The 111,261-nt window shown below is 61.0% G+C and carries 105 protein-coding genes, 2 tRNA genes and 2 pseudogenes (2 of these 109 cut by a window edge); 57 read left to right on the forward strand and 52 right to left on the reverse strand.

Annotation, left to right across the window (positions count from 1 at the left end; all coding sequences use genetic code 11):
- Positions 1-33 carry the final stretch of an ATP-dependent helicase HrpB gene (hrpB, locus tag ACIOVD_RS08935; protein WP_401127200.1) on the forward strand. The gene continues 2,502 nt to the left of window position 1, outside the view, so the window shows 33 of its 2,535 coding nt (coding positions 2,503-2,535); its start codon lies off the left edge, out of view; the stop codon is at positions 31-33.
- 147 nt (positions 34-180) lie between these two features.
- Here the strand turns inward: hrpB and ACIOVD_RS08940 are convergent, their stop codons facing one another.
- Complete coding sequence (locus ACIOVD_RS08940) at positions 181-1,260, reverse strand: endonuclease/exonuclease/phosphatase family protein (protein ID WP_159998104.1); 1,080 nt, start codon at positions 1,258-1,260, stop codon at positions 181-183.
- Positions 1,261-1,335: 75 nt separating this feature from the next.
- Complete coding sequence (locus tag ACIOVD_RS08945) at positions 1,336-2,010, reverse strand: YciC family protein (RefSeq protein WP_159998102.1); 675 nt, start codon at positions 2,008-2,010, stop codon at positions 1,336-1,338.
- A 178-nt stretch (positions 2,011-2,188) separates the two neighbouring features.
- Here ACIOVD_RS08945 and ACIOVD_RS08950 point away from each other — a divergent pair, with 178 nt between their 5' ends.
- From ACIOVD_RS08950 to ACIOVD_RS08960, 3 genes are all read left to right on the forward strand, one after another.
- A complete protein-coding gene (locus ACIOVD_RS08950; protein ID WP_401127203.1) occupies positions 2,189-2,953 on the forward strand; it encodes a DUF2076 domain-containing protein in 765 nt (254 codons plus the stop codon).
- Between the two features lie 138 nt (positions 2,954-3,091).
- The gene (locus ACIOVD_RS08955; protein ID WP_159998098.1) at positions 3,092-3,571 is read left to right on the forward strand and encodes an NYN domain-containing protein; all 480 of its coding nucleotides are present in this window, start codon (positions 3,092-3,094) and stop codon (positions 3,569-3,571) included.
- Between the two features lie 22 nt (positions 3,572-3,593).
- Positions 3,594-4,205, forward strand: a complete 612-nt coding sequence (locus ACIOVD_RS08960; protein ID WP_401127205.1) for a PolC-type DNA polymerase III — start codon at positions 3,594-3,596, stop codon at positions 4,203-4,205.
- 23 nt (positions 4,206-4,228) lie between these two features.
- On the opposite strand, the gene ACIOVD_RS08965 is transcribed toward ACIOVD_RS08960, so the two are convergent.
- Complete coding sequence (locus tag ACIOVD_RS08965) at positions 4,229-4,690, reverse strand: Lrp/AsnC family transcriptional regulator (protein WP_159998094.1); 462 nt, start codon at positions 4,688-4,690, stop codon at positions 4,229-4,231.
- A 160-nt stretch (positions 4,691-4,850) separates the two neighbouring features.
- On the opposite strand from ACIOVD_RS08965, the gene yedA reads away from it, so the two are divergent.
- Together yedA and ACIOVD_RS08975 are read left to right on the forward strand one after the other, a co-directional pair.
- Positions 4,851-5,741, forward strand: a complete 891-nt coding sequence (gene yedA / locus ACIOVD_RS08970; RefSeq protein ID WP_159998092.1) for a drug/metabolite exporter YedA — start codon at positions 4,851-4,853, stop codon at positions 5,739-5,741.
- A 58-nt stretch (positions 5,742-5,799) separates the two neighbouring features.
- Complete coding sequence (locus ACIOVD_RS08975) at positions 5,800-7,128, forward strand: DEAD/DEAH box helicase (protein WP_095166392.1); 1,329 nt, start codon at positions 5,800-5,802, stop codon at positions 7,126-7,128.
- Positions 7,129-7,239: 111 nt separating this feature from the next.
- Here the strand turns inward: ACIOVD_RS08975 and ACIOVD_RS08980 are convergent, their stop codons facing one another.
- Together ACIOVD_RS08980 and ACIOVD_RS08985 are read right to left on the reverse strand one after the other, a co-directional pair.
- On the reverse strand, positions 7,240-8,487 hold the full coding sequence (locus ACIOVD_RS08980; protein WP_401127208.1) for a TIGR03862 family flavoprotein: 1,248 nt from the start codon (positions 8,485-8,487) through the stop codon (positions 7,240-7,242).
- 312 nt (positions 8,488-8,799) lie between these two features.
- Positions 8,800-9,720, reverse strand: coding sequence for a histone deacetylase (locus ACIOVD_RS08985; protein WP_159998088.1), 921 nt, complete (start codon positions 9,718-9,720; stop codon positions 8,800-8,802).
- An 81-nt stretch (positions 9,721-9,801) separates the two neighbouring features.
- Here ACIOVD_RS08985 and ACIOVD_RS08990 point away from each other — a divergent pair, with 81 nt between their 5' ends.
- From ACIOVD_RS08990 to ACIOVD_RS09000, 3 genes are all read left to right on the forward strand, one after another.
- A complete protein-coding gene (locus tag ACIOVD_RS08990) occupies positions 9,802-10,371 on the forward strand; it encodes a GNAT family N-acetyltransferase (protein ID WP_159998086.1) in 570 nt (189 codons plus the stop codon).
- 106 nt (positions 10,372-10,477) lie between these two features.
- A complete protein-coding gene (gene tesB / locus ACIOVD_RS08995; RefSeq protein WP_095166400.1) occupies positions 10,478-11,347 on the forward strand; it encodes an acyl-CoA thioesterase II in 870 nt (289 codons plus the stop codon).
- On the forward strand, positions 11,344-11,937 hold the full coding sequence (locus ACIOVD_RS09000; RefSeq protein ID WP_401127211.1) for an HAD family hydrolase: 594 nt from the start codon (positions 11,344-11,346) through the stop codon (positions 11,935-11,937). The genes tesB and ACIOVD_RS09000 overlap by 4 nt, the downstream gene beginning before the upstream one ends.
- A gap of 22 nt (positions 11,938-11,959) precedes the next feature.
- On the opposite strand, the gene ACIOVD_RS09005 is transcribed toward ACIOVD_RS09000, so the two are convergent.
- The 3 genes from ACIOVD_RS09005 to ACIOVD_RS09015 form a co-directional block, all read right to left on the reverse strand.
- Entirely contained in the window at positions 11,960-12,925 is a 966-nt protein-coding gene (locus tag ACIOVD_RS09005; protein ID WP_401127213.1) for an alpha/beta hydrolase, read from the reverse strand.
- On the reverse strand, positions 12,926-13,816 hold the full coding sequence (locus ACIOVD_RS09010; protein WP_095166404.1) for a neutral zinc metallopeptidase: 891 nt from the start codon (positions 13,814-13,816) through the stop codon (positions 12,926-12,928).
- 121 nt (positions 13,817-13,937) lie between these two features.
- Positions 13,938-14,789: a neutral zinc metallopeptidase gene (locus ACIOVD_RS09015; protein WP_401127215.1), complete on the reverse strand. Its 852-nt coding sequence runs from the start codon at positions 14,787-14,789 to the stop codon at positions 13,938-13,940.
- Between the two features lie 235 nt (positions 14,790-15,024).
- Here ACIOVD_RS09015 and ACIOVD_RS09020 point away from each other — a divergent pair, with 235 nt between their 5' ends.
- From ACIOVD_RS09020 to ACIOVD_RS09030, 3 genes are all read left to right on the forward strand, one after another.
- Positions 15,025-15,702 (forward strand): TetR/AcrR family transcriptional regulator, encoded by a 678-nt coding sequence (locus tag ACIOVD_RS09020; protein WP_401127217.1) that lies wholly within the window; start codon positions 15,025-15,027, stop codon positions 15,700-15,702.
- Positions 15,703-15,941: 239 nt separating this feature from the next.
- Complete coding sequence (locus ACIOVD_RS09025) at positions 15,942-16,370, forward strand: DUF4160 domain-containing protein (protein WP_401127219.1); 429 nt, start codon at positions 15,942-15,944, stop codon at positions 16,368-16,370.
- Entirely contained in the window at positions 16,367-16,810 is a 444-nt protein-coding gene (locus ACIOVD_RS09030; RefSeq protein WP_159998076.1) for a DUF2442 domain-containing protein, read from the forward strand. Before ACIOVD_RS09025 ends, ACIOVD_RS09030 begins: the two co-directional genes overlap by 4 nt.
- Before the next feature lie 55 nt (positions 16,811-16,865).
- On the opposite strand, the gene trmA is transcribed toward ACIOVD_RS09030, so the two are convergent.
- Entirely contained in the window at positions 16,866-17,945 is a 1,080-nt protein-coding gene (gene trmA, locus ACIOVD_RS09035; protein WP_095166414.1) for a tRNA (uridine(54)-C5)-methyltransferase TrmA, read from the reverse strand.
- Complete coding sequence (locus ACIOVD_RS09040; RefSeq protein ID WP_095166416.1) at positions 17,942-19,237, reverse strand: NCS2 family permease; 1,296 nt, start codon at positions 19,235-19,237, stop codon at positions 17,942-17,944. The genes trmA and ACIOVD_RS09040 overlap by 4 nt, the downstream gene beginning before the upstream one ends.
- Positions 19,238-19,441: 204 nt before the next feature.
- Between ACIOVD_RS09040 and ACIOVD_RS09045 the strand changes: the two genes are divergently transcribed.
- The gene (locus tag ACIOVD_RS09045; protein ID WP_401127222.1) at positions 19,442-19,900 is read left to right on the forward strand and encodes a DUF4879 domain-containing protein; all 459 of its coding nucleotides are present in this window, start codon (positions 19,442-19,444) and stop codon (positions 19,898-19,900) included.
- A 76-nt stretch (positions 19,901-19,976) separates the two neighbouring features.
- Complete coding sequence (locus ACIOVD_RS09050) at positions 19,977-20,528, forward strand: DJ-1 family glyoxalase III (RefSeq protein WP_095166420.1); 552 nt, start codon at positions 19,977-19,979, stop codon at positions 20,526-20,528.
- On the opposite strand, the gene ACIOVD_RS09055 is transcribed toward ACIOVD_RS09050, so the two are convergent.
- Positions 20,494-21,777, reverse strand: coding sequence for an MFS transporter (locus tag ACIOVD_RS09055; protein ID WP_174244599.1), 1,284 nt, complete (start codon positions 21,775-21,777; stop codon positions 20,494-20,496). The genes ACIOVD_RS09050 and ACIOVD_RS09055 overlap by 35 nt on opposite strands.
- A 338-nt stretch (positions 21,778-22,115) precedes the next feature.
- On the opposite strand from ACIOVD_RS09055, the gene ACIOVD_RS09060 reads away from it, so the two are divergent.
- Genes ACIOVD_RS09060 through ACIOVD_RS09070 form a run of 3 tightly spaced genes read left to right on the forward strand, consistent with a single transcriptional unit; the run spans position 22,116 to position 24,788 of the window.
- Positions 22,116-23,555, forward strand: a complete 1,440-nt coding sequence (locus ACIOVD_RS09060) for a cytochrome ubiquinol oxidase subunit I (protein ID WP_095166422.1) — start codon at positions 22,116-22,118, stop codon at positions 23,553-23,555.
- 3 nt (positions 23,556-23,558) lie between these two features.
- A complete protein-coding gene (cydB, locus tag ACIOVD_RS09065) occupies positions 23,559-24,566 on the forward strand; it encodes a cytochrome d ubiquinol oxidase subunit II (protein ID WP_095166424.1) in 1,008 nt (335 codons plus the stop codon).
- 54 nt (positions 24,567-24,620) lie between these two features.
- Positions 24,621-24,788, forward strand: a complete 168-nt coding sequence (locus tag ACIOVD_RS09070) for a DUF2474 domain-containing protein (RefSeq protein WP_401127225.1) — start codon at positions 24,621-24,623, stop codon at positions 24,786-24,788.
- A gap of 73 nt (positions 24,789-24,861) precedes the next feature.
- On the opposite strand, the gene ACIOVD_RS09075 is transcribed toward ACIOVD_RS09070, so the two are convergent.
- Positions 24,862-25,986, reverse strand: a complete 1,125-nt coding sequence (locus ACIOVD_RS09075) for a methyltransferase (RefSeq protein ID WP_401127227.1) — start codon at positions 25,984-25,986, stop codon at positions 24,862-24,864.
- Positions 25,987-26,186: 200 nt separating this feature from the next.
- Positions 26,187-26,903: an autoinducer binding domain-containing protein gene (locus ACIOVD_RS09080; RefSeq protein ID WP_401127229.1), complete on the reverse strand. Its 717-nt coding sequence runs from the start codon at positions 26,901-26,903 to the stop codon at positions 26,187-26,189.
- A 360-nt stretch (positions 26,904-27,263) separates the two neighbouring features.
- On the opposite strand from ACIOVD_RS09080, the gene ACIOVD_RS09085 reads away from it, so the two are divergent.
- The gene (locus ACIOVD_RS09085) at positions 27,264-28,040 is read left to right on the forward strand and encodes a ferredoxin--NADP reductase (protein WP_095166431.1); all 777 of its coding nucleotides are present in this window, start codon (positions 27,264-27,266) and stop codon (positions 28,038-28,040) included.
- 45 nt (positions 28,041-28,085) lie between these two features.
- On the opposite strand, the gene mscL is transcribed toward ACIOVD_RS09085, so the two are convergent.
- Positions 28,086-28,499, reverse strand: a complete 414-nt coding sequence (mscL, locus tag ACIOVD_RS09090) for a large-conductance mechanosensitive channel protein MscL (protein ID WP_095166433.1) — start codon at positions 28,497-28,499, stop codon at positions 28,086-28,088.
- 695 nt (positions 28,500-29,194) lie between these two features.
- On the opposite strand from mscL, the gene radA reads away from it, so the two are divergent.
- Complete coding sequence (gene radA, locus ACIOVD_RS09095; RefSeq protein ID WP_095166434.1) at positions 29,195-30,562, forward strand: DNA repair protein RadA; 1,368 nt, start codon at positions 29,195-29,197, stop codon at positions 30,560-30,562.
- Positions 30,563-30,571: 9 nt separating this feature from the next.
- Here the strand turns inward: radA and ACIOVD_RS09100 are convergent, their stop codons facing one another.
- Complete coding sequence (locus tag ACIOVD_RS09100) at positions 30,572-30,940, reverse strand: PilZ domain-containing protein (RefSeq protein WP_401127231.1); 369 nt, start codon at positions 30,938-30,940, stop codon at positions 30,572-30,574.
- Between the two features lie 159 nt (positions 30,941-31,099).
- Between ACIOVD_RS09100 and ACIOVD_RS09105 the strand changes: the two genes are divergently transcribed.
- The 3 genes from ACIOVD_RS09105 to yjiA all read left to right on the forward strand — a co-directional run bounded on the left by ACIOVD_RS09105 (position 31,100) and on the right by yjiA (position 34,455).
- Positions 31,100-33,166: a carbon starvation CstA family protein gene (locus ACIOVD_RS09105; RefSeq protein WP_095166437.1), complete on the forward strand. Its 2,067-nt coding sequence runs from the start codon at positions 31,100-31,102 to the stop codon at positions 33,164-33,166.
- A 15-nt stretch (positions 33,167-33,181) separates the two neighbouring features.
- The gene (locus ACIOVD_RS09110) at positions 33,182-33,379 is read left to right on the forward strand and encodes a YbdD/YjiX family protein (protein ID WP_028620750.1); all 198 of its coding nucleotides are present in this window, start codon (positions 33,182-33,184) and stop codon (positions 33,377-33,379) included.
- A 104-nt stretch (positions 33,380-33,483) separates the two neighbouring features.
- Positions 33,484-34,455, forward strand: a complete 972-nt coding sequence (gene yjiA, locus ACIOVD_RS09115; RefSeq protein ID WP_095166439.1) for a GTPase — start codon at positions 33,484-33,486, stop codon at positions 34,453-34,455.
- A gap of 179 nt (positions 34,456-34,634) precedes the next feature.
- Here yjiA and ACIOVD_RS09120 read toward each other — a convergent pair whose 3' ends face one another.
- The 3 genes from ACIOVD_RS09120 to ACIOVD_RS09130 form a co-directional block, all read right to left on the reverse strand.
- Positions 34,635-35,216 carry a hypothetical protein gene (locus tag ACIOVD_RS09120; RefSeq protein WP_401127234.1) on the reverse strand — a complete coding sequence of 194 codons (582 nt, stop codon included), beginning with the start codon at positions 35,214-35,216 and terminating at the stop codon, positions 34,635-34,637.
- A 205-nt stretch (positions 35,217-35,421) separates the two neighbouring features.
- Positions 35,422-36,675 carry a serine hydroxymethyltransferase gene (glyA, locus tag ACIOVD_RS09125; protein ID WP_095166449.1) on the reverse strand — a complete coding sequence of 418 codons (1,254 nt, stop codon included), beginning with the start codon at positions 36,673-36,675 and terminating at the stop codon, positions 35,422-35,424.
- A gap of 254 nt (positions 36,676-36,929) precedes the next feature.
- Complete coding sequence (locus ACIOVD_RS09130) at positions 36,930-40,778, reverse strand: EAL domain-containing protein (protein WP_401127236.1); 3,849 nt, start codon at positions 40,776-40,778, stop codon at positions 36,930-36,932.
- A gap of 283 nt (positions 40,779-41,061) precedes the next feature.
- Between ACIOVD_RS09130 and ettA the strand changes: the two genes are divergently transcribed.
- Positions 41,062-42,726 (forward strand): energy-dependent translational throttle protein EttA, encoded by a 1,665-nt coding sequence (gene ettA, locus ACIOVD_RS09135; RefSeq protein ID WP_095166464.1) that lies wholly within the window; start codon positions 41,062-41,064, stop codon positions 42,724-42,726.
- Positions 42,727-42,990: 264 nt separating this feature from the next.
- Positions 42,991-44,328: an NADP-specific glutamate dehydrogenase gene (gdhA, locus tag ACIOVD_RS09140; protein WP_095166466.1), complete on the forward strand. Its 1,338-nt coding sequence runs from the start codon at positions 42,991-42,993 to the stop codon at positions 44,326-44,328.
- Here gdhA and ACIOVD_RS09145 read toward each other — a convergent pair.
- From ACIOVD_RS09145 to ACIOVD_RS09165, 5 genes are all read right to left on the reverse strand, one after another.
- On the reverse strand, positions 44,325-44,819 hold the full coding sequence (locus ACIOVD_RS09145; RefSeq protein ID WP_401127239.1) for a GreA/GreB family elongation factor: 495 nt from the start codon (positions 44,817-44,819) through the stop codon (positions 44,325-44,327). The genes gdhA and ACIOVD_RS09145 overlap by 4 nt on opposite strands.
- Positions 44,820-44,890: 71 nt before the next feature.
- The gene (locus ACIOVD_RS09150) at positions 44,891-45,235 is read right to left on the reverse strand and encodes a hypothetical protein (RefSeq protein ID WP_401127241.1); all 345 of its coding nucleotides are present in this window, start codon (positions 45,233-45,235) and stop codon (positions 44,891-44,893) included.
- 82 nt (positions 45,236-45,317) lie between these two features.
- A complete protein-coding gene (locus ACIOVD_RS09155; RefSeq protein WP_401127243.1) occupies positions 45,318-45,623 on the reverse strand; it encodes a chorismate mutase in 306 nt (101 codons plus the stop codon).
- Between the two features lie 60 nt (positions 45,624-45,683).
- The gene (locus ACIOVD_RS09160) at positions 45,684-47,537 is read right to left on the reverse strand and encodes a DUF4105 domain-containing protein (protein ID WP_401127245.1); all 1,854 of its coding nucleotides are present in this window, start codon (positions 47,535-47,537) and stop codon (positions 45,684-45,686) included.
- 92 nt (positions 47,538-47,629) lie between these two features.
- Positions 47,630-48,118, reverse strand: coding sequence for a DUF3015 domain-containing protein (locus tag ACIOVD_RS09165; RefSeq protein ID WP_095166474.1), 489 nt, complete (start codon positions 48,116-48,118; stop codon positions 47,630-47,632).
- Between the two features lie 277 nt (positions 48,119-48,395).
- Between ACIOVD_RS09165 and ACIOVD_RS09170 the strand changes: the two genes are divergently transcribed.
- Entirely contained in the window at positions 48,396-50,834 is a 2,439-nt protein-coding gene (locus tag ACIOVD_RS09170; RefSeq protein ID WP_095166476.1) for a Lon protease family protein, read from the forward strand.
- Between the two features lie 265 nt (positions 50,835-51,099).
- Positions 51,100-51,441, forward strand: coding sequence for a hypothetical protein (locus ACIOVD_RS09175; RefSeq protein WP_095166481.1), 342 nt, complete (start codon positions 51,100-51,102; stop codon positions 51,439-51,441).
- 2 nt (positions 51,442-51,443) lie between these two features.
- Here ACIOVD_RS09175 and ACIOVD_RS09180 read toward each other — a convergent pair whose 3' ends face one another.
- A complete protein-coding gene (locus ACIOVD_RS09180) occupies positions 51,444-53,273 on the reverse strand; it encodes a hypothetical protein (RefSeq protein ID WP_095166483.1) in 1,830 nt (609 codons plus the stop codon).
- A gap of 157 nt (positions 53,274-53,430) precedes the next feature.
- Here ACIOVD_RS09180 and ACIOVD_RS09185 point away from each other — a divergent pair, with 157 nt between their 5' ends.
- The 3 genes from ACIOVD_RS09185 (at position 53,431) to ACIOVD_RS09195 (ending at position 55,079) form a co-directional block, all read left to right on the forward strand.
- Positions 53,431-53,919: a TIGR00645 family protein gene (locus ACIOVD_RS09185; RefSeq protein WP_095166485.1), complete on the forward strand. Its 489-nt coding sequence runs from the start codon at positions 53,431-53,433 to the stop codon at positions 53,917-53,919.
- Positions 53,920-54,029: 110 nt separating this feature from the next.
- A complete protein-coding gene (locus ACIOVD_RS09190; RefSeq protein WP_095166487.1) occupies positions 54,030-54,332 on the forward strand; it encodes a DUF6482 family protein in 303 nt (100 codons plus the stop codon).
- Between the two features lie 129 nt (positions 54,333-54,461).
- On the forward strand, positions 54,462-55,079 hold the full coding sequence (locus ACIOVD_RS09195) for an FKBP-type peptidyl-prolyl cis-trans isomerase (protein WP_095166489.1): 618 nt from the start codon (positions 54,462-54,464) through the stop codon (positions 55,077-55,079).
- An 83-nt stretch (positions 55,080-55,162) separates the two neighbouring features.
- On the opposite strand, the gene ACIOVD_RS09200 is transcribed toward ACIOVD_RS09195, so the two are convergent.
- The 3 genes from ACIOVD_RS09200 to ACIOVD_RS09210 form a co-directional block, all read right to left on the reverse strand.
- On the reverse strand, positions 55,163-55,420 hold the full coding sequence (locus ACIOVD_RS09200; protein ID WP_095166625.1) for a hypothetical protein: 258 nt from the start codon (positions 55,418-55,420) through the stop codon (positions 55,163-55,165).
- A 204-nt stretch (positions 55,421-55,624) separates the two neighbouring features.
- Positions 55,625-55,966 (reverse strand): zinc ribbon domain-containing protein YjdM, encoded by a 342-nt coding sequence (locus ACIOVD_RS09205; protein WP_123477918.1) that lies wholly within the window; start codon positions 55,964-55,966, stop codon positions 55,625-55,627.
- A gap of 185 nt (positions 55,967-56,151) precedes the next feature.
- Positions 56,152-57,120 (reverse strand): polyprenyl synthetase family protein, encoded by a 969-nt coding sequence (locus ACIOVD_RS09210; RefSeq protein ID WP_401127250.1) that lies wholly within the window; start codon positions 57,118-57,120, stop codon positions 56,152-56,154.
- A 240-nt stretch (positions 57,121-57,360) separates the two neighbouring features.
- On the opposite strand from ACIOVD_RS09210, the gene rplU reads away from it, so the two are divergent.
- The 5 genes from rplU (at position 57,361) to ACIOVD_RS09235 (ending at position 61,122) form a co-directional block, all read left to right on the forward strand.
- Positions 57,361-57,675, forward strand: a complete 315-nt coding sequence (gene rplU, locus ACIOVD_RS09215; protein WP_003176051.1) for a 50S ribosomal protein L21 — start codon at positions 57,361-57,363, stop codon at positions 57,673-57,675.
- A gap of 35 nt (positions 57,676-57,710) precedes the next feature.
- Positions 57,711-57,986 carry a 50S ribosomal protein L27 gene (rpmA, locus tag ACIOVD_RS09220; RefSeq protein ID WP_093419745.1) on the forward strand — a complete coding sequence of 92 codons (276 nt, stop codon included), beginning with the start codon at positions 57,711-57,713 and terminating at the stop codon, positions 57,984-57,986.
- Between the two features lie 193 nt (positions 57,987-58,179).
- The gene (gene cgtA / locus ACIOVD_RS09225; RefSeq protein ID WP_095166490.1) at positions 58,180-59,403 is read left to right on the forward strand and encodes an Obg family GTPase CgtA; all 1,224 of its coding nucleotides are present in this window, start codon (positions 58,180-58,182) and stop codon (positions 59,401-59,403) included.
- A 123-nt stretch (positions 59,404-59,526) separates the two neighbouring features.
- Positions 59,527-60,645, forward strand: a complete 1,119-nt coding sequence (proB, locus tag ACIOVD_RS09230; RefSeq protein ID WP_401127253.1) for a glutamate 5-kinase — start codon at positions 59,527-59,529, stop codon at positions 60,643-60,645.
- A 15-nt stretch (positions 60,646-60,660) separates the two neighbouring features.
- A complete protein-coding gene (locus tag ACIOVD_RS09235) occupies positions 60,661-61,122 on the forward strand; it encodes a CreA family protein (protein ID WP_095166494.1) in 462 nt (153 codons plus the stop codon).
- A 117-nt stretch (positions 61,123-61,239) separates the two neighbouring features.
- On the opposite strand, the gene rpsT is transcribed toward ACIOVD_RS09235, so the two are convergent.
- On the reverse strand, positions 61,240-61,518 hold the full coding sequence (rpsT, locus tag ACIOVD_RS09240) for a 30S ribosomal protein S20 (RefSeq protein WP_003185593.1): 279 nt from the start codon (positions 61,516-61,518) through the stop codon (positions 61,240-61,242).
- Positions 61,519-61,770: 252 nt separating this feature from the next.
- On the opposite strand from rpsT, the gene murJ reads away from it, so the two are divergent.
- From murJ to ispH, 6 genes are all read left to right on the forward strand, one after another.
- The gene (gene murJ / locus ACIOVD_RS09245) at positions 61,771-63,309 is read left to right on the forward strand and encodes a murein biosynthesis integral membrane protein MurJ (protein WP_095166496.1); all 1,539 of its coding nucleotides are present in this window, start codon (positions 61,771-61,773) and stop codon (positions 63,307-63,309) included.
- A 129-nt stretch (positions 63,310-63,438) separates the two neighbouring features.
- Positions 63,439-64,377 (forward strand): bifunctional riboflavin kinase/FAD synthetase, encoded by a 939-nt coding sequence (gene ribF / locus ACIOVD_RS09250; protein WP_095166498.1) that lies wholly within the window; start codon positions 63,439-63,441, stop codon positions 64,375-64,377.
- Positions 64,378-64,390: 13 nt separating this feature from the next.
- Positions 64,391-67,222 (forward strand): isoleucine--tRNA ligase, encoded by a 2,832-nt coding sequence (ileS, locus tag ACIOVD_RS09255; RefSeq protein ID WP_159998043.1) that lies wholly within the window; start codon positions 64,391-64,393, stop codon positions 67,220-67,222.
- Positions 67,215-67,727, forward strand: a complete 513-nt coding sequence (gene lspA / locus ACIOVD_RS09260; protein ID WP_095166502.1) for a signal peptidase II — start codon at positions 67,215-67,217, stop codon at positions 67,725-67,727. Before ileS ends, lspA begins: the two co-directional genes overlap by 8 nt.
- A gap of 7 nt (positions 67,728-67,734) precedes the next feature.
- Entirely contained in the window at positions 67,735-68,172 is a 438-nt protein-coding gene (gene fkpB / locus ACIOVD_RS09265; protein WP_174244638.1) for an FKBP-type peptidyl-prolyl cis-trans isomerase, read from the forward strand.
- Positions 68,173-68,324: 152 nt separating this feature from the next.
- A complete protein-coding gene (gene ispH, locus ACIOVD_RS09270; protein WP_095166506.1) occupies positions 68,325-69,272 on the forward strand; it encodes a 4-hydroxy-3-methylbut-2-enyl diphosphate reductase in 948 nt (315 codons plus the stop codon).
- Here the strand turns inward: ispH and ACIOVD_RS09275 are convergent.
- Positions 69,249-69,788, reverse strand: coding sequence for a GspH/FimT family pseudopilin (locus ACIOVD_RS09275; RefSeq protein ID WP_401127258.1), 540 nt, complete (start codon positions 69,786-69,788; stop codon positions 69,249-69,251). The genes ispH and ACIOVD_RS09275 overlap by 24 nt on opposite strands.
- A gap of 211 nt (positions 69,789-69,999) precedes the next feature.
- On the opposite strand from ACIOVD_RS09275, the gene pilV reads away from it, so the two are divergent.
- The 5 genes and pseudogenes from pilV to thiO all read left to right on the forward strand — a co-directional run bounded on the left by pilV (position 70,000) and on the right by thiO (position 73,343).
- Entirely contained in the window at positions 70,000-70,449 is a 450-nt protein-coding gene (pilV, locus tag ACIOVD_RS09280; protein ID WP_371917573.1) for a type IV pilus modification protein PilV, read from the forward strand.
- The gene (locus ACIOVD_RS09285; protein WP_401127260.1) at positions 70,446-71,150 is read left to right on the forward strand and encodes a PilW family protein; all 705 of its coding nucleotides are present in this window, start codon (positions 70,446-70,448) and stop codon (positions 71,148-71,150) included. Before pilV ends, ACIOVD_RS09285 begins: the two co-directional genes overlap by 4 nt.
- Positions 71,151-71,159: 9 nt before the next feature.
- Positions 71,160-71,627, forward strand: a pseudogene (locus ACIOVD_RS09290) (PilX N-terminal domain-containing pilus assembly protein); the annotation flags it as partial.
- Positions 71,628-71,783: 156 nt separating this feature from the next.
- On the forward strand, positions 71,784-72,185 hold the full coding sequence (locus ACIOVD_RS09295) for a type IV pilin protein (protein ID WP_401127262.1): 402 nt from the start codon (positions 71,784-71,786) through the stop codon (positions 72,183-72,185).
- A gap of 57 nt (positions 72,186-72,242) precedes the next feature.
- Entirely contained in the window at positions 72,243-73,343 is a 1,101-nt protein-coding gene (thiO, locus tag ACIOVD_RS09300; protein ID WP_401127264.1) for a glycine oxidase ThiO, read from the forward strand.
- A gap of 9 nt (positions 73,344-73,352) precedes the next feature.
- On the opposite strand, the pseudogene ACIOVD_RS09305 reads toward thiO, so the two are convergent.
- The 3 genes and pseudogenes from ACIOVD_RS09305 to ACIOVD_RS09315 form a co-directional block, all read right to left on the reverse strand.
- Positions 73,353-74,306: pseudogene (locus ACIOVD_RS09305) on the reverse strand (sigma-54 interaction domain-containing protein); the annotation flags it as partial.
- 103 nt (positions 74,307-74,409) lie between these two features.
- On the reverse strand, positions 74,410-74,646 hold the full coding sequence (locus ACIOVD_RS09310; RefSeq protein ID WP_095166631.1) for a PP0621 family protein: 237 nt from the start codon (positions 74,644-74,646) through the stop codon (positions 74,410-74,412).
- A gap of 124 nt (positions 74,647-74,770) precedes the next feature.
- Entirely contained in the window at positions 74,771-75,787 is a 1,017-nt protein-coding gene (locus ACIOVD_RS09315; RefSeq protein ID WP_095166515.1) for an outer membrane protein assembly factor BamD, read from the reverse strand.
- A gap of 151 nt (positions 75,788-75,938) precedes the next feature.
- Here ACIOVD_RS09315 and rluD point away from each other — a divergent pair, with 151 nt between their 5' ends.
- The 5 genes from rluD to ACIOVD_RS09340 all read left to right on the forward strand — a co-directional run bounded on the left by rluD (position 75,939) and on the right by ACIOVD_RS09340 (position 80,778).
- Positions 75,939-76,901, forward strand: a complete 963-nt coding sequence (rluD, locus tag ACIOVD_RS09320) for a 23S rRNA pseudouridine(1911/1915/1917) synthase RluD (protein ID WP_095166517.1) — start codon at positions 75,939-75,941, stop codon at positions 76,899-76,901.
- Positions 76,898-77,623: a peptidoglycan editing factor PgeF gene (gene pgeF / locus ACIOVD_RS09325; protein WP_095166519.1), complete on the forward strand. Its 726-nt coding sequence runs from the start codon at positions 76,898-76,900 to the stop codon at positions 77,621-77,623. The genes rluD and pgeF overlap by 4 nt, the downstream gene beginning before the upstream one ends.
- Before the next feature lie 130 nt (positions 77,624-77,753).
- Positions 77,754-80,318, forward strand: coding sequence for an ATP-dependent chaperone ClpB (gene clpB, locus ACIOVD_RS09330; protein ID WP_320333040.1), 2,565 nt, complete (start codon positions 77,754-77,756; stop codon positions 80,316-80,318).
- A gap of 298 nt (positions 80,319-80,616) precedes the next feature.
- Positions 80,617-80,692, forward strand: a tRNA-Asn gene (locus ACIOVD_RS09335).
- Between the two features lie 9 nt (positions 80,693-80,701).
- A tRNA-Pro gene (locus tag ACIOVD_RS09340) sits at positions 80,702-80,778 on the forward strand.
- A gap of 170 nt (positions 80,779-80,948) precedes the next feature.
- Here the strand turns inward: ACIOVD_RS09340 and ACIOVD_RS09345 are convergent.
- The 5 genes from ACIOVD_RS09345 to ACIOVD_RS09365 all read right to left on the reverse strand — a co-directional run bounded on the left by ACIOVD_RS09345 (position 80,949) and on the right by ACIOVD_RS09365 (position 86,473).
- Positions 80,949-82,247: an NAD(P)/FAD-dependent oxidoreductase gene (locus ACIOVD_RS09345; RefSeq protein WP_095166523.1), complete on the reverse strand. Its 1,299-nt coding sequence runs from the start codon at positions 82,245-82,247 to the stop codon at positions 80,949-80,951.
- 60 nt (positions 82,248-82,307) lie between these two features.
- Positions 82,308-82,481 carry a DUF3094 domain-containing protein gene (locus tag ACIOVD_RS09350; RefSeq protein WP_095166525.1) on the reverse strand — a complete coding sequence of 58 codons (174 nt, stop codon included), beginning with the start codon at positions 82,479-82,481 and terminating at the stop codon, positions 82,308-82,310.
- A gap of 63 nt (positions 82,482-82,544) precedes the next feature.
- The gene (locus ACIOVD_RS09355; RefSeq protein ID WP_401127268.1) at positions 82,545-83,072 is read right to left on the reverse strand and encodes an MOSC domain-containing protein; all 528 of its coding nucleotides are present in this window, start codon (positions 83,070-83,072) and stop codon (positions 82,545-82,547) included.
- Positions 83,069-83,695: a DUF1780 domain-containing protein gene (locus ACIOVD_RS09360; protein ID WP_095166529.1), complete on the reverse strand. Its 627-nt coding sequence runs from the start codon at positions 83,693-83,695 to the stop codon at positions 83,069-83,071. Before ACIOVD_RS09360 ends, ACIOVD_RS09355 begins: the two co-directional genes overlap by 4 nt.
- A 126-nt stretch (positions 83,696-83,821) precedes the next feature.
- Complete coding sequence (locus ACIOVD_RS09365) at positions 83,822-86,473, reverse strand: autotransporter outer membrane beta-barrel domain-containing protein (RefSeq protein ID WP_401127271.1); 2,652 nt, start codon at positions 86,471-86,473, stop codon at positions 83,822-83,824.
- Positions 86,474-86,824: 351 nt separating this feature from the next.
- On the opposite strand from ACIOVD_RS09365, the gene ACIOVD_RS09370 reads away from it, so the two are divergent.
- The 3 genes from ACIOVD_RS09370 to ACIOVD_RS09380 all read left to right on the forward strand — a co-directional run bounded on the left by ACIOVD_RS09370 (position 86,825) and on the right by ACIOVD_RS09380 (position 90,753).
- A complete protein-coding gene (locus ACIOVD_RS09370) occupies positions 86,825-88,168 on the forward strand; it encodes an aromatic acid/H+ symport family MFS transporter (protein ID WP_095166533.1) in 1,344 nt (447 codons plus the stop codon).
- A 3-nt stretch (positions 88,169-88,171) separates the two neighbouring features.
- Positions 88,172-89,383, forward strand: a complete 1,212-nt coding sequence (locus ACIOVD_RS09375; RefSeq protein ID WP_401127273.1) for a benzoate/H(+) symporter BenE family transporter — start codon at positions 88,172-88,174, stop codon at positions 89,381-89,383.
- A gap of 101 nt (positions 89,384-89,484) precedes the next feature.
- Positions 89,485-90,753, forward strand: a complete 1,269-nt coding sequence (locus ACIOVD_RS09380; protein ID WP_095166537.1) for an OprD family porin — start codon at positions 89,485-89,487, stop codon at positions 90,751-90,753.
- On the opposite strand, the gene ACIOVD_RS09385 is transcribed toward ACIOVD_RS09380, so the two are convergent.
- Complete coding sequence (locus ACIOVD_RS09385; RefSeq protein ID WP_159998021.1) at positions 90,748-90,987, reverse strand: DUF2790 domain-containing protein; 240 nt, start codon at positions 90,985-90,987, stop codon at positions 90,748-90,750. The two genes, ACIOVD_RS09380 and ACIOVD_RS09385, sit on opposite strands and share 6 nt — an antisense overlap.
- A 230-nt stretch (positions 90,988-91,217) precedes the next feature.
- Between ACIOVD_RS09385 and ACIOVD_RS09390 the strand changes: the two genes are divergently transcribed.
- Both ACIOVD_RS09390 and ACIOVD_RS09395 read left to right on the forward strand, forming a co-directional pair.
- A complete protein-coding gene (locus ACIOVD_RS09390) occupies positions 91,218-91,904 on the forward strand; it encodes an energy-coupling factor ABC transporter permease (protein WP_095166540.1) in 687 nt (228 codons plus the stop codon).
- A gap of 63 nt (positions 91,905-91,967) precedes the next feature.
- A complete protein-coding gene (locus ACIOVD_RS09395) occupies positions 91,968-92,183 on the forward strand; it encodes a hypothetical protein (protein WP_095166542.1) in 216 nt (71 codons plus the stop codon).
- Here the strand turns inward: ACIOVD_RS09395 and yacG are convergent.
- Genes yacG through ACIOVD_RS09415 form a run of 4 tightly spaced genes read right to left on the reverse strand, consistent with a single transcriptional unit; the run spans position 92,180 to position 95,089 of the window.
- Positions 92,180-92,380: a DNA gyrase inhibitor YacG gene (gene yacG, locus ACIOVD_RS09400; RefSeq protein WP_095166544.1), complete on the reverse strand. Its 201-nt coding sequence runs from the start codon at positions 92,378-92,380 to the stop codon at positions 92,180-92,182. The genes ACIOVD_RS09395 and yacG overlap by 4 nt on opposite strands.
- Complete coding sequence (gene coaE / locus ACIOVD_RS09405; protein WP_401127276.1) at positions 92,377-93,000, reverse strand: dephospho-CoA kinase; 624 nt, start codon at positions 92,998-93,000, stop codon at positions 92,377-92,379. Before coaE ends, yacG begins: the two co-directional genes overlap by 4 nt.
- Complete coding sequence (locus ACIOVD_RS09410) at positions 92,997-93,869, reverse strand: A24 family peptidase (RefSeq protein WP_159998017.1); 873 nt, start codon at positions 93,867-93,869, stop codon at positions 92,997-92,999. Before ACIOVD_RS09410 ends, coaE begins: the two co-directional genes overlap by 4 nt.
- 2 nt (positions 93,870-93,871) lie before the next feature.
- A complete protein-coding gene (locus ACIOVD_RS09415; protein ID WP_401127278.1) occupies positions 93,872-95,089 on the reverse strand; it encodes a type II secretion system F family protein in 1,218 nt (405 codons plus the stop codon).
- Positions 95,090-95,355: 266 nt separating this feature from the next.
- Between ACIOVD_RS09415 and ACIOVD_RS09420 the strand changes: the two genes are divergently transcribed.
- Positions 95,356-95,772 carry a pilin gene (locus tag ACIOVD_RS09420; RefSeq protein ID WP_095166551.1) on the forward strand — a complete coding sequence of 139 codons (417 nt, stop codon included), beginning with the start codon at positions 95,356-95,358 and terminating at the stop codon, positions 95,770-95,772.
- 193 nt (positions 95,773-95,965) lie between these two features.
- Positions 95,966-96,322 carry a BON domain-containing protein gene (locus ACIOVD_RS09425; RefSeq protein WP_095166553.1) on the forward strand — a complete coding sequence of 119 codons (357 nt, stop codon included), beginning with the start codon at positions 95,966-95,968 and terminating at the stop codon, positions 96,320-96,322.
- Positions 96,323-96,494: 172 nt separating this feature from the next.
- Here ACIOVD_RS09425 and ACIOVD_RS09430 read toward each other — a convergent pair whose 3' ends face one another.
- The 10 genes from ACIOVD_RS09430 to ACIOVD_RS09475 all read right to left on the reverse strand — a co-directional run.
- Positions 96,495-99,443: a DUF748 domain-containing protein gene (locus ACIOVD_RS09430; RefSeq protein ID WP_401127281.1), complete on the reverse strand. Its 2,949-nt coding sequence runs from the start codon at positions 99,441-99,443 to the stop codon at positions 96,495-96,497.
- 93 nt (positions 99,444-99,536) lie between these two features.
- A complete protein-coding gene (locus tag ACIOVD_RS09435; protein ID WP_095166557.1) occupies positions 99,537-100,553 on the reverse strand; it encodes a class I SAM-dependent rRNA methyltransferase in 1,017 nt (338 codons plus the stop codon).
- 86 nt (positions 100,554-100,639) lie between these two features.
- Positions 100,640-101,509: an oxygenase MpaB family protein gene (locus ACIOVD_RS09440; RefSeq protein ID WP_095166559.1), complete on the reverse strand. Its 870-nt coding sequence runs from the start codon at positions 101,507-101,509 to the stop codon at positions 100,640-100,642.
- 54 nt (positions 101,510-101,563) lie between these two features.
- Positions 101,564-103,501 carry an acetate--CoA ligase gene (acs, locus tag ACIOVD_RS09445; RefSeq protein ID WP_401127283.1) on the reverse strand — a complete coding sequence of 646 codons (1,938 nt, stop codon included), beginning with the start codon at positions 103,499-103,501 and terminating at the stop codon, positions 101,564-101,566.
- Positions 103,502-103,630: 129 nt separating this feature from the next.
- Positions 103,631-105,295 (reverse strand): glucose-6-phosphate isomerase, encoded by a 1,665-nt coding sequence (gene pgi / locus ACIOVD_RS09450; RefSeq protein ID WP_095166563.1) that lies wholly within the window; start codon positions 105,293-105,295, stop codon positions 103,631-103,633.
- Positions 105,296-105,576: 281 nt separating this feature from the next.
- On the reverse strand, positions 105,577-106,437 hold the full coding sequence (gene panC, locus ACIOVD_RS09455; protein ID WP_401127285.1) for a pantoate--beta-alanine ligase: 861 nt from the start codon (positions 106,435-106,437) through the stop codon (positions 105,577-105,579).
- Positions 106,434-107,234, reverse strand: a complete 801-nt coding sequence (gene panB, locus ACIOVD_RS09460; protein WP_159998007.1) for a 3-methyl-2-oxobutanoate hydroxymethyltransferase — start codon at positions 107,232-107,234, stop codon at positions 106,434-106,436. The genes panC and panB overlap by 4 nt, the downstream gene beginning before the upstream one ends.
- 245 nt (positions 107,235-107,479) lie before the next feature.
- Positions 107,480-107,968: a 2-amino-4-hydroxy-6-hydroxymethyldihydropteridine diphosphokinase gene (gene folK / locus ACIOVD_RS09465; protein ID WP_401127287.1), complete on the reverse strand. Its 489-nt coding sequence runs from the start codon at positions 107,966-107,968 to the stop codon at positions 107,480-107,482.
- 4 nt (positions 107,969-107,972) lie between these two features.
- Positions 107,973-109,376 (reverse strand): polynucleotide adenylyltransferase PcnB, encoded by a 1,404-nt coding sequence (locus ACIOVD_RS09470; RefSeq protein ID WP_095166571.1) that lies wholly within the window; start codon positions 109,374-109,376, stop codon positions 107,973-107,975.
- 765 nt (positions 109,377-110,141) lie between these two features.
- Positions 110,142-111,261 carry the 3' portion of a sigma-54 dependent transcriptional regulator gene (locus ACIOVD_RS09475; RefSeq protein ID WP_095166573.1) on the reverse strand. The gene runs 317 nt beyond the window's last position, so only the last 1,120 of its 1,437 coding nucleotides appear in the window; its start codon lies off the right edge, out of view; it ends in the stop codon at positions 110,142-110,144.

The raw sequence follows: 111,261 nt of genomic DNA on the forward strand, positions 1-111,261 counted from the left end.
GCCACGGCGCGGGCCAAACCGCGCAAGTCCTGATGGTTGGGTGGCCGTATGCAACATCTGCGAGCACCCCAACTCACTGTAGGAGCGAGCCTGCTCGCGATGAGGCCGGTCCATTCAACATCGAGAGTGCCTGACAGACCGCCATCGCGAGCAAGCTCGCTCCTACAAAAAAAACCGTGCTTACGGTGTTGCCGGTAGCAGAAACCGCGCAATCACCGGCAAGTGATCGGAAATGCGCAGCGTATCGTCCTGCCGGACCTCGGCTTGTACCCGCTTGAGCCTGGGGCTGTAGAACAGGTAGTCGACCGTCCGGTCCGGGCCGTTGAGGCCAGGGTCGTTGGGATAGTGGGTCAGCCAGCGGGCGCGGTCGATGCCGCTGGCTTCGTTATTGGTCGGGATCATCGGGTACTTGTCCCACAGCGTGTGCAGGGCACTGTCGGCGGTGTAGGGCGTGCGCTGTTCGGGGGGCAGGCGCTGGAACTGGCCCAGGGGCAGCAGGTTGAAATCACCACCGATCAGCCACGGGGTGCCGCGCGCTTCGAATTTGTCCAACACCTTGGCGACAGCCGCGACCTTGTTCTGCAGGCTGTCATCCGGCTGGCGCACCCAGTCCAGGTGAGTATTGAGCAGCGCCAGTTGGCCGCCGTCTCTGAGGGGCAGGTAGCTCACCAGCAAGGCGTTTTTCGGTTGGAACTGGCGACTGATGAAGTTCTGCGGCGGCTCGGGCAGTTGCTGGCGTTCGGCGTGTTCGATCTGGTAGCGGCTCAAGGTCGCCAATTGCCGGCCGACACTGCCGAAAATATGCAGGTCCGGCACGAAGTCAGCCTTCCAGTCGAACGCCCAGGTACTGCAGGGATAAAGGTCCGCCAGGCGTTCGCGGAGCAGTTTGAGCTGGTCCTGATAGTCGCTGGCCTTGGCCCCGTCATCCAGCTCCTGCAACAGCACTACATCCGGCTGCTCATCGCGGATTACCCGCGCCACTTCATCGAGGCTGAAGGCCATGTCTTCCGGGGTCGGGGATTCGTCGCTGCCCTGGGCCAGGTCGTTCCAGAACACATAACGCTTGCCTGCCAGGTACTGCACGTTCCAGGTCATGACCTTCAGCGCCTGGCCAGGCACCAGCGAGGGCGCCGGGGCGCTGCACTGCACCGTCAGGGGTTCCTTGGCCTCGGGGCGCCAGGTCAGGCTGTAGGTCGAGGCCAGCAACAGGCCTGCCAGAATCAGCAGGCCTAAGAGGGTGTAGCGCAGTAGGCGGGTCATGGGCTCGGCTTATGGCGTTACAAAGTTGGTCCCGAGCATAACCGAGAGCAGGGCCCGAGCCCAAGGGTGCTGCGGTCAGGCATTGCCTTGGGTTTTGTCAGGCGCTTCGCTGATCAGCATGAACAGGCGAAACAGCACCACGCTGGTGAACAGTTGCAGGAAGCTATGGCCACTTTCGATAAGGACCGACAGCACCGGGTTCTGTGGCGACGGATAGAGCGAGACGCTCACCCCCTTGAGCAGCCACAGTGGCCCCATCACACAGAGAATGCACACCAGGATGCGCAGGAAATTGCCTCGGGCCAGGCGCATGCTTTCGCGGATCGCGGCCAACGGCGCCAGGTTGCGCAGTACCAGCAGGTATTCGGCGAACGCCAGCATCACCATCAGCCAGATGCCCGGCAGGAAGTACAGCGACAGCCCCACCAGAATCATCAGGGTGTTGACGGCCGTCAGCAAGGCGAAGCGTGGCCATAGGCTGGCCGAGGCTGCCCACAGGTCGCGGGTGCGTGGAGATTCGCCACGGCTGCGGGCATCGAGAAACAGAATCAGCGCGGCGGTGTACAACGGGTAGACCAGCAGCCCGACAATCACGCTGTAGCCGGGAAACGCCTCGGGTCCCTGGGTGTGGTCGACCAATTGTTGCAGCAGGGCCTCGATCACCACCAGCGGCAGGCACAACGAGACGATGCCGCCCAGGTTGCGCTTGAAGAAATACAAGGAGTCGCGGAGTACGTCTAACGGATTCATCGGTCGCTTTCGCAGGTTGCAAAGTATGGCGACACTGTAACCGATGGGAGCCTTACCTGAACAAAGGTAAACGTTAGGTAAAGCGCATTGAAACAGCTGGCGTCGGCCCCATTACTGCCGGGCACCTAATCCACACGGGATGAGGGCAAAGATTTTTCCGGCAATCTATGAGGTCGCCATGAACAGCGAAGAGCAAACCCTGATCGATGACCTGTTTGCACGGCTGCAACAGGCGCAAACCCAGGCCGAACCGCGCGACGCCCTGGCGCAAGCGCGAATCAACCAGCACCTGGGCCGCCAGCCCGATGCCGGTTATTTCATGACCCAGGCGATCCTGGTGCAAGAGGCGGCGCTCAAGCGCCTCGACGAGCAAAACCAAGCGCTCGCGCAACAGGTTGAGCAATTGCGCAACCAGGTGTTGCAGGCCCAGGCGCAGACCCCGGCAGCGGCGCCGAGCGGCAGTGGCGGGTTCCTGTCCAGCCTGTTTGGTGGGCCGCGTGAGCCACAGCCTGGTGCATCCCGCGTAGCGCCGACATCCAGCGGCAATGGTTGGCGTGAGCCCGGACGCTCGGCGTCCAATGCCCAGTCCGGCGCGCAAAATTTCACGGCTGCGGCGCAGAACCCAGGCGCTGCGGCGCAACAGGCGCCGGCGGCTGGCGGCAGCTTCCTCGGTGGCGCCCTGAAGACCGCTGCCGGGGTAGCGGGCGGGGTGATGCTGGCGCAGGGCATCAGCAGCCTGTTCCACAGTAACCAGGCGCCCCAGGAAGTCGTCGAGGTGATCAAGCAAGAGCCCGCGCCAGTCAATGACACCGGCACCGGCTGGAGTGACGAACCGCGCATGGCCGGTAACGACAGCTACGGCAACGACCAGGGCGGGTTTGCCGACGCCGGCTACAGCGATGACGGCTCGTCGTTGTTCGGCGACGACGATAGCTTCGTCTGATCCGCCATTCGTCCGGGGCGTTGCGCCGTCCCGGACTGATGATTCGCCCAACCTTCCTTGCGACTGGCATACTGGGCGACTTTTCGGGCCCGGGGTCCGAACAATCGCCTGCGCCTGTGCGCGCCAAGAGGATGTGCGGTGAAGAAGATCGCAGTGTTCGCCGATGTCCAGAACCTCTATTACACCGTGCGCCAGGCCTACGGCTGTCATTTCAACTATGCCGCCTTGTGGGCTGACATCAGCCAGCACGGGCAGATCGTCGAAGCCTATGCCTACGCCATCGATCGCGGTGACAGCAAGCAGCAGCAGTTCCAGCAGATCCTGCGTAACCTCGGTTTCATCGTGAAGCTCAAGCCCTACATCCAGCGTAGCGACGGCTCGGCCAAGGGCGACTGGGACGTGGGCATTACCCTGGATATCATGGACGCCGCCGACCACGTCGACGAAGTGGTGCTGGCCTCCGGTGACGGCGATTTCGACATGCTGCTCGAACGCATCATCAACAAGCACGGGGTGGCCGCCGTTGCCTATGGCGTGCCGGGTCTCACCGCCAATTCGCTGATTCGCGCGGCCACACGCTACGTGCCGATCGAAGGCGCGTTGTTGCTCAAAAACTGATTATTGAACGCAAGGAACAGGTTTGGAACGCATAGCCGTCATCGACTTTGAAACCACCGGAATCTCCCCCAGCAGCAGTTGCCGGGCCACGGAAATCGCCGTGGTGATTCTAGAACAGGGGCGCATCGTCGAGCGTTACCAGAGCCTGATGAATGCCGGCGTGCGCGTGCCGGCATTTATCGAACAACTGACCGGCATCAGCAACGCCATGCTGCGCACCGCACCCAGTGCGCAGCAGGTGATGAACGAGGTCAACGAGTTTGTCGGGACCACGCCACTGCTGGCGCACAACGCAGCATTCGACCAGAAGTTCTGGGACTTCGAGCTGGGGCAGATCAAGCGCACGCGCTTGCAGCACTTTGCCTGCTCGCTGTTGCTGGCCCGCCGCCTGATGCCGGCGGCGCCCAACCACAAGTTGGGTACCCTCACCCGTTTCGCCGGGTTGCCCAACACCGGCCAGGCTCACCGGGCCATGGCCGACGCCGAGATGGCGGCCAACCTTACCGCGCACCTGGCGCAGGAGTTGCGGCACACGCACGGCTTGCGCGAGCTGTCCCATGACCTGCTGCGCAGCTTGCAGAAGGTTCCGGCGGCGAAGATCAACGAGCATCTCAAGCGCCATCGCGGGTTCTGACCTTCCGGGCCACCCCCTAGACCTCATGCGCCGTTTTTCGCGTTGCCTTCCAGTTGCCCCAGGGGGACGCGTTTTTCGAAGGCGCTGGAGAGCACGATCGAGGTCTTGCTGGAGCCGAACCGGGCGACACGATTGATCAAGTCTTCCAACTCGATCATCGAGGCCACCGCGCCACGCATGATCACGCAGGAGTCGCCGGTGACGCGATGGCACTCGGTGAGCTGGGGGATCTTGATCATTTCGTCATAGGCTTTCTGGTTGCCGTGCTGGGTCAGGCGCAACTCGATCAGGCACTGGATCGGCAGGCCGACCTTGGCCAGGTCGACGGTGGCCTGGTAGCCGGTGATCACGCCGCTGGACTCCAGCTTGGCGACCCGCTCGGCGACGGCGGGCGCCGACAGGTTCACCTTGCGCGCCAATTCGGCGTAGGACGCTCGCCCATTTTCCATGAGGGCACTGAGCAGCATTCGGTCGTATTTATCCATAAACAGGCTCCCTGAACCGCTGACTTTCGAAAGTACGGCTTATAGCTGTTATCTCCGTGTTTTGAAAAGTGTACGGGCCTTATAAACAGGTTTTGTAACTTAAGTTCCGTCCGTCGGCTTTCTAGAATAACGCTCCACTTGTCCTGCCTCAGAGCGTCCCATGCCTGGTCTTCGCCGTTTCCCGTTACCGCTGATTGGAGCCTTTTTTGCGCTGTATGTGATCTGGGGGTCGACCTACCTGGTGATCCGCATCGGCGTCGAGTACTGGCCACCGCTGATGCTGGGGGGCGTACGCTTCATCATTGCCGGGACCCTGCTGTATGCGTTTCTGCGCTGGCGCGGGGTGCCGGCACCCACGTGGCAACAATGGAAGGCGGCCGCAGCGATCGGGGTGCTGTTGCTCAGTTGTGGTAATGGCGCGGTGACGGTTGCCGAGCATGCGGGCGTGGCCTCGGGCGTGGCGGCATTGGCGGTGGCCACGGTGCCGCTGTTCACCTTGCTCTGCGGCTATTTCTGGGGCGCGCGTAATACCCGCCTGGAGTGGGCGGGGATTGTGCTGGGTCTGATCGGGATCGCCATGCTCAACCTCGGCTCCAACCTGCAGTCCAGCCCCTTGGGTGCGGCGTTGCTGATCTTTGCCGCCGCGGCCTGGGCCTTTGGTTCGGTGTGGAGCAAGCATTTGCCGTTGCCCCAAGGAGCGATGGCCAGTGCCGCCGAGATGCTGGTGGGTGGCGTGGTGCTGATGATCGCCAGCGCACTGTCCGGCGAACGCCTGCATAGCCTGCCGCCGATCGAAGGCTGGGCAGCGCTGATGTACCTGGTGCTGCTCGGTTCGATCGTCGCGTTCAACGCCTACATGTACCTGCTCAAGCACGTGCGCCCGGCAGCGGCCACCAGTTATGCCTACGTCAACCCGGCCGTGGCGGTGTTGCTGGGGATTGTTTTTGCCGGTGAAACCATTGGCATGGAAGAAGCCCTGGCGATGACGGTGATCATCAGTGCCGTGGTGTTGATCGGCTTGCCGCAGTGGCGTAAGCAGAAACCGCAGTGATTTAAGGTAAACTGCCGCGCATTGCCCACGTGCGCTGATTTTTTCCTACGGTATCCCAATGACTTTCGCCACTCTTGGCCTGATCGAACCCTTGCTGCGCGCCCTTGAGACGCTCGGTTACCAGACCCCGACGCCGGTTCAGGCGCAAGCCATTCCGGCGGTGCTGGCCGGTCGCGACCTGATGGCCGCGGCCCAGACCGGCACCGGCAAGACCGCCGGCTTTGCCGTGCCGCTGTTGCAGTTGCTGGCCATGGAGGGGCCGAAAGTCACCAGTAACTCGGTGCGTGCGCTGATCCTGGTGCCAACTCGCGAGCTGGCCGAACAGGTGCATGAAAGCGTGCGCCAGTACGCCGAGCATCTGCCGTTGAGCACCTACGCGGTGTACGGCGGTGTCAGCATCAATCCGCAGATGATGAAGCTGCGCAAAGGCGTCGACCTGCTGGTGGCGACTCCCGGTCGCCTGCTCGACCTGTTCCGCCAGAACGCGCTGAAATTCAATCAGCTGCAGACCCTGGTGCTCGACGAAGCGGACCGCATGCTCGACCTGGGCTTCTCCGAAGAACTGTCGAATATCTACCGGGTGCTGCCGAAAAAGCGCCAGACCTTGCTGTTCTCCGCGACCTTCTCGGATCAGATCCGCCTGCTGGCCGGGCAAATGCTCAATGATCCGCTGAGCATCGAAGTCAGCCCGCGCAACGTTGCTGCCAACACGGTCAAGCAATGGCTCTACACCGTCGACAAGAAGCGCAAGCCAGAGCTGTTCGTGCATTTGCTGCGCAAGCAAAAGTGGAAGCAGGTGCTGGTGTTCGCCAAGACCCGTAACGGCGTGGACGCGCTCGTGGAAAAACTCCAGGGCCTGGGCGTCAATGCCGACGGTATTCATGGCGACAAACCCCAGGCGACCCGCCAACGGGCGCTGGATCGTTTCAAGGCCAGTGAAATCCAGATCCTGGTGGCTACTGACGTCGCGGCCCGTGGCCTGGACATCGAAGACCTGCCGCTGGTGGTGAACTTTGATTTGCCGATCGTGGCCGAGGACTACATCCACAGGATCGGCCGTACCGGTCGTGCCGGGGCCACCGGCGAGGCGATTTCGCTGGTGTGTGCTGATGAAGTGAACCTGTTGTCGGCGATCGAGACGCTGACCCGTCAGGCCCTGACTCGCCATATGGAGCAGGACTTCGAACCGGAGCACCGGGTGCCGGACACCGACGCCAGCGGCCAGGTGATCAAGAAGCCGAAAAAGCCGAAGAAGCCCAAGGCTTCCGGTGGTGGCAAACGTAACCTGGGTAAATGGGTGGATAGCGGTGAGACCGTGGCCGATGTGCCGGTCAAGCCGGTGCGCAAAGTGCCGGTATTCAACACCGGGCCGCGCAAGAAGAAGTGAGGCGACACTAAGCGGCAAGCTACGAGCTACGAGCTACGAGCTACGAGCCTCGAGCTTCAAGCTTCAAGCTCGAAGCTCGAGGCTCGAAGCTCGAAGCTCGAAGCTCGAAGCTCACGGCTTGTAGCTGCTCCTCAGCCACTGCACCATCCCCAACCCGGCCGCACGCCCACTGGCGAAACAGGCGGTCAGCAGATAGCCGCCGGTCGGCGCTTCCCAATCGAGCATTTCGCCTGCGCAGAACACGCCGGGCAATGCCTTGAGCATCAATTGTTCATCCATCGCTTCGAACGTCACGCCGCCGGCGCTGCTGATGGCTTCGTCCAGCGGCCTGGTCTTGACCAGTGTCAGTGGCAGCGCCTTGATGGCGTGGGCCAGCGCCAACGGATCGGCGAATGACTCGCTCGGTGTCAGCTCGCGCAGCAGCGCGGCCTTGACGCCATCCAGGCCCAACTGACTGTGTAGATGTTTGGCCATGGAACGGGAGCCGCGCGGCTTGCTCAGCGCTGCGTGGATTTTATCCACAGGGCGCCCGGGCAGTAGATCCAGGTGCACAGTGGCGGAACCCTGCTGCTCAATGGCATCGCGGATCGGCGCGGACAAGGCATAGATCAGGCTGCCCTCAACCCCGGTAGCGGTGATCACGCATTCCCCCAGGCGCGGGACATCGTCATTCAAGCCGATGGCGATGTTTTTCAGCGGCGCGCCGGCAAATTTGCTGAGCATCAACTCACTCCAGGCGGTCACCTCGAACCCGCAGTTGCTCGGTCTCAAAGGCGCCAGGGCGACTCCGCGTTGTTCCAGGGGCAACATCCAGGCGCCATCGGAGCCCAGTCGCGCCCAACTGCCGCCACCGAGTGCCAGTAACAGGGCGTCGGGGTTGATCTTCTGTTCGCCGTCCGGATTGGCAATGCGCAGGCTGCCGTCCGGATTCCAGCCTAGCCAGCGATGGCGGGTGTGGATAACTACTCCGCCATCGCGCAGGCGCTTGAGCCAGGCACGCAGCAGCGGGGCGGCTTTCATGTCGGTGGGAAAGACCCGGCCGGAACTGCCGACGAACGTTTCTATCCCCAGGCCGTGAATCCAATCACACAGCGCGGGGGCATCGAAGCCGCGCAACAGCGGGGCGATGTGCGGGGCGCGTGCGGCGTAGCGTGCAAGGAACGCCGGGTAGGCTTCGGAGTGGGTGATGTTCATGCCGCCGACACCGGCCAGCAGGAACTTGCGGCCCACCGACGGCATGGCGTCGTAGAGGTCGACCCTGGCCCCGGCCTGGCTCAGCACCTCGGCGGCCATCAAGCCGGCAGGGCCGCCACCGATGATGGCGACGTGCTGGGGAGGGTGGGCGACGGGTTGGCTCATGGCATGCACTGCGATTCGGCTCGAAAGGCCGCGTATTCTAGCAGCACCACAAGCCCCCCGTAGCAGCTGTCGAGCCCCGCGAGGCTGCGTTCGAGGACGCAGTCCTCGCCGGGTGCGTTGAGTCTGGCGGCTGCTGCGCAGCCGAACGCAGCCTCGCGGGCTCGGCAGCTGCTACAGGGGCTCGGCGGTTCTAGGGCGTTGGTTGAAAAATGATCAGTGGCTTGTAGGCCATAGTGGACAGGGCTTGCAGGTCCTTTCACTCAGGTTATCCACAGGCCGTTCCACAGGCATTGTGGGTAAAGCATCCACAACTCAATGACAGCCTGATGACTGCCAGACCCGTTGCGCACTGTGATGGAGGATGCCGTGACGCCGAGCCAGGGCCTCACGGTCTTTGCTGTAGCCGCCGCCAATCACGCCCATCACCGCGATGTCGCGGCCCAGGCAGTGGCGCAATACGGCCTCATCGCGGGCGGCGACCCCGGCATCGGTCAGCTTCAGATACCCCAGGGCGTCGTCCTTGTGCACATCGACCCCGGCGTCGTACAGCACCAGGTCCGGCTGGTAGAGCGGCAGCAGGTAGTTGAGCGCGTCATCGACCACCTTGAGGTACTCGGCATCGCCCATGCCCATGGGCAGCGGAATGTCCCAGTCGCTGTCGGCCTTGCGTGCGGGAAAATTCTTTTCGCAATGCAGGGAAACCGTCACCGCGTCCGGGGTATGTTGCAGAATCCGCGCCGTGCCGTCGCCCTGATGCACGTCACAGTCGAAGATCAACACCCGTGAAACCCGTCCGCTTGCCAGCAGGTAATGGCTGATTACCGCCAGGTCGTTGAAGATGCAGAAGCCGGCGGGGTGATCGTAGTGGGCGTGGTGGGTACCGCCCGCCAGGTGGCAGGCCATGCCATGTTCCAGCGCCTGTTCGGCGGCCAGCAGGGAGCCGCCGACCGCCCGCACGGTGCGCCGGGCCAGGGCTTCGTTCCAGGGCAGGCCGAGGCGCCGTTGGTCTTCGCGGGACAACTCGCCGCTCATGTAGCGTTCGATATAACCGGGGTCGTGGGCCAGGGCCAGTACGTCTGCCGGGCAAATCTGTGGACGCAGCAGGTGCTGGTCCTCGGTCAGGCCACTGTCCACCAAGTGATCGCGCAGCAGTCGGAACTTGTCCATGGGGAAACGATGTTCCGCTGGAAACTCGGGGCTGTAGTCTTCGTGGTAAATCAGCGGCAGGGGCATGGTCGGTTCGTGGCGTGGAGTGACGAAGTGAAGGATCCTACCAGCGATCTAGACTTGTATGCAGGGAAACGGAGGGGAGCGATGGAGCCGATACTGGAACTTGAGAGCGCGCGGCTGCTGATGCGCCAGTGGCGTGATGAGGACTTGCCGGAATTTGCCGCGATGTGCGCCGACCCGCAAGTCATGCGCTACTTCCCGGCACCCTTGAGTCGCCTGGAAAGCGCTGCATTGATCGGGCGAATCCGCGGACATTTTGCCGAGCACGGTTTTGGTCCGTGGGCGCTGCAGCGCAAGGACAATGGTGCATTCATTGGATTTACCGGCTTGGGGGTGGTCGGGTTTGACGCCCCGTTCACCCCAGCCACCGAAATCGCTTGGCGCCTGGCCCGCGAACACTGGGGCCTTGGGTATGCCAGCGAAGCGGCCTGGACCGCTCTGCGCTGCGGCTTTGACCGCTTGCTGCTGGATCAGGTGGTGGCCTTTACCACCGAGGCCAACCTGCCGTCTCAGAAAGTCATGCAGGCCATTGGCATGCACCCTGACCCGGCAGGCGATTTCCAGCACCCCAAGCTGCAAGCCGGTCATCCGCTGCGCAGCCACGTGTTGTACCGCATCACCCGTGAGCAATGGTTGGAAACCTTGCATGGATAAGCTGGCCGGGATGTTTACAATGTGCGCAATGTTGGCCCGGGCCAAAACCTGAATCGACCGCCGCAGCCAAGACTGCGCGGCATTGCTCTGTGTGAGGAGAGTCTGAATGAGCCAAGTGCTGGAAGATCTGGTCGACTTGCTGACCCTGGAACCGATCGAAGAAAACCTGTTTCGCGGCCGTAGCCAGGACTTGGGTTTTCGTCAGTTGTTCGGCGGCCAGGTGCTGGGCCAGTCCCTGTCGGCGGCCAGCCAGACCGTTGAAGAAGCGCGTCACGTGCATTCGCTGCACGGTTATTTCCTGCGTCCGGGCGACGCCGGTTTGCCGGTGGTCTACCAGGTGGACCGGGTCCGCGACGGCGGTAGCTTCAGCACCCGCCGGGTGACCGCGATCCAGAAGGGCCAGCCGATCTTCACCTGCAGCGCGTCGTTCCAGTACGACGAAGAGGGCTTCGACCATCAGAGCGCGATGCCCCAGGTGGTCGGTCCGGAAAACCTGCCCTCGGAGCTGGAACTGACCCAGCAACGCGCGCACCTGATCCCCGAACACATGCGCGAAAAACTGCTATGCGCCAAGCCGATCGAGTTCCGTCCGGTAACCGACAGTGATCCCTACAATCCGCAGCCGGCCGACCCGGTCAAGTACGTCTGGTTTCGCGCCGACGGTGCGCTGGCCGACTCGCCGGCGCTGCACAAGTATCTGCTGGCCTACGCCTCCGACTTCGGCCTGCTGGTCACTTCATTGCTGCCCCACGGCAAATCGGTCTGGCAAAAAGACATGCAGGTTGCCAGCCTCGACCACGCATTGTGGTTCCACGCCGACGTGCGTGCCGATGATTGGCTGCTGTACGCCATGGACAGCCCGTGGGCCGGCAACTCCCGGGGCTTTACTCGCGGCAGCGTGTTCAACCGCGCGGGCAAACTGGTGGCCTCGGTGACCCAGGAAGGCCTGATTCGCCACCGTAAGGATTGGGCATGAGCCTGGCGCAGGTACGCCACTGGGTGTTCGACATGGATGGCACCCTGACGGTGGCCGTGCATGATTTTGCGGCGATTCGCCAAGCCCTGGCGATTCCCCCCGAGCACGACATCCTGACCCATCTCGCAGCGTTGCCCGCCGCCGAAGCCGCGGCCAAGCATGCCTGGCTGCTGGAACACGAACGGGACCTGGCGCTGGGTTCGCAGCCGGCCCCTGGCGCCGTCGAGCTGGTGCGTGAGTTGGCCGGGCGTGGTTATCGCCTGGGCATCCTCACCCGCAATGCGCGGGAACTGGCCCATATCACGCTCCAGGCGATTGGCTTGGCGGACTGCTTTGCGGTCGAGGATGTCCTGGGCCGCGACGATGCGCCGCCCAAGCCCGATCCCGGTGGGTTGCTGAAACTGGCCCAGGCCTGGGATGTTGCACCTGGCAATATGGTGATGGTCGGTGACTACCGGTTTGACCTCGATTGCGGTCGTGCGGCGGGCACGCGCACGGTGCTGGTGAATCTACCGGACAATCCATGGCCGGAATTGACCGACTGGCACGCCGTCGACTGCCTGGCGTTGCGTAACTTGCTTGCAGCCTGATCCTCTGCGGGCATTTTACTGATCAGCGAAACAGCGCTTGCTGACCCTGGGCCGAGATGAACATCTGATCGCCGTTGTGTCCGACCCCCGGCACTTGCACCAGATGCTGATTGAGCCCCTGTGGATGGCGCTGAGTCAGGTAGTTGAAGTAGTTGAGCCCGCGCACCTGATGCGACGGACCCTGGGCCAGGGCGGCGCAGGACTTGTCCAGGGCCGGTTGGGCCGGGTTGGTGTCCAGTTGGCCGAGCAGGTAGGTGATGTCGCGCGCGATGTAGCGTTGCTCCAGCGATTGCGCCGTCTGGCCCTTGGCGTAGGCCGGTAGCCGGTCCAGACCGTACTTCCAGTCGTTGAAATCGGGGCATTTGTTGCGGTCGACGGGCATCGGCCGCTGTTGATCGAAGTAGGCGTAGGACGACGGATTGGCGATCACGTAGCGGACCTTGACGCCGGCCTGGCGCAAGGCTGGCTGGTCATCCCCGAGCAAGGCAAAACGCTGCACCATTTGCCCGCCACCGGAATGTCCGGCAATCACCACTTCCTTGAGCTCCGGGTACTCCAGGCGGTTGCTCAGGCGGCTCAGCAAGCGGTCGAGCACGGCATAGGAACTCAGCGCCTGGGGCCCGGTGGACAAGCCCCCGGCCATCCACTCGTTGCCACGCCAGCGCATCACGCTGTCGGCCATTTGATGCCGCGTGATGTCCGTTTCATTAAGCAATTGCGGGGCAATCACCAGGGTGCTGGCGCTCTGTCCGGCCTGCGCTGCAGCTTTTTCAGCGCTTTGCCGATAGGTTTCGGCATTGCGCAAACGCCCATGGAGGATGATCAGCACCCGCCGGATCGGCGCTGAGGGTTGACTGAAGCCAACCGCCAATTCTCCTGCACCCAGGTCCAGGCGGCCGGGACTGATGTCTTTCACCCCATGGTCAGCCGCTTGTAGCGTGGCGCACCCCAGTGACAGAACAAATACCGCCAGCCAGGGTTTTGCCATTCAGAGACTCTTCGCGGCAAAGGTGTCGCATTGATTGATCTGGCCTTGGGCGAAGCCAGTCTTGAACCAGCGCACGCGTTGCGCCGAAGTACCATGGGTAAATGAATCCGGGACCACGCGACCTTGACCCTGTTGCTGCAAGCGGTCGTCGCCGATCGCGTTGGCGGCGTTCATCGCTTCTTCTATGTCCCCCGGCTCAAGCCAGTTCAAACGTTTCTGCGCATGGTTGGCCCAGACCCCGGCCAGGCAGTCGGCCTGTAATTCCTGGCGCACCAGCAGCCCGCCATCACCTTCCATGCGTTGTCCTTGCTGGCGCGCAGCCTGGATCTTGGCGGATACCCCGAGCAGGGTCTGCACGTGGTGGCCAACTTCGTGAGCGATGACATACGCCTGGGCGAAGTCGCCGGCCGCGCCGAAACGCTGGGACATTTCCTGGAAGAAGCTCATGTCCAGGTACACCCTTTGATCCGCCGGGCAGTAGAACGGCCCGGTCGCCGCCGAAGCACCGCCGCAGGCCGAGTTGACCCGACCGCTGAACAGCATCAGCTTGGGCGCCGCGTACTGGCGCCCGGCTTGTTGAAAGATCTGGCCCCAGGTGTCTTCGGTGTCACCGAGGATTCGCGCCACAAATTCTGCCTGCTCGTCATTGGCCGGCGGCGCCTTGCGGGTTTGGGTGGTGGCAGGGGCTGACTGTTGGTCCATTTGCCCGGCCAGTTGCCCGAGAATCTGCATCGGGTCCTGCCCGGTGATCCAGCCGATCCCGACGATCAGCACGATGGCCGTCAGGCTCAGCCCCTTGCCCCCGCCAAAACGCATGCCTCCGCCACCACCACCACCCTCACCCCGGGCATCCACCACGTTGTCACTGCGGCGGCCTTTTTTCCATAACATGTGGGAATCCTCTGATTACGCGTGGTGTGAGTGTTGCTGGTGAGTGGGATAGTCGCCAGTCCGGTCGTCAGACGATGTCGGACGAAAGGTAGTATGGCATTCGATGTGCGACGCTGCCGTGCTACAGCGGATTGGCCGAGAAGGTGTCGCACTGTTCGATGCGACCTTGCTCGAAACCGCGCTCGAACCAGCGCACGCGCTGCACAGACGTCCCGTGAGTGAAAGTCTCAGGCATCGGGCCGGTCGTTTGGTTCCCGCGCTGGTAATCGTCGCCGAACACCGCAGCCGCTTCCAGCGCGGCTTGCAGATCGCCTGGCTCCAGCCAGTTCAGGCGTTGCTGGGCATGGTGCGCCCAGACGCCCGCCAGGCAGTCGGCCTGCAGTTCGGCGCGCACTTCCAGGCCGTTGTCACCGGCGGTAGGTTGGCCGACCGCCAGGGCTTCGTCGAAGGGCCGGGATAACCCCAGGCGGGTCTGCACGTGATGCCCGATTTCGTGGGCGATCACATAGGCCTGGGCAAACTCGCCGAAGTTGGGCATCTGCTGGGCCATTTTGCGGAAAAATCCCAAGTCCAGGTACAGCACCTGACTGTCAGGGCAATAGAACGGCCCGACCGCCGACGAGGCGTAACCGCAGGCGGAAGCCACACCCTGCTCGAAGAGGATCATGGTGGGTTCAGGGTAGGGCTGGTCCAGGGTTAGAAACTGGGCTCTCCAGGTGTCCTCGGTATCCCCGAGCACGGCGCGCACGAACGCCAGGTCGAGGTCATCGGTTTGTACCGGCGTGACTTCGGTCAGGGGTGTCTCTGGCGGGTCAGTCTCCTGGGTGGAGGTCAGGCTGCCCAACGCCACAACCCCCGAGAGGGCGGCAACACCGAAGGCGATCCCGAGTTTCTTGCCGGGGGGGAAGCGCTTGGAGGAGGATTTGCGGGTATCCGTAACGTTATCGCTGGGACGGGCTTTGTTCCATAACATGTCGACATTCCTTGTGAGTTGAGCGGCATTCATTGCCTGGTGTCTGCATACACCAGCTATGGCACGGAGGGTGACGGGCAATGTGTAAACGCAGGTGAGCGACAGCGCCGGGGTGTGCCGGGGCAAGTTGTATTGAAATCGTAAGCAGGGGGGCTATACGAGGTAGCGATACTTCCTTCGCTGCAGCGAGCGGCCCATAATCGCCAGCCTCTGCAGCGTCGGCCACGAGCCCGGAATGAGAATGACCACAGACCTTACCGTAGCGCCCGAAGCGGCAGCGCTCGAGCCGCGCAAGAGTCGCAAGAACAACCCGCAAAAGTCCCGCGAGAACATCCTTCAAGAAGCCATTGTCGAGTTCGTCCAGCAGGGGCTGTCCGGGGCGCGAGTGGATGCCATCGCGGAACGAATCCATACCTCCAAGCGCATGATCTATTACTACTTCGGGAGTAAGGAGCAGCTCTACGTCGAGGTGCTGGAGAAACTCTACGGGGATATCCGCAGTACCGAGAATCGCTTGCAACTCGCCGAGCTCGCGCCGCGTGAAGCCATCCAGCGGCTGGTGGAGTTCACCTTCGATCACCATGATCGTAATGTCGATTTCGTGCGCATTGTCAGCATCGAGAATATTCACAACGCCGAGTACGTGAAGCACTCCGAGGCGATCAAGGCGATGAACAGCACCATCCTCGATGCACTGGGGGGGATACTGCGGCGCGGGGTCGTGGAGGGAGTGTTCCGTGACGGACTCAACCCGTTGGACGTGCATCTGCTGATCACCTCGTTCTGTTTCTACCGAGTGTCGAACCGGCACACCGTCGGTGAGATCTTCCAGATCGACCTGCCCGATGCGGCGATCAAGCAGCGTCATCGGCAGATGATCTGTGAGTCGGTGTTGCGCTACCTGCAGGCCTGAGCTGTGGTGAGGGGCTTTGGCTCCGGTATCCGCCCAGGACACCGTTTACCCGAGCGCTGTCCAAGCCCCTGGTGGGCGCAGCAAAGATTGCTTACCCATTTCTCCCCTGCATGGCAGGTGTTATCGCCTAGGCAGAACTAGCCTGAGGTGGGATTTGCCGTGGGTGAAAGATTGCCTTCGGTCGGGATCTCAAGGAGCGGTGGGAAACTTCAGTTCAAAAACCTAACGGATGGGTTAGCATGAAGATATGCAGCTACAAAGGACTGTCGCTGGTGATCATGTTGCGCGATGAGCACTGTCCGCCCCACGTACATGTCGATGGTGGCGCCTGGGGTGCGCGCTTTGTGTTCAGCTTCTGGCACAACGGCGTAGAGCTCCTGGATGTCACCCCGATATCGCGACGGCCGCCGCTGGCGGTGTTGGAGGGCCTGCGCCAGACACTCAAACAAGCTGCTCATTTGCGCCGAGCGCGTTGTGTCTGGTGGGTGAAGCTGCATACGACCTGTCTGCGCAATCAGCTGTGGGATAGCCAGGCCAATGAAATGGTGCTGATCAACCGTAACCCCAAGGTGATCCGGCGTATTGCTTCGGCGCGTTATGACCTCAAGGGCAATACAACCCTGATGGAGTTAGTGGGCGCCTGTGAAGGCGTGGAGATTGAATTATGAAAAGGATACAAGCCAAGACCCCTGCGGACCGGCCGCTGACAGAGAAGGTCGTGGACGAAGCCATCGAGCGCGGCGAGGTGCGTCGTAGCGGCATTTGCGCCCAGTGCGTGAGCCTTGTGGGGCAACACCTGTCGATCGGCTTCGAGGATGGCAGTGCCGTGCTGCTGCCCGTGCACAATTACCCCGAGTTCACGGGCTTGGACAGCAGCGACTTCGCGGATTTGCAGGTCGGGTTCGGCGGTACGGCGCTCTGCCATGAGCGCAAGGACCTGCAGGTGTCCATCGCCGGACTGATTCTGGCAAGCAAACCGCTGATGGACATGGCCGCCTCGCTCATCGCCAGCCGCAATGGTCGCCAGAGCAGCGCCGCCAAGGCCGACGCTGCCCGTGCCAATGGCCGCAAGGGTGGGCGGCCGCGCAAGGTCGATACGACGCTGTGAGCAGGCACAAAAAAACCGTCCTCGGGACGGTTTTTTTGTGGAGCGTGATCAGCGATCAACGACGGGTCAGCAAGACCCCGGATTCCATGTGGTGGGTCCACGGGAATTGATCGAACAGCGCGCAGCGGGTGATGCGATGAGTGTCGTGCAACTGGGCGATGTTGGCTGCCAAGGTCTCTGGGTTACATGAGATGTACAGGATGTTGTCGAAGCGTCGGGTCAGCTCGCAGGTGTCCGGGTCCATGCCCGCGCGCGGTGGATCGACGAACACGCTGCCGAACGCGTAGCTCTTCAAGTCGATACCGTGCAGGCGACGGAACGGGCGCACTTCGTTCAAGGCTTCGGTCAACTCTTCAGCGGATAGCCGCACCAGGGTGACGTTATCCACCGCGTTTTCGCTGAGGTTGCTCAGCGCAGCATTGACCGAGGTCTTGCTGATTTCGGTTGCCAGCACTTTGCCTACGCGGGTCGCCAGGGGCAGGGTGAAGTTGCCATTGCCGCAATACAGTTCCAGCAGATCGTCCGGGCGCTCGCCCAGGGCGTCATACGCCCAGTTGAGCATCTTCTGGTTCACCGTGCCGTTGGGCTGGGTGAATGCCCCCTCGGGTTGGCGATAGCTGAAGGTACGCCCACCGACTTCGAGTTTCTCGACCACATAATCCTGGCCGATCACTTCGCGCTTACCCTTGGAGCGACCGATCACGCTGACATTCAAGTCTGCAGCCAACTGGCTGGCCGCCGCATGCCAGTGCTCATCGAGCGGGCGGTGGTAGCACAGGGTGATCATCGCGTCGCCCGCCAGGGTGGTCAGGAACTCCACCTGGAACAGCTTGTGGCTCAAGGCTGCGCTGGCTTGCCAGGCGGCCTTGAGCTGCGGCATCAACTGGTTGATGCGCAGGCTGGCGATCGGGAACTCTTCGATCAGGATCGGCGTGCGCTTGTCTTCCTGGGAAAACATTGCGTAGTGCCGCTCGCCGGCTTCGCGCCACAGGCGGAATTCGGCGCGCAGGCGGAAGTTGGCCAGCGGCGAGTCGAACACCGCAGGTTGCGGGGCATCGAACGGGGCCAGCAGGTCGCGCAGGCGCGTGACCTTGTCTTCGAGCTGAGCGGCGTAAGCCTGGGAATCGAATGTCATGCGTTGAACCAACCCAACTTGATCACGAACAGAATGGAGAGAATCACCAGCGCCGGGTTCAGCTCACGGCCACGACCGGACAGCAGTTTGATTGCGGTCCAGGCGATGAAACCGAAGGCAATGCCGTTGGCGATGGAGTATGTGAAAGGCATCGCCAGGGCGGTGATCACCACAGGCGCAGCCACGGTGATGTCATCCCAGTCTATTTCCGCCAGGCCGGAAGTCATCAGCACGGCGACGAACAGCAGGGCCGGCGCGGTGGCGAAAGCCGGAACGCTGGCAGCCAGTGGCGAGAAGAACAGCGCCAGCAGGAACAGGATGGCCACGACCACGGCGGTGAGGCCGGTCCGGCCGCCGGCGCTGACGCCCGCTGCCGATTCGATGTAGCTGGTGGTGGTCGAGGTGCCCAGCAGGGAACCGGCCATGGCCGCCGTACTGTCGGCGATCAGCGCCCGGCCCATTTTCGGCATGTGGCCGTCCTTGCCCATCAGGCCGGCGCGCTTGGCGACGCCGATCAGGGTGCCGGAGTTGTCGAACAGGTCGACGAACAGGAAGGCGAAGATCACGCTGACCAGACCGATGTCCAGGGCGCCCTTGATGTCCAGTTGCAGGAAGGTCGGCGCCAGGGAGGGTGGCATCGACACTACGCCGCCGAACGGGGTGAACCCCAGGGCGATGGAGGCGATGGTCACGGTCAGGATGCCGATCAGCACTGCACCGCGTACTTTCAGGGCTTCAAGGGCCACGATCAGGGCAAAGCCCAGGGTCGCGAGGATCGGAGCCGGTTGCTTCAGGTCACCGAGGCCGACCATGGTCGCCGGGTTGCTGACCACAATGCCTGCGTTGTGCAGGGCAATCAGGGCCAGGAACAGGCCGATACCGGCGGCAATCGCCGAACGCAGCGGCAGCGGGATACTGTTGATGATCCATTCGCGGATGCGGAAGATCGACAGCAGGAAGAACAGCACCGCCGAAATGAATACCGCACCCAGCGCCACTTGCCAGGTGTGGCCCATGTGCAGCACCACGGTGTAGGTAAAGAAGGCGTTCAGGCCCATGCCCGGTGCCAGCGCGATCGGGTAGTTGGCAATCAGGCCCATCACGGTGGAGCCGATGGCGGCCGCCAGGCAGGTCGCGACAAATACTGCGCCCTTGTCCATGCCTGTCTCGCCGAGGATGCTCGGGTTGACGAACAAAATGTAGGCCATGGCCAGGAAGGTCGTGACGCCCGCAAGAATCTCGGTGCGCACGTTGGTGTTGTGTGCCTTGAGTTGAAACAGCCTTTCCAGCATGTCTGCTCCCCGTGGCGCATCTTGCGCCGTGAATGTATCGACTTGAACAGCAAAGCACAGACCACAGCAGGCGCCCGGGATTTTTCTGTCGGTCGGAAAAAGCCGCGCATCATACCAGCAGCTTGGGGCTATGGCTGCGATCGTCGGCGATGTTTTGCCTTTGAGACGGGTGGGGCATACTGCGCGCTGGTTTCGGGAGTGGTCATGTCTTCTAAAAAACGCGGGTTGGCTCTGGTGGTAGGCGTGTTTGGCGCCTTGTTGTCCGGCATGCAGGTGGCCGAGGCGGCTTCCGCACCGCCGTTGAGCGAAATCAAGGTGCTCAAGGTCCAGTCGCCGTCCTGCGGCATGGAGGACATCAGTCCTGGGCAGGCACAAACCAGCTGTGATCACGAAGGGCCGAACATCAAGATCTACGTGCTGGAGGTCGGTTATGGCCGTTCGCCCCAGGCCGGGCTGGATGGCGCGGACATCGATGGCGTGCGCACCCGGGTATGTGCCTTTGATAATGGCGACCTGACGGAATGCGCCGGCATGGTCAGCAAGATCGTCGGCTACCTCTATATCTTCGATATGGCCGGCAAGCAGCGTGGCACTTTCACGTTCCGCAATTCCTCGATCAACGCGCCGGCCAACACCCTGTCGACCCAGATCTACATCAAGTAATGGGCCGTGCGGGGGGACTTGAACGCCTGTCAGTAAAGGTGACTACGCTTTAAGGATCACCCTGTGGACACCGACCATGACCTTTAGAGCCCTGATTACCCTTGCCGAGGGCATCGACGACCTGCAAAGCGTCACCCTGATCGACGTGCTGCGCCGGGCGAACGTCGAAGTGGTAGTGGCCAGCATCGAGGCGCGGCGCATGCTGACGTGCGCCCGGGGCACACGCCTGACCGCCGATGCGATGCTGGTGGACGTGCTGGCGCAACCCTTCGACCTGATTGTCCTGCCTGGCGGCGCCGTCGGCGGCAAGCACCTGGCCGCCCATCAGCCGCTGCAGCAATTGCTCAAGGACCAGGCCGCCGCCGGCCGACTGTTCGCCGCCATCGCCGAATCGCCGGCGCTTGCCCTGCAGGCCTTCGGCGTATTGCGCCAACGCCGCATGACCTGCCTGCCGGCCGTCAGTCAGCAACTGCTGGGCTGCACCTTCGTCGATCAGCCGGTGGTGGTCGACGGCAACTGCATTACCGCCCAGGGTTCGGCGGCGGCCCTCCCATTTGCCCTGCAATTGCTGGAGCAACTGTGCGGCAGGGCAGTCAAGCTGGCGGTGGCGCGGGAGTTGCTGGCTTAGCTACGGTCGGCGAATTCTCGGGGGCAGCCACCGGCACATGCATGCGATCACGCTGGGCCAGGGTTGGGAACAGCTTGATCCAGGTGCCGGTGACCAACAGCGTGCCAACTCCGCCCATGACCACCGCTGGCACAGTGCCGAACCAGTGCGCCGTCAGGCCGGATTCGAATTCACCCAACTGGTTCGAAGCGCCGATGAACAAGCCGTTCACGGCGCTGACCCGGCCGCGCATTTCATCCGGGGTTTCCAGTTGCACAAAAGAGGCGCGGATCACCATGCTGATCATGTCCGCCGCCCCCAGCACCACCAGCACCGCCAACGAGAACCAGAATGAGGTCGACAGGCCAAAGGCAATGGTCGCCACGCCGAACACGCCGACGGCGGTAAACATCACCCGTCCGACTTTGCGCTCCACGGCAAACCGCGCCAGCCAGAGTGACATCAGCAGGGCGCCCACTGCCGGTGCCGAGCGCAGCAGCCCCAGGCCCCATGGCCCGGTCAGCAGGATGTCCTTGGCGAACACCGGCAACAGCGCGGTGGCGCCGCCCAGCAGTACCGCGAACAGGTCCAGGGAGATCGCCCCGAGAATGTCTGGGCGACTGCGGATGAAGCGAACGCCGGCCAGCAGTGAATCCAGGGTGGCCTTGCCTTTGTTCAGCGGGGTTTGCCGCGCAGGCAGGTTGAGCATCAGGGTGCAGGCGATGACGTACAAGAGCACCGTCGGCCCATAGACCCAGACGCTGCCAAAGGCGTAGAGCAGGCCGCCCAGGGCCGGGGCGATGATGGTGGCCGACTGTTGCGCCGACTGTGCCGCCGCCACCGCACGCGGGAACAAGGCCGTGGGCACGATGCTGGGCAGCAGGGCCTGGGTGGTGGGCATCTCGAACGAGCGGGCAGCGCCCAGCAGGAAGGCGAGGATGAAGATCAGCTCGCGGGTCACTTGGTCGGTGGCGCTGCCGATGGTCAGGGCCAGGGCGATCAAAGCCTGCAAGGACTGGCAGAGGGCAGCGACCTTGCGCCGGTCATAGCGGTCAGCCACATGCCCGGTGTGCAGCATGAACAGTACCCGCGGAGCGAACTCCACCAGCCCGACCAACCCCAGGTCCAGCACGTTGCCAGTGAGCTGGTAGAGGTTCCAGCCAATGGCCACTGTGAGCATCTGGAAACCGCTGGCGGTGAAAATCCGCGCCAGCCAGAACGCAAGGAAAGGGCGGTGATGGCGTAACAGCAGGGGCTCTGGGCTGGGCATCGGCAGACAGGTCTGGTGGGGAAAAAGCTGAGCCTATCATCAAGTTGTAACTAAAGGTTGCAGCGATCGCCTGGATTGGCGCGCCAGGGTCCTGAGGCAACCTGTCACGCGGCAATAGACCACACGCTCTGTCGCTGAAAATGCGACTACTCTTTGATCGTTGCTTGATCCAGATCAAAGCCCTTGGGGGATTTGTTCTGACGGCCAGATGGCCAGACTCCCTGCGTTGTGATGATTGTAAAAAAAGAACGAATTCGAATTCGCCACACTCCATACCCGTGGGGGCGGTGGGTGCAGGCCACAAGCCTGTAGCCGTTTTACCTGACAGAGGAAGACTTATGTTCGGTTTGGAGGCACTTGATCTCGCCCGAATTCAGTTCGCGTTCACCATCTCATTCCACATTCTGTTCCCGGCGATCACCATCGGCCTGGCGAGTTACCTGGCGGTGCTTGAAGGCCTGTGGCTGAAAACCAACAACAACACCTACCGTGACCTCTACCATTTCTGGTCGAAGATCTTTGCCGTCAACTTCGGCATGGGAGTCGTCTCCGGCCTGGTCATGGCCTACCAGTTCGGTACCAACTGGAGCCGTTTCTCGGACTTCGCGGGCTCCGTCACTGGGCCATTGCTGACCTATGAAGTGCTCACGGCATTCTTCCTCGAAGCCGGCTTCCTCGGCGTCATGCTGTTTGGCTGGAACAAGGTAGGGCGCAAGCTGCACTTCTTCGCCACGATCATGGTGGCGATCGGCACGCTGATCTCGACGTTCTGGATTCTCGCCTCCAACAGCTGGATGCAGACCCCCCAGGGTTACGAAATCATCAACGGCCAGGTCATCCCGGTGGACTGGATTGCGGTGATTTTCAACCCGTCGTTCCCCTATCGCCTGATGCACATGGCCACCGCTGCCTTTGTCGCGACCGCATTCTTCGTCGGTTCGTCGGCGGCCTGGCACCTGCTGCGCGGTCGCGACAACCCGGCGATCCGCACCATGCTGTCGATGGCCATGTGGATGGCGTTGATCGTCGCGCCGATCCAGGCCGTGATCGGTGACTTCCACGGCCTCAACACCCTCAAGCACCAACCGGCGAAAATCGCCGCGATCGAAGGTCACTGGGAAAACCATGGCGACGAACCGACGCCGCTGATCCTGTTCGGCTGGCCGGACATGAAGGAGGAGCGGACCAAGTACGCGGTGGAAATTCCGTACCTGGGCAGCCTGATCCTGACCCACTCGCTGGACAAACAGGTGCCGGCGCTCAAGGAATTCCCGCCGGAAGACCGGGCGAACTCGACCATCGTGTTCTGGTCGTTCCGGATCATGGTCGGCCTGGGCATGCTGATGATCTTCACCGGCCTGTGGAGCCTGTGGCTGCGCAAGCGTGATCGGCTGTATTCGAACCGCGCGTTCCTGTACCTGACCCTGTGGATGGGGCCTTCTGGCCTGATCGCAATTCTCGCGGGCTGGTTCACCACGGAAGTCGGGCGCCAACCGTGGGTGATCTACGGGGTGATGCGCACCGCCGATGCCTCCTCCGGGCACAGCGTGGTGCAGATGAGCATTACCCTGGCGCTGTTTGTGGTGGTGTATTTCTCGCTGTTCGGTGTGGGCCTGGGCTACATGATGCGCCTGGTGCGCAAGGGGCCCAAGCTCAATGAAGGGGCCGAACCGAGCCACGGTGGTCCTGGTCAGCAACGCACGCCGGCCCGTCCGCTTTCCGCTGCCGATGACGGCACCGAAGGTGACCACAGCGACAGCCTGAACAAGGGGAATTGAGTCATGGGTATTGATCTTCCACTGATCTGGGCCGTGATCATCATCTTCGGCATCATGATGTACGTGGTCATGGACGGCTTTGACCTGGGGATCGGGATTCTTTTCCCGTTCATCAAGGGCAAGAGCGACCGTGATGTGATGATGAACACCGTCGCCCCGGTCTGGGACGGTAACGAAACCTGGCTGGTACTGGGGGGCGCCGCGTTGTTCGGGGCCTTCCCGCTGGCCTACTCGGTGGTCCTTTCGGCCTTGTACCTGCCGTTGATCCTGATGCTGATCGGCCTGATCTTTCGCGGGGTGGCCTTCGAGTTCCGCTTCAAGGCCAAGGACGACAAGGTGCACGTCTGGGACAAGGCGTTTATCGGTGGCTCGATCACCGCGACCTTCTTCCAGGGCGTGGCCCTCGGTGCGTTTATCGATGGCTTCAAAGTGGTTGACCGACAGTTCGCCGGCGGCTCGCTGGACTGGCTGACGCCTTTCACCCTGTTCTGCGGTGCGGCACTGGTGGTGGCGTATGCGCTGCTGGGGTGCACCTGGTTGATCATGAAGACCGAAGGCAAGCTGCAGGAGCAAATGCACAACCTGGCGCGGCCGCTGGCGTTCGTGGTGTTGGCGGTGATCGGTATCGTCAGTATCTGGACGCCGCTGGCCCATGCCGAGATCGCTGCGCGCTGGTTCACCCTGCCTAACCTGTTCTGGTTCCTGCCGGTGCCGATCCTGGTATTGGTGACCATGTACGGATTACTGCGTGCGGTGGCCCGCAATGCCCACTACACCCCGTTCCTGTTGACCCTGGTACTGATCTTCCTGGGCTACAGCGGGCTGGGCATCAGCCTGTGGCCGTACATCGTGCCACCGTCGATAACCATCTGGGACGCTGCCGCACCGCCGCAAAGTCAGGGCTTCATGCTGGTCGGCACGCTGTTCATCATTCCGTTCATCCTGGGCTACACCTTCTGGAGCTACTACGTGTTCCGCGGCAAGGTGACCCACGAAGACGGCTACCACTAGGTGCATGATGGCGCCTTGAACGGCGCCATCTCCCCCCAACCGAGGACCTGAGCAATGGCAGATAAACATTCTTTGCGGGAAATCGAAGAGGCTGAAAAGAAGCCGCTGTGGCATCGGCTTGGCTGGCTGGCCGGGATCTGGGTCGGCAGCGTGCTGGCGCTGTTCGTGGTCGCCAGCCTGATGCGCCTGTTCATGAACGCCGCAGGCTTGAGTACCCACTGAGCACTGAACTTCCCATCCCGTTGCCTTGCGGCGCGGATTTATAACCCTCCGCTGGAGGGTTTTTTTTTGCCGGTTACTTACGTGCTTTGAGGATCACGAATTTTGGCGTGGCTGCGACTTGCTCGACGCCTCGGAACAGCCGCGCCAGTTTGCTGTGATAGCCCAGGTGCCGGTTGCCGACGATGTACAGCGCACCGCCCACTACCAAGGCTTCACGCGCCTGCTGGAACATGCGCCAGGCAAGGAAGTCGCCCACCACCTGCTGCTGGTGGAACGGTGGATTGCACAGCACCACGTCCAGCGACTGCGGCTCTTGCCCGGCCAGGCCATCGCCGGCGCGCACTGTCACCTCGCGCTGACCCAGCGCGGCTTGCCAGTTCTGCTCGGCCGACTGCACGGCCATGAACGACTCGTCGACCAGGGTGTAGTGGGCCTCGGGGTTGTTCAGGGCGCTGGCGATGGCCAGTACGCCGTTGCCGCAACCGAGGTCGGCGACCCGCGCCTGGCCGAGGTTGCTTGGCAGATGGGGGAGAAACGCGCGGGTCCCGATGTCCAGGCCTTCGCGGCAAAATACGTTGGCGTGATTGAGCAGTTCGATCGCCGGTTGATCGAGGCGATAGCGGGTTGGGTAGGGCGACGCTATCGCCGGTCGGGCGTCCGGGGTTGCGATCAGCAACCGGGCCTTCTTCACCGCCAGCGAGGCCTGCATCGGGCCGACATAACGTTCCAGCAGTTCGCCCGCAGCCCGCGGCAGATGCTTGATCATGGCGGCCGCGATCACTTGAGCGCCGGGCGCGAGTTGCCCCTGCAGGCGAATCAACTGCTCCTCCAGCAAGGCCAGCGTCTTGGGCACACGAATCAGCACCCGATCAAACGGGCCACGCAAGGGCGCGCTGGCGGGCAACACCGTGACCGCGTCAAACGGCAGGCCATTGCGCACCAGGTTCTTTTCCAGGCCCTGGGCGGCGAGAAACGAGTCACCGCTGCTGGTCAGCGCCACCTTGCCGGCCAGGCTTGCCGCCAAGGCGCCAAAGCTGTCGTTGAGCACCAGCACCCGAGTGTTCGCGGCGGGCTGCTGTTCGGCCAGATGATTGAGCAGGTACTCATCCGCGGCATCGAAAGCCTGCAGCGGTTCGTTAGGCTGTTCCGGTTGGCGAATCAGGTCGAGTTGAGCGAAGGGGCTTTCGAGCAGGGGCATGGGGCGGGGACTCTGGATAATCAACGAATGTCCCGCAGGTCTGCAGGGGGTGAGGCTGGCGGGACCGTCTGAGTAGACTGCGGCGCTTGGTTTGGGCGCAGTCACTCAGAACGGAGCAAATGGTACGTTTTTTTCGATGGGAATACTCGTCGGTTTTCCTCGTTGGGCATGGCTCATCCCCGGTACGGTTCGTTCAAGGCTCAGATCATGTGTGATTTGGTGGCCTTCACCACGGCCGAGATTTTGTTGTTCACCCCCAGTTTCTTGATCGAACTGCTGACGTGGAAATTTACCGTGCGCTCACTGAGGCTCAGGATGGTGGCAATGTCCGAGGCGGTCTTGCCATCTGCCGACCATTTCAAGACTTCGATCTCGCGCGGCGACAGGTGGGTCACGCTTATGCACGGAGGGTGTTGGCTGGAGAGTTTGTGCATCGCCAGGGCGTGCAGCGTGTGACTGATGAAAACCGCATAGCCGAGGTGCTCGTAAAGCTCGAAAGAGCTGACTTGGCAATGACTGCGAGCCAGGCTGAGCATGCTGATGGCTGGGCCGTTTGCGTCATGTGCCGGTTGTGACCAGCCATGCTGCAAACCTTGCTCCTGCAGTGCGCTCCAGAGGGCGGGGGCTTTGGCGAACGTCTTGCGGTTCCAGACAATGGGCAGGATTGAATGGTGGCAATGGGCAACTATCGGATCAATCGAACTGTAGTGGTTTTTTTCATACTGGGTATTCCAGTCATGGGGGTAGTTGTTCAGGTTGACGCTGTCAAAACGTTGAGCTGTTGTGTGGGAAGTAATTGAAAATGCGCAATATTCATAACCCATGTTATTGAACAGGTTCAGAGCGATTTTGTAGGCCATTTCGATGTTTGATTCGGTTGCCAGTTTTCTGAGTTGTGTTTCCTTCCAGATCTCCATTGAACACTCTCCTGATACCTAACTGCGAAAGTGCTGGGTACGTCCAAAAAACAGCACTTGCTGAGTGTAGGAGATATCCTACCGTAAGCGTGCGACTTTTTTGCTCTTGTAGGGGGTCGCAAAATAATTAATTAGTTATGTGTTGCGAAATCTGGCTTATATTCGGCTGCGTCTGTCTGCTATTTGATATTTAAGTGACTGGATTTGAATGGTTTTATTTGTATGTTAAACATAATTGTTTAAGTTATTAACTATCTAGTGGGTAATGTCGAGCTCGTGGGTTAATAACACTACAAATCAACGGTGTTTCTTCCCTTGGCTTTGCGGGACACTGGGGGCATCAGACCTGCGGAGTCCCTCATGAGCGCCAGTGAAGAGAAATTCACCCGTCAGACCTTGCTCGATGTACAGCCATTGACCCCCAGCCTGTTTACCTTGCGCACCACTCGTGACGCGGGTTTTCGGTTTCGGGCGGGGCAGTTTGCGCGCCTGGGTGTAACCAGGGCCGACGGCAGCACGGTGTGGCGAGCCTATTCCATGGTGTCTTCACCCCATGATGAGTATCTCGAGTTCTTCTCAATTGTCGTGCCGGGTGGTGAGTTCACCAGCGAGCTGAGTCGCCTCAACGTCGGCGATACCTTGCTGGTCGACCGGCAGGCTTTTGGGTATCTGACGCTTGATCGTTTTGTCGATGGACGTGATCTGTGGTTGCTGTCCACTGGTACCGGGATCGCGCCATTTCTATCGATCTTGCAGGACTTCGAGGCCTGGGAAAAATTCCAGCGGATCATTCTGGTGTACAGCGTGCGTGAGGCCCGCGAGCTAGCGTATCAGGCATTGATCGCCGGCTTGGCAGAGCGTGAGTATCTGGCGGAGTACGCCCACAAGCTGCAGTTTATTGCCACGGTGACACGTGAACAGCACCCGGGGGCGTTGCAGGGGCGAATCACTCACCTGCTTGAAAATGGTGAGCTGGAGCGGGCCGCGGGGGTGCCGATCACTGCCGAGCATTCGCGGGTGATGCTGTGTGGCAACCCGCAGATGATCGACGAGACGCGTAACCTGTTGAAACGGCGTGACCTGCAATTGAGCCTGAGTCGACGTCCTGGCCAGGTCGCGGTAGAAAACTACTGGTAGAAAAAACGGCGCCATTGGGCGCCGTTCTGGTTTTCTTCACAGCCCTCAGGGCTTGCTGTTCTGCACCTTGAGCAGGTCGCGGATCTCTCCCAGCAGCTCTTCTTCCTTGGTCGGAACAGGCGGCAGGCTTGGTGCCACGGCCTCTTCGCGCTTCAGGCGGTTGATGGCCTTGACGCCCATGAAGATCGCGAATGCGACGATCACGAAGTCGATGATGCTCTGGATGAATTTACCGTAGGCCAGCACCACGGCCGGGGCGTCGCCCTGTGCCGCTTTTAGGGTGATTGCCAGGTCCCCGAAGTCCACCCCACCGATCAGCAGGCCGATTGGCGGCATGATCAGGTCCCCGACAAACGACGTTACGATCTTGCCGAACGCCGCACCGATGATGATGCCCACGGCCATGTCGACCACATTCCCTTTGACCGCGAAGGCCTTGAACTCACTTATCACGCCCATAGGTTATTCCTTGTTACAGATGAGGTTGGTGAACGCAGTGTAATTCACCAAAACGGGTCTTGCTCGACACAAGTGCTTGCGTTTCACGTCACTATCGACCTGAAAGGTGGCAAGAAGTTTACAAAATGCCATCAACTCCGCACCTGGATGGGCATCGGTGGCCGCTCTGCGTGGTCTTTTGTGCACTGAGATGCGTGGGTCAGTTGGACCTTCTGCCTGTCTTCGACATTGGTCAGTGACTAAGGGGGCTGGTGATAAGGTCGGCCTGAGATTGAGCGGTTAATTGAACTCACTTTTTGAATGATTTTGGCCTGCCTCTGTAAGTTTTGTGTTCCTGGTTATTAGGTAAATACCCGAATCAAACAAGTGATATCAAGATGAAGGTATTTTGATATTTGAGTTGTACAAGTGCTGTACTTATTTGAAGGGTTGTACAAGTTTTTGGGTTTGATTGCTTGAGAGAGCTTGTCGAAAAAAGGTGTGGTGGTTCTAACTCGGTGACAGCCAAGCAATACGTTTATTACGTTGCTGAAACTTGAGCAGTGCGGGTCGTGGTGTTAAACGGGGAATTGAATGGTGGATAGTTTTAACCTTTCTGGACACGGTGCCTAAGTTGTACAAAATAACCATTAGCCTTCTGCCGTACCGAACCTTTCCAGCTGGGTTATCATCGCGGTTTTTTCCTGGGAGTTCAGATGGCCAAGGCAAAACGCATGTACGGCTGCACCGAGTGCGGTTCGACCTTCCCCAAATGGGCGGGCCAATGCGGTGAGTGCGGGGCCTGGAACACCCTGACCGAAACCATGGTGGAGAGTGGCGGTGCCGCCGCCCCTAGCGGACGTACCGGCTGGGCCGGGCAGCAGGCGCAGATCAAGACCCTGGCCGAAGTCAGCGTCGAAGAGATTCCGCGTTTCTCCACCGCTTCCGGCGAGCTCGACCGCGTGCTGGGCGGTGGCCTGGTCGACGGCTCCGTGGTGCTGATCGGCGGTGATCCGGGGATCGGCAAGTCAACCATTCTCCTGCAAACCCTGTGCAACCTCGCCACCCGCATGCCGGCCCTCTATGTCACCGGTGAGGAGTCACAGCAGCAAGTGGCCATGCGTGCCCGACGCCTGGGCTTGCCCCAGGATCAACTGCGGGTCATGACCGAAACCTGTATCGAAACCATCATCGCCACGGCGCGGGTGGAAAAACCCAAGGTCATGGTGATCGACTCGATCCAGACGATTTTCACTGAACAACTGCAGTCGGCACCCGGCGGCGTGTCCCAGGTGCGCGAAAGTGCGGCGCTGTTGGTGCGTTACGCGAAACAAAGCGGCACGGCGATTTTCCTGGTCGGTCATGTGACCAAGGAAGGCGCGCTGGCGGGGCCTAGGGTCCTGGAGCACATGGTCGACACCGTGCTGTATTTCGAAGGCGAGTCCGATGGTCGCCTGCGCCTGTTGCGAGCGGTGAAAAACCGTTTTGGCGCGGTTAACGAACTGGGTGTTTTCGGCATGACCGACAAGGGGCTGAAAGAAGTCTCCAATCCGTCGGCGATTTTCCTTACCCGGGCCCAGGAAGAAGTGCCGGGCAGTGTGGTCATGGCTACGTGGGAAGGTACCCGTCCCATGTTGGTGGAAGTTCAGGCGCTGGTGGACGACAGCCACCTGGCCAATCCGCGCCGGGTGACCCTGGGCCTGGATCAGAACCGGCTGGCCATGTTGCTGGCAGTCCTGCACCGGCATGGTGGTATTCCGACCCACGACCAGGATGTATTCCTCAACGTGGTGGGCGGGGTCAAGGTATTGGAAACCGCTTCGGACCTGGCGTTGATGGCCGCCGTGATGTCCAGCCTGCGTAACCGGCCGTTGCCCCACGATCTGCTGGTGTTTGGTGAAGTCGGTTTGTCCGGGGAAGTGCGCCCGGTGCCCAGCGGCCAGGAACGCTTGAAAGAAGCCGCCAAGCACGGCTTCAAGCGCGCGATCGTGCCCAAAGGCAATGCCCCGAAGGAAGCCCCGGCAGGGTTGCGGATCATCGCGGTGACGCGCCTGGAACAAGCCCTCGACGCATTGTTCGAGTAACCCCGGTGCTCAGGTTTCGATCAGGGCACCCAGTTCGCGCTCCAGCTCCTGCGGGTCACCGAGATTGAGTTCGATCAGCCGGCGCAAGCTGCTGACGGACTCCAGGCTGATGTAGCGACAGACAAATCCGAGTTGGTCGTGCTCTTCGTGGGTCAATTGCACGTCCATGCGGATTTCGGTTTCTTCACTCAAGTGAATGTCCACCGAAAAGATCCGGTTGCGATCGCCCAGCCAGGGATCCGGGCGTTGCACCAGCAAGCCCTTGAGCGACAGGTCGAGCAGTTTCACCGGCCAGCGCTGATTACCTTGGCTCAGTTCGGTACGGGCATCGAATGCGATTCGCCGGAAACGACGGCGATTGCCAGCGTGGGTGCTCATGGTGCAGTTCCTCCGCGAATGGGCTGACTATAGACCCGCATCCGTAGGCGCTGCCACTCAAGGCAAGGCTCTAGACCAATGTCGGGGTATGGCCTTTGGCGAAATCGGCGCTAAACTCGGGGTGGCTGTCTCTCAAGTCCACCTGGCTGGAATAAAAAAATGAAAAATAATAATAGCCTGCTACGCCACTTACCCTGGCTGCTGCTGGCAATCGTAGGAGCGTGCGCCCTCGGCGTAGTGGCATTGCGACGGGGTGAGGCGATCAACGCCTTGTGGATTGTGGTCGCGGCAGTGGCCATTTATCTGGTCGCATATCGTTACTACAGCCTGTTCATCGCAACCCATGTGATGCAACTCGACCCACGGCGGGCCACCCCCGCAGTGCTCAACAATGATGGTCTGGACTATGTGCCGACCAACAAACACATTCTGTTCGGTCACCACTTTGCCGCTATTGCCGGTGCTGGCCCGTTGGTCGGTCCGGTGCTGGCAGCGCAGATGGGCTATTTGCCCGGCACGCTGTGGCTGATCGCGGGCGTGGTGCTGGCGGGTGCCGTCCAGGACTTCATGGTCCTGTTCATGTCCACCCGCCGCAACGGCCGTTCCCTGGGTGACATCGTCCGTGAAGAAATGGGCCGCGTCCCTGGCACCATCGCGCTGTTTGGCTGCTTCCTGATCATGATCATCATCCTTGCGGTGCTGGCGCTGATCGTGGTCAAGGCCCTGGCCGAAAGCCCTTGGGGCATTTTCACGGTGATGGCGACCATCCCGATCGCGATGTTCATGGGCCTCTACATGCGCTACGTCCGCCCGGGTCGCATTGGCGAGATCTCGGTGATCGGCGTGTTGCTGCTGCTGGGCTCCATCTGGCTGGGCGGGCAGATTGCCGCGGATCCGGTCTGGGCCAAGGCTTTCACCTTCACCGGGATCGAGATTACCTGGATGCTGGTGGGCTATGGCTTTGTCGCGGCGTCGTTGCCGGTGTGGCTGATTCTGGCGCCTCGTGACTACCTGTCTACCTTCCTCAAGATCGGCACCATCATTGCCCTGGCCATTGGCATCCTGGTGACCATGCCTGAGCTGAAAATGCCGGCGCTGACTCAGTTCATTGATGGCACGGGCCCGGTGTGGAAGGGCGGTCTGTTCCCGTTCCTGTTCATTACCATTGCCTGTGGTGCGGTTTCCGGCTTCCATGCGCTGATCTCTTCGGGCACTACGCCCAAGCTGCTGGATAACGAAACCAACGCCCGCTATATCGGTTACGGCGGCATGCTGATGGAGTCTTTCGTGGCCATCATGGCCATGGTTGCCGCCTCGGTGATCGAGCCAGGCGTGTACTTCGCCATGAATAGCCCGGCAGCCGTGGTTGGCAGTGATGTGGTCAGCGTGGCGCAAACCGTCAGCAGTTGGGGCTTCGCGATTACCCCGGAAGCCCTGCAGGCGGTGGCCAATGACATCGGCGAAACCACCATCCTGGCGCGTGCCGGCGGTGCACCGACCCTGGCGGTCGGTATCGCGCAGATCCTGCACAGTGTCCTACCTGGTGAAAACACCATGGCATTCTGGTACCACTTTGCCATTCTGTTCGAAGCGCTGTTCATCTTGACGGCGGTGGACGCCGGTACCCGTGCTGGACGATTCATGCTGCAGGACCTGCTCGGGTCTTTTGTTCCGGCCCTCAAGCGTACCGAGTCCTGGACTGCCAACCTGATCGCGACAGCCGGTTGTGTGGCGATGTGGGGCTGGTTGCTGTACCAGGGCGTGGTCGATCCGCTGGGTGGGATCAATACCTTGTGGCCGCTGTTCGGTATCTCCAACCAGATGCTGGCCGGTATTGCGCTGATGCTTGCCACGGTCGTGCTGATCAAAATGAAGCGCCAGCGCTACATCTGGGTCACCATGCTGCCGGCGGTTTGGCTGCTGATCTGCACCACCACCGCAGGCTTCATCAAGCTGTTCGACGCCAACCCGGCGATCGGCTTCCTGTCCCTGGCCAAGAAGTACAGCGATGCCTTGGCTAATGGCCAGGTTCTCGCTCCGGCCAAGAACATTGCGCAGATGGAGCACGTGATCTTCAACGCCTACACCAACGCAACGCTCACCGCGCTGTTCCTGTTCGTGGTCTTCAGTATCCTGTTCTATGCGCTCAAGGTCGGTATTGCCGCCTGGGGCAGCAAGGAACGTACGGATAAAGAATCGCCCTACCAGGCCCTGCCGGATGCGTAAGAGAGGATTGCACCTGTGTTCAATGACCTGAGTCGCCTCGGTAAATACCTCGGTCAGGCCGCGCGCCTGATGGTCGGCATGCCCGACTACGACAATTACGTCGAGCATATGCAAACCAACCACCCGGACAAGCCGGTGATGAGCTACGAGATGTTCTTTCGCGAACGCCAGGAAGCTCGTTACGGCGGCAAGGGTGGGCCCAAGTGCTGTTGAGGCACGAGATGTAGGAGCATGGCTGGCCCGCGATGGCGATCTTTTGAACGCCATCGCGGGCCAGCCTTGCTCCTACAGTTTTATCCGCGTACGGAGATTTTCTTTTGCCTGCCCCCATTCCAGTCACCATCCTCAGCGGCTTTCTTGGCGCGGGTAAAACCACGCTGCTGCGCCACCTGCTCAAGGCCGAGCATGGCCTGAAGATCGCGGTAATCGAAAACGAATTCAGTGATGCCGGTATCGACACCCAATTGTTGGGAGACGAGCCGGTGCAAGTGATGACGCTGTCCAATGGCTGCGTCTGCTGCACTATTCACACCGACCTGACCAAAGCCCTGTACCTGCTGCTCGAGCGCCTGGACAGTGGCGAGCTCACTTTTGATCGCCTGGTGATCGAATGCACCGGCCTGGCCGACCCGGCTCCCGTGGCCCAGACGTTCTTTATCGATGAAGAGTTGCGCGAGCGCTATATCCTCGACGGCATCATCACCCTGGTAGACGCGGCGCACGCCGACGTGCACCTGACCCAGACCATTGCCCAGGCCCAGATCGGTTTTGCCGATCGCCTGCTGGTCAGCAAACGTGACCTGGTGGACGAGGCGACATTCACCGCACTGAGTGAGCGCCTGACCCGGATCAATCGCCGCGCACCGATCCGCCTGGTCGAACACGGCAAGATCGACCTGGCCGAGTTGCTTGATGTGCGCGGCTTCAATCTCAATGCCGACCTCGGTGGCGGAGTCAGCTTGCGCCCGGTGAGCAAGGCACCATCAATCGACCGCATCTCCAGCCTGGTGCTGCGCAGCGATCAGGCGCTGGATATCGACCGGCTCAGCGAGTTCATGAACGAGCTGCTGGAAGCGCACGGCAAACAACTGCTGCGCTACAAAGGCGTGCTGAGTATTGCCGGGGAATCGCGGCGCATGGTGTTTCAGGGGGTGCTGAAGCTGTATGGCTTCGATTGGGACACTGAGTGGGCCGAAGGTGAAGCGCGCGAAAGCGTGATCGTGTTCATTGCCGATGATTTGCCGGAAGACAAGATCCGCGCAGGCTTTGCCCGGGTGGCCGCTGCCTGAAGTTGTCAGCCTTGCCCGGGCTGCCGCCCGCTGGTTCTGCTCCAGGCATTGGCGTTCACGTTCGACCCATTGGCGTAACTGCGGCAGGTGCAGTTACCGGAAATGTTTTTTTGCAGAGGTTGAGGCTGCCCTGAAAGGCAGCCTGCGGGCCACATGATTAATGTCGCGCTTTGATATTTTTAGACGTTGATGTGCGGCTCAAAGGGCGCTTGAGGGACTTTTCTTTCGAGGATGCTGAGGATGAAAGTTATCTTCGAGCGCTCTTCTGTTTTGCCAAGATAAACATAGGGCGAGCCGTTTAGTTTAAGTCCGCCTACGTAATGTTTTTCTTTTGTCTTGAGCGAGATCGGCGAGTGAGTGTCCGGCAAGTTATCCAGTGTCACCGGTTCGCCTTGAGGGTTGAGCAGGATAAAAGTGGTTGGCTCATCAGTGTATGTGTTCATGCCTTCGAAAGTATCCAGCGCGTTCTCGGTGATGATCCGATTGTAATACGCTCCGTTATTTTTGATTGTAAGTACGTAGCCGTCAGGGGTATGCAGAAAGTGCAGTTTCAAGCTCGTTACCTCACCGATCTGCTCGTTGGGCCGTATGCCGAGTACGTGGGAGTGGTCCAGGGTCTGCGGTTTGCCTGTGTAAAAGCCGCCGCTGAACAGGCGTATCGTGGCCAGCGCCGGTTTGCCATGGAGCACTTCAAGAACATTCACTTTATGGTCAAACATTCTCAGTGTTGCGATAAAGGATTTTTCTATATTGCCATTCATAATCTAACCCGTTGGTAATTTTATTGGTTGAAACGGGTTTTAGATTAGGGTGTTTTTGTCGATGGCTGGGGGTGCGAGTGTTGCAAGAGTTTGGGTGGGTAATGGGTTGATGTGTCTTGCTGATGTTTATCGCGCATTAAACTCCAGGCAATAAAAAACCGGTCATCTCTGACCGGTTTTTATGACTGCGATTTAGCGGGGCTGATTAAGCGCCGTATACCGGCAGCTTCTTGCAGATAGCTTTTACTTTTTCACGAACAGCGTCGATTACCGCTTCGTTGTTCAGGTCTGCCAGGATGTCGCAGATCCAGCCGGCCAGTTCCTTGCACTCGGCTTCCTTGAAGCCACGAGTGGTCACAGCCGGGGTGCCGAAGCGCAGGCCGGAGGTGACGAACGGGGAGCGTGGATCGTTCGGTACCGAGTTCTTGTTGACGGTGATGAACGCTTTGCCCAGAGCGGCGTCGGCGTCTTTACCGGAGATTTCCTGCTTGATCAGCGACAGCAGGAACAGGTGGTTTTCAGTACCGCCGGAGACCACGTCAAAACCACGCTCGATGAACACGCTGGCCATGGCCTGGGCGTTTTTCACCACTTGTTGCTGGTAGGTCTTGAACTCAGGCTGCAGTGCTTCCTTGAAGCAGATCGCTTTAGCGGCGATCACGTGCTCCAGCGGACCACCCTGGGCGCCCGGGAATACTGCGGAGTTCAGCTTCTTCTCGATGTCGGCGTTGGCGCGAGCCAGGATCAGGCCGCCACGTGGACCGCGCAGGGTCTTGTGGGTAGTGGTGGTCACTACGTCAGCGAATGGCACCGGGTTCGGGTAGACGCCTGCAGCGACCAGACCGGCTACGTGAGCCATGTCGACGAACAGGTAGGCGCCAACCTTGTCAGCGATTTCGCGGAAGCGCGGGAAGTCGAGGATCTGCGAGTAGGCAGAGAAACCGGCGACGATCATTTTTGGCTTGTGCTCGACCGCCAGGCGCTCGACTTCGTCGTAGTCGATCAGGCCGTTGGCGTCGATGCCGTACTGGATGGCGTTGTACAGCTTGCCGGAGGACGAAACGCTGGCACCGTGGGTCAGGTGACCACCGTGGGCCAGGCTCATGCCCAGGATGGTGTCGCCAGCCGACAGCAGGGCCAGGTAAACGGCGCTGTTGGCCTGGGAGCCGGCGTGCGGCTGAACGTTGGCGTAATCGGCGCCGAACAGTTCCTTGGCGCGATCAATTGCCAGTTGCTCAACCACGTCGACGAACTCGCAACCGCCGTAGTAGCGCTTGCCCGGGTAACCTTCGGCGTACTTGTTGGTCAGTACCGAGCCTTGAGCTTCCATCACCGCTGGGCTGGTGTAGTTCTCCGAAGCGATCAGCTCGATGTGTTCTTCCTGGCGCTGAGCTTCTTGCTCCATGGCGGCAAAAAGGTCGGCGTCGTACTTGGCAATGGTCAAATCACGGCTGAACATGGCGGTCCTCAAGGATCGGGTGGGGGCAGAAAAGGGAGGCATTCTAACTCAATGGCTTTTGTCTGGCATATGAAACGACATCATGTCGCAGACAAGTGGGCTTCATGACGGGATCAGCGGTGATCATGCTGGCCCCATCGCGAGCAAGCTCGCTCCCACAGGGGATTTTCGGGGTCCACAAATTTTATGTGCCTCCCCAAATCCTGTGGGAGCGAGCTTGCTCGCGATGAGGCCATCAGCCTCTGTGCAGGACGTCAGTCGAGCATGAAGAGCGCATCATTGCTGAACTGCGCTTCAAACCGCGCCGCCGGCATCGGCCTGCCGAACAGATAACCCTGCACCTCGTCGCAATCATGCTCACGCAGGAATTCCAGTTGCTCATGGGTTTCCACGCCCTCGGCGATCACCGCCAGGTTCAAGCTGTGGGCCATGGCAATGATCGCCCGGGCAATCTGTGCATCCTGCTCACCAGACGGCAGGCCGTCGACAAAGGTGCGGTCGATTTTCAGCACGTCGATCGGGAACTGCTTGAGGTAGTTAAGCGATGAATAACCGGTGCCGAAGTCGTCGACCGCGATGCTCAGGCCGAGGTTCTTCAGGCCGGCGAGGATCTGCATGGCCTCGCTGACTTCGCGCATCAGGATGCTTTCGGTCAGCTCCAGCTCCAGGCAGGCCGGCGCCAGGCCTGTGTCCTTGAGGATGGTGGCGATGCGGGTGCCGAGCTGGCCATCGGAGAACTGCCGCGCGGAAATGTTCACCGAGACCTTCGGCACGCGCACCTGCGCCTGGTGCCAGCGCTTGAGTTGCTGACAGGCCTCGCGGATCACCCAGTCACCAACGTCCACCACTAGCCCGAGCTCTTCCAGCACCGGAATGAAGTCCCCCGGTGGCACCAGCCCGCGCCGCGGATGCTGCCAGCGCAGCAGGGCTTCAGCCCCGGTCAGGCGCTTGCCATCGCCGCTGAACTGCGGCTGGTAATACAGCACGAATTCATTCTGCTCGAGGGCGTGGCGCAGGTCGCTTTCCAGTTCCAGGCGTTCCAGGGCGCTGGCGTTCATCTCCGCCTGGTAGAACTGGAAGTTGTTCTTGCCGCGTTCCTTGGCGTGGTACATCGCCGTGTCGGCGTTTTTCATCAACTGGCTAAGTTCGTTGCCGTCCTGCGGGCTCAAGGCGATGCCGATACTGGCGGTCACAAAGAACTCACGGCCTTCGAGGACAAACGGCTTCACCAGGCTGGCGAGAATCTGCTCGGCGACATGAATCGCCCGGTTCAGCGCCAGTTCGCGGGTGGTGCGCGGTTGCAGCAGCAGGGTGAACTCGTCGCCACCCATGCGGGCCACGGTGTCATCGTCGTCGACGCAGCCGAGCAGGCGGGTGGCCATGTCCTTGAGCATGCGATCGCCGGCAGCGTGGCCCAGGGAGTCGTTGATCGGCTTGAAGCGGTCCAGGTCAAGGAACATCAGCACCACCCAGGACTTGTGCCGCTGCGCCGTTTGCAAGGCCGTGTGCAGGCGGTCCTGGAACAGGGTGCGGTTGGGCAGGTGGGTCAGGGCATCGTAGTAGGCGAGGCGGTGAATCCGCTGCTCGCTGGCCTTGCGCTCGCTGATGTCGCTGAAAAAGCACACGTAGCTGGCCAGGTCGCCCTCGTCATCGAGCACCGCGGTGATGCCGACCCAGGCCGGGTAATGCTCGCCGTTGCGGCGCTTGAGCCAGATTTCACCTTCCCAGCTGCGGTGCTGGTGCAGTTGCTTGAGGATGTAGCCCAGGTGCGCTTCCTGCTGCTCGTCGACGGTCAACATGTTCGGCAGTTGATCGAGGACCTGGGACACCGCGTAGCCACTGACCCGGCTGAAGGCGTCGTTGGCCTGCACGATGTAGCCGGCGGGGTCGGTGATCAGGATCGCCGACGTCGAGTGTTCGAAAACCGTGGCGGCCATGCGCAGGTCTTTCTCTGCGCGCCGTTGCTGGCTGATGTCGCGACCGACTCCCAGCACGCCTTCGAAGGCGTCGTGCTCGTCCCACACCAGCACCAGCCGCAACTCGATCGGGATCTTGCGGCCATCAGCGCGCAGGCAGTCGAACAGGAATAGCTGGGTCTGCACCTGGCTGCGCAGTTGTGCCAGTTGTTCGGATTGGTTCAAGGCCCGGCTGACGCGGTCCATCAGGCTGTAGATGCCGGTCAGTTGCTGCGGGTTGGCGACGATGGACTGCCAGCCGTTCTGGAAGATCCAGTTCGCGTCATAGCCGAGCACGGCCTGCACCGATGGGCTGACGTAGTTCAGCGCGAGTGTGTTGTTGGTGGAGAAGATCACGTCGCTGATGCTTTCAGCGAGCATGCGGTAGCGCTGCTCACTGTCGCGCAGGGATTCGCTGGCTTCGATCTGATCGGTGATGTCCTTGGCGACGCCGATGATCCGCGTGACCTGCTCGTCGGCATCCCGCGCCAACGCCTGCTCGCGCACTTCGAAGCAGCGCCACTGGCCGTCGCGGTGGCGAAAGCGCAGCGGGCACTGGCGCAACTGGCGATAACCGGCCTGGCGTTGCTCCTCGCGCAGGCGGTGGTAGAGCTCGGCGTCTTCCGGGTGCAGGAGGATTTCCCAGAAGTACTCGCCCATCTGTTGCAGTTCGGACTTGTTGTAGCCCAGGGTCTGCCCCAGGTGGTGGTTGCTGTAGATCATGCGCTGGCTGAGCACATCCTGGACGTACAGGTGATCGGGCACGGTGCGCACCACGTCGGACCAGAAGCTTTCACGCTCCTGTAGCGACAGTTCCACCAGCTTGCGGCTGGTGATGTCGTTGATGCTCAGGATCACCGCGCGGTAGTCCGGTTGCTCCTGGGGCAGGTGCAGGACCAGCCACAGGTGTTGATCCTGGCCCTGGTCATCCTTGAGTTTGATTTCCAGTTCCAACTGGCCCTGCTGGTTGAGCACGGCCTCCAGCAGCGCGGCGCCAATGCTGTTGTCGTCCAGTGGCCGGCCTTCGATCAGCAGTTGCCAGGCCTGCGCGCAGGACTCGACACCGAGCAGGTGCAAGGCCACCTGGTTGACTTCGGTGATGCGCAGTTCCTGCAGCAGTGACTGACGTTGTTCGTGACTGTCCAGGGCGGCACGCAGGGTTTCGCTGTCGTGCACCCGGGTTTTATCGAAGGCGCTGTGGAGTCCCGACAGATCCAGTACGCACAGCGCAACACCGGTGCCATCGAAAATGTCCTGGTAACGCCTGCGGCCTTCATGCAACTGGTGTTGGCGGCGGCGCATGCTCAACAGGGCGATGAACGGCAACAGAGACAGTGCCAGCCCCAGCAGGCATTTACCGATGAAGGCCGGCAGCAGCTCCTCGATCACCCGCTGGCGGTCGAACAGGCCGCGCAGTTGCCAGTCGCTGCTGCTCAGCGGCACGGTCAGCACGGTGTTGGCCTGGTCCTGCGCGGTCAGCAGGCTCGGCTGGGCCGAGGGTCGCAGGTCTTCACGGCTGATGATTTGATGATTGATGCGGTTTTCCACCAGCCACAGCGGACGTAGGGTGCCTTCGCTCTGCTTGGCCAGGCCGGCGAAAAAATTCGGTCGCAGGCGCAGGGCCCAGTAGCCGCGAGTGTTGCCGCTGGCCTGATGCAGCAGCAGGTGCACCACCGAACCGTCATTGGCGTTGCTGAAATAGTGCGCCTGGGCGTGACTGCGCCTGACCAGTTCGTTCAGGTAGTCGGCATCCGGGGTGGTGTTGGCGCTGTCCTTGAGCACTTTGCCCGAGGGGCTGAGCAGCGCCACGCTGAGCAGATCCGGCAGCGACTGCTGCAATTTGCGCAGCAGGGCCTGTTGCTGCTCAGCAGTTTGCGGTTGTTCGACGATCGGTAGCAGATTGAGTGCGATCTGCGCATTCAGCGCCATGTTCAGGCTGACTTGGGCGGCCAGGTCGGCGGTGTAGTCGATGGTGTGCTGGCGTTGGTCTTTCTGGGTTTCGTGCAACTGATCGAGCAACTGCCAGAACAACAGTCCGAGCAACAGCAGCACCAGCATCGCCAAGGCGCCTTTGAGCGTCCCGCGCAGGGGCGATCCGGTCGCAGGGTTCAGTGCGCGCGCGGAGGAAGGCGGAGTGGCATTGGACAATCTGTAATCCTGCGGTGGGGCTGGACTGGCGCGACGTGCACTATAAGCCTGACGCCCGAAGGGCGGCTAGCATGCCTTGAGTTGTGGCAAAGTGCCAGCCCCGTCCGGCTGGACGGGTATGCCACATTGAGGTAGCTTTGCCGGTTACGCAGGGCGTTCCAGCCCCAGACATTCAGGCTTTTTTACGCAAGCAGGCATCGACCCCCGGTCCATGTCCGCGCCGCGCATGGCCTGACACGGGCTTGGCCCGCTTTATTCCACCGTTACTGACGCTAGGTTCTCCATGGCTCAATACGTCTTCACCATGCATCGGCTGGGCAAAGTTGTTCCGCCGAAGCGGGAAATCCTGAAAAACATTTCGCTGTCGTTCTTCCCTGGCGCGAAGATCGGCGTTCTCGGCCTCAACGGTTCGGGTAAGTCCACGCTGCTGAAAATCATGGCCGGCGTCGACACCGAGTTCGAGGGCGAAGCTCGTCCGATGCCGGACCTGAACATCGGCTACCTGCCGCAGGAACCTATCCTGGATCCGACCAAGACCGTGCGTGAAGTGGTCGAGGAAGCGGTCAGCGTGATCAAGAACGCCCAGGCACGCCTGGACGAGGTCTACGCGGCGTACGCTGAAGAAGACGCCGACTTCGACAAATTGGCCGCTGAACAGGCCAAGCTCGAAGCCATCCTGCAAGCCAGCGATGGCCATAACCTGGAACGCCAACTGGAAGTCGCCGCCGATGCGCTGCGCCTGCCGGCCTGGGATGCCAAGGTCGAATTCCTTTCCGGTGGTGAGAAGCGTCGTGTGGCCCTGTGCCGCCTGCTGCTGTCCGCCCCGGACATGTTGCTGCTCGACGAACCAACCAACCACCTGGATGCCGATTCCGTGGCCTGGCTGGAGCACTTCCTGCACGACTTCCCGGGTACTGTGGTAGCGATTACGCACGACCGGTACTTCCTGGACAACGTTGCCGGCTGGATTCTGGAACTTGACCGCGGTGCGGGCATTCCTTACGAAGGCAACTATTCGGGCTGGCTGGAAGCCAAGTCCGATCGTCTGGCGGCCGAATCCAAGCAGCAGTCGGCCCACGAAAAGGCCATGAAAGAAGAACTGGAATGGGTGCGCAAAGGCGCCAAGGCCCGTCAGTCGAAATCCAAGGCTCGCCTGCAACGCTTCGAAGAAATGCAGTCGCAGGAATTCCAGAAGCGCAGCGAAACCAACGAGATCTACATCCCGGCCGGTCCGCGCCTGGGCGACAAGGTCATCGAGTTCAAGAACGTCACCAAGGGCTACGGCGATCGCGTGCTGATCGACAACCTGTCGTTCTCCATGCCTAAAGGCGCCATCGTTGGCGTGATCGGCGGTAACGGTGCGGGTAAATCCACCCTGTTCCGCATGCTGATGGGCAAGGAACAGCCGGATTCGGGCAGCATCGAAGTCGGTGAAACCGTGCAACTGGCGTGTGTGGACCAGAGCCGCGAAGACCTGGATGGCAGCAAGACTGTGTTCCAGCAGATCTCCGACGGTTCCGACCAGATCCGCATCGGCAACTACGAGATCCCGTCGCGCACCTACGTGGGCCGTTTCAACTTCAAGGGCGGCGATCAGCAGAAGTTCGTCAAGGACCTGTCCGGTGGTGAGCGTGGTCGCTTGCACCTGGCCCTGACCCTGAAAGAGGGCGGCAACGTGCTGCTGCTCGACGAACCGTCCAACGACCTCGACGTTGAAACCCTGCGTTCCCTGGAAGAAGCCCTGCTGGACTTCCCGGGCGCCGCCATTGTGATCTCTCACGATCGGTGGTTCCTTGACCGCGTGGCGACGCACATCCTGGCGTACGAAGACGACTCGCAGGCGATCTTCTTCGAAGGTAACTACACCGAGTACGAAGCCGACCGCAAAAAGCGTCTTGGCGAAGCGGCTGCCCAGCCACACCGGGTACGCCACAAAAAACTGGCCTGATTGGTTGGTGGCATGAAATAACGGAGCCTGCGGGCTCCGTTTTTTATGGCGGTCGGTTCGCCAGGGCGCTGTCACTGATGGTGCGAAATGCTGATCTTGGGTCCCTGTTTCTGTGCACAAACGGCGCAAAAATTGGCTTAAGTTATATCCATTGCACCATTTAATTTCATAACTGCGACATTTTGCGCTGTTCCGGTGCTCCTCTCGTTTGTTACAGTCCGGCTCAATCTCTCCCAACGACAATAAATTTGCCGAGACTTTTCCATGATCGAATCTGTCGAATCCTTCCTTGCGCGCCTGAAAAAACGTGACCCTGACCAACCTGAATTCCATCAGGCCGTCGAAGAGGTCCTACGCAGCCTGTGGCCCTTTCTCGAAGCCAATCCCCACTACCTGACTTCCGGCATCCTGGAGCGCATCTGTGAGCCGGAGCGGGCCGTGGTGTTTCGCGTTTCCTGGGTCGACGATCACGGCGCGGTGCAGGTCAATCGCGGATTCCGGATCCAGATGAACAGCGCCATCGGCCCGTACAAGGGCGGCCTGCGTTTCCACCCGTCGGTGAACATGGGTGTGCTGAAGTTCCTGGCCTTCGAGCAAACGTTCAAGAACTCCCTGACTTCACTGCCGATGGGCGGTGGCAAGGGCGGCTCGGACTTCGATCCGAAGGGCAAGAGCGACGCCGAAGTGATGCGCTTCTGCCAGGCCTTCATGAGCGAGCTGTATCGCCATATCGGCTCGGACGTTGACGTTCCAGCCGGCGACATCGGCGTGGGCGCGCGGGAAATCGGCTTCCTGTTCGGCCAATACAAGCGCCTGAGCAACCAGTTCACCAGCGTGTTGACCGGCAAGGGCATGAGCTATGGCGGCAGCCTGATTCGCCCGGAGGCCACCGGTTTTGGTTGCGTGTACTTTGCCGAGGAAATGCTCAAGCGCCGCGGTGAAAAGGTGCAGGGCAAGCGTGTGGCAATCTCCGGCTCCGGCAACGTCGCGCAGTACGCAGCGCGCAAGGTCATGGACCTGGGCGGCCAGGTGATTTCCCTCTCCGACTCCGAAGGTACGCTGTACTGCGAGGGTGGGCTGAGCGAGGAGCAATGGTCGGCGCTGCTGGAGCTGAAAAACGTCAAGCGCGGCCGCATCAGCGAACTGGCCGCACGGTTCGGCCTGGAGTTTCGTGCCGGACAAAGCCCGTGGGACTTGGCGTGTGACATCGCGCTGCCGTGTGCCACGCAGAACGAACTGGACGCCGAGGCTGCGCGCACCTTGCTGCGCAATGGCTGCATCTGTGTCGCCGAAGGGGCGAACATGCCGACTACCCTGGCGGCCGTGGATATCTTCATCGAGGCTGGAATCCTGTTCGCCCCGGGCAAGGCGTCGAACGCCGGCGGTGTCGCGGTCAGTGGCCTGGAAATGTCGCAGAACGCCATGCGCCTGCTGTGGACTGCCGGTGAAGTCGACAGCAAGTTGCACAACATCATGCAGTCGATCCACCACGCATGCGTGCACTACGGCGAAGAAAACGGGCAGATCAACTACGTCAAGGGCGCGAACATCGCCGGTTTCGTCAAAGTCGCCGACGCAATGCTCGCCCAGGGCGTGGTTTAAGCGGCTTCGATGCGGATCACTTCGATCAGTTGATCGCCGGCGGGGCGTTGCCACAGCACTTCATCATTGAGTTGCGCGCCCAGCAATGCGCGGCCCAGTGGTGAGCTCCAGTTGATCAGGCCCTGGGCGGCAACAGCCTGGTCTTCACCGACCAGTTGCACGCGCCGCTCAGTGCCTTGCTCATCGGCATAGGTCACCCAACTGCCGATCTGCACCTTGTCGGTCGAGGTGGCCGGGGGCACGACCTGAGCGCTTTGCAGGCGTTGGTGGTAGTAGCGCAGGTCGCGCTGCAGATCCGCCAGGCGCTGCTGGTCGGCTTGCTCACCGAGGGCCGACTGCGCGCTGTGCAGGGTCTGCAGTTCGGCGACCTTGTCCTGCAACTGGCGCAGGCCGTCGGGGGTGACGTAATTGGGTTGGCTGCTGACCTGGCGCTCGACGGGCTGGTCGGCTTGGGCGGCGGCGTTATCTTCATTGACGAAAGCGCGGCTCATGGCGGTTCTCCCTGTATGGGGTTTAGGCCATGCTCGCAGGCTTTTAGTTTCCTGGGTTGTTCAAAAGCGACCTACTGCGAGCGATAAGCCCGCGCTGTGTCACGATCTTTCTCTTGCTGCCAGGCCCGATCCCGTTCGTTCTGGTGGTCGGTGCGCTCCTGATTCTCGCGCATGGCCTGGCACTGGCGAAAACCGTCACTCCAGCCTTCGGCGTAGGGCGCCTGGTTGAGGTAGCGCGGTACGTCTTTGCGAAACTCCCCGCTGATCGCCCCGGCTGCCTGTCGGCCACTGCTGCAACCGTCATCGAAACCATCGGCGTAGGCCGGTGGGTAACCTCTGGCGAGCAGCTCCTGGTGCGTCGACTGACAGCCCGCGACCATCCACAGTAACCCCAGCACAACTGCACCACGCCACATTCCAGACTCCCGCACCCGTGTTTAACGGTAGATCGGCAGAGTCTGCATCTGACGCAGTCAGGGATCCGTGAAAAGCCTGTGATTATTCCGTTGGCGCGCCTGCCAGGCGACTGTGCTCGGTCAGTTCCTGATCGATGAACGCGGCGATCATGGCTCGGTATACCTGTTCGGTCACATTGGGGTGGGCGCCGACTTGCTCGGATAACGCGCGCACCTTGGCGATGACCTGTTCCACCCGTTGCGGCGCTTTGACCGCATCAACGTCTTTCTTGAAGCGGGCCGCCTGCGCCACATAGGCACCACGTTCGGCCAGCAGGGTGACGATCTGCCGGTCCAGGCGATCGATATGGGTGCGTACTTCTTCGAGAGTGTGGCAGTGGACGTCCATGTATTTTCCGTTCGTGTTTTTTGGGGGGCTGGTCAGCGAAGGCATGCGCCTAAAGGCCGCTCAATAGTGATACCACTTCAGCTCCAGCATCACCTCGTTCTGCGCCGATGCGAGGTGGCTGAATTCGCGCTGGGCGCTCAGGCGCAGGCCGAGGTTGCGCGACAGTTCCCACTGCTGGTTCAGGCTCAGGCTACGGCGCACCTCGCCGTTGGTGAAGAAATCGCCGCGGGTTTCCAGGCTCAGGTTGCCCAGTGGGTTGCGCCACAGCAGGCCACTGTTGAAGCCGGCCGCCGGCGAGATGAACTCGGCGAAGTCATTGTTGTGTTCGACCCGCACCGTGCCAAGGGCAAACCCCAGCACATCGTCGCCCAATTGCCAGGTACCGCCGGCACCGCCGTTGACATGGCTGACCAGGGTCTCGTCATCGTGCTTGCCCGGCACCCGTTCCAGGCCGCCGGTAACTTGCCAGGACCAGGGTTGCAGGAGCTCGTTGCGTGGCGTCAGGGAGCGGATGGTGGCCAGGTCCAGTTGTTGCAACTGCCACTGGTTGCCCTCGTACTGGCGCAATTTCATCTGCAGGATCTCAATCTGTGCGCCCAGCGGGAAGCTCTCGGCATTGTCGTTGAGGTCGTGATACGCCATGCGCAGGCCATATTCACCGAACGCCTGGTCGCCACGGGTACCGATACCCGCCTGCCAGGTGCGTGATTGGTGCCCGTCTTCCGGCAGGCCCGGGCGCTCGATGGCTAGCTCCGGTGGTGGATTCTGGTTGATCGCCCGCAGTAGTTCGAAACTGCGTTGCGCTCGTGCCGGGTCGCGCTCCTGGCCATTGGCGCGGTAGCGTTCCAGGCGGTAGGCGGCGTCGATGATCAGTGCCTGGCGGTCCCGTGGCAGGGCCTTGCAGGCGGGTGCCTGCAATTGTTGCGGGTCGGCGCTGACCTTCAGCACCCACTGCTGCTCTTCGTCAGACAGTGTTTCGGCGCGGCTCAGCAACTCGCGCTCGCGGGACGGCCGATAGTCGATTTTTTCCACCAGCCCGGCATCTTTCACCGCCTTGACGGTGTCGGTGGGAATGGCCGTCAGTGGGAATTGTTCGGTCAGCTTGAGCCCCGGTCGTGCCACCTGCAGCAGCTCCAGCAGGCGGTAAGAGCAGTTTTCATCGAAGAAGAAATAGTCGAACTGGATCTGCTTCAGTTCCCAGACGTGCTCGACCATGCGCTCGGTTTCGACCTGGGTCAGGTTCAGCCGGTACTCCCACAGGTCGCGGTTCTCCAGGCTGCGGTATTCCGAGAGTTTTTCCTGGTAGGGGACCAGGGCGAACAAGCCTGGGTAGCCGCCCATCAAACCCTTCCAGGCATACAGGATGCTGTTGTCCGAGCCCTCAATGTAGGCGCCGAAGTTGATCGCATAGCTGAGCAGGGCAGTGTTGTCGCTTTGTACGCCGGCCTGGTCGATCCGCAACAGCGTGTGGCCGAACATAGAAGACGGGCTGTTGAGGTAGGCCGCAGGGAAAATCATCACCGCACTGTGGGGCGAGACATCCTTGAACCATTGCTTGAATTCGCTGCAGTCCACCGCGGGCAGGTCGTTGAGCTGCAGTTGCGCCTGCAGCCAGCGGGTACGCGCCGGGTAAACGCATTGTGCATGTTGCTGGCCGAGGCTGGCCGGGGCATACAGCGCCTGTACGGTGGCCGCCAGTTCGGTATCCGGGTGTTCGGCACCGTCGCGGGCCAGGAAAAATTTGTGGTCGCTGATGTAGCTGCGCCAGCCGCCCAGCTTGGCGGTTTCGTAGTGGCCCAGGGAAATCCAGAACGGGTCGTTGGCCAGTTGCTGCAGGCGTTGGTTGTCGAGGTGGGGCGCGGCGGACAGCGGGGCGCAGACAAACAGCGCCAGACAGGCAAGGCGTTTGAGCATGGTGGGCAACTTAAGTCGAAAAAATAAAGACCAAATGCAGTCAGGTCCAAAAAACAAAACCCGCCCCGGTGAGAGGGCGGGTGAGGTCGAGCTTAAGCTGGGGTGGCGTATTTGGCCAGGCGAGTATCGGCCTTGAGTACGGCCAGGGTATTGGTATGCACATCTTCAGCGGTCACGTCAGCCTTGCTGAAGATCTGCTGGAAATGTTCGTGGGTAACGGCGGCGAAGTGCGCACGGTCTTCCGGTGCGACGCCCAGGACCACAGCGTAAGTGGTCAGTGCTTCACCCTGACCCTTGGCCATGTCTTCGGACAGCTCGTTTATCATGCCGTTCATGGCGAACCAGGACTTGCCACCATAGGTCAGCGCAGCGTTGGTCGCGCAGCCGTTGGTGCCGGAGGTCATGCCGAACGTGGCGTTGCCGGAGGTGCCGTTGGTGGTGGAAGCCAGGAAGTGAGCCGGGGTGCCACGCTGACCTTCAAACAGCATGTTGCCCCAACCGCAATCCGGACCGCCTGGCGCCTGCGCCATGGCGTTGAGGGATACAGCGGTGAAGAGAGTACCAAGAAGAATCCGTTTCATAGCTTTGTTCTCTTTATGTGCGTACCAATGGACAGGAGTTCTGAGGCCAACTTGGCATCAGTGGGCCGGTTATTAGTCCAGCCGCGCAGTTTGGAGTTTAGGCAGGTTCCGTGGGTTCCGTGGTTTTTTGGAAAAATATTCCTCAAACCAGTGATTTAGCCGGCGCCTGGGTAGGGTTCGGCGTTTGACTATGCTTTTACCCAAGGCGCGCCTTGCCAGTCAGGTGCAGGCAGCGCCAGAATGCCTCCAACTGCCCCGCCTGATGTAAGGAAGCCCGATGCCTGATCCTGTTGCTGCCAGCTTGCGTCTAGCGCCCGAAGCGCTGACCCGTCCGTTTTCCGCTGAACAGTTCAGCTTCTCTACCACCAATGATCTGGAGCCTTTTCGCGGTGTGCTCGGCCAGGAACGCGCGGTCGAAGCCTTGCAGTTCGGTGTGGCCATGCCACGCCCCGGTTACAACGTGTTTGTCATGGGTGAGCCTGGCACTGGTCGGTTCTCGTTCGTCAAACGCTACCTCAAGGCCGAAGGCAAGCGCCTGCAGACCCCGGCGGACTGGGTCTACGTCAACAATTTCGATGAGCCACGCGAACCCCGCGCCCTGGAGTTGCCCTCGGGCACGGCCGGTGCATTCATCGCCGATATCAATGGCCTGATCGACAACTTACTCGCGACCTTTCCTGCGGTCTTTGAACACCCGTCCTACCAGCAAAAGAAAAGCGCCATCGACCGCGCGTTCAACCAGCGCTACGACCGTGCACTGGATGTGATCGAGCGTCTGGCACTGGAGAAAGAAGTCGCGTTGTACCGCGACAGCACCAATATCGCCTTCACTCCGATGAGTGAGGGCAAGGCGCTGGATGAGGCTGAGTTCGCCCAGTTGCCGGAAGCAGTGCGCGAGCAGTTCCACGAAGATATTTCCGGGCTGGAAGAGCGACTCAACGAGGAGCTCGCCAGCCTGCCGCAGTGGAAGCGTGAATCCAGCAATCAGATGCGTCACCTGAACGAAGAAACCATCACCCTGGCCTTGCAGCCATTGCTTGCGCCGCTGTCGGAAAAGTACGCGGAAAATGCAGCGGTGTGCGGTTACCTGCAGGCGATGCAGGTGTACTTGCTCAAGACCGTGGTCGAGCAATTGGTCGACGACAGCAAGACCGACGCCGTCGCTCGCAAACTGCTGGAGGAGCAATACGCGCCGAGCCTGGTGGTGGGGCATTCGGTCAGTGGCGGTGCGCCGGTGGTGTTTGAACCGCACCCGACCTACGAAAACCTGTTCGGCCGCATCGAGTACAGCACCGATCAGGGCGCGCTCTATACCACCTATCGTCAACTGCGACCCGGTGCCTTGCACCGGGCCAATGGTGGGTTCCTGATCCTGGAAGCGGAAAAAATGCTCAGCGAGCCGTTCGTGTGGGATGCGCTCAAGCGTGCCCTGCAGTCGCGCAAGCTGAAAATGGAATCGCCACTCGGGGAGATGGGCCGCCTGGCCACGGTGACGCTGACGCCGCAACACATTCCGTTGCAGGTCAAGGTGGTCATCATTGGCGCCCGCCAGTTGTACTACACGCTGCAGGACCTGGATCCAGACTTCCAGGAGATGTTCCGGGTGCTGGTGGATTTCGACGAAGACATTCCAATGGTCGACGAGAGCCTGGAGCAGTTCGCCCAGTTGCTCAAGACTCGCACTTCGGAAGAAGGCATGGCCCCGCTGACCGCCGATGCGGTGGCGCGCCTGGCGACTTACAGTGCGCGCCTGGCCGAGCACCAGGGGCGTTTGTCGGCACGCATCGGCGACCTGTTCCAGTTGGTCAGCGAGGCGGACTTCATCCGGCACCTGGCCGGCGACGAAATGACCGACGCCGGGCATATCGAGCGTGCACTCAAGGCCAAGGCCACCCGTACCGGGCGCGTCTCGGCACGGATTCTCGATGACATGCTGGCGGGGATCATCCTGATCGACACCGCTGGCGCGGCCGTGGGCAAGTGCAACGGGCTGACGGTGCTGGAAGTGGGTGACTCGGCCTTCGGCGTTCCGGCGCGGATTTCCGCGACGGTCTACCCGGGTGGCAGTGGCATCGTCGACATTGAGCGTGAGGTCAACCTCGGGCAGCCGATTCACTCCAAGGGCGTGATGATCCTCACCGGTTACCTGGGCAGTCGTTATGCCCAGGAATTCCCGTTGGCGATCTCGGCGAGTATTGCCCTGGAGCAGTCCTACGGTTATGTCGACGGCGACAGTGCGTCGTTGGGCGAGGCATGTACGCTGATCTCGGCCTTGTCGAAGACGCCGCTCAAGCAGTGCTTCGCCATCACCGGCTCGATCAACCAGTTCGGCGAAGTACAGGCAGTGGGTGGGGTCAACGAGAAAATCGAAGGCTTCTTCCGGCTGTGCGAAGCTCGCGGACTGACCGGTGAGCAGGGCGCAATCATCCCGCAGGCCAACGTGGCCACGCTGATGCTCGATGAGAAGGTCCTGGCGGCGGTGCGGGCCGGGCAGTTCCATGTGTATGCGGTGCGCCAGGCCGACGAGGCATTGAGCCTGCTGGTTGGCGAGCCGGCCGGTGAGCCGGACGAGGAGGGCCAGTTCCCTGAGGGCAGCGTCAACGCACGGGTGGTGGAGCGTTTGCGAGTGATCGCGGAAATGATCAGCGAAGAGGACTTGAAGGAGGCCGAGAAAGAACTGGCGCAGGAGGCGCTGGCCGAAGCCAAGCCGGCTTGATCCCAGTCATCTACCCGCTGTAGGAGCAAGGCTTACCCGCGAATGCGTACGAAATGACGCCTTCGTGGGTAAGCCTTGCTCCTTTTTTATGGCGCAGCGAATGACGTCAAAAAACCAACAGCGACCATTCGGCGCTTCGTTACCCTCGGCAACTTGCTGATTCGACTTTTCTTCTATGCTCAGGTCTAGGATATCGACAGTTATCACTGGATCGAGACAGCCTTCGCGTGGAGGCTGAATACCGGATCTATCGAGGGTCGCCGCCATGTCGCGCAACCTCTGCCTTACCCGCCAATGCCTGGGTCTCGTGACCCGGATCGAATGCAGTGTGCGCCCGCTCGCCGGCGATACTGGCATGTGGACCTTGCTGTTTGCTGCCGGCATGGCAGGCGAACAGCCTTCGGCGATCAAGGCCCAAGGCCCGTTTCATGGCCCTTTTGTGGCTGAATCGATACTCGATACCATCGTTGAAAGCCTGACTCTGCATGGTTATCAACTGGCCGACGACCCGCAGATCTGGTGCTTGCACCTGCAAGCCCAGCTACGGGAAATCAACGGCGGCCGGTACCGCAACCAGGATGGTTTCGATTCGACTCCAAGGCATTGACCTCACTCGGCAGGGGTGGGGTTCTGCACCTTGTCGAGCTTGACCTCAAAGCCATACTCGATGGTTTCCAGGTCGGTGCGCTGGTAGCTTTCCAATTGGCTCGGCTGACCATAGAAGTAGTGCACGTCCAGCACTGCGGGGCCCTCTGTGTTGGCGTCATGACTGACCAGCAAAATCTCCTTCAGGTAGTTGCCGCTCGCGTCCTTGGCGAAGAAGCGCCAGTCCTGCGCGGGGAATACTTTCTGGTCGACCAGCAGGGCGTTACCCCTGAGCTCCAGGCCTTTGGGTAATTTGCTGGCGTCGAGGCTGTGCTTTTCAATATCGGCGAGAAACAGTGGCATGGAGCCCACGGCGTAGGCCGGGGTTTCGGGGAACAGGGTCAGGTCGTAGGTGATGGTGGCGTGTAATGGATCGATTTCGAAGGCTTCGGCTGGCAACTCGATGGGAGTGCCACGCAGGCCATTGTCATCCTGGGTGAAGAAGGTCAACGGAGTCGGGCCGGGGCTGAATGAGCTACCGAGCAGTTCATCGTTGAAGCTGCTGGGGTGGTCGAACTGAATGCGCGCGGCACTGGCGTCCTCCACCGACTGGGTGATGCGAATGCTGTTTTTCAGTTGCTGCGCGTCCAGGCTCGCGCCTTTGAGCCAGTTGCCGGCCTGGTCGTCATAGACCACCACGGGCGGGGTGAGGCTTTGAATGGTTTTGTCGGTGGTGTTGCGGTCAAAACGCCTGACGGGCAGATCCAGTTCCTTGCGGGTCACGGTGGCGGCGGAAAAATCCAGCACGTTGACTTCCAGGCTGTCGATGGGGCCATTGAAGTAGACCTTGGTGTAATGATGGCTCTGCTGGCGCTCGAAGGCTTGCAGTTCGTCATTAAGCTGCTTTTCCAGTGCCTCGCTCCAGGCGGTCTGTTTTTGCATCTCGGCCAGTTGGTTTTGATAGAAGGCTATTTGTGCTGAGTCTTCGTTGATCGAGCCGGCGCGTGCGAGGAACTGCCCGGTCTGGTCCCGGGCCTGGACGATCAGTGGATTGAGCGGGGTGTCGCCGACCTCTGGGGCCAGCGCTGCGCGGTTGTCGACCGTGATTTCGGCGTAGTTGTTCTCGAGGCTGTGCAGGGTGACGCTGAGGTTGGCCTCGGTCCGTGTAAGCCCGATGTCCTTTTTGCTCAGGTTGAAGGTCGCGACCTTGTGCGGTGCGATCACTTCGACCTTGCCTTGCAGGGTCAGGGGTTGTGGCTGGCTGCTGTTGGCCACCTCCAGTCCCTCGACAAAGGGGTAGGCGAGGGTCAGGTCATCCGGGGCGGTCAAGCTCGAGCTTGAAGGGCTCAGCTGGATGCCGGGGTCGGTTTCCGACCATTCGGCCTGGAAGGGGATGACCTGCTTGTTGCTAAGAGTGACCGATTGCCATTCCAGGCCGTGGGGGAAGGGAAACTCCGAGGGCATGTTGAAGTTGAACGGGAACACCGGTTGCAGGTCGGTCAGGTAGTCGGAGCTGGCATCCTTGCGCAGGACGATCAGGCCATTGATGTAGGTGTCGACCAGCGCCTGCGGGCTTGCGTAGTGCCGGAGCAACGCCATGGCGTCGTCACCGTACTCGGTTTCGACCGGCTTGGCGGCCAGCTTCTGTTGGGCGCGTTCGAGCAGCAGCAGGGAGCCGCCGAGACTGGATACGGCATCCTTGAGCTTGGGGTCGGTGATGGCGTCCAGTGACTTTTCGAACTGGACGGTCTTGTCTTCAAGGCTTTGCGCAGGCTTTTCGTCCGCGGGCGAGCAGCCGCTGAGCAGCGCCACCAGGCACAGGCCGATCGTCGTCAAGGGTAAGCGCACATCCATTTTCCAGTATTCCCGTACGACGCACGTGGGTGCGAACGCTTTGGACACTAGCAGAAAACCCTCGGTCAGACTTCCAGGTTATGGATTTGCCAGCGGTTTATGGGTGTTTGAGCGGCTGGTATACTCGCCGCCATTTCCAGCCTTGGTGTGAGATTTAATGGAACGCTTTATCGAAAACACAATGTACGCTTCGCGCTGGTTGCTGGCCCCTATCTACTTCGGCCTGTCCCTGGGTTTGCTGGCCCTGGCCCTGAAGTTCTTTCAGGAAGTCTTCCACGTTATCCCCAACGTCTTCTCGATGGCCGAGTCGGACCTGATCCTGGTCCTGCTGTCGCTGATCGACATGGCCCTGGTGGGCGGCCTGCTGGTGATGGTGATGATCTCCGGCTATGAAAACTTCGTGTCCCAGCTGGATATCGATGAATCCAAGGAAAAGCTCAACTGGCTGGGCACCATGGATTCGTCTTCGCTGAAGATGAAAGTCGCGGCCTCGATCGTGGCGATTTCCTCGATCCACTTGCTGCGCATTTTCATGGACGCCAAGAACGTCGATCCCGAGCACCTGAAGTGGTACGTGATCATTCACATGACGTTCGTGATTTCGGCGTTCGCCATGGGCTACCTGGACAAACTGACCAAGCACTGATTACCCCGCAGGTGGTAAACGGACGGGCGGCAGCGTTGTCGGCTTGTGCTTTGGTGCGTCGAGGCTTATCCCTGTAAGGGTCCTGGCTCGCCAATGCACGGGGTGTGCACATGAACCTGCAAGAGTTGAACGCCTATGCCATCGCCGGCAAGGTCGATGAGCTGAACCTGATCTCCATGGAAGGCGGGATCTATCTCCTCGAGGCGCGGATGCACGGCGCGGCCTACCCGCTGAGCGACACCCATGGCCAGATGATGCACCTGCGCTCGGTGGAGCATGCGCGGCAAATGCTCCACGCCTTTCCCAAGTTACCGTTCAATCTGGTTCACACCTCGGTCCACGACGAGATGTGCGGATTGGGCGCCAGTAGCGAGGACAGCCTGAAAGTGCCGATCGCCTTCCGTTCGGCTTGAGGACGCTGGCCCCCTGATCACGGCACGGGCATCTGTGCTAGTCTGCTCGCCCTTTTGGTTCCGGGCGCTCCGGGATGCGCTGTGCACGCACGGCAATGTCTCGGGCCGTCCGCACAGCGGAGCAGTGTCATGTCCGAAGTAAATCTGTCCACCGACGAAACCCGCGTCAGCTACGGCATCGGCCGTCAGCTGGGCGACCAGCTGCGCGACAACCCGCCACCGGGCGTTAGCCTGGACGCAATCCTGGCAGGTCTGACCGACGCTTTCGCCGGTAAGGAAAGCCGCGTTGGCCAGGAAGCCATGTCGGCCAGCTTCAAGGTCATCCGTGAAATCATGCAAGCCGAAGCGGCAGCCAAGGCTGAAGCAGCGGCGGGTGAAGGCCTGGCATTCCTGGCTGAAAACGCCAAGCGTGACGGCATCACCACCCTGGCTTCCGGTCTGCAATTTGAAGTCCTGACTGCCGGTGAAGGCGCCAAGCCATCCCGCGAAGACACCGTGCGTACTCACTACCACGGCACCCTGATCGACGGCACTGTGTTCGACAGCTCCTACGATCGTGGTCAACCTGCAGAATTCCCGGTTGGCGGCGTGATCGCTGGCTGGACCGAAGCCCTGCAACTGATGAACGCAGGCAGCAAATGGCGTCTGTACGTGCCGAGCGAATTGGCTTACGGCGCTCAAGGCGTTGGCAGCATCCCGCCGCACAGCGTTCTGGTATTTGACGTCGAGCTGCTGGACGTTCTGTAATACCCGGCCCGATATGACATCGGGCTAATGTGGGAGCGAGCGCTCGCTTGCGGGCGCTAGCTCCCACAGTTTTTTGTGCTGCATCATATTTCGATCTTGTGCGTCAGATCATGCGTCGGGCGCAATGCCCGGGCATAGCAGAACAGAAACAGGTTGCGCACCAGCTCCTTGAGCACCACCGGTTCGCTGGAGCTCAGGCCATTGAGGTCGAGGTCGCCCTGGTCCTGCAGTTCGCTCAAGGCTTCTTCTTCCAGTACAGCGCAGACTTCCCCGGTTTCCCGATGCAGGATCCTGAGGTAAGGGTGTGGGCGGTCCAGCCATGCATCGATCAAGTAAGTCATGATGCTCATCTCCTTTCTAGTGGTTTGATGAGAATAATTCTTATTCAATTAATAGCAAGTGCCTATTGGCGGTTTCTGCGGATTTTGTGCGCGGGGATTGCTCAGGATCAAAACGGCTGGCGTTTTGCTATTGGGGCGGGAGGAAGGCTTGCGAGGGGGGGGGAGCAGCCATCCCGCGCGGACGCGCGATGGCTTGCAGCAGGCTCAGACTTTTCTGACGAACTCGGATTTGAGTTTCATCGGGCCGATGCCATCGATCTTGCAGTCGATGTCGTGGTCGCCATCGCACAGGCGGATGTTCTTGACCTTGGTGCCGACCTTGACCACCAGCGAGGTGCCCTTGACCTTGAGGTCCTTGATCACGGTGATGGTGTCGCCATCTTGCAGGACGTTGCCGACCGAATCCTTTTTCACAGTTTCATCGGACGCCGCCTCGGCTTCGCCGTTGGCGGACCATTCGTGGGCGCACTCCGGGCAGATCAGTTGGGCGCTGTCTTCGTAGGTGTATTCGCTATTGCATTTCGGGCAGGGTGGCAACGTGCTCACTAAAGCTCCTTGAGTTCAGGATGGCTAAAAAGCGCACATTATATAGGGTTTTAAGCGGGAGAGGGCGATGCAACACCTGTAGGAGCGAGCTTGCTCGCGAAGAACTCAATGACACCACGTTCATTCAGGATGCACGCGTTATCGTTGGCGACCTTCGCGAGCAAGCTCGCTCCTACAGATATCCCTTAGTGCGTGCGGGCGACCGCGAACTCGCTCAGCTCAACCAGGGCATCGCGGTACTCGCTGGCCGGCAGCATTTCCAGGCACTTGATCGCGCGGGCTACATAGTCGCGCGCCAATTGCGCGGTGTATTCCAGCGAGCCTGAGGCCTCCACAGCGGCGCGGATGCTCTCCAGGTCTTCGATGCCGCCTTTCTGGATCGCCTTGCGCACCAGGGCTGCCTGTTCTGGCGTGCCTTCGCGCATGGTGTAGATCAGCGGCAGGGTCGGCTTACCTTCGGCCAGGTCGTCGCCGACGTTCTTGCCCAGGCTCTCGGCATCGCCGCGATAGTCGAGCAGGTCGTCGACCAGTTGGAATGCCACGCCCAGGTGATCACCAAAGGTGCGCAGGGCTTCGCTCTGCTCCGGGGTTGCACCCGCGAGGGCAGCAGCGCTGTGGGTCGAGGCTTCGAAGAGCATCGCGGTCTTGCCGCGAATGACTTCCATGTAGGTTTCTTCGGTGGTGCTGGCGTCGCGCACCTTGGACAGCTGCAGGACTTCGCCTTCGGCGATGATCCGCGTGGCCTGGGAGAGGATCTTCATCACCGGCATGGAGCCCAGTTCGACCATCATCTCGAACGAGCGCGAATACAGGAAGTCGCCGACCAACACGCTCGGGGCATTGCCCCACATGGCGTTGGCAGTCGAGCGGCCACGGCGCATACCGGACATGTCGACCACGTCGTCGTGCAGCAGGGTGGCGGTGTGCAGGAACTCGATAGTGGCTGCCAGCAGGCGCATGTCATCGCCTTCGCGACCCAGGGCCTTGCCGCACAGCAGCACTAATAAAGGACGCAGGCGTTTGCCGCCAGCCGAGGTGATGTAGTCGCCGATTTTCGATACCAGCGGCACTCGGGAAGTCAGCTGCTTCTTGATGATGCCGTCGACGGCGCTAAAATCGTCCGCCACCGCGCGGTAGAAAGCTTGGGGTTGCATCAGCGACAGGTGCTCCATAAGGGTTGCGCGGCATGCTAGGACCCACGCCAGCGGGTGTCAAGGCACGATGGACGGCCCCTTGCAACGCGCTCGTGGCTTGCGTACAATCGCGCACCCTGAACTTCCTGGGCAGCACCTGCCTTACGCAATTGCAAACCGGCCTTCCAGCCTTATGCAGCCATGCCAGCCAATACCTCTTCTTATAAAGAGCTGGGTGAGCAGGATTATCGGAGAAATACCATGTCTTATGCAGTAATCGTTACTGGTGGCAAGCAGTACAAAGTTGCTCCAGGTGAATACCTGAAGATCGAAAAACTGGAAATCGCTACCGGCGAATCCGTTACTTTTGATCGCGTTCTGTTGGTTGCCAATGGCGACGACGTGAATATCGGCGCTCCAGTTGTTGCTGGCGCTACCGTTGTGGCTGAAGTGATCTCCCAAGGTCGTCACGATAAAGTCCGCATCATCAAGTTCCGTCGTCGTAAGCACCACATGAAGCGTATGGGCCACCGCCAGTGGTACACCGAGATCAAAATCACCGGTATTCAGGCTTAATTTCAGCCTAATTCCTCACTAGGAGAATTGAACTCATGGCACACAAAAAAGCTGGTGGTAGTACCCGTAACGGTCGCGACTCAGAAGCCAAACGCCTTGGCGTGAAGATGTATGGCGGCCAGGTTATCATTCCGGGCAACATCATCGTGCGTCAGCGCGGCACCCAATTCCACGCTGGCTACGGCGTTGGCATGGGCAAAGATCACACTCTGTTCGCTAAAATCGACGGCGTGATCAAGTTCGAAGTAAAAGGCGCTTTCAACCGCCGTTACGTGAGCATTGTCCCGAAGACTCCAGTCGTCGCGGCATAATTACGTAGTTGCTGGAAAAGCCCTGTCTTGCGACGGGGCTTTTTCGTTTGTGGGGTGAGTCTCTTGCAAAGCTGTTTGTGATGGGCGAAAGCAGTGGGTTTGCGGTCGTTGCTTGAGGTCGCTGCGCTCATTTTTGCAAGAGTCTTATGTCTTGGTTTTTTCGGCTCGTCCGTATGGCGAGAGGCGTTTTGTTATGAAGTTTGTTGATGAAGTATCGATTCGAGTAAAAGCTGGCGATGGCGGCAATGGTTGCATGAGCTTCCGTCGGGAAAAATTCATCGAGAACGGTGGTCCGAACGGTGGTGATGGGGGTGATGGCGGCTCGGTCTACATGATCGCCGACGAAAACCTCAATACCTTGGTGGACTACCGTTACACCCGGCACTTCGATGCTGAGCGTGGCGCCAACGGCGGCAGCACTGACTGCACCGGCAAGAAGGGTGAAGAGCTGGTTTTGCGGGTTCCGGTCGGTACCACGGTGATCGATTCGGCAACCCAGGAAGTTATCGGCGACCTGACCAAGGCTGGTCAGCGGTTGTTGGTGGCGCATGGTGGCTGGCACGGTCTGGGTAACACCCGTTTCAAATCCAGTACCAACCGGGCGCCACGCCAGACTACGCCGGGCAAGCCGGGCGAGCAGCGTGACCTCAAGCTGGAAATGAAAGTGTTGGCGGACGTCGGCCTGCTGGGTTTGCCTAACGCCGGTAAAAGTACCTTTATCCGTTCGGTGTCGGCTGCCAAGCCGAAAGTTGCCGATTACCCGTTCACCACCCTGGTGCCAAACCTGGGCGTGGTCAGTGTCGATCGCTGGAAAAGCTTTGTCATTGCCGACATCCCGGGTCTGATCGAGGGTGCTTCGGATGGCGCCGGCCTGGGGATTCGTTTCCTCAAGCACTTATCGCGTACCCGCCTGCTGTTGCACCTCGTCGACATGGCGCCGCTGGATGAAACCAGTGCAGCCGATGCCGCTGAAGTGATCGTCAGCGAGCTGACCAAGTTCAGCCCGTCCCTGGCTGAGCGTGATCGTTGGCTGGTGCTGAACAAGTGCGACCAGATTCTTGAGGAAGAGCACGAAGAGCGCGTCAAGGAGATCGTCGATCGCCTGGAGTGGACCGGTCCGGTCTACGTCATCTCGGCTATCGCCAAAGAAGGCACCGAGCGCCTGACTCGCGACATCATGCGTTACCTGGAAGATCGTGCTGATCGCCTGGCCAACGATCCGGCGTACCGCGAAGAGCTGGCCGATCTTGACCAGCGCATCGAAGATGAAGCGCGTGCCCAGCTGCAGGCCCTGGATGACCAGCGTGCCCTGCGCCGCAGCGGCGTGAAGTCGGTCCATGACATCGGTGACGATGACTGGGATGAAGAAGATGTGGATGACGAAGATGGTCCGGAAATCATTTACGTGCGTGACTGATACGTTGCGATAAACTTAAGCGCCGCTCCCTGGAGCGGCGTTTTAGTATCTGGAAATCGGTAGTCACGAATAACGTTATGGGCAGCACTGGGTCGTGCTGTCCTCAAGCTAAGGTTGAAGATCATGCGGAGCAAGGTGACAGGTGCGCAGCGTTGGGTCGTGAAGATCGGCAGCGCTTTGCTGACGGCTGACGGCAAGGGTCTGGATCGCGCGGCAATGGGCGTCTGGGTTGAGCAGATGGTGGTGCTGCACGAGGCGGGCGTCGAGTTGGTGCTGGTGTCCTCGGGGGCGGTGGCGGCGGGCATGAGTCGTCTGGGCTGGACTGCACGACCCAGTGCAATGCATGAGTTGCAGGCGGCGGCCGCTATTGGCCAGATGGGCCTGGTGCAGGCTTGGGAGTCGAGCTTCGCCGAGCATGGCCGGCACACTGCGCAGATCCTGCTGACGCATGATGACTTGTCCGATCGCAAGCGTTACCTCAATGCTCGCAGCACCCTGCGCGCGCTGGTCGATCTCAAGGTCATCCCGGTGATCAACGAGAACGATACGGTGGTCACCGACGAAATCCGCTTCGGCGACAACGATACCCTGGCGGCACTGGTGGCCAACCTGGTCGAGGCTGACCTGTTGGTGATTCTCACGGACCGTGATGGCATGTTCGACGCTGATCCGCGGAATAACCCCGATGCCCAGCTGATTTACGAGGCGCGTGCCGATGATCCGGCGCTGGATGCGGTGGCTGGCGGTACGGGCGGCGCGCTGGGGCGTGGCGGTATGCAGACCAAGCTGCGTGCGGCGCGGCTGGCGGCGCGTTCCGGTGCGCACACGATCATCGTGGGCGGGCGCCTGGAGCGGGTGCTGGATCGCCTGAAGGCGGGCGAGCGTATCGGCACCTTGCTGTCGCCTGAGCGTGGCCTGCTGGCGGCGCGCAAGCAGTGGTTGGCGGGGCACTTGCAGACGCGCGGCACGCTGGTGCTGGATGCGGGCGCGGTTTCGGCCTTGTCCCAGGGCAACAAGAGCTTGCTGCCAGTCGGCGTCAAACTGGTCCAGGGCAGCTTCCGCCGTGGCGAAATGGTGGTGTGCGTGGCGCCGGACGGTCGCGAGATTGCCCGTGGCCTGGCTAACTACAGCGCCCTGGAGGCGCAAAAAATCATCGGTCAATCGTCCGAGGCGATTGTCGGTTTGCTGGGTTACATGGCGGAGCCGGAACTGGTTCACCGCGATAACCTGATTCTGGTTTGAGTGAAGGAAAAGCGCATGCGCATGGCAAAGGGCTTGTTGGGGTTGTTGCTGGCGATGCCGCTATTGGCTTCGGCCGAAGAGATTGGTCAGGTATCGACCGTGTTCAAGTTTGTCGGGCCCAATGACCGTATTGTGGTCGAGGCCTTTGATGATCCGAAGGTCGATGGTGTGACCTGCTACCTGTCGCGCGCCAAGACCGGCGGAGTGAAGGGTGGCCTGGGGTTGGCCGAGGATCGTGCCGAGGCGTCCATTGCCTGTCGTCAGGTCGGGCCGATCAGCTTCAGGGGTGAGCTCAAGGATGGTGACGAGGTGTTCAAGGAGCGCACGTCCCTGGTGTTCAAGACCATGCAGGTGGTGCGATTTCTCGACAAGAAGCGCAATACCCTGGTGTACCTGGTCTATAGCGACCGCCTGATCGAAGGCAGTCCGCAGAATGCGGTGACGGCGATTCCGATTTTGCCGTGGGCTCAGCATTGATTTGATTCGAGGCTCGTAGGGGCGGGCAGCCACCCCTACAGTTTTTTGTATTGGTTTGATCAAATCGCAGGCAATAAAAAACCGACCCTGAGGTCGGTTTTTTAATGAGCGTGTCGCTTAGGCAGCAGCGGCAACGTTCAGAGCCTTTACGTGGCCATTCAGGCGGCTCTTATGGCGAGCAGCTTTGTTCTTGTGGATGATGCCTTTATCGGCCATACGGTCGATAACTGGCACGGCCAGAACGTAAGCAGCTTGCGCTTTTTCAGCGTCTTTTGCGTCGATGGCTTTAACTACATTCTTGATGTAGGTACGAACCATGGAACGCAGGCTGGCGTTGTGGCTGCGACGCTTCTCAGCCTGTTTTGCACGTTTTTTGGCGGAAGGTGTGTTGGCCACCGTCGAGCTCCTCGAAAGACTTTTTGGGAAATAGCAAACAAAATAGGCCGCGAATCATGCCGATGAGTTGAAGTCTTGTCAAGGGCGGTTGAGACGTTCCGCTAAGTGGTAGGTATAAAGCACCGGGATATTTCATTCCGGCGTACGACCTGTAAACTCGCGAGCTTTGGCTCTGTGCTGTTGCGGCGCGGAGTATCGCATAAGTAGGCGCATTGTTCGCCTGCTGTTTATCGACAGGCAAAAAACTCTTCCATGAACCTGCTTAAATCCTTGGCCGCCGTCAGCTCTATCACGATGATCTCCCGGGTTCTGGGGTTCGTGCGTGACACCCTCGTCGCCCGTATATTTGGCGCCGGCATGGCCACGGACGCCTTCTTCATTGCCTTCAAACTGCCCAACCTGTTGCGGCGGATCTTCGCCGAGGGCGCGTTTTCCCAGGCGTTCGTACCGATCCTGGCAGAATACAAAAGTCAGCAAGGCGAGGAGGCGACCCGCACCTTCGTGGCTTATGTTTCGGGTTTGCTGACGCTGGTGCTGGCGCTGGTGACGATCATCGGGATGATCTTCGCGCCCTGGGTGATCTGGGCCACGGCCCCGGGTTTTACCGATACCCCGGAAAAGTTCGAGCTGACGTCCAGCCTGCTGCGGGTCACGTTCCCTTATATATTGCTGATCTCCCTGTCTTCGCTGGCTGGGGCGATTCTCAATACCTATAACCGGTTCTCGGTGCCGGCGTTCGTGCCGACCCTGCTCAACGTCAGCATGATCATCTTCGCGCTGTTCCTCACCCCCTACTTCGATCCGCCGGTGATGGCGCTGGGTTGGGCGGTACTGGCTGGCGGCCTGGCGCAGTTGCTCTATCAGCTGCCACACCTGAAAAAGATCGGCATGCTGGTGCTGCCACGGCTGAACCTGCGCGATAGCGGGGTCTGGCGCGTGATGAAGCAAATGCTGCCGGCGATCCTCGGGGTTTCGGTCAGCCAGATTTCGTTGATCATCAACACCATTTTTGCATCCTTCCTGGTGGCCGGCTCCGTGTCCTGGATGTACTACGCCGATCGGCTGATGGAGTTGCCATCAGGAGTGTTGGGCGTGGCCCTGGGCACCATTCTCCTGCCGACCCTGGCCAAGACCTATGCCAGCAAGGACCGCCACGAATACTCGCGCATTCTCGACTGGGGCCTGCGCCTGTGCTTCGTGCTGGTGCTGCCCTGTGCGCTGGCCCTGGGGATCCTCGCGGAGCCGTTGACGGTGTCGCTGTTCCAGTACGGTCAGTTCAGTGCCTTTGATGCGTCGATGACCCAGCGCGCGTTGGTGGCGTATTCGGTCGGATTACTGGGGATTATCGTGATCAAGGTGCTGGCTCCCGGCTTTTACGCGCAACAGAACATCCGCACTCCGGTAAAAATCGCAATTTTCACCCTGATAGTCACCCAGCTGTTCAACCTGGCCTTGGTCGGCCCGCTGAAGCACGCGGGCCTGGCGCTGGCCATCAGTGGTGGGGCGTGCCTGAACGCCGGCCTGTTGTTCTATCAACTGCGCAAGCAGAATATGTATCAACCGCAGCCGGGCTGGGGCAAGTTTGCCCTTAAGCTGTTGCTGGCGGTGGCCGTGATGTCCGCAGTACTGCTGGGGATAATGCATTTCATGCCGGCCTGGAGCGACGGTCACATGCTCGAGCGTTTCCTGCGTCTGGGCGTGCTGGTTGGTGCTGGGGTGGTAACGTATTTCGGCATGCTGGCGCTGCTGGGCTTCCGTCTGCGGGACTTCAATCGCAAGGCGTTGAGCTGACGCCAATGCTGGAATAATCGCGAGCCAGGCGTCGGTTTTGTCGGTTCGATCACTTTGGGTTACGGTGTTGCCTGTCGTCGGCCGCCGGGTGTGGTTATAATCGACCACTTTATGAGCAAGAAGCGCGTTATGCAGCTGGTTCGAGGCCTCCACAATCTGCGCCCCCAGCATCGGGGCTGCGTCGCCACTATTGGCAACTTTGACGGTGTTCACCGTGGTCACCAGGCTATCCTGGGCCGGCTGCGTGAACGTGCGCTTGAGTTGGGCGTACCCAGCTGCGTGGTGATTTTCGAGCCCCAGCCCCGCGAGTTTTTTGCGCCCGACACCGCGCCCGCGCGTCTTGCTCGCCTGCGCGACAAGCTGCAACTGCTGGCAGACGAAGGCGTTGACCGGGTGTTATGCCTGGCGTTCAACCAGCGCTTGAGCAAGCTCAGCGCCGCCGAATTCGTCGACACCATCCTGGTCGATGGCCTGGGCGTCCAGCATCTGGAGGTCGGTGACGATTTCCGCTTCGGCTGTGACCGGGTAGGGGATTTCGATTTCCTGCAGCAGGCGGGTAGCGTCCAGGGTTTTACCGTGGAAGCGGCGCAGACGGTCGAGCTGGACGGTCTGCGGGTCAGCAGCACCCAGGTGCGAAACGCCCTGGCCGCCGCTGATTTCGAGTTGGCTGAGCGTTTGCTCGGGCGGCCGTTCCGGATTGCCGGGCGGGTCCTGCACGGGCAGAAGCTGGCGCGCCAGTTGGGTACGCCAACGGCCAACGTGCAACTCAAGCGCCGTCGCGTGCCGCTGACCGGGGTGTACCTGGTGAGTGTCGACCTCGACGGCAAGACCTGGCCAGGCGTCGCCAATATCGGCGTCCGGCCAACGGTCGCAGGTGACGGCAAAGCCCACCTTGAAGTCCATATACTCGATTTTGCCGGCGATCTGTATGACCGGCGTTTGACGGTGGTTTTCCACCACAAGCTGCGTGATGAGCAGCGTTTCGCCTCTCTGGAGGCGCTTAAGACGGCGATCAATGCGGATGTCGCCGCCGCCCGTGCCTATGCCGCACCTAGCGCCAATCGCTAATGAAGAGCCTTAAATGACCGACTATAAAGCCACGCTAAACCTTCCGGACACCGCCTTCCCAATGAAGGCCGGCCTGCCTCAGCGCGAACCGCAGATTCTGCAGCGCTGGGACAGCATTGGCCTGTACCAGAAGTTGCGTGAGATTGGTAAGGATCGTCCGAAGTTCGTGCTGCACGACGGTCCTCCGTACGCCAACGGCACCATTCATATCGGTCACGCGCTCAACAAGATTCTCAAGGACATGATCATTCGTTCGAAGACCCTGTCGGGCTTCGACGCACCTTATGTCCCGGGCTGGGACTGCCACGGCCTGCCGATCGAGCACAAAGTCGAAGTGACCCACGGCAAGAACCTGGGCGCGGACAAGACCCGCGAACTGTGCCGTGCCTACGCCACCGAGCAGATCGAAGGGCAGAAGTCCGAGTTCATCCGCCTGGGTGTGCTGGGCGACTTCGCCAACCCGTACAAGACCATGGATTTCAAGAACGAGGCCGGCGAAATCCGCGCCTTGGCTGAAATCGTCAAGGGTGGTTTCGTGTTCAAGGGCCTCAAGCCCGTGAACTGGTGCTTTGACTGCGGTTCGGCCCTGGCCGAAGCGGAAGTCGAATACGAGAACAAGAAGTCCTCGACCATCGACGTTGCCTTCCCGATTGCCGATGAAGCCAAACTGGCTACGGCTTTCGGCCTGGCATCGCTGGGCAAGCCGGCTTCGATCGTGATCTGGACCACCACCCCGTGGACCATCCCGGCCAACCAGGCGCTCAACGTTCACCCGGAATTCAACTACGCCCTGGTCGACGTCGGTGACCAGCTGCTGGTGCTGGCTGAAGAGCTGGTGGAATCGTGCCTGGCCCGCTATAGCCTGGAAGGTTCGGTCATCGCGACCACCACCGGTAAAGAGCTGGAGCTGATCAACTTCCGTCACCCGTTCTACGATCGCCTGTCGCCGGTTTACCTTGCGGACTACGTCGAACTGGGCGCTGGTACCGGTGTGGTTCACTCCGCCCCGGCCTACGGCGTGGACGACTTCGTGACCTGCAAGAAGTACGGCATGGTCAACGACGACATCCTCAACCCAGTGCAAAGCAACGGTGTGTACGCGACGTCGCTGGAGTTCTTCGGCGGCCAGTTCATCTGGAAGGCCAACCCGGCCATCGTCGACAAACTGACTGAAGTGGGTGCGCTGCTGCACACCACCATCATCGAACACAGCTACATGCACTGCTGGCGTCACAAGACCCCGCTGATCTACCGCGCCACCGCGCAGTGGTTCATCGGCATGGACAAAGAGCCGGCAACTGGCGAGACCCTGCGCAAGCGTGCGATCAAGGCTATCGAAGAGACCAAATTCGTTCCGGCCTGGGGCCAGGCACGCCTGCACTCGATGATCGCCAACCGTCCTGACTGGTGCATCTCCCGCCAGCGCAACTGGGGTGTGCCGATCCCGTTCTTCCTGAACAAGGAAAGCGGCGAACTGCACCCGCGTACCGTTGAGCTGATGGAGCTGGTGGCCCAGCGCGTCGAAGTCGAAGGCATCGAAGCCTGGTTCAAGATGGACGCTGCCGAGCTGCTGGGCGATGAAGCGCCACAGTACGACAAAATCAGCGACACCCTCGACGTCTGGTTCGACTCGGGCACCACGCACTGGCACGTCCTGCGCGGTTCGCACCCGATGGGCCACGAAAGCGGTCCGCGTGCCGACCTGTACCTGGAAGGTTCGGACCAGCACCGTGGCTGGTTCCACTCGTCCCTGCTGACCGGTTGCGCCATCGACAACCACGCGCCGTACCGCGAGCTGCTGACCCACGGTTTCACTGTCGATGAGTCCGGCCGCAAGATGTCCAAGTCCCTGGGCAACGTGATTGCGCCACAGAAGGTCAACGACACCCTGGGTGCCGACATCATGCGTCTGTGGGTGGCTTCCACCGATTATTCGGGTGAAATGGCGGTTTCCGAGCAGATCCTGCAACGCAGTGCGGACGCCTACCGGCGGATCCGTAACACCGCGCGCTTCCTGCTTTCCAACCTGAGCGGTTTCAACCCGGCCACTGACATCCTGCCGGCCGACGAAATGCTCGCCCTGGACCGTTGGGCCGTGGACCGCACCTTGCTGCTGCAACGCGAGTTGCAAGAGCACTACGGTGAATACCGCTTCTGGAACGTCTACTCCAAGATCCACAACTTCTGCGTGCAGGAGCTGGGCGGTTTCTACCTGGACATCATCAAGGATCGCCAGTACACCACCGGCGCTAACAGCAAGGCCCGCCGTTCGGCGCAAACCGCGCTGTACCACATCTCTGAAGCGCTGGTGCGCTGGATCGCGCCGATCCTGGCCTTCACCGCCGACGAGCTGTGGCAGTACCTGCCGGGCGAGCGTAACGAATCGGTCATGCTCAACACCTGGTACGAAGGCCTCAGCGAACTGCCGGAAGGCTTCGAGCTGGACCGCGCCTACTGGGAGCGGATCATGGCGGTCAAGGTGGCGGTCAACAAGGAAATGGAAATCCAGCGCGCTGCCAAGGCGGTGGGTGGCAACCTGCAAGCCGAAGTGACGCTGTTCGCCGAAGAAGCGCTGAGCGCCGACCTGGCCAAGCTGAGCAACGAACTGCGCTTCGTCCTGATCACCTCGACCGCGAGCATTGCCCCGTTCGTGCAGGCACCGGCCGACGCAGTCGCGACCGAAGTCAGCGGCCTGAAACTCAAGGTGGTCAAGTCGGGCTTCGCCAAGTGCGCCCGTTGCTGGCACTGCCGCGAGGACGTCGGGGTGAACCCGGAGCATCCGGAAATCTGCGGTCGTTGCGTTGACAACATCAGCGGCGCAGGCGAGGTTCGTCACTATGCCTGATGCTGCTAGCCGTTTCGGACGGTTGAGCTGGCTGTGGTTGAGCCTGCTGGTCCTGGTCATCGACCAGGCCAGCAAGTTCTACTTCGAAGGTTCGTTGACGATGTACCAGCAGATCGTGGTGATCCCCGATTACTTCAGCTGGACCCTGGCCTACAACACGGGTGCGGCCTTCAGCTTCCTGGCTGATGGCGGTGGTTGGCAGCGTTGGCTGTTCGCCTTGATCGCGATCGTGGTCAGTGGCGTGCTGGTGGTCTGGCTCAAGCGCCTGGGGCGCAACGACACTTGGCTGGCCGTCGCCCTGGCGCTGGTGCTGGGCGGGGCGCTGGGCAACCTGTACGACCGCATTGCCCTGGGCCATGTAATCGACTTCATTCTGGTGCATTGGCAGAACCGCTGGTATTTCCCAGCGTTCAACTTTGCCGATAGCGCCATCAGCGTCGGCGCCGTGATGCTTGCGCTGGATATGTTCAAAAGCAAGAAAACCGGAGAAACCGTTCATGACTGAACAGGTATTGGCTGAGCAACGCATCGGTCAGAACACGGAAGTCACTTTGCATTTCGCATTGCGCCTGGAGAACGGCGACACCGTCGACAGCACCTTCGACAAAGCCCCGGCGACCTTCAAGGTCGGCGATGGCAACCTGTTGCCAGGTTTCGAAGCCGCCTTGTTCGGCTTCAAGGCGGGCGACAAGCGTACACTGAGCATCGAGCCAGAGCGTGCGTTTGGCCAGCCCAACCCGCAGAACGTACAGATCATCCCGCGCTCGCAGTTCCAGGACATGGAGCTGTCCCCGGGTTTGCTGGTGATCTTCAACGATGCGGCCAACACCGAGCTGCCGGGTGTGGTCAAGGAATTCGATGACACGCAAGTGACCATCGACTTCAACCACCCGCTGGCGGGCAAGACCTTGACCTTTGACGTAGAGATCATCGACGTTAAAGCGCTCTAACCGACTAAGCCGGCCTTTTGTAGGAGCGAGCTTGCTCGCGATGATCGTTAACGATGACGCGTATATCCTGGATAAACGCGGTGTCTTTGAGTTTTTCGCGAGCAAACCGCAAGCGGGCACCCGCTCCTACAGGGCAAGACACGAGGCACAGCATGCAAATCAAACTCGCCAATCCCCGTGGCTTCTGCGCCGGTGTGGACCGGGCGATCGAAATCGTCAACCGCGCCCTGGAAGTCTTCGGGCCGCCGATCTATGTGCGCCACGAAGTGGTCCATAACAAGTTCGTGGTTGAAGACCTGCGTGCACGCGGAGCGATTTTCGTCGAGGAGCTGGATCAGGTGCCGGATGACGTCATCGTGATTTTCAGCGCCCACGGGGTTTCCCAGGCTGTTCGCAGCGAAGCCGCAGGCCGTGGCCTGAAGGTGTTCGACGCAACTTGCCCGTTGGTGACCAAGGTGCATATCGAAGTCGCGCGCTATAGCCGCGACGGTCGCGAGTGCATCCTGATCGGGCATGCCGGCCACCCGGAAGTCGAAGGCACCATGGGCCAGTACGATGCCAGCAACGGCGGTGCGATCTACCTTGTCGAAGACGAAAAAGATGTTGCCGCCTTGCAGGTGCATAACCCGGACAAGCTCGCCTTCGTCACCCAGACCACCTTGTCGATGGATGACACCAGTCGGGTGATCGACGCCTTGCGCACGCGTTTCCCGGCCATTGGCGGTCCACGCAAGGACGACATCTGCTACGCCACGCAAAACCGTCAGGATGCGGTCAAGCAACTGGCCGACGAATGCGATGTGGTGTTGGTGGTGGGCAGCCCCAACAGCTCCAACTCCAACCGCCTGCGTGAACTAGCCGAGCGCATGGCTACCCCGGCCTACCTGATCGACGGCGCCGAAGATTTGCAGCGCAGCTGGTTCGATGGCGTCGAGCGGATCGGCATCACCGCCGGGGCTTCGGCACCGGAAGTGCTGGTTCGTGGGGTAATCCAGCAGTTGCACGCCTGGGGTGCCACCGGTGCCGATGAACTGGCCGGTCGCGAGGAGAACATCACCTTCTCCATGCCCAAGGAACTACGGGTTCGCTCCCTGCTTTGATCCCGCGCACAAGGCCTGCTCGGCCTTGTCGTGGCGCAGGCTGACGCGGCCGCTTCTGGACAGCACCACCTGATGGTGGCTGATCGGCTGGCGGCTCGCGCAGATGTGCAACGTCCCTACCTGAAAAGTACCTGCGGGCAATAACGGCTCACCCAGGCTGCTGAATCGTACAAAACGCCTGACCCATTGATTGCCGACGATCCGCAGCGGTCCGCCAGTCTGGTGCTGGCGCAACAGTGGGTTGCTGCTGTCCTCCTGGCCGCGACTACTGAGGTCCAGGATGATTCGCCAGCCCTGGCTCCAGTCATCGTTCAAGCCATGCACCACCACCGCCTGATTGCGCAGCAGCGCCTCGCTGCGCGCATTGCGCAGGCCGCTGGCAAGGCTCAGGGCCGCGCTTTCCCGGCGCACTGACTGCGCGTATTGACTGAGCGCCGGCACGCTGAGGTGCAGCGCCATGGCGGCAATGGCCAGGCCCACCAGCAACTCGATCAAGCCCAGGCCTTTTTGATCCATGACGGCTCCTTCCCTGGAGTTACGAGGTATCCCTAGGTGTAGCTGTTGGCGGCCCAGGATGGTGGTCAATCATTGTGCAAAAGGTTTCGCTGCGTAGGGCCGCACTGGCGCAGTCGCGAATGTATTGCGCCTTGTTCCGGCGGCGAGCAGCGACGCGCAGCCGGCGCTAACCTTCCTGGTGATCAGGATCGATCACAGGGAGGTAGGAACCGTGCGGATGACGGTAGCGGGTGCACAGGGCGGTGTGACTTTGATTGAAGTGATGGTGGCCTTGCTGATTCTGACTGCAGGGTTGCTAGGGGCGGCGGCGGTTCAGCTCAATGCCTTGAAATACACCGACAGCTCGCTGATGAGCAGCCAGGCGAGTTTTATTGCCTACGACATGCTGGACCGGATTCGCGCCAATGTGGCGGCTGACTACAGTCTCCCTGCGCCGATATCGGGCCCTGTGGTGTCGGCGCGGAATCAAGACCTGGCGGATTTCCACAGCTATATCCGCGAGTTCGGTGGCTCTAGCGCCCGCGGCAGTATCAGCCACGCCCAAGGGCTGTACAGCATCACCATTACCTGGGATGACGCACGCGCCGCCGGTATTGCGGATACCCGGCGTAGCCTGGTCTTGAGCAGTCGTGTCGCGGTCGAACCGCTGGGGGCGCCATGAGCTGCAGGTGCCGGGGGTTCAGCCTGATCGAGCTGCTACTGGCGTTAGCCATCAGCCTGGCGGTAGTGCTGGGTGTGACGCAGATCTTCATGGCGGCGAACAACACCTACCGCGCGCAGAACGCAGCGGCCGGCATGCAGGAAGATGCGCGTTTTGTCTTGAGCAAGTTGCTGCAGGAGATTCGCATGGTCGGTGTGTTCGGTTGCCTGCAAAACATCACCGATGCCAGTGAAAGCGGGGATTTCAGTGCTGGCCGCAACGCACCGATCAAATGGGACAACACCTTGAAAAAGCTCAGCCTGGTCACCGCGGACGTTGGCGGCAATGGCGGCGTGCCGACCTGGACGGTAGTGTCGGACTGTCGCACCCGGGCCACTGCCTACAGCAAGCGACAGAGCCCGGCAGCGGGAGAAATTGCCTTAGCGATTCGCCGCCTGGATTACCGCCTGCGTGATGACGAAATCCTGCTGACGGCAGGTGACAGCACGCAGGCCCTGGTCAGCAACGTCAAGGCCTTTGCCGTGAGTTTCGGTCTGGCCGACAGTGCCAGCGGTACAGCAGTTTCCAGTTACAGCCCCAACCCCGGCGACCCGGCGCGGATCCGCAGCGTACGCTTGACCCTGACTCTGGCAGATCCCGGCCAGCGCGTGCGCGATCAAACCTTCAATGTCGTGGCCAGCTTGCGTAACCGCTTGCCTTAGGAGGCGCTGATGACGTCTCTCAAGACAAGAGCCCAGTCGGGCATGGCGCTGTTGCTGAGCCTGGTATTCCTCTCGCTGTTGACGCTGATCGGGGTTGCGGCGATGCAGAACGCCACACTCCAGGAAAAACTGGCGGCAAGCCTGGTCGCGCGCAATCAGTCATTCCAGGGGGCGGAGGCGGCCCTGCGGATTGGCGAGAGTGCCGTGCAGCGTAGCAGCTACTTATTGCCGGAGTGCGCTGGGGGGATACGCTGCGGGCCGCCGGCCGAATCCTCGGTAGTCACCTCGGCCGGGTTCAACGCCACGTCCGGGGTGACCTGGATCGCCGCCGCCAATGGCGTTTATGGGGTGCAGAGCCTGGGCAGTATCACGGGGGCGGTGCGGGTTCCGGTGGATACCAGGGCCACGCTGTATCGGGTCAGCGCAGTGGGGCTGGGTGGCCATTCACGTACGGTGGTGGAGAGTATTTATGCCAAGATCGAGAGCGAAGCCGCTGCGATCGGCGGTAAGATGCTCGGCACCTGCTTGGCTGGGGAGACCCTCGGCGACGGCAGGCCCTGCGCGGTTGAAAACAGCGATGGCGGCAGCCGTCGAATCATGTGGCGACAAATACAGTAAGTGAGACTTGAGGCAATGCGTAGATTCAACCAAGGCTTTACCCTGATCGAAATCATGATTGTGATCGCGATCATCGGCATTGTGGTGACCATATCCGCTCCGCTGCTCACCGAGTACGTGAAAAAGACCCACCGTAGCGAGATCGCAGGGCTGCTGTCAGAGCAGGCGCAGTTGCTTGAGCGCTTCCACTCCCAAAACAATGTCTACAGCAAGGCCACGGGACTGAGTGCCGGTAACGAGTACTACAGCATCGTCCCGACCCTGGCAGATCAAAGCTTCCTGCTGACGGCCGTGCGTAAGTCTGACGGCAGCATGGCCAGCGACAAATGTGGCGATCTCACGCTGAGCAACACCGGTGTGATGGGCATGAACAATGCGGCAGCCGAGCTGACCAGCAAAGATTGCTGGGGCCGCTGAGGCGCTTTTTCGGGGTGCGGCTTGCACCCCCTGTCTTTTTTACTGTTGGATCAGATGATGGCCAAGCAAGAGCAAGTGGTGATTGTCGGCGGCGGAGTGATCGGCCTGCTGACGGCGTTTAATCTGGCGCCCCATGTAGAGCGGGTGATCCTGCTGGATCGTTCCAGTCTTGGCCAGGAATCTTCCTGGGCGGGCGGCGGTATCGTTTCGCCGCTGTATCCATGGCGCTACAGTCCGGCAGTCACGGCCTTGGCTCATTGGTCCCAGGACTTTTATCCACAGTTGGCCGAGCGCTTGTTCGCCGCCACCGGGGTCGACCCTGAGGTTCATACCACGGGCTTGTACTGGCTGGACCTGGAGGACGAAGCCGAGGCGCTGGCCTGGGCGCAGCGGGAAAACCGCCCGCTCAGAGCTGTGGATATCTCGGCCGCTCACGACCACGTGCCCGTGTTGGGGTCAGGATTTTCTCGTGCTATCTACATGGCAGATGTGGCCAACGTGCGTAACCCGCGCCTGGTCAAATCACTCAAGGCGGCATTGCTGGCGCTGCCCAACGTGATCGTTCACGAACAGTGCGAGGTCAGCGGCTTCATTCGCCAGGGTGAGCGAGTGCTGGGAGTCGAGAGTTCCAGCGGCCCGATCCTGGGTGATCAGGTGGTGCTGACCGCAGGTGCCTGGAGTGGCGATCTGCTCAAGACCCTGGGCCTGGTTTTGCCGGTGGAACCGGTGAAAGGCCAGATGATTCTCTACAAGTGTGAAGCGGACTTTCTCTCGAGCATGGTTCTGGCCAAGGGCCGTTACGCTATTCCACGTCGCGACGGCCACATCCTGATCGGCAGCACCCTGGAGCACGAAGGGTTCGACAAGACGCCGACCGAGACTGCGCTGGAAAGCCTCAAGGCTTCGGCAGTGGAGTTGATTCCAGCGCTCGCACGGGCCGAAGTGGTTGGGCATTGGGCGGGCCTGCGTCCCGGTTCACCAGAGGGTGTTCCCTATATTGGTGCGGTGCCGGGGGTTGGCGGGTTGTGGCTCAACTGTGGGCATTACCGCAATGGCCTGGTACTCGCGCCCGCTTCCTGCCAGCTGTTCGCCGATGTGTTGCTGGGACGCGAGCCAGTGATCGATCCGGCCCCCTATGCGCCGGCCGGCCGAATCTGAGGCTGCGCTTCACTCCAGGCCGAGCTTTTTCAACCGGTAACGCAGGGAGCGAAACGACAGGCCCAAGCGCTGGGCGGCTGCCGTGCGGTTCCAGCGGGTTTGTTCCAGGGCTAGGCGAATCACCCGGCGCTCGATCTCCTCCAGGTAATGCTGGAGGTTGTCGACCTGCTTCAGGTCGCAGAGAGGGGCGTCCTCACTGGCACTAGCGCTGCCATCGGCTTGGATCAGCCGCAAATCACTGGTTCCTATCTGCTGGTTTTCACACAGTGTGTGGGCGCGTTCGAGCATGTTTTCCAGTTCGCGGACGTTACCCGGAAAACCATAGCCCTTGAGGGCCTCCAGGGCTTGCGGCAGCAGGTGTGCGAGGGGCGCGCCCGTGTCGGCGGCCAGGCGTTTGAGCATCTGGGTGGCCAGCAGCTCTATGTCACCGCGGCACTCGCGTAACGGCGGCACGCGCAGCTCGATCACGTTCAGCCGATAGTACAGGTCCTGACGAAAACGTCCGGCGCTGACTTCTGCGTCCAGGTTCTTGTGCGTGGCACAGAGTATTCGCGTATCAATCAGGCTTTCGTGCAACTGACCGATGCTGCGCACGGCCTTTTCCTGGATGGCCCTGAGCAGTTTGACCTGCATGCTCAGGGGCAGGTCCGCGACTTCATCAAGGAACAGGGTCCCTGCATTCGCTGCCTGGAATAACCCGGGCTTGTCTTCGATGGCGCCGCTGAAACTGCCTTTGCGGTGACCGAAAAATTCGCTTTCCATCAGGTCCGTCGGGATGGCCCCGCAGTTGACGGGGATGAAAGGCTGGCTGGCGCGTGGGCCTTGATCGTGAATCAGCCGGGCAACCAGCTCTTTGCCACTACCTGATTCGCCGCTGATGTACACCGCAGCCTGGCTGTGGGCCAGTTTGTCGATCTGCTGGCGCAGGCTACGGATGGGCAGCGAATCACCCAGCAGGCGCCGGAGCCGGCAGGGGGGAGCCGGAATATGCTGGGAAGTCTTCAACGTCGTGTCCGTCCGTGGGCTAACGTTTGTCGCCGCTACTTGAGTAGCGGCAGGTAATGCCTCAACGATCCCGCGAGCTTGGGCCTTGCTCAAGGTGGCCCTGGCTGCAATACCACTGTTGCTGCAGGCTCAGGGCGCGGTCGCGTGGCAGGTGAACACCGCAGTGGGCGCAACGGACCATGGGTGGTGCATTTTGCTCGCTGGGTGTCGGGCGGGAGGCATCGGCGGGGCGCTTGAACTTGCGCCAGAACCATACCGCAGCAGCAATCAGGGCAATCCAGAACAGTAAACGAAGCATGGTCAGCGGCTTTTTGGGAGGATGATTGGGCAGTTTAGCCAAGGTCTCATCCAGCGCACAGCGCTATAAAATCCGGAAATAAAAAAGGAGACTCGAAAGTCTCCTTTTGTGTACCTGGCGGGTATCAGTCGAACACGCCGAAGGTCATGTAGCTGAACCAGGAGCGGTCGTCGTTGCTGCCTTCCGCTTCGTGTTGCTCTTCTTCGACAGCATCGCCGTCTTGTGGCTTGAGCTCGGCCGGGATGGAGTCCTTGGCATCCTGATACTGCTTCATGATGTCCTGGTTGGCGCGGGTTTCACCCGGCGGCAGCGGCGGACGGGACTCGATCAGGCCCAAGGTGGCCTTGCTGGCCCACGAACGGTTGTCGGCTTCGGCAACCCGTGGCACGAACTGACCGTCCACCAGGCTTGAGTGATTCGGGTAGTTCAGCTTCAGGGTTTCCAGGCTGGTATTGGCCAACTCGTCCAGGTGCAGGCGCTGGTAGGCTTCGACCATCACGGCCAAGCCATCACCGACCGACGGTGTTTCCTGGAAGTTTTCCACCACGTAGCGACCGCGGTTGGCCGCTGCGACATAGGCCTGACGGGTCAGGTAGTAGTCGGCAACGTGGATTTCGTAGGAGGCCAGCAGGTTGCGCAGGTAGATCATGCGCTGCTTGGCGTCCGGCGCGTAGCGGCTGTTGGGGTAGCGGCTGGTGAGCTGGGCGAATTCGTTGTACGAGTCGCGGGCTGCACCTGGGTCACGCTTGGTCATGTCCAGCGGCAGGAAGCGCGCCAGCAGCCCAACATCCTGGTCAAACGAGGTCAGGCCCTTGAGGTAATAGGCATAGTCGACGTTCGGGTGCTGGGGGTGCAGGCGGATGAAGCGCTCGGCAGCCGACTTGGCAGCCTCGGGCTCGGCGTTCTTGTAGTTCGCATAAATCAGTTCGAGTTGAGCCTGGTCCGCATAGCGGCCGAAGGGATAACGCGACTCCAGGGCCTTCAGCTTCGCTGTGGCCGCGGTGTAGCTGTTGTTGTCCAGATCGGTCTGAGCCTGCTGGTACAGCTCGACTTCGCTGAGGTTTTCGTCTACGACTTCCTTCGACGAGCAAGCAGCGGTCAATGCGAGGATGGCGATCAGCAGCAGGTGTTTCACTTGCATGGCGGCTTGCGTCCCTATGACGGCCGCTGTCTTGGGCGGGGCCGTCCTGTTATGATGAGTGCCCCGTTGAATAGCCTCGGGGCAAAAGACGCCGTATTTAACCACAAGCGCGCAGCCGAAACCAAAGGCTGTGCCGACGCCTAGTCTGAGCATGTCCGATAAAATTGAACTCCGCGCAGAGGTGCCGTCCGAATTGGGCGGCCAACGCCTCGATCAAGTCGCCGCACAATTATTCGCTGAGCACTCGCGCTCGCGCCTTTCCGCCTGGATCAAAGACGGCCGCCTGACTGTGGATGGGGCGGTTATCCGCCCGCGAGACATTGTCCATGGTGGCGCTATCCTTGAGTTGACCGCCGAGCAGGAAGCTCAGGGCGAATGGATCGCTCAAGACATCGCCCTGGACATCGTCTATGAAGATGACGACATCCTGGTGATCAACAAGCCTGCCGGGCTGGTGGTGCATCCTGCCGCCGGTCACGCCGACGGCACGTTGCTCAACGCCTTGCTGCACCACGTGCCGGACATCATCAATGTTCCGCGCGCCGGTATCGTGCACCGTCTGGACAAGGACACCACCGGTTTGATGGTGGTGGCCAAGACCATTCAGGCGCAGACGCAACTGGTTACACAGTTGCAGAGCCGCAGTGTCAGCCGGATCTACGAGTGCATCGTGATTGGTGTGGTCACCGCCGGCGGCAAGATCAACGCGCCGATCGGTCGTCACGGCCAGCAGCGCCAGCGCATGGCGGTAATGGAAGGCGGCAAGCAGGCGGTCAGCCACTACCGTGTGCTCGAGCGTTTCCGCTCCCACACCCACGTGCGGGTCAAGCTGGAAACCGGTCGAACCCACCAGATTCGGGTGCACATGGCCCACATCAACTTCCCGTTGGTCGGAGACCCTGCCTACGGCGGTCGCTTCCGTATCCCGCCGGCAGCCAGTGTGACCATGGTCGAGTCGCTGAAACACTTCCCGCGTCAGGCGCTGCATGCGCGTTTCCTGGAACTGGATCATCCGACCACCGGCAAGCGCATGAGCTGGGAATCGCCACTACCAGAAGATTTCGTCTGGTTGCTGACGCTGCTCAAGCAGGACCGTGAGGCGTTCATCGGATGAGTGACTGGCTGATTCCTGACTGGCCGCTGCCTGCCGGGGTCAAAGCCTGTGTCACCACCCGTGCGGGCGGCGTCAGCCTGACGCCGTTCGACAGCCTCAACCTGGGCGATCATGTTGATGACAGCCCTGCAGCAGTGGCCGAGAATCGCCGGCGCCTGACGGATCACTTTGCGATACAACCGGCCTGGTTACAGCAGGTGCACGGTGTTGCCGTGGCTCACGCTGACCCGGCCCTGGTCGCGACCGCGGACGCCAGCTGGACGGCCACGCCCGGCATCGCCTGCACGGTGATGACGGCCGATTGCCTGCCTGTGTTGTTCTGTGATCGTGCCGGTAGCCGTGTTGCGGCAGCTCATGCCGGCTGGCGCGGATTAGCCGCAGGCGTGCTGGAGGCGACGCTCGACAGCCTCGCCGTGGATCCGGCACAAGTGCTGGTCTGGCTCGGTCCGGCCATTGGCCCGAGGGCCTTTGAAGTGGGTCCGGAAGTTCGCGAAGTGTTCATCGCGCAACTTGCAGAAACACATCAGGCTTTTGTGCCCAGTCACAATGCTGGCAAGTACCTGGCCGACATCTACCTGCTGGCGCGTTTGCGCCTCAAAGCCCGCGGCGTCAACGCCGTGTACGGTGGCGGCTGGTGTACCGTGACCGACCCACGCTTCTTTTCCTACCGCCGTGCGCCACGCACCGGCCGGTTTGCCTCCCTGATCTGGCTCGAACGCTAGACTCTCCTGACCTGCATCAACTGCACGACGCTTGAATCTTCCAGAATCGACCGCATCTAGTGGGGTATCTGGCAGGTTTCTCTATTTAGGTGTGTCCATCGCTCCGGCCTGCTCAAAAGGAAGGTGACCAATGCGTATAGACCGTTTAACCAGCAAATTGCAGTTAGCCTTATCCGATGCCCAATCCCTGGCCGTTGGCCTCGATCATCCGGGCATTGAACCTGCGCACCTGATGCAAGCACTGCTTGAACAGCAGGGTGGCTCGATCAAGCCGCTGCTGATGCAAGTGGGCTTCGACGTCAACAGCCTGCGCAGCGCGTTGAGCAAAGAGCTCGACCAATTGCCAAAAATCCAGAATCCGACTGGCGACGTGAACATGTCGCAGGACCTCGCGCGCCTGCTCAACCAGGCCGACCGCTTGGCCCAGCAAAAAGGTGATCAGTTCATCTCCAGCGAGCTGGTGCTGCTCGCCGCCATGGACGAGAACAGCAAACTCGGCAAGTTGCTGCTCGGCCAGGGCGTGAGCAAGAAAGCTCTGGAGAATGCGATCACCAACCTGCGTGGTGGTGAAGCAGTGAACGACCCGAATGCCGAGGAATCGCGCCAGGCGCTGGATAAATACACGGTCGACCTGACCAAGCGCGCCGAAGACGGCAAGCTCGATCCGGTGATCGGTCGTGATGACGAAATTCGCCGGACCATCCAGGTCCTGCAGCGCCGGACCAAAAACAACCCGGTGCTGATCGGTGAGCCGGGTGTGGGTAAAACCGCGATTGCCGAAGGCCTGGCCCAGCGCATCATCAATGGTGAGGTGCCAGACGGCCTGCGTGGCAAGCGCCTGCTGTCGCTGGATATGGGCGCGCTGATTGCCGGTGCCAAGTACCGTGGCGAGTTTGAAGAGCGCCTCAAAGGCCTGCTCAACGAACTGTCGAAGCAGGAAGGGCAGATCATTCTGTTCATCGACGAACTGCACACCATGGTCGGCGCCGGTAAAGGCGAAGGCTCGATGGATGCCGGTAACATGCTCAAGCCGGCCCTCGCCCGGGGTGAGCTGCACTGCGTCGGCGCGACCACGCTCAACGAGTATCGTCAATATATAGAGAAGGACGCGGCCCTCGAGCGACGCTTCCAGAAAGTCCTGGTGGATGAGCCAAGCGAGGAAGACACCATCGCTATCCTGCGTGGCCTGAAAGAGCGCTACGAGGTTCACCACAAGGTGGCGATCACGGACGGTGCGATCATTGCGGCGGCCAAGCTGAGCCATCGCTATATCACTGACCGGCAGTTGCCGGACAAGGCCATCGACCTGATCGACGAAGCGGCCAGCCGCATTCGCATGGAAATCGACTCCAAGCCCGAAGTGCTGGATCGCCTGGAGCGGCGCCTGATTCAACTCAAGGTCGAATCCCAGGCCCTGAAGAAAGAAGATGACGAAGCGGCGATCAAGCGCCTGGAAAAACTCCAGGAAGAGATTGTCCGGTTGGAACGCGAGTATTCCGACCTGGAGGAAATCTGGACCTCGGAGAAAGCGGAAGTGCAGGGTTCTGCGCAGATCCAGCAGAAAATCGAGCAGTCGCGCCAGGAACTGGAAACTGCCCGCCGCAAAGGTGACCTGAATCGCATGGCCGAGTTGCAGTACGGGGTGATCCCGGACCTGGAGCGCAGCCTGCAAATGGTCGACCAGCATGGCAAGAGCGAAAACCAGTTGCTGCGCAGCAAGGTGACTGAAGAAGAAATTGCCGAAGTCGTGTCGAAATGGACCGGTATCCCGGTGTCGAAAATGCTCGAGGGTGAGCGCGACAAGCTGATGAAGATGGAAAGCCTGTTGCACCAACGTGTGATCGGCCAGAACGAAGCCGTGGTGGCTGTGGCCAACGCGGTGCGGCGTTCGCGCGCCGGGTTGTCCGACCCTAACCGCCCAAGTGGTTCGTTCATGTTCCTCGGCCCGACTGGCGTGGGCAAGACCGAGCTGTGCAAGGCGCTGGCCGAGTTCCTGTTTGATACGGAAGAGTCGATGGTGCGCATCGACATGTCCGAGTTCATGGAGAAACATTCCGTGGCGCGGCTGATCGGGGCACCACCAGGCTACGTGGGTTACGAGGAGGGCGGTTACCTGACCGAAGCGGTACGTCGCAAGCCGTACTCGGTGATCCTCCTGGACGAGGTCGAGAAGGCCCACCCGGATGTGTTCAACGTATTGCTGCAAGTGCTGGAAGACGGTCGCCTGACCGACAGTCACGGACGCACCGTGGATTTCCGTAATACGGTGATCGTCATGACGTCCAACCTGGGCTCGGTACAGATCCAGGAACTGGTGGGTGATCGTGAGGCGCAACGTGCCGCGGTGATGGATGCGGTGTCGACACACTTCCGTCCGGAGTTCATCAACCGGATCGACGAAGTGGTGATCTTCGAGCCTCTGGCCCGTGATCAGATTGCCGGCATCACTGAAATCCAGTTGGGCCGCCTGCGCAGCCGTCTGGCTGAGCGTGAGCTGAAGCTGGAACTGAGCAGCGAAGCGTTGGATAAGTTGATCGCGGTGGGTTACGACCCGGTCTATGGCGCACGGCCGCTCAAACGAGCGATCCAGCGCTGGATCGAAAACCCGCTGGCCCAACTGATTCTGTCGGGCAGCTTCCTGCCAGGCACCAGCGTAACGGCCACCGTGGTGAACGACGAAATCGTGTTCAACTGAGGCCTGATTGCCGTAAAAGAGCAGAGGCCCCGCATTGCGGGGCCTTTTTTTTCACAGGGTGTTGAACTGTAAGGAAAAGGCTTGTAAAGTGCGCCCCGCAGTAAGTCGCCCCAAGGGTTTCCACTCCCCAAGTAGAAATCTGAAATAAGTTGCAAATCATTGTCTTGAAAGCAATTTAGGGGGTTGACAGAGGTGTTTAAGGTTGTAGAATAGCGCGCCTCAGACACACGAACGCAGCGATGCGAACGGGTCGAAGAGAACGCAGTAAAGCTTAAATGTTGTGATTGAAATATGTAGTTCCGTGATAGCTCAGTCGGTAGAGCAAATGACTGTTAATCATTGGGTCCCAGGTTCGAGTCCTGGTCACGGAGCCAATTTCAAACCGGGGTATAGCGCAGTCCGGTAGCGCGCCTGCTTTGGGAGCAGGATGTCAGGAGTTCGAATCCCCTTACCCCGACCATATTAAAAATCCTCGTATCGAAAGATACGGGGATTTTTTTTGCCTGCACAAAATCCCGACGTGCCGCAGACCTCTAATGTGGGAGCGGGCTTGCCCGCGAAAGCGGTGTATCAGTCACAGTCGATGTTGAATGTGCTGCCGTCATCGCGAGCAAGAGTTACATCGAGTTCTCAGTGCAATTTCAGGCGTGGCTCGGTGCCGCGTCCAATCTTGCTGCCCAGCATCAGCATCGCCGTGCGGAACGGCCCGTACAGCGCCACTTGGTGCATGCGGTACAGCGACACGTAGAACATCCGCGCCAGCCAGCCCTCCAGCATCACGCTGCCCGTCAGGTTGCCCATCAAGTTACCCACAGCCGAAAACCGCGACAGCGAGATCAACGATCCGTAATCGGTGTACTTGTAGGACGGCAGTGGTTTGCCTTCGATCCGCAGTTTCAACGATTTGGCCAGTAGCGAAGCCTGCTGGTGCGCAGCCTGGGCACGCGGCGGCACGTTGCGATCAGTCCCGGGTTGCGGGCAGGCGGCGCAATCACCGAAGGCGAAGATGTTCTCGTCGCGGGTGGTCTGCAGGGTCGGCAATACCTGCAGCTGGTTGATGCGGTTGGTTTCCAGGCCGTCGATATCCTTGAGGAAACCCGGGGCGCGGATCCCGGCCGCCCAGACTTTCAGGCTGGCTTTGATTACATTGCCATCGGCGGTGATCAGGCTATCGGCCGTCACTTCGCTGACCGCCGCGTTGGTCATGACATTGACCCCAAGTTTCTCCAGGGTTTTATGCACAGGACCGCCGATCCGGTCCGGCAGGGCCGGCAGCACTCGGGGACCAGCCTCGATCAGGGTGATGTGCATGTTTTCCGGCTTGATCCGGTCCAGGCCGTAGGCGGCCAGTTCATGGGCCGCGTTGTGCAGTTCGGCGGCCAACTCGACACCGGTGGCGCCAGCGCCGACGATGGCCACGCTGATTTGCTCGACCTTATCGGTCTGTCCGGCATGGGCACGCAGGTAATGGTTGAGCAGTTGCTGGTGGAAACGCTCGGCCTGTTTGCGGGTGTCGAGGAACAGGCAGTGCTGGGCCGCGCCCAGGGTGCCGAAGTCGTTGGTGGTGCTGCCTACCGAGATTACCAGCGAGTCGTAGGACACTTCACGAGCCGGTACCAGCTCCAGGCCGGCTTCGTCGTAGGTAGCGGCCAGCTGGATTTTCTTCTGCGCGCGATCGAGCCCGCTCATGCGCCCCAGTTGGAACTCGAAGTGGTTCCATTTGGCCTGGGCGACATAGTTGAGTTCGTCTTCGGAAGAGTTCAGCGAACCGGCGGCCACTTCATGCAGCAGCGGTTTCCAGATGTGGGTCAGGTTGGCGTCGACCAGCATCACACTGGCCGTGCCACGCTTGCCCAGAGTCTTACCCAGACGGGTAGCCAACTCCAGACCGCCGGCGCCGCCGCCAACGATGACAATACGATGAGTCATGGGGATATCTCGCAAGGCTAAAAGAAATCGGTGCAGTTACCCGAGCGAGCGCCACGCAGCTCATAGCGTCAGGTAACTGATAAAACGGCTCAGCAGGCCCAGGCCAATGGTCACCGCCAGGACTATCACCAGGAGCATCCACGGCCGAAAAGGCCGGCGCTCGACTTGGTGCTGGGACAGGTGCAGGTACTCTTCGACATGCTGTTGGTCGTCCGGGTTCAGGCGGCTGGTCATATCAAGGCCTCGTCAGGTAGATAGACGTTGCTAAAGGTGTAGAAGCTACAGCGCACGGCCAAGTCAGCCCGTATTGAAGGGAGCATAGCCGCTCGCTGGCACGGGCTCGACACACAGCCTGTCATCCAGGCGAATGATGCCACTTTGTATCACCCGCGCGGTAATCCCGCCATGGCCGCGCACGGCCTGGAAAGTCCCTGGGCCGAGGTTCTGTTCGAGCCTGGCGCAGGGCTGGCACCAGCCCGTGGTTTCGAAGATGGCCTGGCCGATTCGAAAGCGCCGGCCCTTGAGGCTGAACAGATTGATCCCGCTGACCACAATATTGCGGCGCAAGTCCTGGGGCTGGATCGGCTGGTCTGCAGGGCGTTCCATCAAGGAACTGATCACGGCCAGGTGTTCCCACTGGATCAGCGTGACCTGCCGCGCATTGCGCACCCCGGGCCGCGCATGATCGCCCGTCAGGCCGGCCTCCAAGCGTGCTTCCACGGCATCGAGCGCGAGCATCGGCCCGCGCGATTGTGGGCGCACGCCCAGCCAACGCACGCGGCCTTGCTGGGGTACCGCGGCAATCAGCTCCTGCAACGGGCTCACAGGCTGATCCCGACGTCGAAGACGATACTGCGCCCCAGGTTACTGCGCAGGAAGTCCGGCGCGTCGGGATGGGCGAAGAGCACGCGGGCGAAGGTCGGGCCTACCAGTGAGAGCGAGCGCCAGCCCTGGCGCAGGTATTCGGTGGGGGGTGGGAAATGGCTGTTGAGGTCCAGCACTTCACGCTTGAGGCTGGCGAAAGCGATGATGTCCAGTTCACCCAGGTCCATGCCACGTTCTTTGTAGTTGTGCGCTTTTTTGCGCAGGGTCGGCGCCAGCCTGAGTAAAAACTCGTTGGCCGGAATCCGCTTGGGCTTGGCCTCGCGGCGCACCAACTGGCTCAAGGAGAACGCGCTGCGTCGGCGCTGCAGTTCATCGCGCCACTCGTCATTGAGCCGCCGACCTTCGTCGAGAACGAAGAACACTTCGAAATTGGCCTCGCGAAACAGCACGTCGGGCGGCTCGCCGGCGGGGCTGAACTCGTCGGCGCGGTAAGGAATGTTCAAGCCCTGCAACAGGCGCTGGCACACCCAACGCTCACGCTCCCATTTGCGGGCATTGGAGAGGAACGCGTTGGCCTGCTCGGCCGCGATGGTCAGCAGGCGTAAATAATCTGAATCATCCATAGGCCAAGCTTAGCGTTCAAATGCGTTCACAAAGAACACAATTTGTCGGACAGGCGCAAACTTTTGCATTCCGGTAAGCCTGGCTGGCGGGATGTCCTGGCGCGGCCGTGACTATGCGCGGGGCGTCTACCAGCTCATGCGCATGCCCAGATTGCCGGAGACGCCGTCCAGGTCGTTGCTGTCCAGATGGGTGTTGTAGTCGGCCCCCATGTAAACGCTGACACTCGAAGACAGCTTCGCCACCAGGCCCACGCCCAGATCCGCAGATGAAGACTCATGCTCGCTCTTGATCCGATCGATGTCGTTATAGGTGACGGTGTCGTAACCGCCGAAAGTTTTCCACAGGTTGGCCCGCAGATAGGGCTCGAGCGGGATGTCCTGTGCCACGAACCGCCCCTTGAGGCGGGCACCGAGGCGGCCGGTCCAGTAGTCCTGGGAGTCGAATGCGACATTGGAGATGCCGTCGTTCTGCGAGTCCAGGTCAATTTGCTGGTTGATTACCTGCACCTGGGGCTCCAGCACCCAGTCTTGCGCGACGGCAATCGGGTATCCCGCCTCCACGGACAGTGCCAGCGCATGGCCATCGGTGTCGATCTTGACTCCGCGATCGGAGCGGTTGTCGCCGTCCAGGCTCGACCACATCGCTACGGTATCGAGGTACCAGCCGCTGGGGTCGACCAGGGTCCAGTAGGCGCCTACCTGATCGCCGTCGAGCTTGACCCGTCCCGAGCGTCGATCCTCGAAGCCTTCGGCAAACCCATCGACGTCGCCTTGCAGATGACTGTGGCCGACAAAAAAACCGAAGCGTTGCAACTGTCCGCCGCTGGTCTGCGAGGCATACAGGTCATGGCCAATCTGAAAGCCCTGGAGCGAGCCGTCAAAGCTCGGGGCCACAGTGCCGGACCAGCTTTTTTGCAGATTACTGCCATACATACGGCCCCAGCCAGCAGGGACGGCGCCGGTTTCGCTCAGCAGGCTTTGCTCGCCCTGACGATCATGGAAGGTGCCCAAGGCTTGCATCGTCAGCAACTGGGCGGCGGGGAGGACCACGGAATACACCGGGACTTCCAGGCGATACAGGGGAATCGGATCGGCGCCGGCCACGGCCGTGGGGATCGGCGGCGTGCTGATGGCCGGTGTCGGCGAGGTCTGGGCCAGGGTTTGTGGCGGCGGCACCGGGTTCGGCTCGACGGGGGCTACTGGCCGCGCGGTCGGCGGTTCGACGGCGGGCTCATCCGGGTCAACCTCGGGCGCAGGCTGCTCGATCGGTGGCGGGGCCGGTGGCACCACCGGTGGGACAACTACGGGTGGAACGGTCGGCGGCGGCACTGCCACCACCGATGAGCGCAGGTACCAGTTGTTCTCGGAGCCTGCGGTGACCCCGCCCTTGAACAGGTAGTACTGATAGGCACCGGCAGACAGCGAGCCCTTCAAGGCAAAGGCAGAGCTGCTGCTGGTGGCGCCGTTCTGGGCCTGCACCACCGCGATCCCGTTCTGGCGGGTCAAACCGCCCAGGCCACCGAGGTTGGTGATGCCCAGTTGGGTGTTACCACTGAGGGTGCCTTGGGACACCACCAGCTTGTCACTGGCAGAGTTGTCGGTACCCAGCACCGTTTGCAGCAACAGTTGCCCGTTGTTGCCAACGTAGTTGCCATGGACGGTCAGTGCATCGCTGGCACTGCTGCTGCCGTTGGTCATGTCGATGATTCCGGCGTTGCTCAGTGTCGTCCGTTGGCCGGCGGTGTAGGGGCGGATAGCGCCTTGGGTCACGGCTAGGGTACTGCTGCCGTCAATGGCAAATACGCCCGTGGCGCTGGCGCTGTCTCCGAGGAAAAAATCCCCCGCCAGGGTAAAGTGCGAGCGGTTGCCCAGGCTCACTGACTCCCAGCCGACATAACGTGCGGCGCCTGCCGAGGTGCTGTTGTCGAAGCTCAGGCGGTCAGTGCCCAGCCCACCGTCCACGGAGGGGGTGGAGGCGAGTGTGTTCTCGGAGAGATTGCTCAACAGGGCACTGTCGTCGCCGTCACCCATGAGGATGGCGGAGTTGATCTGTCCGCCGTTGCCCCAGGTGAAGCGGTCGTTGCCAGCGCTGGCGCGGATCTGCCCGGCAATCACCCCGCCAGAAACGCTGATGATGTCATCGCCGCCGCTGGTGCTGATGTTGCCGCCGATCGAGCCCGCTGACACGGTGATGGTATCCCGGCCAAACGCGGTGACCAGGTTGCCGATAATCCGCCCCCCCGACATATCAAAAATGTTGTTATCGAGTTTCATGTCGACGCGGCCGATGGTGCCCCCGGTCATCGTCGCCACATCGCCATCCTCGAAGGCCCCGACGATGGTGCCCGCGGTCATCAGAAAACGATCTCGACCGTCGCCCTGGGCCAGCGACTGGATCTGCCCGCCGGTCATTTTGAACTCATCGATGCCGTTGCCCTGGTAGACCGCGCCAGTGATCTGTCCGGCGTTGATCTGCAGGGAGTCGCTGCCATCGCTCTGGTCCAGCGAACCGGCAATGGTGCCGGAATCCATCAACACCCGGTCCGCTCCGGCGCCGAACGTGACGTCGCCATTGATCGCGCCGGAGCCGTTGGCCGGGAAGGTCAGGGAGTTGTTGCCCAGGGTGTCGGTGAGTGGACCGCTGGTGCCACTGGCGCACGTATGGCTGGTATCACCGGGGCCGGGGAGCAGGCTACAAGCCGCCTCGACGACGGGACTGGCGAGCAGCAAGAGGGAGGTGCACGACAGGAGCGTGCTAAGCCTTGGATGAAGGTGCATGACAGTGTCCCTACTGAAGGAGTGATGGCATCGTCCTGATGGTTTAAGGCCTGGCTTCACCCATGTTCACGCTTCACTGCAGCCGTTGCCCTAACGCGCTGAAAACTGATTCATCAGTCAGGTACAAGGTGTAGACGGTTAATTTCGCCAGTGTGGCTTTTTCGACCAGCGGGCTGTCACTGCTCCCGGCCTTGATCCCTGGGATGCTCTGCAATCCACTCGCTGCACAAAACGGATAGCGATCTGCGCAAAGCGGATATTGCCGCGCCACTGGCCTCTCTACCCTCGGTGATACGCACGCTTACCCCGTGACCGATGCTCTTAAAAAAACAACAACAAGAGACAGATGCCATGCGCAAGATCGACGTACATGAGCTGATCGACAACGCTCGTTTCAACCGCTTCCACTGGATGGTGCTGTTCTGGTGTGCCCTGATCATCATCTTCGATGGCTACGATCTGGTGATCTACGGCGTGGTCCTGCCGATGCTGATGAAAGAGTGGGGGCTGAGTCCTTTGCAGGCCGGTGCCCTGGGCAGTTACGCGCTGTTCGGGATGATGTTCGGCGCGCTGTTTTTCGGCCCGCTGTCGGACCGGATCGGCCGCAAGAAAGCCATTACCCTGTGTGTGATCCTGTTCAGCGGTTTCACCGTGCTCAACGGGTTTGCCCGCAACCCGACGGAGTTCGGGATCTGCCGGTTCATCGCTGGGCTGGGCATCGGCGGGGTCATGCCCAACGTGGTGGCGCTGATGAACGAATACGCGCCGAAAAAAATCCGCAGCACCCTGGTGGCGATCATGTTCAGCGGCTACTCGGTCGGCGGCATGCTGTCGGCCGGGCTGGGGATTGTGTTGATCCCGAGTTTTGGCTGGCAGTCGGTGTTCTACGTCGCGGTGCTGCCGTTGTTGATGCTGCCGCTGATCATGTACTTCTTGCCCGAGTCGGTGGGTTTCATGCTGCGCCAGGGGCGCAATGAAGAGGCACGCAAGGTCCTCGAGCGAGTGGAGCCGACGTATGTTGGGCACAGCAGCGATCAACTGCAGATGAGCGAAGTGAAGGGCACGGGAACCCCGGTGCTGCAGTTGTTTCGCGAAGGTCGGGCGCTGCGCACGCTGATGCTGTGGCTGGCATTTTTCTGCTGCCTGTTGATGGTTTATGCCTTGAGTTCCTGGCTGCCGAAGCTGATGGCCAACGCTGGCTATAGTCTGGGCTCGAGCCTGTCGTTCCTGCTGGTGCTGAACTTCGGCGCAATCTTCGGCGCCGTCGGTGGCGGCGTGCTGGGCGACAAGCTGAACCTGCCGCGGGTGTTGGCGGTGTTCTTCGCCATGGCGGCGGTGTCGATCACCTTGCTCGGTTTCAACAGCCCGATGCCTTTGCTGTACTTGCTGATCGCCATTGCCGGTGCCACCACCATCGGTTCGCAGATCCTGCTGTACGCCTGCGCCGCACAGTTCTACTCCATGACGATCCGCTCCACCGGCTTGGGCTGGGCCTCCGGTATCGGTCGCAACGGTGCTATTGTCGGTCCATTGCTCGGTGGTGCCCTGCTGGGGATCAACTTGCCGTTGCAACTCAACTTCATGGCGTTTGCCCTGCCGGGTGCGGTAGCTGCCATTGCCATGACCGTGTTTGCCATCAGTAACCAGCGCAGCGCATCGAGCGCTACCAGCGCGCTGTCGCCATCGGGTGCCTGAAGCATGAAAGGGCTATTGCGGGACTTTTCGCTGTCGGCGGCAGTCGCCGGTTTTATTGCCACGGTGATTTCCTATGCCGGCCCCCTGGTGATCATTTTCCAGGCGGCCGACGCCGCCCATCTGTCGCGCGAGGTGCTGTCGTCCTGGGTCTGGGCGATTTCCATTGGCAGTGCACTGTTGGGCATCGGCTTGAGTCTGCGCTACCGCGTGCCGGTGATCATCGCCTGGTCGGCGCCGGGATCGGCGCTGCTGGTGGCGCTGTTACCGGGGATCAGCATGCCGGAAGCGGTGGGGGCGTATCTGGTCAGCAGCCTGATCATCTTTTTGATCGGGGTCTCGGGCGCGTTCGACCGGATCATCAGCAAGCTGCCGGCCGCCATTGCCGCAGCCATGCTGGCGGGGATTCTGTTCAGCTTCGGCACCGGTCTGTTCGTGTCGTTGCAGGGCAAGCCGTGGCTGGTGCTGGCGATGTTTGCCACCTACCTGATGTGCAAGCGCCTGATGCCGCGTTACGCGGTGTTGATGGTGCTGCTGGTGGGTTGCTCCATGGCCTTGCTCGCCGGGGACCTGCGGGTCGACGCACTGGTGATCGGCCTGGCTACGCCGGTCTGGATAACCCCGCAATTCAGCTTGAGCGCGACCTTGAACATCGCGTTGCCGCTGGTGATGGTGGCACTGACGGGGCAGTTTGTCCCCGGCATGGCAGTGCTGCGAGCCAGCGGTTACTCGACTCCCTCCAGCCCGATCATCGCCAGCAGCGCGTTGGGTACGGCGTTGCTCGCACCCTTTGGCTGCCACGGTTTGAACCTGGCGGCGATCACTGCGGCGATCTGCACCGGCCGTGAATCTCATGAGGACCCAGGCAAGCGGTATGTCGCCGGGGTCGTCGGCGGCTTGTGTTACCTGGTGCTGGGGATCTTCGGCGCGACCCTGGTCTCGCTGTTTTCGGCCTTTCCCAAAGAGCTGATCGCAGCCCTCGCGGGGCTGGCGCTGTTCGGGGCGATTGCCGGGGCATTGGCGGGTGCGATGGCGGTGCCCAACGATCGCGAAGCGGCGCTGGTGACCTTTCTGGCGACGGCCTCGGGGATGTCGCTGTTCGGTTTGTCCGCCGCGTTCTGGGGACTGATCTTCGGCATGCTCACCCACCTGCTGTTGAACGCGCGCCGCGCCGCTCCAGGGGCCAAGGCAACGCCCGCCCCGGAGTCTGTGCGCTGACCGCACTGGACTGATTCCTACCCGCTTGACCTTCCCCCGCAGCGCCAGTGCTGCGGGCGGATCACTGCACCCTGTCGATCAATAACAATAAGAGCAAAACGATGAAACAGACTCTCGCCACAACCGCTTCGCTGTTGTCCCTGACGCTCGTCTCGGGCTTTTCCGACCGTGCGCTGGCCGCCGACAATAGCTTGGTAAAAGACACCACTGCGACCTTGCAGGCGCGCAATTATTATTTCAGCCGCGACTTCTCGGACATCGTCGGCGCCAATCAGCAGTCCAAGGCCGAGGAGTGGGCCCAGGGCTTCATTTTCAACCTCAAGTCCGGCTACACCCCGGGTACCCTCGGGGTGGGCGTGGATGTCATCGGCCTACTGGGCCTCAAGCTCGACAGCAGCCCGGACCGGGTTAACACTGGCCTGCTACCGGTGCAGGACGATGGCCGCGCGGCCAATGACTACAGTCGCCTGGGCGCGGCGCTGAAAGTGCGTTACTCGAAAACCGAATTCAAGGTCGGCGAGCTGCAACCCAACCTGCCGGTGCTGGCCTTCAGCGACATCCGCTTGCTGCCACCCAGTTACCAGGGGGCGAGCATCAGCTCCAGCGAACTCAATGGCCTGACCGTACAGGGCGGTCACCTGAACTCCACCAGCCTGCGCAACGAGTCCGGCGATGAAAAGATGCAGGCCATGCTGGGGCATGTGCCACAGCGCCAGGTCAGCAGCGACGGCTTCAACTTTGCCGGGGCCGACTACGCGTTCAATGACAAGCGCAGCTCGCTCAGTGCCTGGTACGGGCAACTGGAAGATATCTACAACCAACGCTTTCTCGGGCTCAAACACAGTGAGCCGCTAGGGGACTGGACCTTGGGCGCGAACCTGGGCTACTACGATTCGAAGCAAGACGGCAAACAGCTGCTGGGCAATATCGACAACCAGGCGTTCTTCTCCCTGCTGTCGGCCAAACGTGGTGGCCACACCTTCTACCTCGGTTACCAGGGCATGTTTGGTGACAGTGCCTTCCCACGCGTCTTTGCCAATATCTCGCCACTGGGCAACGAGGTGCCCACCTACGAGTTTGCCTACACCGACGAACGGTCCTGGCAGGTACGTTACGACTATGACTTTGCGGCGCTCGGTGTGCCCGGGCTGACCAGTACCGTGCGTTACATCACCGGCAATAATGTCGACACCGGCAAAGGCTATGAAGGCAAGGATCGCGAGCGCGACCTGGATCTGGGTTACGTGCTGCAGAGCGGCAGCCTCAAGGGCCTGGGGATTCGAGTGCGCAATGCGATGGCGCGGTCCAACTACCGCAGTGACATCGACGAAAACCGCCTGATCCTCAGTTACACCTGGACCCTGTTATGAGCCGCTGCAGTCGCCCATGACCTGGTAAGACACCCGGTGGGTCTGGCCCTGGTGGTCGACATAGACCATGCTCGCCGGCACCACGCCGCAACCGCTGGCAGTGTCGGAGACTGAAACCACCTTGGCAATGTCCAGCGGCTGCGCGGGGTCGTAGGGAGTGGCAGGCGGTTCGTTACCGGCGGCCAAGGCCGAGGTGGCAACCAGGGCCAGCAACAGGCTGATCAGGCTTTTCATCTTGCGGTACTCCGTGTGGATCTCGATACCTGAAGTTTAGTCTTCGCCGGCCGCTGAAAAAGGGGGTAAAACCGGATGCAGTGTTGCAGGAAACGTAACAGTCGCCGCACTGGCAGGGCCCTTGGCTGTGCGCCAGGGAGCAGCAGGGCGGTGTAGACTGATGGCCTGTTCGGTTTCGCCAAGGAGTCTGACGTGAAGGTCTGCGCAATAGGGTGGATGGAGGCCGCGGCATGATCGGTGCCGAACTGCTGTCACCGTTCACCCTCACGGTAGGGTGGTTGCTCTACGTGCCGGTGTTGCTCTGGGCCATCGCGCGCGCGCCCTGGGTCGAACTGTTCAGCGACAGTCGACGCCAGCACCTGCTGTTCGGCACGGTGTTCGCATTGTTCCTGCTCTGGCTGGTGCGGCGCGACTTCGACACCGGTGTGTCCTATCACTTCATCGGCATGACCGCCGTGACCCTGCTGCTCGACTGGCCGCTGGCGATCGTCGGCGGGCTGGTCGCCCAGGTCGGCCTGGTGTTGCTGGGGCGCCAGGACCTGGCGGCGATGGGGGTCAACGGTGCCTTGCTGATCCTGCTGCCGGTGCTGGTCACCGAAGGCTGCGCATTGCTGGTGGAGCGCGCGCAACCGCGTAATCCGTTTGTGTATATCTTTTGCTCGGGGTTTTTTGCCGCCGCCTTGTCGGCGCTGCTCTGCCTGTTGCTGGCGTTGGGCGTGCTGTGGTTCGACGAGCGTTTTGCGCTGCCGGAATGGCTCGAGGATTTTGTCGGCTACCTGTGGCTGATCATCTTTCCCGAAGCCTTTATCAACGGCATGGTGATCAGCGCCCTGGTGGTGTTCTGCCCCGAGTGGCTGGAGACCTTCAACCGCACCCGTTACCTGTCGGCGCCGTGGAAGGACGATGACAAGTCTTGATCCTTATCAACAGGTCGCTGGACAGACGCACCTATGCTCCGAGAAATCCTCAGGAGCAGCCGCATGAGCGTTTACCAGTGGGCGAGGCAAGAGTTGCGCGACAGTCTGGCGTCGGCGGAGGCGGCCGGTTTTGAGCCGGGGTTGAGCCTGCGCGCCTTGCTCAGCGCGGTGGTCGAGGAGAGCAAGGGAGTGCGCAGTGTCGAGGACCTGGCCGATGAACTGCAGTTCCTGGCCGAGAACCTCGATGACAGTGCCGACTACAGCTTCATGCGGCCTTAGTGGCGCGGTTCGAAGTCTTCGCTGAACAGATCGTCTTCCGCGTCCGGGCTGACCGGGATCTTGTGTTCTTCCGAGGCCCAGGCGCCGAGGTCGATGAGTTTGCAGCGGTCCGAGCAAAACGGCCGGAAGGTGCTGCTGGCGCTCCATTCCACGGGGGCGCCGCAGGTTGGGCAGGTGACGACAGGGGGTTGGCTCATGACTGGCCTCCACGCAAAGTTAGGTAAAAGTTATGCAGGCGTTCGACTTCGCTGTGCAGCCAGGCGAGGTCGCGGTCATTGACCAGCACATCGTCGGCATGGCGGATGCGCTCCTGACGGCTGGACTGCGCCTTGAGAATCGCCTGGACCTGCTGTTCGCTGGTCTGGTCGCGCTGCAGGGTGCGTTCGATCTGCAGTTGTTCGGGGGCATCGATCACCAGCACCCGTTGGGTCATGGAGTACTGCCCGGACTCGATCAGCAAGGGTGATACCAGGATCGCATACGGCGATTTTGCGCGCGCCAGGTGCGCGGCAATTTCCTCGGCGATCAATGGATGCAGGAGCTTTTCCAGCCAACGGCGCTCCTCGGGGATTTCGAAGATCAGCTTGCGCAGTGCTGCCCGATCCAGTTGGCCGTCTGCCTGCAACACGTCGTCACCGAAGTGCTGGGCAATCTGCGCCAGTGCCGGGCGGCCGGGCTCGACCACCCAGCGCGCAGCATGATCGGCATCCACCGCATGGATACCGAGGTCGATGAAATGCTGGGCCGCCGCGCTTTTGCCACTACCGATGCCACCGGTGAGGCCGAGAATCCAGGGTTGTTCCACAGGGGTATTCATTGCAAACCGACAAACTGCCAATAGAAGTCGGTTATTTGACCACCCCAGAGCATGGCAATCCAGCCGGCAATTGCCAGATAGGGACCGAAGGGGATCGGCGTCGAGGTTTTCGCCCGTTTCCAGCGCAGCCAGAGCAGTCCGCTGACCGCCCCCACCAGCGAGGCCAGCAGGATCGTCAGCGGCAAGATCTGCCAGCCACCCCAGGCCCCCAGTAGTGCCAGGAGCTTGAAGTCGCCATGGCCGATGCCTTCCTTGCCGGTGATCAACTTGAACAGCCAATACACCGTCCACAAGCTCAGGTAGCCGGCTACGGCGCCCCACACGGCGTCCTGGAGTGGCACGAACAGTTCGAACGCGTTGACGATCACCCCCAGCCACAGCAACGGCATGACCAGTACGTCGGGCAGTAACTGATGGTCGGCGTCGATCAGGCACAGGGCCAACAGGCCCCAGCTCAACACCAGTAGCCCCGCGGCCTGCCAGCCAAACCCCAGGTGCCAGGCGATAAAGCCCGAGAGCAGCGCGCAACTGAGTTCGATCAGCGGGTAACGGGCACTGATCGGAGTTTTGCAGCTAGCGCAGCGCCCGCGCAGCATCAGGTAGCTGAGCAGTGGAATATTCTCCCAGGCGCGCAGTGGATGGCTGCAGTGGGGGCAATGGGAGTGGGGCAGCATCAGGTTGTAGGTGGGGCCTGGGGCCTCGCCAGGCAACTCGAGGATCTCCCGGGCCTGCTGGCGCCAATCTCGAGCGAGCATGCTTGGCAGGCGCCAGACCAGGACGTTGAGAAAGCTGCCGACCACCAGCCCCAGCCCGAGGGCCAGGATCATGAAGGCCGTCGGGGAGCTGGCGAGAAATTCATTCAAGGGCATGTTCAGATCGCCGTACCAAGTTGGAAAATGGGCAGGTACATAGCAATCACCAGCCCGCCGACGATTACCCCAAGTACAGCCATGATAAGGGGTTCCAGCAGGCTGGTCAGGTGATCGACCAGGGTCTCGACGTCGTCTTCATAGTAGCTCGCGACGTTGCCGAGCATGTCGTCCAGCGCCCCGGATTCTTCGCCAATCGCGGTCATCTGGATCGCCAGGTTGGGAAATACCCCGCTGTTGCGCATCGCCACATGCAACTGCATGCCGCTACACACGTCCTGGCGGATCACCAGCACTGCCTGTTTGAAAACCCGATTGCCCGTGGCTCCGGCCACCGAATTCAAGGCCTCCAGCAGCGGCACCCCGGCGGCGAAGGTGGTCGATAACGTGCGCGCATAGCGGGCGACCGCCGACTTGCGCAGCAGGGGGCCGACCACCGGCAGATCCAGCCAGCGCGTCTGTAGCCAGTCGCGAAACCTCGGGGAGCGGCGTTGGGTCTGGTGCACCCCCAACGCGGCAGCGAGCAGCCCACCTAGCAGCAGCCAGCCGCTGTGCCGGAGGAATTCGGCAAGCCCGATCACGCTGCGGGTCAGTGCCGGAAGCTCGGCACCAAAACCCTGGAACATCACTTCGAACTGCGGCACCACCTTGAGCAACAGGATAGCGCTGACGATCACCGCGACCAGGAGCACCGCCAGCGGGTAGGTCATGGCTTTACGCACCCGCGCCTTGAGCCGTTGAGTTTTTTCCCGGTAACTCGCCACCCGCTCCAGCAAGGTGTCGAGGGCGCCGGCCTGCTCGCCGGCGTCAATCAGGTTGCAGTAGAGCTCGTCGAAGTGTTGCGGCTTTTTGCGCAGGGCGGTGGTCAGGCTGCTGCCGGCCATCACGTCCTGTCTCAAGTCCTCCAGCAGGCCCCGCATGCGTGGGTTGTCGAAGCCTTCGGCGATGATGTCGAAGGCCTGCAGCAGCGGCACACCGGCCTTGAGCATGGTCGCCATTTGCCTAGTGAAGAGCGCGATATCCTGGGCAGTAACCCGTTGGCCAGCGCTGAACAGGGGGGCGAATTTTTTGCGTACCTTGCCCGGGATGATGCCGCGCTGGCGCAACTGGGCCTTGATCAGGGCCGGAGTCTGCGCGCTCGATTCGCCGGACATTTTGCGGCCTGTTCTATCGGTGCCTTGCCAGGCGTACAGGCTGACCTTTGCTGCTTTGACCGCCATGACTCAATCCTTGATGACCTGTCGGGTGTTTGCCGGCGGACGCCGCGGCAAATCTGGCCTGCGCTGCAAAGCCTAGCCAAGGCCGGACGCTGTGGGCGCGCGCTGCAGTGACAAATAGTGTCAGTTAGTGCGGTTTTGCAAAGCCTTGGATGCGCGAAACCAGGTTTTGCTGCCCGGTTTGCAAGGGCTGGCGGACTTGGCATGGGCTGTGCGTTATCTGCTGCCGAGCATGAGCCTTCGCCTCATGCAGAAAGGGAGTTGTAGCGATGAAGGGACAAAGGGGATTCAGCCTGATCGAACTGCTGGTCGTGGTGGCGATCATTGGCATTCTGGTCACGGTGGCGTTGCCGCTGTATTCCAAATATCAGGCGCGGGCCAAGGTCACGGCCGGACTGGCCGAGATCTCGGCGCTCAAGGTGCCATTCGAAGACGTCATCAACCAGGGGGCTGATCCGACCCTGGAACGACTCGGCGCCAGTGAGATCACCAGCCATTGCACCGTCTCGGCGGCGGGCAGTGGTGCTTCCGGGCTAGGCAGCCTCGGCTGCACCCTGGTCAATGCGCCAGGCCCGGTGCTCAACCGCACCCTCACCCTTTCACGCACCGAGGCGGGCGGCTGGAGTTGCGCGACCACGGTAGCTGCGGACTACTCCCCCAAAGGCTGTACCACCAGCGAGGGCTGATTCCGGCAACTTGCATGTCGAGAATGTCCGGGTCATGCAAATTGCATGATTCCGGGTTTTTGATTATTTTTTAAGTTATTGATAATTAAGGAGTTATTCCGAAGGTCAAAGTTGGCACAGCGTTCGCACTATTACCGGTAACCCTGCTGAGAAGGCAAACAGCAGACTTTCTGGAAAAACAGGAGTTACCCGTATGAAGAAGTTCGCTATCGCTACCGCAACTGCTACCGCTCTGACCCTGACTCTGGCCAACGCAGCTTTTGCGCAGACCACCCAAAACACCCAGTCGCCAATGGTGCTGGCTGCCGGTGAAGTGACCGAGGCGAAGGAAGCGACTTCCGACACCTGGATCACCACCAAAGTGAAGGCTGACCTGGTCACCGAGAAAGGCATTCCGGGTACCGATATCAAAGTCGAAACCAACAAAGGTGTGGTATCGCTGTCTTCCACCACTGCGGTGACCGAGTCGCAGAAAGCCACTGCGGTGAAAATCGCGAAAAACATCAAGGGCGTCACTGCCGTATCGGCTGACGGTCTGAAAGCCGAGTAAGGCGCAGGCTTCTCGCCTGGACTGGGAGAAGAAGCGGCAGGTGAGCCGAGTCATGCACCTGTCGCGACTCTAGTGTTCATGCGACCGACCACAGGGATGTGGTCTCCACAGGCCCCGACATTCGTGTCGGGGCCTGTTTTATTGGGCTGCGATAAAGTTGCGCGAGCCTTGGTTATTCAGCGTCCAGGTGCAGCGGCGTGATGACCCGGCCATCACTTTCGGCCTGACCCAGGTTGGCATCGATGAAGTACACCCGGTCATCGGCCAGTTGGCCCTTGTCCACCAGGTAGTCCTTGATGCTGCTGGCGCGGTCCTGGCCCAGTTGACGCAACAGCACATCGCTGCCCGCCCAGAACGTGATGACCCCTTCACGCATTTTTGCGGCGCGCTCTTCCTTGCCCAGGTCCTTCCATTCAGCCGGTGGTTGGGTTTTTAGGCGAGTGCGGTAGATCCCTTCGAGCAACGGGGTTTTTTCCCCTTCCGGGACTTCCAGCAATGAAGCCTGGGCCGGTACCTTGTCGCCGCGACGCTGGAGAATCTTGTAATAGTTGTACTGGTACTCGCGCTCCAGGCGCTGCTCGGCAATCAACGGGCCGTCACTGCTTTGCGCGGCGGTGCCTTCGATTTCCAGGCGCAGGGCCGGGCGCTCCTTGAGGGCGCTGGCCAGTTTGACCAATGCGCCCTCGGCGTCCTTGCTCAGTTCGCTGGAGCCCGGTGCGAAGGACACGGTACCCAGGTCTTCGGAACCGCCGCCGGCGACCAACCCGCCGATCAGTTTGAATGGCGCAGCTGCCGCTTTTACGATCAGGTTGCGCAGGGTTTGCCAGACAATCGGCATCACACTGAACTGGGGGTTGTTGAGGTCGCCAGTGACCGGCAGTTCGATGGAAATCTTGCCGTCGACGTCCTTGAGCAAGGCCACGGCCAGTTTCAGCGGCAGGCTGACCGCATCCGGGCTGTCGACTTTCTCGCCCAGCTCCAGCTGCTCGACCACCACTTTGTTATCCGCCTTGAGCTGGCCCTTGGTGATCCGGTAATGCAGGTCGAGATTGAGGCGACCCTTACGGATCCGGTAGCCGGCGAATTTGCCGGAGTAAGGGGTCAGGGTCGTCAGCTCGACTCGTTTGAAGCTGGTGGCGATATCCAGTGCCGCCATTGGGTCGAACGGATTGACGCTGCCCTTGATGGTCACCGGGGCGTAACGGTCGACCTTGCCTTTGACGTCCACCGAGGCCGGCTTGGCCTGGCGACTGTCGATGGTGCCGATCTGGCCATTGAGTTGTTGGATCGCGGTGGCGAAGTTCGGCGTCAGGCTGAAGTCGGCAAAGTTCGCCGAGCCGTCGTTGATCGCAATGCCACCGATGTGAATGCCCAGCGGCTTGTCCTGGCTGGTGGCAGGTTTGCCTGCCGTGGTTTTCGCCGTGCTGTCGGCTGGCTGCGGGATCAGCAGGTCGTCGACGTTGGTGGTCCGGTCATCGTTGATCATGAACCGCACGTAGGGCTGCTGCAGGTTGATTCGATTGATCGACAGGCTGTCGCCGTGCTGATAGTTCAGCCCTTCGACCATGACCTTCTGCCACTTGAGGAAATCACGGGATTTGAGGGTGTCGAGGGTGTGCAACTGGTCGACCTGGGCCTTGCCGGTGACGTTGAAGGCCAGGGGCTCGGTGCTCTTGAGATTGACGGCCAGGTCGCTGCCGAGCATCCCGGAGCGCAGTTCCAGAAGAATGAACGGGCTGATGTAGGACTGGGCGACCCGCAGGTCGATGTCCCGGGTCTGTACATTGAGCCGGGCGCTGACCGGGGCCAGGTTGACTTCGCCGTCGGCCATCAGCTTGCCTTGCTTGCCCACGCCGGTATCGAGCTTGAGGGTAAAGGGCGAGCCATTGAGACTGTCGAAATTTCTCAGGTCCAGGTTCAGCGGGCCGACCTCCAGCGCCACCGCCGGTTTGACTTGGCGATCGGCCAGGTGCACCTGGTAATTGCGCAGCTCGACATCCTTGAGCAGCACCTGCCAGGGTTTGCTCGGCGCAGCGGGCTCGGGTTTAGGTGAGTCGGCCGCCGCCGGTGCATCCACCGCTTCGGCCTTGACCGCCGGCTTGGCTGGCTGGCTGGCGAACAGCTTCTGCCAGTCGAGTTGGCCATCGGCTTCGCGGGCGGCCCAAGTCTCCAGTTTCTGGCTGCGGATCTTGCCGACAATCACTTGTTGCTTGGCCAGGTCGATGCTGGTTTCGCTGATGTCCAGGCGTTCGAGACGGGCGAGCGGCCGGCCATCCGGGGCCTTGATGGCAAAGGGGGCGATGCTGGCCGAGGTGTTGCTCAGCAGCAGTTCGGTTTCCTTGGACAGGTTGAGCTTGTAGTCGGTGCTGAGGCTGACCGTGCCTTCTTCAAGTACCAGTGGCAGCGCGTCGCGCACATAGGGCCAAAAGGCTTTCATCTTGCCATCGGTGATTTTCAAGCTGCCTTCGGACGTGATGGGCACCAGGCTGATCTTGCCGCTCCAGTCGATCTGGCCACCGGCCGGACCAATCGCCACCAGGTTCATGTCGGCATTGTCTTCCGGCAAGGTGCTCAGGTTCTTGAGCTCGAAATCCAGTTTGTCGTAGAGGAATTCGATGGGTTCGCTCGGCCGCAAGTCCTGGAAGTGGATGTAGCCACGGGCCAGGTCGATACGGTCGATGCGCAGCGGGAAGGGCTTGGCCTCGGGGTCGGCCGGCGTCGGTTCACTGGCCGGCAACTTGAACAGCTGGGTGAGGTTCAGGGTGCCGTCCTTGCTGAACAGCACCGAGGTTTTTGGCTTGTCCAGTTGCACATCGGCCAGGTGCAAGGCGCGGGTCCAAAGGCTGTCGATCTGCAGGTCGGCGTACAAACGCTCGAAGCCGACGTGCTCCTTGCCAGGCTCGCCGATGTTCAGGCCCCACAAGGTCAGCTCCAGGCTGAAGGGGTTGAACTCGATGCGTTGGATGCTGGCTGGCACCGCTGCGTAATTGGCCAATTGTTGATTGGCGATCCGCAAGGCGATACCCGGCAGAATCAGAAAGCCCAGCAAGCTGTAGAGGGCCAGAGCAGTCAACAAGGCGCCGATGGCGCGAATCAATCCTTTGGGCATGTGTGGCTTCATCTGTCTGAATCGGAGTGCCTTGGAGTATGGCATGCGATTCTGGTTCCGAAGCAATGACCTCGATCAGGATTATTCAGATTCCGGCGCCGCGACTCAGAGCTGCAGGATCAGGGTCTTGAGTGGTGGTTGCTGATCCATCGACGGGAAATCGGCGGCTGGCGGCAACACTGTGCATTCGCGCACCGGGCGCCCGGCCTTCTCCGCGCACCGTAGGACTTGCTCACGCCAGTCGTCCATGCTGACTTTCGCCAGGTTGTTGCAGCAGATCAGTACGCCATTGTCCGCGGTGCTGAGCAGCGCCGGTTTCAGCAGGCTCTGGTAGTCGCGCAGCAGGTCGACGGTGCCGAACGCGCTTTTCGCCCAGGCCGGTGGGTCGAGCAACACCAGGTCGTACTGGCGCTGTTCCAGGCGTGGATAGCTGGGCAGCTTTTGCCCGCGGCGCTGGCTGATCGGCAGGCCGGCCAATTGACGGATTGCCGGGAAATAGTCGGACTGGACGAACTGCATGCTCGGCAACTGCGGATTGAGCTGGCCGTTTTCCCGGCCTACCGCCAGGTTGCCCTCGGCGAAATCCAGGTTGCACACTTCGCGCGCGCCACCGGCGGCGGCACTCAGGCCGACCCCACAGGTGTAGGCGAACAGGTTCAGCACACTCTTGCCCTGGCTGTGTTGCTTGACCCAGCCACGGGCATTGCGCAGGTCGAGAAACAGCAGCGGATCCTGCCCGGCGTGGCGCCCGCGCACCCGATAGTTCAAGCCCCACTCGTGGCCGACCATGTCTGCCAGTGCGGCTTCGTCGGCGCGGTACACAGTGTCTTCCCGGTCGATGCGCGAATTGCCCCGGGAGCGGTCGTTGTAGACCAGCAGGGTGTCGAGGCCCAGCTGTTGATTGACCGTGGCGTGCAACGCCAGCAGGTCGTCGCGCTCCAGCGCCTGGTGAAAGCTTTGCACCAGCAACTGCGGACCGTAACGGTCGACGGTCAGGCCGCCGGCACCTTCCTGGCTGCCATGGAACAGGCGGTAGCAGTCGGTACCTTGCTGGTGAAGCTCGGCGAGCAAGTCTTGGCGATGATCGAGGGCGGCGCGCAGCGCCTGATTCAAGGAAGACATGCGTAGCGCCTTGCAGGGGGAATTGGGCGCGAGAGTTTAACAGCTATGGGGCTTCTCTGGAGGTGCGAGCACGTTTGCTCCCGGACCTACAACAGCCCCATACGTCGCTTGGCGCGCTGCACCGAGCCATTACGCACCGCCCAGCGCAGCATCGGCGCACTGCGGTTGATGCTGGCGCGGATCAGTTGGCGTTGCAGTGCGCTCTGGCTGACGTCGAGCATGGCGCTGGCCCAGTCCGGCAGCAGGTCGATCCCGGCCTGCATCATCAGCCCGCCGAAAGGTTTGGCGAGACGACTGGGGGCGGGGGCGTTCAACAGCAGGCGCAATACTTCCCGACTGCGTTCGTCGCACAGCAGTTGTGGACGGATCCGTTGCAGGTAGTCGGCGACTTGCTGGCGCGAACGCGGCACCTCACGGGCGCCCAGGCGCTCAGCGACCAGCGCGATCTCGGCGTAGTAGCGGTCCTGGTCGGCGCCTGAGAGATGCGGATTGCGGTAGCGCAGGTGAGCGGCGAGAAAGTTGCTGACTTCGGCCACGTGCACCCAGGTCAACAGGTCCGGGTCGCTGGCGGCGTAGGCTCGGCCATCGGGGGCGGTGCCGACCACTTGCAGATGGATGGTGCGGACTTTTTCGATCAGCCACTCGGCGTCCTGCCGTGAGCCGAAGGTGGTGCCGGAGATGAACTGCCCGGTGCGGCGCAGGCGCCCGAGCATGTCCTGGCGAAAGTTCGAATGGTCCCAGACCCCGGCCAGCGCCAGCGGGTGCAAGGCTTGCAGCATCAAGGCACTGATGCCGCCGATGAGCATGCTGCTGAAGTCCCCGTGGACCTGCCAGCTCACCGAGTCGGGGCCGAACAGGCCGGGATCGCCCTTGGGGTTCTCCAGGTCGAGCTTGCCCAGGGACAGTCCGCTCAGGCTCATGATCTGGGTTTCAATGCGGGTACGGATGAATTCCATGACAACTCGTTGGCAACAGCAGAAAAAGGCTGCGGCCCACCGGCCGCAGCGGACTCATTGATTCAGGCGCTTGTCGATCAGCCCCGCGACCACACTCGGGTCAGCCAGGGTCGAGGTGTCGCCGAGGCTGTCGAGTTCATTGCAGGCGATCTTGCGCAAGATGCGTCGCATGATCTTGCCTGAGCGGGTTTTCGGCAAGGCCGGCGCCCACTGGATCAGGTCCGGCTTGGCGAAGCTGCCGATTTCCTTGCTGACATGGGCCAGCAATTGTTGTTTCAGGGCTGCGTCGGGCTCGATGCCGTTCATCGGGGTAACGAAGGCGTAGATGCCCTGGCCTTTGACGTCGTGGGGGTAACCGACCACCGCCGCCTCGGCAATGCTGTCGTGCAGCACCAGGGCGCTTTCGACTTCGGCGGTGCCGATCCGGTGCCCGGAAACGTTGATCACATCGTCGATGCGCCCGGTGATCCAGTAATCGCCGTCCTCATCCCGGCGAGCGCCGTCACCGGTGAAGTAGTAGCCGGGGTAGGGCTTGAAGTAGGTATCGAGCATTCGCTGCGGGTCGCCGTAGACGCTGCGGATCTGCGCCGGCCAGCTGGAGTTGAGCGCCAGTACGCCACTGCCGGGGCCGCTGATTTCCTGGCCTTGCTCATCGAGCAGCACCGGCTGTACACCGAACATTGGTTGTGTGGCGCAACCGGGTTTGATCCGTTGTGCGCTGACCAGCGGGCTGAGCATGATGCCGCCGGTTTCGGTCTGCCACCAAGTGTCGACGATCGGGCAGCGTTGTTCGCCGACGGCATTGAAATACCATTCCCAGGCTTCCGGGTTGATCGGTTCGCCGACGCTGCCCAGCAGGCGCAGGCTGCTGCGCGAGCTGTCCTGCAAGGGCGCGGAGCCTTCACGCATCAGGGCGCGCAACGCGGTGGGGGCGGTGTAGAAGATGTTGACCTGGTGTTTGTCGATGACGTGCCAGAAACGCGAGCTGTTGGGGTAGTTGGGCACGCCTTCGAAGATCAGGGTGGTGGCGCCGTTGGCCAGCGGGCCATAGACGATGTAGCTGTGGCCGGTGACCCAGCCGACATCGGCGGTGCACCAGAATACTTCGCCGTCGCGGTAGTCGAGCACGTACTTGAAGGTCATCGCTGCTTGCAGCAGATAGCCCCCGGTGGTGTGCAGCACGCCCTTGGGTTTACCGGTGCTGCCGGAGGTGTAGAGAATGAATAGCGGGTCCTCGGCGTCCATCGGCTGGGGCGGGCACTGTGCGCTGGCATCGTGCACGGCCTGGTGAAACCAGAGGTCGCGGCCCTCCTGCCAATTGACCTGGCCCTGGGTGCGCTGGACCACGATCACCGTACCGACAGCGGGGCAACTGAGCAGGGCCTGGTCGACGTTGTGTTTGAGCGGCACTCTCTTGCCGCCGCGCACGCCTTCGTTGGCGGTGATGACTGTGCGGCAGTCGGCATCGAGGATGCGGTCGCGCAGCGAGTCCGGGGAAAATCCGCCGAACACCACCGAATGCACGGCACCGATGCGCGAGCAGGCGAGCATCGCGTAGGCGGCTTCAGGGATCATCGGCATGTAGATGCACACCCGGTCGCCTTTTTTCACGCCGCGGCTTTTCAGCACGTTGGCCAGGCGGCAGACGTGGTCATGCAGTTGTTGGTAGGTGATCTGTTGCGAGTCAGCGGGGTCGTCGCCTTCCCAGATGATCGCGGTCTGTTGACTGCGTGTGGCCAGGTGACGGTCGATGCAGTTGTAGCTGACGTTGAGCTGGCCGCCGACGAACCATTGGGCTTGGCCAGTCTTGATATCGCAGCGCTGGACGGTCTGCCAGGGCTGGGACCAGTCGAGAAATTGTCTGGCCTGTTCGGCCCAGAAGCTATCGGGATGATCGATGGACTGGCGGTACAGGCGTTGATAGTCGTCCTGACTTAATTGCCCAGCCCGGCGGACGGCATCGGCTTTGGGGAATGTGCTGATATCGAACATGACGGTTCCTTATTCTTGTCTTGGCCACAAGAGATAAAGATGCGCCGAGTGATCAATGGGTTCAAGTCATGCGCTAAAACGCCTGTGGGAGCAAGCTCGCTCCCACAGGGGTAGTAGCGGGGCTTCAGATCAGCCGCGGTGACGCCCGCGGAAGTAGTTGATCAAGCCCTGGGTCGAGGCATCGTCGGCGGGGGCTTCTTCGCTGCCCACCAGGCGGTTGTAGACGCCTTTGCCCAGTTCCTTGCCCAGCTCCACGCCCCATTGGTCGAACGCGTTGATGCCCCAGATAACGCTCTGCACGAAGACCTTGTGTTCGTACATCGCGACCAGTGCGCCGAGGCGTCGTGGGCTGATGCGCTCGACCACCAGGGTGTTGCTCGGACGGTTGCCCGGGATCACCTTGTGCGGCGCGAGTTTCTCGATCTGCTCTTCGCTCATGCCCTTGTCACGCAGCTCGGCTTGCGCTTCGCCCAGGGTCTTGCCGAGCATCAGCGCCTGGCTTTGCGACAGGCAGTTGGCGTACAGCCACTGATGGTGGTCCGCTACCGGGTTGAAGCTGACGATCGGCACGATGAAATCGGCCGGGATCAGTTGGGTGCCCTGGTGCAGCAACTGGTGGTAGGCGTGCTGACCGTTGCAACCTACGCCGCCCCAGATCACCGGACCGGTATCGGTGGACACGGGCGTACCGTCCTGGCGCACGCTCTTGCCGTTGGATTCCATGTCCAGTTGTTGCAGGTGCTTGGTGATGTTGCGCAGGTAGTGGTCGTACGGCAGGATCGCGTGGCTCTGTGCGCCCCAGAAGTTGCCGTACCACACGCCCAGCAAGGCCAGCAGCACCGGCATGTTCTGTTCGAACGGTGCGCTCTGGAAGTGCTGGTCCATGGTGTAGGCACCGGACAGCAGTTCCTTGAAGTTGGACATGCCGATCGCCAGGGCAATCGGCAGGCCGATGGCCGACCACAGCGAGTAACGACCGCCAACCCAGTCCCACATCGGGAAGATGTTTTCTTCGCGAATGCCGAAAGCCACGGCGGCCGCGTTGTTGCTCGAGACCGCGATGAAGTGGCGATACAGCTCGGCTTCCGAGCCACCCTGGGCCAAGTACCAGGCGCGAGCGGCCTGGGCGTTTTTCAGGGTTTCGAGGGTGTTGAAGGATTTCGAAGAAACGATGAACAGCGTGGTCTCGGCGCGCAGCTTCTGGGCCAGTTCGTGGAACTCACTGCCGTCGATGTTCGCCAGGTAGTGGCAGCGCACGCCTTTCTGGGCGTAGGACAGCAGGGCTTCGGAGACCAGCTCCGGGCCGAGGAACGAGCCGCCGATACCGATGTTTACCACGTCGGTGATCGGTTTTTCAGTGTAGCCGCGCCACAGGCCGTCATGGATACGCCCGACCATGTCGGTGATCTGGTTCAGCACCTTGTGCACTTCCGGCATCACGTTGACGCCGTTGACCGACAGCTTGTCGCCCACCGGACGACGCAGGGCAGTGTGCAGCGCTGGGCGGCCTTCGGAAGCGTTGACGATTTCGCCGCTGAACAAGGCCTTGATGGCGTCCTGCAGGCCGGCTTCATTCGCCAGGCCCACCAGCAGGTTGCGGGTTTGCTCGTTGATCAGGTTTTTCGAGTAGTCGAGGAACAGCCCACAGCTGCTCAGGGTGAATTGGGTGAAACGCTGCGGGTCGGCATTAAACGCTTCACGCATGCTGAAATCCTGCATGGCTTGGCGGTGATCATTCAGCGCCTGCCAGGCTGGCAGAGCGGTAACGTCTTGAGGGTTGCGGTAGTACGCCATCGCTGCGGGTTTCCTTTTACTTGAACTGCCTTTAGGACACTGAAAAGCCCGGAACATCCTGCCGGGCGGCAGATATTATCCGGTAAAACTACGAAGACATGATTAAAAAACGCAGGCCGACAACAGTAAACCTTGAGGGGGGTATCTGTCTTGGCTTTGTGGTGGGAGCGAGCTTGAACTGGTCAGCTTGCTCGCGATGAGGTCGTCAGATTCTATATCTCATTGACTGACATGCCGTCATCGCGAGCAAGCTCGCTCCTACAGGGGGGGGCGTGCGGGGTTTAGGCGGGGGTATCGAGGTTCAGGTGCAGGTTGTCGATCAGGCGGGTGGTGCCGAGGAAGGCAGCCACCAGGATCACCAGGTCGCGATCTTCGGGGGTCGCCGGGCGCAGGTTTTGTGCGTGGCGAATCTCCAGGTAATCAGGCCGCAATCCGGCCGCTTCAAGTTGCTTGAGCTGCGCCTGGAGCAACGCCGGATAATCGCGTCGACCTTGCTCAATGGCGTCGGCAATGCCTTTGAGGGTGCGATACACCACGGGTGCCACGGCCCGTTGTCGCTCATCGAGGAAGCCATTGCGCGACGATAGGGCCAGGCCATCGGCGGCGCGTACAGTCGGCTCGCCAATGATCTGGATCGGCATGTTGAGGTCATGCACCAGTGCGCGGATCACCGCCAGTTGCTGGAAGTCTTTCTGGCCGAACACTGCGAGGTCCGGCTGGACCATGTTGAACAGCTTGCTGACTACCGTCGCCACGCCTTCGAAATGCCCGGGACGGCTGGCGCCGCACAAGCCTTCTGCCAGGTTGGGGACACTGACGCGGGTCTGGCCGGACATGCCGTCGGGGTACATTTCCCCGACGGTCGGCGCAAACAGCAAGTGGCAACCGGCTTGCAGCAGTTGTTCCTGATCGCTAGCCAGGGTCCGCGGGTACTTATCCAGGTCTTCGCCCGCACCGAACTGCAGCGGGTTGACAAAGATACTCGCGACTACGAAATCCACCTGCTGGGCGGCCTTGGTGACCAGGGCCATGTGGCCGCTGTGCAGGTTGCCCATGGTCGGGACGAAGCCGATGCGCTTGCCTTCGCTGCGCGCGCGGGCGACCGCGGCACGCAGTTCAAGTACGGTGTTGACGGTGATCATGCAGAAAATCCGTGTTCAGCACCCGGGAAGGTCACGGCTTTGACTTGCGTGACGTAAGCGCTGAGGGCCGCCTGGATGCTCTCTTGGCCGGCCATGAAGTTCTTCACGAACTTGGGCGCACGGCCGGTCAGCGACAGGCCGAGCATGTCGTGCAGCACCAACACCTGGCCGTCGGTACCGCTGCCGGCACCGATGCCGATCACCGGGATCTTCACCGCCTGGGAAATTTCCAGGGCCAGTTCGCTTGGCACACATTCGAGCAACAGCATCGAGACACCGGCCTGTTCCAGGGCAATGGCGTCGGCACGCATCTGCCGTGCCTGGTTCTCGTTGCGACCCTGGACCTTATAGCCGCCCAGGATGTTCACCGCCTGCGGTGTCAGGCCCATGTGCGCGCACACCGGAACCCCGCGCTCGGCCAGCAAGCGAATCGAATCGGCCAGCCACAGTGCACCTTCGACCTTGACCATGTGCGCGCCGGCCTGCATCAGCTGGGCGCTGTTGATCATGGTTTGCTCGGTCGTCGCATTGGCCATGAACGGCAGGTCGGCGAGGATCAGTGCATCAGTGTTGCCGCGCTTGACGCAGGCCACGTGGTACGCCATTTCGGCCGTCGTGACGGGCAGGGTGCTGTCATGGCCTTGCAACACCATACCAAGGGAGTCGCCCACCAGTAACACTTCAACACCGGCCTCATTGCAGGCGTGGGCAAAAGTAGCGTCGTAGCAGGTCAGCATGGTGATCTTTTCACCTTTCTGCTTCAGGGACTGCAGGGTGGTGAGAGTAATAGCTGGCATGAAAAGGATCCTCGTTCAGGCGCTTGGAAAACTACTGCGAGTAACGCGCGTGATTCTTCATGGACTCAGGCGCACGGTCTTTTGTCGTGCTTGAAAAGCCTGGATTGCGCCCTTGGTGCCGGGTTGGCGGCAGCGGGACGCCTATAGTCGTGATGAGAACTCGGGAAGTCAATTGGATGTGTTACCGCCTGGGTGTTACCGGCGTTACTGATGCGATTCAGCAGAGTGCGGTGCGCTCTGTAGGATTAATCGCCGGTGGCCAGGCGATCCAGGCCGACAAACGGGCAGGCTGCCAGCAGGTCGCTCAAGCGACGGCCGTCCGCCAGTTCCAACTGGGCGGGGGCCAGCTCAGCCAGGGGGTAGAGCACAAAGGCCCGTTCCTGCATCTGGTAGTGGGGGACCTTGAGGCGTGGCTCGTCGATGAGGCGGTCGCCGAACAGCAGGATGTCCAGGTCGAGGGTGCGCGGGCCCCAGCGCTCAAGGCGTTCGCGGCCTTGCTGGTTTTCGATGGTTTGCAGCGCATCGAGCAGCTCCAGGGGCGCGAGGGCACTCTCCAGCGCCGCTACGGCGTTGGTGTAGCGAGGCTGGCCTGGCAGCAGGGAGTCGCTTTGATAGAAGGCCGAGACCCCGGTCAGTTGAGTCTTGGGCAGCTGCGTCAACGCCTGTACAGCGCTGCGCAGTTGCTCTTGCGGGGCCGCGAGGTTGCTGCCCATGCCGATGTAGATGCGTTCCATCGACTTACTCGCCTGAAGCGCTCGTGCCGTCAGCGGCACGTTTGCGCTTGGCACCACCGGTGCGGCGACGTTTGCGTGGGGCTGCGCCGGCACTTTCATCCTTGCCGCTGAGGTCGCGAATCATGTCCCGGCGTTCGCTGTCGTTGGCGTCCTGATAGTCCGTCCACCATTCGCCCAGGCCGTTGGTCTGTTCGCCGGCGCTTTCGCGCAGCAGCAGGAAGTCGTAGCCGGCACGGAAGCGTGGGTTGTCCAGCAGCAGGTCGGCGCGTTTGCCGCTGCGGCGGGGCAGGCGTTCCTGCATGTCCCAGATCTCGCGGATCGGCATGGTGAAACGTTTGGGAATGGCAATCCGTTGGCACTGCTCGGCGATCAGTTCGTGAGCGGCTTCCTGCATGGCCGGGATCGGCGGCATGCCACGGTCCTGCAAGCGCAGGACCCGGGCCGGCAGCGCGGGCCACAGCAGGGCGGCGAACAGGAAGGCTGGGGTCACCGGCTTGTTCTGCTTGATCCGCAGGTCGGTGTTGATCAGCGCTTCACTGATCAGGGTGTGGGTATAGGTCGGGTTGTGCTCCAGTGCATCGGCGCTGGCCGGGAACAATGGATCGAACAATTGCAGGTCGACCAGCATTTCAAAGGTGTCAGCGGCATGCCCCGAGAGGAACAGCTTCAACACTTCTTCGAACAGGCGTGCCGACGGGATTTCCCGCAGCATGGGGGCCAGGTCGCGGATCGGTGCGGCCGTGTGCTTCTCGATACCGAAGTTCAGCTTGGCGGCAAAACGCACCGCTCGCAGCATGCGTACCGGGTCTTCCTGGTAGCGCTGGGTCGGGTCGCCGATCAGGCGGATCAGGTGGTTGCGAATATCGTGTACGCCGTTGGCGTAGTCGAGGATGCGCTCACTGACCGGATCGTAGTACAGGGCATTGATGGTGAAGTCGCGACGTTGCGCGTCTTCTTCCAGGGTGCCGTAGACGTTGTCGCGCAAAATGCGCCCGCTTTCGTTACGCGAGGACTGGTTGCTGTCTTCCTCTTCGTCGTTTTGCGGGTGATTGGCGCGGAAGGTCGCCACTTCGATGATTTCGCGGCCAAAGTGGATGTGCACCAACTTGAAGCGACGGCCAATGATGCGCGCGTTTCGAAACTCGGCGCGAACCTGTTCTGGTGTGGCACTGGTGGCGACGTCGAAATCTTTGGGCGTGATGCCAAGCAACATGTCACGCACACAGCCACCGACCAGGTAAGCCTGGTAACCGGCGTTCTGCAGGCGCTCGACGATATTCACTGCGTAACGGCTGAATTGGCCCTTTTGCAGCGAATGTTGGCCGCTGTTGAGCACTTCAGGCGTGCTGCGAATGTGTTGCGTATGACGCTTGGGAGAACGGAATGACTGGAACAGCTTCTTCAGCATGGGATGCACTGTTTGAAGGAATGTTCGGCCATAACCAAGAATGACCGCATGATGGGCCGGGATTCTAGCATTTAGTCGAGGGATGGTGTAGGAAGCTGCGCGGTTCTCTGTAGCAGCTGTCGAGCCATGCGAAGCAGCGTTCGCCGGCGAAGCCGTCGTGAAGGCGGGAATTGTGCAGTGTCAGTCGGCTAAACGGCAGAAACTACAAGGGGAGCCGAAGCTCCCCAAGAAGTAGTTGCGTGCTCTATTTTTATTATGGGTTTCGGGCTTCTTGTTTTTGTGTCGCGCCCATGTCATGAGGTTTTCCCTGCATGACCCTCCCAATCGGGAGCCAAGAGCAAACGGATTGCTTTGATCGCTGTGTTGCAATGATCTATCGATCCAACCAGTTCAGGCTCTGCCTTAGGGCAGTTTTTGTTGTTCTCGGCCTGGTTGTGGGGCAAGCCCCAAATACAACGCCTCTCCAAAAGAATCAGTTAGCTACGCCTCTCGCCGTCTTGTTTTTATTGTGCGTGAGTCGATTCGTCTTATTTTTATTGTCTTGTGCATTGCTTGTTATTGTTCTTGTACCAAACATATAGCAGAAGCCGTGCCAACTTTTGCGATCCCCAGTAAAACAAGGGGTTAGCCAGGCAGAGGGCTTTATTCGAGGCGAAAAAAAACCGGGGTTTCGTTACCTTAAGCCCCGGCTTTTGTTACGAAAAAAGCTGCGGTAACAGTTTTTTCACATTTTCAGCTGTTACCTGCACAGTCGACAGGTAACGTTCAGCCCTCGCTGGTTACCCCGGTCTTGCGCCGCGGGATACCCAGGCGTTGGCGGCGTTCCCACAGGCATTTTCGGCTGACCCCCAGCTTGCGGGCCAGTTCGGTTTCCGTCATGTGGTCCTGGTGTTCGAGGACGAAGTGCTGGAAGTAGTCTTCCAGGGACAGGTCTTCGGTCGGCTCGTGGCTGGCGTTGCTGGTGCTGCCCTGATGCGGTGCCAGGCCAATGAATTCGTCTTCTTCCAGGTCACTGAGCTCGATGTCGATGCCCAGCAGCTCGGCAGAGATTTCTGGGCTCTCGCACAGGATCACGGCACGCTCGACGGCGTTTTCCAGTTCGCGCACGTTGCCTGGCCAGCTGTAATGACGAATCGCCTGCTCGGCGTCAGGGGCGAATTTCAGGTCGGTACGATTGACCCGCGCACTCTGGCGTGCAAGGAAGGCATTGGCGATTTCGTTGACGTCGGCACCGCGTTCGCGCAATGCCGGCAGTTTCAGGGCGATCACGTGGAGGCGGTAAAACAGGTCTTCACGGAACTGGCCGATTTTCGCCAGGCTCTTGAGGTCGCGGTGAGTAGCCGCGATCAGGCGCACGTCGACTTTTTGCGACTGCACCGAGCCGACACGGCGGATCTCGCCTTCCTGCAATACGCGCAGCAGGCGCGCCTGGGCTTCCAGTGGCAGTTCGCCGATCTCGTCGAGGAACAGGGTCCCGCCGTCCGCCGCTTCCACCAGGCCGGCACGTCCGGCGCTGGCACCGGTAAAGGCGCCTTTCTCGTGGCCGAACAGTTCGGACTCGATCAGGCTTTCCGGAATGGCCGCGCAGTTCACCGAGATCATCGGCGCCTTGGCACGCTTGGACAGGTTGTGCAGGGCGCGGGCCACCAGCTCCTTGCCGGTCCCGGACTCACCCTGGATCAGCACATTGGAATCGGTTGGCGCGACTTTGCGGATCTTGCTGTAGAGGTCCTGCATCGGTGGGCAGGAGCCGATGATGCCGATCTCGCCGTTGCTGTTGTCGAGCCCTGGCTTGTCGCTGCCATTGGCGACCTTGCCGGCCGGTCGCTCATTGGCGGTGCTCTGTGCCGTCTGTCGGTCACGCAGGATGCGTGCGACGGCCTGG

This window comes from Pseudomonas sp. NPDC087626 (assembly GCF_044743405.1).
Classification (GTDB): Bacteria; Pseudomonadota; Gammaproteobacteria; order Pseudomonadales; family Pseudomonadaceae; genus Aquipseudomonas.

Coding starts and splice junctions, on each gene's coding strand:
- ACIOVD_RS09430 (WP_401127281.1), bottom strand. CDS start 99,443: ATGAAGCCACACATGCCCAAAGGATTGATTCGCGCCATCGGCGCCTTG.
- ACIOVD_RS09070 (WP_401127225.1), top strand. CDS start 24,621: ATGGCAGATAAACATTCTTTGCGGGAAATCGAAGAGGCTGAAAAGAAG.
- ACIOVD_RS08990 (WP_159998086.1), top strand. CDS start 9,802: ATGGAGCCGATACTGGAACTTGAGAGCGCGCGGCTGCTGATGCGCCAG.
- ACIOVD_RS09425 (WP_095166553.1), top strand. CDS start 95,966: ATGAAGAAGTTCGCTATCGCTACCGCAACTGCTACCGCTCTGACCCTG.
- ACIOVD_RS09160 (WP_401127245.1), bottom strand. CDS start 47,537: ATGCTCAAACGCCTTGCCTGTCTGGCGCTGTTTGTCTGCGCCCCGCTG.
- ACIOVD_RS08975 (WP_095166392.1), top strand. CDS start 5,800: ATGACTTTCGCCACTCTTGGCCTGATCGAACCCTTGCTGCGCGCCCTT.
- ACIOVD_RS09345 (WP_095166523.1), bottom strand. CDS start 82,247: ATGACTCATCGTATTGTCATCGTTGGCGGCGGCGCCGGCGGTCTGGAG.
- ACIOVD_RS09185 (WP_095166485.1), top strand. CDS start 53,431: ATGGAACGCTTTATCGAAAACACAATGTACGCTTCGCGCTGGTTGCTG.
- ACIOVD_RS08965 (WP_159998094.1), bottom strand. CDS start 4,690: ATGGATAAATACGACCGAATGCTGCTCAGTGCCCTCATGGAAAATGGG.
- ACIOVD_RS09190 (WP_095166487.1), top strand. CDS start 54,030: ATGAACCTGCAAGAGTTGAACGCCTATGCCATCGCCGGCAAGGTCGAT.
- ACIOVD_RS09120 (WP_401127234.1), bottom strand. CDS start 35,216: ATGAATGGCAATATAGAAAAATCCTTTATCGCAACACTGAGAATGTTT.
- ACIOVD_RS09040 (WP_095166416.1), bottom strand. CDS start 19,237: ATGCTGGAAAGGCTGTTTCAACTCAAGGCACACAACACCAACGTGCGC.
- panB (WP_159998007.1), bottom strand. CDS start 107,234: ATGCCAGCTATTACTCTCACCACCCTGCAGTCCCTGAAGCAGAAAGGT.
- yacG (WP_095166544.1), bottom strand. CDS start 92,380: ATGAGCCAACCCCCTGTCGTCACCTGCCCAACCTGCGGCGCCCCCGTG.
- folK (WP_401127287.1), bottom strand. CDS start 107,968: ATGGAACGCATCTACATCGGCATGGGCAGCAACCTCGCGGCCCCGCAA.
- ACIOVD_RS09080 (WP_401127229.1), bottom strand. CDS start 26,903: ATGGAGATCTGGAAGGAAACACAACTCAGAAAACTGGCAACCGAATCA.
- ACIOVD_RS09000 (WP_401127211.1), top strand. CDS start 11,344: ATGAGCCTGGCGCAGGTACGCCACTGGGTGTTCGACATGGATGGCACC.
- ACIOVD_RS08950 (WP_401127203.1), top strand. CDS start 2,189: ATGAACAGCGAAGAGCAAACCCTGATCGATGACCTGTTTGCACGGCTG.
- ACIOVD_RS09200 (WP_095166625.1), bottom strand. CDS start 55,420: ATGACTTACTTGATCGATGCATGGCTGGACCGCCCACACCCTTACCTC.
- ACIOVD_RS09015 (WP_401127215.1), bottom strand. CDS start 14,789: ATGTTATGGAACAAAGCCCGTCCCAGCGATAACGTTACGGATACCCGC.
- mscL (WP_095166433.1), bottom strand. CDS start 28,499: ATGGGCGTGATAAGTGAGTTCAAGGCCTTCGCGGTCAAAGGGAATGTG.
- ACIOVD_RS09050 (WP_095166420.1), top strand. CDS start 19,977: ATGACCTTTAGAGCCCTGATTACCCTTGCCGAGGGCATCGACGACCTG.
- glyA (WP_095166449.1), bottom strand. CDS start 36,675: ATGTTCAGCCGTGATTTGACCATTGCCAAGTACGACGCCGACCTTTTT.
- rpmA (WP_093419745.1), top strand. CDS start 57,711: ATGGCACACAAAAAAGCTGGTGGTAGTACCCGTAACGGTCGCGACTCA.
- ribF (WP_095166498.1), top strand. CDS start 63,439: ATGCAGCTGGTTCGAGGCCTCCACAATCTGCGCCCCCAGCATCGGGGC.
- yedA (WP_159998092.1), top strand. CDS start 4,851: ATGCCTGGTCTTCGCCGTTTCCCGTTACCGCTGATTGGAGCCTTTTTT.
- rluD (WP_095166517.1), top strand. CDS start 75,939: ATGTCCGATAAAATTGAACTCCGCGCAGAGGTGCCGTCCGAATTGGGC.
- radA (WP_095166434.1), top strand. CDS start 29,195: ATGGCCAAGGCAAAACGCATGTACGGCTGCACCGAGTGCGGTTCGACC.
- ACIOVD_RS09370 (WP_095166533.1), top strand. CDS start 86,825: ATGCGCAAGATCGACGTACATGAGCTGATCGACAACGCTCGTTTCAAC.
- ACIOVD_RS09170 (WP_095166476.1), top strand. CDS start 48,396: ATGCCTGATCCTGTTGCTGCCAGCTTGCGTCTAGCGCCCGAAGCGCTG.
- ileS (WP_159998043.1), top strand. CDS start 64,391: ATGACCGACTATAAAGCCACGCTAAACCTTCCGGACACCGCCTTCCCA.
- ACIOVD_RS08945 (WP_159998102.1), bottom strand. CDS start 2,010: ATGAATCCGTTAGACGTACTCCGCGACTCCTTGTATTTCTTCAAGCGC.
- gdhA (WP_095166466.1), top strand. CDS start 42,991: ATGATCGAATCTGTCGAATCCTTCCTTGCGCGCCTGAAAAAACGTGAC.
- ACIOVD_RS09350 (WP_095166525.1), bottom strand. CDS start 82,481: ATGACCAGCCGCCTGAACCCGGACGACCAACAGCATGTCGAAGAGTAC.
- clpB (WP_320333040.1), top strand. CDS start 77,754: ATGCGTATAGACCGTTTAACCAGCAAATTGCAGTTAGCCTTATCCGAT.
- rplU (WP_003176051.1), top strand. CDS start 57,361: ATGTCTTATGCAGTAATCGTTACTGGTGGCAAGCAGTACAAAGTTGCT.
- ACIOVD_RS08980 (WP_401127208.1), bottom strand. CDS start 8,487: ATGAGCCAACCCGTCGCCCACCCTCCCCAGCACGTCGCCATCATCGGT.
- trmA (WP_095166414.1), bottom strand. CDS start 17,945: ATGACATTCGATTCCCAGGCTTACGCCGCTCAGCTCGAAGACAAGGTC.
- ACIOVD_RS09385 (WP_159998021.1), bottom strand. CDS start 90,987: ATGAAAAGCCTGATCAGCCTGTTGCTGGCCCTGGTTGCCACCTCGGCC.
- ACIOVD_RS09210 (WP_401127250.1), bottom strand. CDS start 57,120: ATGCAACCCCAAGCTTTCTACCGCGCGGTGGCGGACGATTTTAGCGCC.
- ACIOVD_RS09395 (WP_095166542.1), top strand. CDS start 91,968: ATGAGCGTTTACCAGTGGGCGAGGCAAGAGTTGCGCGACAGTCTGGCG.
- ACIOVD_RS09075 (WP_401127227.1), bottom strand. CDS start 25,986: ATGCCCCTGCTCGAAAGCCCCTTCGCTCAACTCGACCTGATTCGCCAA.
- acs (WP_401127283.1), bottom strand. CDS start 103,501: ATGTTCGATATCAGCACATTCCCCAAAGCCGATGCCGTCCGCCGGGCT.
- ACIOVD_RS09440 (WP_095166559.1), bottom strand. CDS start 101,509: ATGGAATTCATCCGTACCCGCATTGAAACCCAGATCATGAGCCTGAGC.
- ACIOVD_RS09285 (WP_401127260.1), top strand. CDS start 70,446: ATGAGCTGCAGGTGCCGGGGGTTCAGCCTGATCGAGCTGCTACTGGCG.
- ACIOVD_RS08985 (WP_159998088.1), bottom strand. CDS start 9,720: ATGCCCCTGCCGCTGATTTACCACGAAGACTACAGCCCCGAGTTTCCA.
- ACIOVD_RS09380 (WP_095166537.1), top strand. CDS start 89,485: ATGAAACAGACTCTCGCCACAACCGCTTCGCTGTTGTCCCTGACGCTC.
- ACIOVD_RS09180 (WP_095166483.1), bottom strand. CDS start 53,273: ATGGATGTGCGCTTACCCTTGACGACGATCGGCCTGTGCCTGGTGGCG.
- ACIOVD_RS09165 (WP_095166474.1), bottom strand. CDS start 48,118: ATGAAACGGATTCTTCTTGGTACTCTCTTCACCGCTGTATCCCTCAAC.
- pgeF (WP_095166519.1), top strand. CDS start 76,898: ATGAGTGACTGGCTGATTCCTGACTGGCCGCTGCCTGCCGGGGTCAAA.
- ispH (WP_095166506.1), top strand. CDS start 68,325: ATGCAAATCAAACTCGCCAATCCCCGTGGCTTCTGCGCCGGTGTGGAC.
- lspA (WP_095166502.1), top strand. CDS start 67,215: ATGCCTGATGCTGCTAGCCGTTTCGGACGGTTGAGCTGGCTGTGGTTG.
- murJ (WP_095166496.1), top strand. CDS start 61,771: ATGAACCTGCTTAAATCCTTGGCCGCCGTCAGCTCTATCACGATGATC.
- ACIOVD_RS09390 (WP_095166540.1), top strand. CDS start 91,218: ATGATCGGTGCCGAACTGCTGTCACCGTTCACCCTCACGGTAGGGTGG.
- ACIOVD_RS09315 (WP_095166515.1), bottom strand. CDS start 75,787: ATGCAAGTGAAACACCTGCTGCTGATCGCCATCCTCGCATTGACCGCT.
- ACIOVD_RS09085 (WP_095166431.1), top strand. CDS start 27,264: ATGAGCGCCAGTGAAGAGAAATTCACCCGTCAGACCTTGCTCGATGTA.
- ACIOVD_RS09030 (WP_159998076.1), top strand. CDS start 16,367: ATGAAAAGGATACAAGCCAAGACCCCTGCGGACCGGCCGCTGACAGAG.
- ACIOVD_RS09415 (WP_401127278.1), bottom strand. CDS start 95,089: ATGGCGGTCAAAGCAGCAAAGGTCAGCCTGTACGCCTGGCAAGGCACC.
- ACIOVD_RS09365 (WP_401127271.1), bottom strand. CDS start 86,473: ATGCACCTTCATCCAAGGCTTAGCACGCTCCTGTCGTGCACCTCCCTC.
- ACIOVD_RS09175 (WP_095166481.1), top strand. CDS start 51,100: ATGTCGCGCAACCTCTGCCTTACCCGCCAATGCCTGGGTCTCGTGACC.
- ACIOVD_RS09470 (WP_095166571.1), bottom strand. CDS start 109,376: ATGCTGAAGAAGCTGTTCCAGTCATTCCGTTCTCCCAAGCGTCATACG.
- ACIOVD_RS09275 (WP_401127258.1), bottom strand. CDS start 69,788: ATGGATCAAAAAGGCCTGGGCTTGATCGAGTTGCTGGTGGGCCTGGCC.
- tesB (WP_095166400.1), top strand. CDS start 10,478: ATGAGCCAAGTGCTGGAAGATCTGGTCGACTTGCTGACCCTGGAACCG.
- ACIOVD_RS09060 (WP_095166422.1), top strand. CDS start 22,116: ATGTTCGGTTTGGAGGCACTTGATCTCGCCCGAATTCAGTTCGCGTTC.
- ACIOVD_RS09155 (WP_401127243.1), bottom strand. CDS start 45,623: ATGGACGTCCACTGCCACACTCTCGAAGAAGTACGCACCCATATCGAT.
- ACIOVD_RS09375 (WP_401127273.1), top strand. CDS start 88,172: ATGAAAGGGCTATTGCGGGACTTTTCGCTGTCGGCGGCAGTCGCCGGT.
- ACIOVD_RS08940 (WP_159998104.1), bottom strand. CDS start 1,260: ATGACCCGCCTACTGCGCTACACCCTCTTAGGCCTGCTGATTCTGGCA.
- ACIOVD_RS09010 (WP_095166404.1), bottom strand. CDS start 13,816: ATGTTATGGAAAAAAGGCCGCCGCAGTGACAACGTGGTGGATGCCCGG.
- cgtA (WP_095166490.1), top strand. CDS start 58,180: ATGAAGTTTGTTGATGAAGTATCGATTCGAGTAAAAGCTGGCGATGGC.
- panC (WP_401127285.1), bottom strand. CDS start 106,437: ATGATCACCGTCAACACCGTACTTGAACTGCGTGCCGCGGTCGCCCGC.
- ACIOVD_RS09020 (WP_401127217.1), top strand. CDS start 15,025: ATGAGAATGACCACAGACCTTACCGTAGCGCCCGAAGCGGCAGCGCTC.
- pgi (WP_095166563.1), bottom strand. CDS start 105,295: ATGGCGTACTACCGCAACCCTCAAGACGTTACCGCTCTGCCAGCCTGG.
- coaE (WP_401127276.1), bottom strand. CDS start 93,000: ATGAATACCCCTGTGGAACAACCCTGGATTCTCGGCCTCACCGGTGGC.
- ACIOVD_RS09025 (WP_401127219.1), top strand. CDS start 15,942: ATGAAGATATGCAGCTACAAAGGACTGTCGCTGGTGATCATGTTGCGC.
- cydB (WP_095166424.1), top strand. CDS start 23,559: ATGGGTATTGATCTTCCACTGATCTGGGCCGTGATCATCATCTTCGGC.
- thiO (WP_401127264.1), top strand. CDS start 72,243: ATGGCCAAGCAAGAGCAAGTGGTGATTGTCGGCGGCGGAGTGATCGGC.
- ACIOVD_RS09105 (WP_095166437.1), top strand. CDS start 31,100: ATGAAAAATAATAATAGCCTGCTACGCCACTTACCCTGGCTGCTGCTG.
- ACIOVD_RS09045 (WP_401127222.1), top strand. CDS start 19,442: ATGTCTTCTAAAAAACGCGGGTTGGCTCTGGTGGTAGGCGTGTTTGGC.
- ACIOVD_RS09100 (WP_401127231.1), bottom strand. CDS start 30,940: ATGAGCACCCACGCTGGCAATCGCCGTCGTTTCCGGCGAATCGCATTC.
- ACIOVD_RS09360 (WP_095166529.1), bottom strand. CDS start 83,695: ATGGATGATTCAGATTATTTACGCCTGCTGACCATCGCGGCCGAGCAG.
- ACIOVD_RS09410 (WP_159998017.1), bottom strand. CDS start 93,869: ATGCCCTTGAATGAATTTCTCGCCAGCTCCCCGACGGCCTTCATGATC.
- ACIOVD_RS09295 (WP_401127262.1), top strand. CDS start 71,784: ATGCGTAGATTCAACCAAGGCTTTACCCTGATCGAAATCATGATTGTG.
- ACIOVD_RS09055 (WP_174244599.1), bottom strand. CDS start 21,777: ATGCCCAGCCCAGAGCCCCTGCTGTTACGCCATCACCGCCCTTTCCTT.
- ACIOVD_RS09435 (WP_095166557.1), bottom strand. CDS start 100,553: ATGTCTTCCTTGAATCAGGCGCTGCGCGCCGCCCTCGATCATCGCCAA.
- ACIOVD_RS09150 (WP_401127241.1), bottom strand. CDS start 45,235: ATGTGGCGTGGTGCAGTTGTGCTGGGGTTACTGTGGATGGTCGCGGGC.
- ACIOVD_RS09420 (WP_095166551.1), top strand. CDS start 95,356: ATGAAGGGACAAAGGGGATTCAGCCTGATCGAACTGCTGGTCGTGGTG.
- ACIOVD_RS09310 (WP_095166631.1), bottom strand. CDS start 74,646: ATGCTTCGTTTACTGTTCTGGATTGCCCTGATTGCTGCTGCGGTATGG.
- proB (WP_401127253.1), top strand. CDS start 59,527: ATGCGGAGCAAGGTGACAGGTGCGCAGCGTTGGGTCGTGAAGATCGGC.
- ACIOVD_RS09145 (WP_401127239.1), bottom strand. CDS start 44,819: ATGAGCCGCGCTTTCGTCAATGAAGATAACGCCGCCGCCCAAGCCGAC.
- ACIOVD_RS09235 (WP_095166494.1), top strand. CDS start 60,661: ATGCGCATGGCAAAGGGCTTGTTGGGGTTGTTGCTGGCGATGCCGCTA.
- ACIOVD_RS09195 (WP_095166489.1), top strand. CDS start 54,462: ATGTCCGAAGTAAATCTGTCCACCGACGAAACCCGCGTCAGCTACGGC.
- ACIOVD_RS09005 (WP_401127213.1), bottom strand. CDS start 12,925: ATGGCAAAACCCTGGCTGGCGGTATTTGTTCTGTCACTGGGGTGCGCC.
- ettA (WP_095166464.1), top strand. CDS start 41,062: ATGGCTCAATACGTCTTCACCATGCATCGGCTGGGCAAAGTTGTTCCG.